The sequence below is a fragment of the Lysinibacillus sp. CTST325 genome, from assembly GCF_054665055.1.
In genome coordinates this window covers 230685-346027 of the sequence record NZ_BAAFHO010000003.1, presented here as the reverse complement: position 1 = coordinate 346027, position 115343 = coordinate 230685, and the positions used below count along the sequence as shown (strand labels likewise).

The following is a 115343-nucleotide window of genomic DNA, read 5'->3' as shown; positions in this document are numbered from 1 at the left end:
ATTATAATTATACATTTTCAAAAGAATTGTACGAGGAGTGGGATTGGACATCTAGATTCCCGGAGCAAGAGGAAATATTAAGCTATTTAAACTATGTAGCAGATCGTTTTGATTTGAGAAAGGATATTCAATTTAATAGACGAGTAAATGCTGCACATTTTGATGAAGAGCGCAGTAAATGGCTTATTCATTTAAATGATGGTACTCAAGTTTTCGCAAAGTATTTCATTACAGGAATAGGCTGCTTATCTGCTGCAAATATGCCAAACATAAAAGGATTAAATCAATTTAAAGGTAAGTGGTATCATACTGGGCATTGGCCACATGAAAAGATTGATTTTACTGGGAAACGAGTAGGGATTATTGGGACAGGTTCAAGTGGAATTCAAGCAATTCCAGTAATAGCAAAAGAGGCAAAGCATTTAACAGTATTTCAGCGTACACCACAATATACAGTTCCTGCACGAAACCATACTTATGACAAGGAATTTATTCGAAGTACTAAGGAAAACTTTGAAACATTAAAGCATGCAATGAGGAATTCTATATCGGGTACACCTCACCTACAAAATAATCGATCTGCTTTGGAGGATAGTGAAAGCAAACGGCAGCAGGTGTTTGAGGATGCTTGGGCAGAAGGCGGATTTGCTTTTGCGATGTCTTATAATGATTTTTTAACAAATGAACAATCGAATGAAAAGGCTGCAGAGTTTATCCGTTCGAAAATCCGTGAAGTTGTCAAAGATCCCAAAGTAGCGGAGAAGCTAAGTCCAAAGTATATGTATGGCACGAAAAGACAAATACTAGATACCGATTATTTTGAAACGTACAACAGAGAGAATGTTTTATTAGTTGATGTAAAGGAATCACCAATAGAGGAGATAACAGAAGTGGGCATTAAAACAGCGAAAGATCAATATGATTTAGATATTATTATTTTTGCTACTGGTTATGACGGTATGACAGGTCCTTTATTTAAAATAGATATTCAAGGAAAAGGCGGCGTTGTATTAAAGGATAAATGGGAGAACGGGGCGTCGGTTAGAACGTATTTAGGCCTAACGACAGCAGGGTTTCCTAACTTATTTATGATTACAGGTCCCGAAAGTCCGTCTGTGCTTGTCAATATGCCAACTGCTATCGAACAGCACGTAGAATGGGTTGCAAATTGTATTGAATATATGCGAGAGCATGACATTGATGTAATAGAGACCAATATACAAGCGGAGGAAGAATGGAGTAAGCATAATCGAGAAATTGCAAATGGAACGTTATATGTAAAGGGCGATTCTTGGTACACTGGCGCCAATATAGCAGGGAAGCCTCGAAGCTTTTTAATATATCTTGGCGGATTTGATTATTACACAAAACGCTGTAACGAGATTGCCCAAAATAATTATGAAGGTTATACGATGTTGAAATTAAAAACTATATCGTAACGGATGGTACGGGGAAGGGGGAAGTACGATGGAACAACAGGTAGTAATTATTACGGGGGCAGGTAGTGGTATTGGAAGAGAGACTGCTAAACTTTTAGCAAAAAAGAATACGGCGATTGTTTTGGTAGATTTTGATGAAATAAATGGACAGGAGACCCTAGAAGCGGTAAAAGAACATAATCAACATGTTATTTTTGTACATGCGGATGTATCCAAAAGTCAGGACGTTAAGAAATATATTAAAGTGACCAAGGAAAATTTCGGGAAAATTGATGCTTTCATTAATAATGCAGGTGTATTAAGCCCACCGTCTTTATTAGGAGATTTAGAGGAAGAAAGTTTTGATAGGATTATAGCCGTTAACCTTAAAGGTGCTTTTTTAGGTCTAAAATACGTATTAAAAGAAATGGAGCAGCAAAAATCAGGAGTTATTGTGAATACGGCTTCTTCAGCAGGCATTCAAGGGCAGCCATATTTAGGAGGTTATGCTGCGAGCAAACATGGTGTCATTGGACTAACAAAAACAGCAGCCATCGAATATGGATCTAGTGGAATAAGAGTAAATGCTATATGTCCTGGTGGTGTAATAACGAATATGACGAAGGGAATTGAGACGAATCCTGAGGGAAATGGACCGATGCGAAGACTTGCAACACCAGATGAGATTGCAAATGTGATAGGTTTCTTAATTTCAACGGATGCATCTTATGTAAATGGTGCAGTTGTGACGATTGATGGTGGATTAACTTCTTAAAAATCATAATTTCATGATGAAAGGATGAAATGAATGGAAAACCGTATTGATCCAGAACTAAGAGAGACGTTATCACTAATGCCACCTTTAGATTTAGACAATTTGGAGGCTACTAGAGAAGGATTAGCTGCAACTGCTCAACCTGCTCCGATAGCAGACAATATTTCTGTTGAAAACAAAATGATTCAAGGACCGAATGATAATGATTCACTACGTATTAGAATTTATATGCCAAAGGAAAAGGCGGGGGATTTACCAGTGCTTTTATGGATTCATGGAGGAGGATATGTACTAGGTGCTCCAGAGGGTGATGATTTACTATGCCAACGTTTTGTGGATGAAGCAAATTGTATTGTAGTATCGGTGGACTATCGACTTGCACCGGAATATCCTTATCCTACGCCACTTGAAGATTGTTACGCTGCATTAAAATGGGTAGCTGACAATGCGAAAGATTTAGGGATTGATAGTACTCGAATTGGTGTAGCAGGGGCAAGTGCGGGAGGTGGGTTAACAGCAGCATTAGCACTACTGGCTCGTGATAGAGACTATCCTAACCTTAGTTTTCAAATGCCACTCTATCCGATGATTGATGATCGTAATAATACGCCTTCTGCATTGGAGATTACAGGACATATGGTTTGGAATCATAATTTAAATCAAAAGGGCTGGGCAATGTATTTAAATGGGGATAATGGCGGTGATGATGTATCACAATATGCTGCAGCTGCAAGAGCAGAAGACTTATCAGGTTTACCATTTACTTATACTTGTGTCGGTCAATTGGATCCATTCCGTGATGAGACATTACAATATGTAACGAGGCTATGTCAGGCTGGTGTTGATGTTGAATTCCATTTGTATCCTGGCTGTTATCATGCCTTTGAAAGCTTTGTTCCAACAGCGGCAATTAGTCAAAGAGCAGCAACGGAATATGTTGAAGCTGCTAAATATGTTTTAAATCGTAATGTTTCTGTTCATTTATAGTTTTCTTGCGAATATTTTCGATATATCTTCAAGTAAAATCCTAGGGTAATAGTCGATTTCATTGAAGTGATACTTAAAGTAAAAGGAATCTGCGTACATTAAAGTATGCAGATTCCTTTTTATATTGATTATTGTGCAATAGATTGTGCTTTATCGATAATTTCTTGTGGGATGTCGATTGTTTTTAGGTGATTGAAATCAGTGTACGTTACAGCTGATTTAGTTTTCATTGATAGTTCTTGATCTTCAACTTTCATTTTCAAATCGAAATCCATATCCATTTTAGTTGTATCGAAAGTCTTTTTATCGACTTCTAGAACATAGTGTATTTTATCGATTGTTAAGTTATCAAGTGGGTTTTCTTCAAGACCCATATCTTTCATTGATTTGCTAATTTCAGAATCGATAAGTTCTTTAAATTTATCGCCTTTAGCGTCTAAAGTTAAGACATATGCATCATCTGTTTGTTCGAATTTGAAATCTTTGATAAAGTTTTTAAGCTGTTCTAATTGTGCCTTAGCGTCTGCAGATGATGCAGTTTGTTCCATCATTGCATCAAATTGTTCGCTTGGTAATTTATACCAACTTTTAGTTGTTTCATCCTTCATAAAAAAGCCTTGATCTTTCTTCATGTACATATCAATCGGCATTTCCGTGCTTTTTTGATCTGCACTAGTCATATCTGGCATTGTCATTGAACCTGATAAGTGCATAGCAATTGGATCGGTAACTACATCCATATCCATTTTCGATTCGATGGTAAACTCCATAGATTCTTCGCCTGATCCAGCTTTAGTTTCTTGAGTCATCTCCATTTTTGCACTCGAGCTTTTAATGTTTGCTTGGCGCTCTACCGCTTTTTCATATACTTGCTCTAAAGTGAGTTCGCTTTTATTAGTTGTGTCTTTCTTAGGGGTAGCGCTACTGTTACAGGCTGCTAGCGTCAGTGCTAATGCTCCAACACTTAAAACTTTTAAAAATTTGTTCATTACTTTCATCTCCTATTCGTTGGTAAAAACATCAACTATTAGTATACATTACTGCAATAGTAAAAGTTTCGTTATTTAAAAAACAGTACCAATTTGATAAAAAAATAATAGTAAATACCTAATAGTTATATTTGTTTGCAAGCCTTCTTACTCATGACATGTCGAAAGAAAACTAATTCATAAATATTAATTAATGCTCAAAAAATCTGTTGTTAGTTATTGTAAAATATTGAATGGTATAGCTTATCACCACAACGTGTGGTTGATTTCTGTTCTGACTGGGCGTTTTGTTGCGGTCGCTACGCTTTCGCACAGATAAAACATTTGCCGCTGACGCTTCGCTTTCGCGCAGATAAAACATTTGTTGTTGCGGTCGCTACGCTTTCGCACAGGGCAAAGCTTCCTGGGGGCGTCCGATGAGCTGCTTCGCTGCAAGGTCCCAGACCAACACAATGTTGGTCACGAAGGAGTGTGTTGTAGCTGACGCTTCGTTTCCGCTACAGATAAATTGCCATAGGACGTGGCGTTCTTAGACTGAGTCCCTCTATTTCAGTAGGTGTTTGGACGCCCACTGAAAAGGAACCACATTTTCATCCATTTCACCACCTTTAAAGGAAGGAGTCTTCTACTGAATAAAGCTAAATGGCATACATTTTAACAAATGTCATCTACAAGTTTTGGTGATGAGCCAACGTTGGTAAGACAAGAAACTATCATTACTAGATTATTTTTTGGTAGAGGATTCTAATGATTTTACGGTGTACTGTGGGAGTATGACAGTTAGTAGCTTTTTATAGACGGACATTGCTGCCTGAAAAGCATGTTGTTTTGCCTATACAAACTTTAAAAACATCAGTTATTACTATGTACATAAGAGGAGTAGGGGGAGTGTTGTACGATTTCGAGTTGAGTCTACTTTCGATATTGAAATAAATATATTTACAAAAAGAAAAAGCCGAGAAAATGATATCATTTTCTCGGCTTTGTTTATCAATTATAGCCCCAGATCATTGCGAATAATGTACCAATGATTGTGACAACACCTACGAATACTGAATATAAAATCGTTGTATATAACGTTTTCTTATCTTCAGATTCACCGATGTGCATGAATAATACTAATTGTACAGTTGCTTGTGCAAGAGCAGTTACTAGTAAAATACCAAATGCCATGTTAAGTGACATATCAAATTTAACAACAGCTAAAGCTACAACTGTTAGTAATAGTGAGAAGGCGAAGCCCATCACATGTTGTTTTGGGAATAATTCCTTCATCAGCTAATCAGTCCTTTCAAGTAGACGAAGCTGAAGATGAAAATCCAAACAACGTCTAGGAAGTGCCAGTACAGTGAGAAGATGAACGCTTTATTAGCCGTTTGTGGGTTTAAGCCACGGCTAGCTACTTGGATTAAAATTGCAACGCCCCAGAAGAAACCGAATGTTACGTGGGCACCGTGCGTACCAAGTAAAGTCATTAATGCAGATAAGAATGCACTTGTTTGAATTGTAGCACCTTCATCTACATATGTGATAAATTCATCGATCTCAATGCCTAAGAAGCCAAGACCAAATAGAAGTGTGATGATGAAAAATGCCATCATCGCTTTTTTATTGCCAATGCGCATTGCATGAACACCAAGACCAATTGTGAAACTACTTGCTAATAATAAGAATGTTTCCCATAATACTGGTGTTAATTCAAAAATTTCAGCGCCACTTGGGCCACTACCTGTACGTGTATGAAGTGTGAAATACACTGTAAATAATGTGGCGAATAATACGATTTCGGCGCCAAGGAAAATCCAGAAGCCGAAAATTTTCAGACGATTTTCCTCTGTACTATATTCTAATGGAAGTGAAGAATCGATTTTCATATTATTTATCACCTCTCAAACTTTTCTCAGTTGCCATAACTTCTTCAACTGAAATATATCGACCATGATCTTTTTCAAACGAACGCTGAATCATAAAGCCGAATACACCAATCATACTAACGATGGCAGGAATCCATAGATTAAATACAGCGAAGAATGCTGCAAGGAAGAAGAATCCACTCATCCAGAATGGTGCGCCAGTGTTGTTAGGCATGTGAATTTTTTCAATTTTACCTGCTGTTATATCGCGACCTTCTTTTTTCGCGAACCAGAATTCATCTAAACGTGTAACAGTTGGAACTACTGCAAAGTTATATTCCGGTACTGGAGAATGAGTAGCCCATTCTAGTGAACGACCATCCCAAACATCTGCTTTTTCATTACGAGGCATATGTTTCCAGCTGTAGTAAATGTTGTATACGATTAACGCAAAGCCGACAGCAAGACCAATTGCACCGATGAACGATAACATGCTCAATGGACCGTAGCCAGTTGACTCAGAGTAAGTGTACATACGACGAGCGTAACCATCTAAACCTAAAATAAATAGAGGGAAGAAAGCTACGTTGAAGCTAATTGCGATAAACCAGAAAGCAGTTTTCCCTAGTTTTTCATTTAAACGGAAACCGAACATTTTTGGCCACCAGTAGTGGTAACCTGCAAGTACACCGAATACTGTACCTGGAATTAATACATAGTGGAAGTGGGCAACTAAGAACATCGTATTATGATATTGATAGTCAGCACTTGCCATTGCAAGCATTACCCCTGTAACCCCACCAATTGTGAAGATAGGAATAAAGCCAAGAGCATAAAGCATAGGAGTTGTAAATTGAATTTTACCGTGTCTCATTGTGAGCAACCAGTTAAATATTTTAACCCCTGTCGGAACAGCGATTGCCATTGTTGTAATAGAGAATACGCTGTTTACCATTACACCGTGACCCATTGTATAGAAGTGGTGGGCCCATACTACGAATGATAGTAATGAAATAACGACCATACTCATAACCATTGATTTATAGCCGTATAAGTTTTTACGTGCAAATGTCGCAATGATTTCAGAGAAAATACCGAAAGCAGGTAGGATAACGATATAAACCTCAGGATGTCCCCAAACCCAGAATAGGTTGGCCCAAAGCATATCCATACCACCATTTTGCATTGCAAAGAATTGTGTACCAAATTGACGGTCTAACATCATTAATGCAAGTGCTACAGTTAACACTGGGAATGCAAATACGATAATAATGTTTGTAATTAAAATTGACCAAGTGAACATTGGCATTTTCATTAATGTCATACCAGGTGCACGCATTTTAATGATTGTTGCGATAAAGTTAACACCAGTCATTAACGTACCAATCCCTGATAATTGTAAAGCTAAAGAATAGTAGTTGTTCCCAACAGATGGACTAAATTCTGTCCCAGATAGTGGGAAGTAAGCTGTCCAACCAGCATCAGGTGAACCACCAATGATAAATGATAGGTTTAGTAAACCACAACCAGCTGCAAATAACCAGAAGCTGACTGCATTTAGACGTGGGAACGCAACGTCACGTGCACCAATTTGCAGTGGGATAACAACGTTCATTAAACCAATTACGAATGGCATGGCCATGAATAAAATCATGATTAAACCATGTGTTGTGAAAATTTCATTATAGTGTTGTGCATCAAGAAGTCCGTTATCAGGAACTGCCGTTTGTGCACGCATTAATAGTGCATCGATACCACCGCGGAATAACATTAAAAGCGCTACAGCGATATACATAATACCGATTTTTTTATGGTCAACAGTTGATAGCCAGTTTTTATAGAAATAGCCCCACTTTTTGAAATACGTAAGGCCAGCAAAGATAACCACTGCTCCAACTACGATACTAATAGCTGCCGCTAAAATCATCGGTTCTTTCATTGGATGGAAAACTTCTTCCATACTCATTAGACGCGCTCCTTTCAGGTTTAAAAATTAATGTGAATGTGTTGCTTCAGAATTTTTTTGTGAATCAGAATGATCCCCATGGTTCATATCACTATGATCCATGTCTCCCATTTTCATGTGTTCACTGTGTTCCATTGGAGCTGGACTAAATTCTAAGTGTGTAGATGAATAGCTTGAACGACCAACGTGTTCTGCTTTTAATAGTTCATCAAATTTTTCTTCTGTTAATGGTTTTTCTTTTGTTTTCACATCATTAGCCCATTTGTCGAAGTCTTTTTGTGTCATAGTTTGCGCTTCAAATTCCATTTCAGCAAATCCGCGACCGCTAAAGTTAGAGTTACGACCCATGAATGAACCAACCTCATCTGCGGCAAGGTGAATAGTTGTTAACATGTCACTCATCGCATATTTTTGACCAGCTAATTGAGGAATCCAGAAACTTGTGATTGGTCCGAATGAGTAAAGTTTGAACTCAATTGGACGGTCAGTTGGAATATTTACATAGTTTACAGTTTCAATACCTTGCTCTGGATAACTAAAATGCCATTTCCAGTTAGATGATGAAGCATAAATAACAAGTGGCTCTTTATTGTCATAACCTTCTGGTTGAGACTCTACAGTACTTGTTGTTCTTACAGTAACAATTGCTAAGAATGCCACTATGATAATAGGGATAACTGTCCATGTAATTTCAAGTAGATGACTACCCTCTTCGTGAGGAGGCTCATAATCGGCAGATGCTTTTGAAGCACGGTATTTTGTTAACATAAATGCTAAAAGCACATACACGACTAGTAATATAAAGGCCATTGTAATAATGGATAAAATAATTGTGTCTGATAATGTTTTGGCATTTGGCCCTTTTGGATCAAAGATTGTTAGTGGTTCACAACCAGAAAGAACTGCAAGCGCACCAAATGCAATAAACATTAAGCTTAACTTTTTCTTCATGTTTGACTCCTTTCTATAAAACGGCTATTCATAAATTTCATGTGTTTGTGTATAAATTCGAATTTATAAATAGTGGGTAATAAGGTCACCTCTTTTAGTTGTTGTACCAATCAAATAATAAGAAATACTTACAATGGCATGGTTCATTATGAAACATTGAATCTAGTATTTGATTGGTCTAGTGCAAGCGTTCGCAAAATCATTAATTTGTGTAATCGATTTTTTAGACAATGTGTCATAATCAATCGACACAAAAAGTCATTGTTTGCACATTGGATTATACGCCCGTTTCAAATGAAAAAAAATTATTTTTTTATATTTTTAATAGTAAACCGGGGGTGAATATGAACATTTTTTGAACAAAAATCGTTATTTCAATATTAGTATTTTTGCGTTTAATTAAATAAACACTGTTGAAACGTTGAAAACACTGAGTTTATCGTGTTGAACTATGTAAATAGTTTTTTTTGTGAAAATATCATTTCACATTTTAGACTTCATTTTGTAATAAAATCGCCGTTATGTTAAGGTTTTGAATGCTTTTTTGTTGCGTTTTTTAGAAAGGTGAGGCCAAAAAAAGTAGAATTATGGATATATCAGGATGAACTATCAATGTAAGGGATGATTGGAAGAGGATATTTCGGAAACTACTATTAATTATGTTAATATAGTTATGAACTTCCGTATATTGTATTTTTGATATTTTATTCAAAAAGTAAAAATAGCAAACTAAGGATATCCTTGGTTTGCTATTTTTGGTTACAAAGACGAAAATAAATGTTCTAAGCAGAAAGAAAGTGATTTATCTTTATTCGGCACAATTACGCCGAGGTAATGAAGATGAATTTTAAGCTCCTAGCTTTAGCCATTTTGCTACTTGTCCATAGATAGTATTTTGAAGTTTTGGAGCTAGATTATTCATCTTTAAGGCGAAGTACAATGTTTTCATTAAATTTAATGTGCATGTACGTCCACTGAAAAAGGCTTCGCTATAGCCCTGAGTCACTAATTGCATTTCAAATTTATCAAATACCTGTTCGACAAATTCTATCAATGCTTCTTCGGAGTAGTTACGAGCTAGTAACGCTTCAATTATATTAATTAAGCGTTCCTCCTCATCGTCGACAAAGACAGTATCTTTCCATGTAACAAGTTTCAATGCATGCAAGATGGAAGGTGCATGCTGTAAATCAAATTTAGGGTGTTTAATCGTCATTGCCGCTAAATCTGCACCATGTGCAATGCTATGTGCCCAGCCCTTATCATGAACATGACCACGTGTATCTTTTTCCAATAATAAATAGCGGCCAATCTTTTGAAAGAAAACTTGTAGACGATCATCATTTAAAACCAGTAGTTCAGCATCTTTTGCAAGAATACCTGCTGCAAGTAAAGCAGAAAACGAACGTGTAAAGACACTATCTGTCAATTCTTCACCTAGCTTTAAATATAAAAAATCGTCACCTATAACAGTATCAAATAAATATTGTAACTGTTCGGTGCTTAGTAAATTGTCGCTAAGTATTTCAATAAAAGTACGATAAATTAATTTGTCTCGTAATTCGGCATCTGGTGAACCAATGTGCGCTAACATTTCTTGTAACAACCAATCCCCCTTGTGCAACATAAATTCTTGTCGTGCTGAATGTGTCATAGTGGAAAATGATTGTAATGTATTTTTGATATCCATAGGTAATTCCCCCGAAGTTAATTAATTCTCTATAAGAGCATTTTTTTTAATGTATTCCTTGATAATCACTAGTCTTTGTAATTACTTTTATAACAATGCGCAAACATAGTAAAAATGCTTTTAGAGCTATGCATTTTTATTATAGCGTTTCAACGATAAATTTGTGAGTTGTGAAGCTCTCTAGTGATATAGGAGTATATTCACAATGGGAATTCCAGAATCAAGAGAAAGTTGATATGATAGACAAGCGACAAAAAGGGAAAGATTTATTAAAGGAGCGTTTTTCGCCTTGGCGTAATTGTTGCTGTCGCTTCGCTTTCGCACAGAAAACATTTGTTGCTGTCGCTTCGCAAATCACTCTTGTTTAAATTTCGTTTTTTTACTATTAATTAGAGTGGAGACTAAGCGACTCCTTGGAGATCAGCAATAGAGGAACGAACGTCCTGTGATAACGCCTTCGTGACCAACATCGTGTTGGGCCGAGTCTATGGAGCGAGCGTATCGAGTGAAGCGGCTCAACGGACGCTCCACAGGAAGTTTTGCTCTGTGCGAAAGCGTAGCAGCAGCAACAACAAAGCGCTCAGTCGGAACGGAAATCACCCCCTTGTTTTGCCGAAGAATCATATTTTTAAGGACATCTGACGCGATAGTTTCCAATAAAAAAAGACATACCTATTAAAGTATGTCTCATCCTAGTTATGATATAACGGCTGACTTTATACCGAGCGGCCATTCCGTAAAGGTATTTTGATTAGTTTTTAATTCTACGAGAATATTTGCATTTTTAATGGCATCGATTAGCCATTCACTATAATGAAGATTCGGTTGTGAGTGCTGTAAGATTCGTTGCATATCTTTTTTGTCGATACTTAGAAGTTTATAGTTGCATTCAATGTGTACATTTTGGGGAATAATAAAAAGTGACTCATGTTGGTGTCCCAGTGAAATGGAGCCAGGAATGTGACCTTGAATACTTATAATATGTGTAATCGCTTCTTGTGTGTATACATCAATCTTAGTTCTTGTGAGTATTTCAAATTCAATCGGATAATCCTTCAAATCGGGACCGTCCGCTGTAGATAACGAAACAACTTTAATTGATAGTGCCTCATACATAGGAGAGATGCTACTACCAAATTCACTAACTGTATCTATTAATTGCATGTATTCCACTCCTTGGAAGAACTTTAAATTACAGATAAAGCTGGGTGCCTGTAAATATAATAAATATAATAAATAAAAGATATTATTAATTATAATACAATTTATTACAAAATATGAAATGCCAAAGTGAAGATTTTTGTTAAAAATGAACGGTAGATAGATTTATTGGTATATATGTATTGTCATTTACCTAAAGAGTTGAAAGTGATATATATTACAACGTATAGCAACTAATGAGATTGATTAGAGTGAAGGTGGGGAGCGTCCCAAATGTGTGATAACCTTCGTGACCCAATAAGGGTAGCTTACTGATAATGCGTTCAGCGAATACGGAAATAAACCCCATGTTATGATGATCATTCAATAAGAACTAAACTTAAAATAGAAGTAAAGAGGTGAGAAAAATGACAAAGCGAAAACGGCATGTTATCAAACATGACAATATTGTTGTTTTTCCTGGTGCTGTTCAGACATTAATACGTGAAGGACATATGTATGCGGAAAATTATCAATATGAAGAGGCTGTGGCAAGCTTTGAAAAAGCATTTTTATATGAAGCTGGAGACGAAATTACATTAAGTACCTACGCGTATGCTTTATATGAATTGAAAGAATACGATAAAGTTAAAAATGTATGTGAGCAATTGTTTGCTATGGGGACGACATTGTATGTAGAAGTAATGGAACTGTATGTTACAGTATGTATGCAGTTAAAGGAATACCATCAAGTGGAATCGTTAATTACGACATTAATTGAAGAAAACGTACTTCCAGATGATCAGCTTGAGAAATTTGAACGCTTAAGAAGCTTGAATCAAGAAGTTGCTAGGAATCTCCAAAAAAAAGAGGATGCTAAACGATTGTTAGAAGAGCAAGAATATGAACTTTCGAAATTTAGTGCATTAACGCCAAACGAACAATCTATTCGACTGCATCGCTTAATGGATACGAATGTACGACAATTAAAAACAGCATTGAAAGCTATTATTGAATGTCCAACAATCCATCCATTTGTTCAGAGCTTAGCATTAATTCTATTAGTGGAACAAGAAGTGTCGATTGACATTACTGTCTCAAAATTTGATGAAACAATAACTGTTAATCCTAATAATTTAGTCCTGCCAAACCAGTTGCCTCAGTATAGGGAAATAAAAAAAATAATTGAAAATAAATTAGAGCAAGACCCATCGACGTTGGAAATGGTACAATATTTAATGGCGAAGCATGCCATTGTAACGTATCCGTTTGAATGGCAACCATTCGAAGCCGATGATATCGCCTATAGTTATATTGACTTTGTACAATCTATGCTCGGGAAAGTACAGGAAATGGATTATGAAATCATTGACTTTTTACAAATGTTAGAAAAACTAACAGAACTACATGAGGTATGAAATAAGTTGAAACTATACGCATCTATGTTATACTAAAATGGTTGTCAAAATCGTAGTTACGAATGAATTGTCTAACATTTAAACTTGATTATTTATTTGGAGGTATTTATACATGTCAGCAAAATGGGAAAAACAAGAAGGTAATATCGGTACTTTAACAATCGAAGTACCAGCTGCAGAAGTAGACGCAGCAATGGACCAAGCGTTCAAAAAAGTTGTAAAACAAATTAACGTACCAGGTTTCCGTAAAGGGAAAATGCCTCGTAAAATGTTTGAACAACGTTTTGGTATCGAGTCTTTATACCAAGATGCATTAGAAATCATCGTTCCAGAATCTTATTCAAAAGCGATTGATGAAGCTGGAATTATGCCAGTTGATTACCCAGAAATTTCTGGTACAGAAAACTTCGTACACGGTAAAGATTTCGCATTTACTGCTCAAGTAACTGTGAAACCAGAGCCAAAACTTGGTGAGTACAAAGGTTTAGAAGTTGCTAAACTTCCAGTAGAAGTTACTGACGAAGAAGTAGAAACACAAATTCAAGACCAATTAGCTCGTAAAGCAGAGCTTGAAATTAAAGAAGACGAAGCGATCGTAGAAGGCGATACAGCTACTATCGACTTTGAAGGTTTCGTAGGTGAAGAAGCATTTGAAGGTGGTAAAGGTGAAGACTACCCACTAGAAATCGGTTCAGGTTCATTCATCCCAGGCTTTGAAGAGCAACTTGTAGGTGTAAAAACTGGTGAATCTAAAGACGTAGTTGTTACTTTCCCAGAAGAATACCATGCAGCTGAATTAGCTGGTAAAGAAGCTACTTTCAAAGTAACTGTAAAAGAAGTTAAAACGAAAGTTCTTCCAGAATTAAACGACGAATTCGCTAAAGAATTAGACCCAGAAGTTGAAGGTGTCGAAGCTTTACGCGCTAAAATCAAAGAGCAAACTGCTGAACAAAAACAAGCTGAATCTGATGCAACACTTCGTGATCAATTAGTTGAAAAAGCTGCTGAAAATGCAGAATTTGAAGTACCAGCTGGTATGATTAACTCTGAAACTGATCGTATGTTACAAGAATTTGGTCAACGTTTACAAATGCAAGGCATGAACTTAGACCTTTACTACCAATTCTCAGGTCAATCAGAAGAAGATTTACGCGGACAAATGAAAGAAGAAGCACAAAGCCGTGTACGTGTATCTTTAACACTTGAAGCAATTGCTGAAGCTGAAAAAATTGAAGCAACTGAAGCTGATATCGAAGCCGAATTAGAAAAAATGGCTGCTCAATTTAACATGACTAAAGAACAAATTACTGGAGCTTTAGGCGGCACAGCAGTTCTTGAAAACGACATTAAAATTCAAAAAACAGTTGAATTTTTAGTAGAAAACGCTAAAATTACTGAATAGGATTTTTTTGTAACTGGATAGAAAAATGAAAACAAGGTACGGCATTAAACCGTGCCTTGTTTTATCACATATTTTTTATTTAGGCTAAGCTAGATTCCCCTTTAGAATTAGTTCAGTTAATTTTATTATTAATATTACGACTACTTTCATCGCAAAAAGCATCCTCCAAAAGGAAATACTTTTTTGAAAAGGGGATAGGCAAAGGCCATTACACTTCTCTAATACATAGTATTGTTTGACTTTTCACACGATGCTAAAATTTGACTTTATTCAGCAGAGATCATATGATGTCTCAATTCTTTCAAATGAGGAACAACGAAATACATCCTCTTCTGAATGAAGTTAAGCCTCTGGCGAATGTAATAGATTTTAACTTCTTTCAGCCATTATTTTCTTTAGCGAAAGCGGCAATTGTCGAGTGTCAGAGATCTTGACGAAAAGAAAGGTCTTTCGTCGCTAGAGGTTTCTGAAGAATCAGTCAGTTACACAAATACGTGGAAATATGATTCAGTGGCGGAGTGACTCATTGTAAGCCCTCGGTAAAGCGCTTAGCCGGAACGAAAATCAACCACACGCTATGGTGATGAGCTGGAATTCATCAAGTTAAAGAATGGGCATTATTTGCGATAAATGTTAATGTTTTTCGTACAATGAATGTCGAAACCTTTTTAAAATCTTGAAACATAAACGCCGTGGTGTAAATAGATGCAGACAATTTATTTGATTAAGATTCAATAATCTTGTAAGATTGTTGCTTGAATAGGGGTGAAACATATTGTTCAAATTTAATGATGAAAAAGGCAATTTAAAATGCTCATTCTGTGGAAAACCACAAGAACAGGTACGTAAACTAGTTGCAGGTCCTGGTGTTTATATTTGTGATGAATGTATCGAACTTTGTTCAGAAATCGTTGTAGAGGAACTTGGCGTTGAAGAAGAAATTGAGTTCCAAGATATTCCAAAACCAAAAGAGATCTTAACGATTTTAGATGAGTATGTAATAGGACAAGAACGTGCTAAAAAAGCTTTAGCAGTTGCGGTTTACAATCACTACAAACGCATTAATACAAATAGTAAAATTGATGATGTAGAATTAGCAAAATCGAACATTGTGTTAATCGGCCCAACTGGTAGCGGTAAAACTTTATTGGCCCAAACATTGGCACGTATATTAAACGTTCCTTTTGCGATTGCAGATGCTACTTCTCTAACAGAAGCTGGTTATGTTGGTGAGGACGTTGAAAATATTTTATTAAAATTAATTCAATCCGCAGATTACGATATCGAGCGTGCTGAAAAAGGAATCATCTATATTGATGAAATCGATAAAGTTGCACGTAAATCCGAAAATCCATCCATTACACGTGATGTTTCTGGTGAAGGTGTACAACAAGCTCTTCTAAAAATTTTAGAAGGTACAGTTGCAAGTGTCCCACCACAAGGTGGTCGTAAGCATCCACACCAAGAGTTTTTACAAATCGATACTACAAACATCTTATTTATTGTAGGTGGAGCATTTGATGGAATAGAATCCATTATTAAACGTCGTCAAGGTGAAAAAGTAATTGGCTTCGGTTCAGATCCAAACAAAATTGATATGGATGAAGGCTCAATTATGGCAAAGCTGATTCCGGAGGATTTATTAAAATTTGGTCTAATTCCAGAATTTATCGGTCGATTACCAGTACTTGCAAGTCTAGAACAATTAAACGAGGCTGCGCTTGTACAAATTTTAACGGAGCCTAAAAATGCACTAGCTAAGCAATATCAAAAAATGCTTGAACTAGATGGTGTTGAGCTTGAGTTTGATGAAGGTGCTCTTTCTGAAATTGCAAAAGAAGCAATTGAACGGAAGACGGGTGCACGTGGTCTTCGTTCAATTATTGAGTCAACAATGCTTGAAGTAATGTACGAACTACCTTCACGTGAAGATGTGAAAAAATGTATCATTACGGCAAAAACAATTACGGATAAAGAAAAACCGAAATTGCTTCTTGAAGATGGCACTGAACTCGATGAAGGTAGCGACACAAAAACTTCAGCATAACGAACAGACATAAATGTCTATTGTTATGAGATAAAGAGTAATTTAGCTGACTTCGATTGTGCAATATTCGCACATATCGACAGTCAGCTTTTTATTCATTCATACATAAAGCCAACTGTAATTAGATGAAATTTTTGGCTCAATTGATTAACTAGTGTGAATCAGCTTTTTAGACACATACTAGTAGCGTGGGAGTGAATAAGAAAATTTTGACGGAGGTGAATACCCGCATGGTGACAATACAAAAAACAACAAGTGTACCATTATTGCCTTTACGTGGACTTTTAGTATACCCGTCGATGGTGTTACATATTGATGTGGGTAGAAATCGTTCTGTAGCGGCGCTAGAACAAGCGATGCTGGAGGACCAATTGATATTATTGGTAACACAAAAAGAAGTGCATGATGAACAGCCTGATGAGCAAGATTTATATACAGTTGGTACGATGGCATATGTCAAACAGATGCTGAAATTACCAAATGGTACACTGCGTATTTTAGTGGAAGGTGTGGCACGTGCTACATGGTCTAATTATCGAGCGCTAGATAAATATACGATTGTTGACATCGATGTTAAGGAGGAAACAATCGGTAAGGATGTTGAAACACAAGCTTTAATGCGTACGTTGTTAACGTATTTCGAAAGATACGCGAAAGGCTCCAATAAAATTACATCTGAAACCATTAGTACTGTGGCAGACATTGAAGAGCCAGGTCGTTTGGCAGACATCATTGCATCGCATTTACCCTTTAAGATTGCAGATAAACAAGAAGTATTAGAGATGCTCAATGTAAAGAAGCGTTTAGATCATTTAATTATTCGTTTACATGACGAGCAAGAAGTACTTGATCTTGAAAAGAAAATTAATACAAAAGTTAAGCAATCCATGGAGCGTACGCAAAAGGAGTATTATTTACGTGAACAAATGAAAGCTATTCAAACTGAGCTAGGAGATCGTGAAGGAAAAACTGGCGAAGTAGCTGAATTACGTAAACTTATTGATGAAACAGGAATGCCTGAATCAACGAAAGAAGTAGTGCTCAAAGAGTTGGATCGCTATGAGAAGCTACCAGCAGCTAGTGCAGAGAGTGGCGTCATCCGAAACTATATTGATTGGATTGTTTCATTACCATGGACAAATGCGACTGAAGATCGCATGAATATCGAACATGCAGAGAACATTTTAAATCGTGATCATGACGGATTAGAAAAAGTAAAAGAACGTATATTAGAATATTTAGCTGTACGTCAGTTGAAAAAATCGTTACGTGGACCAATATTATGTTTGGCTGGCCCTCCAGGTGTAGGTAAAACATCATTAGCTCGATCTATTGCAGAAAGCTTGGATCGCAAATTTATCCGTATTTCATTAGGTGGGGTACGAGACGAATCGGAAATTCGGGGTCATCGTCGTACGTATGTTGGGGCAATGCCTGGTCGTATTATCCAAGGGATGAAAAAGGCAGGAACAATTAATCCTGTGTTCCTTCTAGATGAAATTGATAAAATGTCTAATGACTTCAGGGGAGATCCCGCAGCGGCGATGCTTGAAGTTTTAGATCCGGCTCAAAATAATACATTTAGTGATCATTACATTGAAGAACCTTATGATTTATCAAATGTATTATTTATAGCAACTGCGAATGATTTGAGTACAATTCCTGGGCCGTTACTAGATCGTATGGAAGTAATCTCAATTGCTGGTTATACAGAAATTGAAAAAGAGCAAATTACGAAAAATCACTTAATACCGAAACAGTTAAAAGAGCATGGCTTGAAAAAAACACAAGTTATTATTAAAGACGAAGCAGTAGTGGATATTATCCGTTATTATACTCGTGAAGCAGGTGTTCGCGGACTAGAGCGTCAAATCGCAACCCTCTGTCGTAAAATCGCTAAGATCATTGTTTCTGGTGAGAAAAAACGAGTAACAGTGAGCTCGAAAACGTTAGAGGAATTACTCGGTAAACATCGTTTCCGATATGGACAAGCAGAAGAGGAAAATCAAATCGGTGTAGCTACTGGGCTTGCTTATACAACTGTAGGTGGTGATACATTACAAATTGAGGTATCATTAACACCTGGTAAAGGGAAATTGCAGTTAACTGGGAAGCTAGGCGATGTCATGAAGGAATCTGCTCAAACAGCTTTATCGTATGTCCGTACAAAAATGGAAGATCTAAAAGTGGATGCAGAATATTTTGAAACACATGATATTCATATTCATGTTCCTGAAGGAGCTGTTCCAAAAGATGGACCTTCCGCAGGTATTACTATGGCAACCGCAATTGTTTCCGCAATTTTACACCGTCCAATACGCCGTGAAGTCGGCATGACAGGTGAAATTACATTACGTGGACGTGTACTGCCAATTGGTGGCTTAAAGGAAAAAACACTCAGTGCGCATCGAGCGGGCTTAACGACAATTATTTGTCCGAAAGATAATGAGCGAGATATTGAGGATATTCCTGAAAGTGTACGCGAACAACTAACATTTAAACTAGTGTCATCGGCTGATGAAGTATTAGCCTATGCACTGGACGGAGGTTTTTAAGAAAATGAAAGTCCATAACGTAGAAATGGTCATAAGTGCTGTAAGACCAGACCAATATCCAGAAGATGGACTGCCAGAATTTGCACTAGCCGGTCGTTCAAATGTGGGAAAATCCTCATTTATTAACCGAATGATCGGTCGTAAGGCTTTAGCACGTATTTCTTCTAAGCCCGGAAAAACACAAACGCTTAATTTTTACAAAATTGAAGAACAATTATTTTTTGTAGATGTTCCGGGCTATGGTTATGCAAAGGTTTCAAAAACTGAGCGTGAAGCATGGGGAAAAATGATTGAGCGTTACATCACAGGGCGCAATGAATTAAAGGCAGTCGTACAAATTGTGGATTTACGTCATCCCCCTACAGCTGATGATCGCATGATGTATGATTTTTTAAAGCATTACAATATTCCTTGTATTGTTATCGCAACAAAAGCAGATAAAATCCCAAAAGGTAAATGGGATAAGCATAAAAAAATCGTGAAAGAAACGCTAGACATGGAAAAAAATGATCCTCTTATTGTCTTTTCTTCAGAAAAAGGAATTGGCTTTGAAGAAGCTTGGCGTACGATTGAAAATAAAATGTAATAAAAAAACATCTATTGAGTCTATTATTTAGGACAGTAGATGTTTTTTTATTAATAATTTGGGGAATCGCTTGATGAATGGAACAACTGACCGATAAATTAGATAGGAGGTGGACTAAATGGATATCGCAGCTTTATCAATGGCAATGAATCAAGCAACTTTAATGCAAAATGTATCTCTAGCTGTAACGAAACAGGCAATGGAGATGCAACAGCAAAATACAGAACAATTAGTTGAAATGTTAGATGCTCCACATCCGACAGCCGGACATACAATTGACGTTCAAGTATGATGAAGCAAAGGTAGCTTGAAATTGGAAGCTACCTCTATCTTTGTGTCTAATGGTAGATTTAAAAAGTAAGTAAAAGCACTAAAATGTAACTTTTTGAATAGGAAAAACTACCAATAGTACGATATACTATTTATTATAACAATTTTTTAGGAGGCGGGATTTGTTGAAGAAGATTTCATACATACTAATGATTATGTTACTAACGGTTCTCGGATTTTCATCGAATAAAACAGCCCATGCTGCACAAATGGTGACTGGAACCTTTGTTGATGTAACATTTTCAGAATATGCAAATTCTAACGGAGTAATAGAAAAAAAGCTTAGTAAAATTACTTTGCAAAATGAAAGCGGTCGTCAAGTTACATACAATATAAATGATAGTGCCCGCCTGTATATTAATAATACAGTGACAACAATCGAAGGCTTTAAGATGGGAATGAAAGTAGAAGCAGAAATTTCCCTTCGCAGTGTTGTTGAGCTTCGAGGTACTTCTAATTCTTCAAATGAAATAGAATCTCCACCAGTTGCACAAAATACGAAAACACTTGCTGGAGTAGTGACAAGTATTGATCCAAATGGACTATTCATTATGCTGAAGCCAGATATTGGGGAGGAAACAACTTACTATATAAATAAAGATACAGAATATCAAAAAAACTCCTCAGCTGTCGATATTAGCGCTTTATATGTGGGGGATCGTGTGAAACTTAGCCTTAAAAATCTAAGCACATCCATTGTCACAAAAATAGACATTAGTGAGACGGGCACATTAGTTGAAAACCTGTATAAAGGTGAGATACAGACAGTTAATGCCAATACAAATAAATTAACTGTCAAAAACCAACATGCTTTTATAAATTGGCAATTTGGCTCTGACACAACAACGGCTTTATCAACGATGAATTTTTCATCGAAGGTTCCGATATATGTTGGAAATACAAAAGTTGATAAAGGTCAATTAAAAAATTACATTGGCAGTCAAGCATATTATGCAACAGTTAAACAATTTGGCAAAGAAGTGATTGAAAAGATTGTTGTATTGAAAAACAATGAGCGAACTTACTATGAGCCTATGCTTTCTGTAGATACTAAATATCAAGTATTAAAACTTAAATCTGCCGGTACATTATACTTCCATGATGGATCGATTTTAATTAGAAATGGTCGTTTAATTGAACCAACTGGCTTATTAGCTTATGGTACAGCCTTTGTTATTTCGGACGGTGCTGCACGTGATCATTATGCCCAAGTTGTGCAAGTAACAAGTGATAGCTTTATGTCACCAAACTTATCAGGTCATGAGTTATATTATGGACGTTTATCACAAGCAGATGGCTATTTAGTCGAAATTGATGATGCGATGAAGATCGAGTCAAATGTCTTCAAGAAAACAGAGCGTACTGTACTATCTGTTAGTAATTCGACAAAGGCAATAGTTGATGATGGTAAAAAAATATATAGTGTCATTCCTGATATTGAGCTTCATTTATTTGAAGGAGAATATGGATACTTCTATGTGAAGGATGGTCATGTGCAGGCCCTTCATATTCTTAATAAAGCGAAGCCGGTTGCACCATTAATGTTAACTGGTAAACTACAGTCAGTTAAATCGAAATATCCAGCTGTAATTAATGTGAAGAGCGTTAGTCAATGGCAAAACGGTCGCTGGTATGAAGCTGGTGAAATGGTTGATATGAACATTGACCAAGCTACAATTATTAAAGCTGGTAAAGTTATTCAAGCATCTGATTTAAAACCTTCTGATCGTTTAGTAGTATTATCAGATCGGTTTGTCAAAGCGCATTTAATATTAGTTGATTAATCAGTTTAGAAGTCTGTGAGTCTTCTGCGAGTGTATTTACGATGAAGGTATTCGCTTGTGGTGGGAAACTTTGTCGCCCTACGTAGAAGGAGAGCAGAGGTTAACCTTTTTCAGGTGTGTTGATAAAAGCAGATAATAATGGTTAATCAACACACCTGATTATTTTGTAAAGGGGAAAAATTATTGACAGCTCCAGATGCGGATATGTATAGAAAGAAAGTGAGGGACAAAAAAGAATGCGAAAACATTTATCTAAAATAATGTTAGTGGTTCTTGCTGTATTTGTTATTGGAGTTACTATCCCAGAAAATGCATCAGCTGTTTCATTAGAAACAACAGGTGCCGTAAAAAATGAATATACATATGAGGAAGCTGTTTTCATTACAGGAACACCCATTATATTTAAAGGTACTAGTAAAGACATTAAAATTACACAAAAAGAATCTAAAGGAAAGTTAACCGAAACACATAGTCTAAAGCTAACAGCAAGTAATGGTGCTACATTGACACGAAGTATGACCTATGAATCTGATGTTGTAGATTATGCTACGATTGGTCAAAAAACATCGAATGGTGTAGTAAAAAAGTATACTGAGAAAATTGTTGTTGGGAAAATAACATATACATTGGTAGATTACCAATTTTCACAAGGGACTGTAGCGGACAATCGTGCAGCCTCTGATTATTACTCAGGAAATGTGATTTCAAGAAAAACATATGCCTATCAAACTGGAACTGGAAAAAATGCAGTTCAAAATACAGTAACAATTGATACTGATAGTCGTCATGCTGGCTATGAAAACTTCTGGGGAGCAACAGAAACACAAATTACAGAAGCTGTTTATAAATATAGCGACGGTAAGACTAGCCATGTGAAAAATCGCTTATCGACAAGCAAATCACGTGTATTAAACTATGAAGAAAACCTAGGAAGTTTAGGGAGCTTTGATGGTGGATATGCGGTAGTAAGTGAAAAAGATGTTATTTCTGAATATACGTATGATTTATCCTCTGGGCAAAAAGGTTCTCTTAATTTAGATAAAGAATATATGCCGACAATTGAACGTTTAATCATTCCTAAGTTCCGTGATTTATCAAATCATTATGCAAAAGGAGCTATTGAAAAATTATACTCTTTAGGTATTTACTCTGATGCAAGTAACTTTTTCTCACCAAATACCCCTATGAAGCGTATTGACTTTACAACGGCGATTGGTAAGGCAGTTGACTTACGTGTTATGGAAGAACCGAAAACGAAAAAATCGACATCAGCTACTAGTATTTTTAAAGATGTTAAACGTACTGTGAAAGATTATGCCTATATTGAGTCTGCGTATAAAAAAGGAATTATAAAAGGTGTAACGCCAGAGTACTTTAAACCTGATAATCAAATTACTCGAGCTCAAGCCGCTACGATTTTTGTACGTGCATTAGGGCTAGAAAATAAAGCGCCAGATCCAGGCTATATGACGAAATTTAAGGATGATGCGCTAATTCCAAACTATTCAAAAGACGGTATATACGTTGCGAATGAGTTAGGCTTAATGACTGGTGACCCTATAACAGGTCGATTTAATCCAGATCAACCATTAACGCGAGCACAAGCATCCGTAGTGTTAGAACGTTTCTTGAATTATTTGGAAAGTGATTTAAAACAAAACTATCGAGATGACATATTGTTCTTTAATTAACGAAAGGGCTGAAAAATAAATGACATATGCTAAAAAAGCATTTCTATCTCTGCTTTGTTTCGTACTAATTTTGATGACAGCAACTCCAGCTGTGACTCAAGCCGCTACGACAATTAATGATGTCCCAACAAATAATGGTAAATACAAAGCTATTTCGTGGGCGGTCGATAATGATCTACTCTCATTGAATAGCGCTAATAACTTTTTACCAAATGAGCAAATAACTGATCGAGAGCTTGTTGTAATGTTTGCGAAGCTCGATAAGAACTATGCACTAACATATAACGACAGTGTCGCATATAACTTCTATAGTGATTTTTATTTACCGTTTAATGGTACTTACACAACAGCCAATCGTTCGAAAGCTGTTACACGTGGACAATTTGCGCGTATATATGCTGCCTTTAAAGGTTTAGATTTAGATGAACCTCAGGCGGTTCAATATTTATACACAAATGATATTTCAACAGGAAGCTCTGGTAAAAAGACATTTGCCGATTTCAATCCTTCTACAAAGCTAACTCGTGGAGATATTGCTGAATTTTTATATCGCAGTGTACAAAACGGCAACTTTGCTGTACTAGGATTAAAACGTGCAGCAGCAGGTCGTGATAACGATAAAATCACATTACCACCAGGCTTCATGGGCTCAAACAACACAGAATTTGAAGAGCCAAAGGATAACTCTAATGATTTTACTGGACCAGAGTATGTGAATAATGCTCTTCAAAGTATTGATGTTGAAAAACCAGATTTAATTGCAAATGATCAAGATTCAACGCTAATTACTGTATCTTTAAAAGCTTGTAATGGTGATCCAATACCTGATGATAAATCTTATACATTCCGTGTAACTTCGTCTTATGGTGCAAAAATCGTTGATACATCTGGTGAAGCTGTTCGAAATGTACAATCAGATGGCTCTACTGTTTCTGCGATTGTTATAGCACCAAAATTAACAAAATCTGTACGTGATACAATTACATTTGAGCTGATTAACAACACAGATCCTGGTATGAAATGTCTTGTAGGTGAGAAATTGAATGCACATGTACGTTACTCACCACAGCCAGAAATGCGCATTGACTATCAAGTGTATGATCCAACAAACACGGATGATGAAAATGGAAATGTTACACCTCCATATGTACCGTATGAAAAATTACCAACGTTCTTTACTGAAAACATTATTAACGTTCATTGGATTAAACCAGAAGAAAAGCTATTTAGTATTGGACAGCAAACGAATGTAACGAATAGTTTAGGAAATGTTGAAAATAAATATTTACAATATGGTGGTAGTGATAAAAATTACCCTGCATTAGGCTATGAAAATGCCATTTTACAGTTTGAGAATTATAATATTTCAGTTTGGCTATTCGAAACAATTATTCAAAAACGCTTAAAGGATTCTATTAGTGATAAGATTGAAATTATGTATATGATTTCAGATGATGGGCGTCCTATTTATCGTATTCAAGGAATTGATGATGCGATTGCCTCACAGGTTGAGAACATTAATCCCGTCGGTTCTATTATTCAACTTATGGGCTATATGCCAGACGAAAAACATCTGACGCTCGAGCATTATGATAGTGTCATGAAAATTAATGCAATTCTAACAAGCTTGAGTAACTATGATCGAACAGTATTATTAAAATACCAAGGTGGTAAATTACTCGGTCAAGTAGAAGCCTATAAAAAACGAGTGGAAGCATTAAAGGAAAGTGCGGATGCGGCATCAAGACCATCGGGTAAAGATCGTTATACTAAGGTAATGGTTACATTAGTAAGACCTGGCGGAGAAATTATTACTGACTACCAAGGAACAGTAAAAATTAAATTTGATGGTGTTGAGAAAACAGCTTCATTTGTGACAAATACTTCGGATTATTTAAATCACACAGGAAGCCCAGGGACAGCTGTAGCATACTTTGATTCGGTTATTTATGGAAAATCAAAAGCTGAAGCAACATTAGTGAATAAAATAGATCCTCGTTATGCAACAATATTGAAGGATTTAAAAGATAAAACATTTACAAAGGAAATTTTCACAAATCCTTACTTTAGTAAAAATTCTTGTTCTTTAGCAACAGAAGTCGCTTACGTAGTTGATTACTCTGCTTCCATGAAAGCTTCTGACCAAACAAATTACCGTGGTAAGAAAATGATGGAAGTAATCAATCAAATTAAGGCAAAAAATAATATTGTTATTGAAACAAATACAAAAGCTACTGTTCTTGCAGAGGGCAGTACAGACAATGTCTTGAAAAAAGATCTATATAAAGCATCGAAAGAGAAAGGTGCCACAGATATTTTTGCAGGTATAGATCTCGCTCTGTCTAAATTCTCAAATGACTCGAAAACCTCTAAATCTATAATTGTTGTATCAGACGGTAAAACTAGTAAATCGAAAATGACAAAAGTGCTAAACGATGCGAAAAATAAAGGGGTTAAGGTTTACACTGTAAGTATGGGTAAAAAATCACAAGTCAATGATGCAATTTTAATGCAACTGGCTAGTGAAACTGGTGGTACTTATTACCACGCAAATGATAACTTACAATTACATCAAGTTTTCCAAAAAATGATTGATTCAATTTTATGTAAAACTTCGGCGTCAAGTTGCGTGACTCCTGAAAATCTATTTGAAGAAGCGACAGTCACTCTACGCAAAGGCAATATTACAATGAATGCAAGAATTGATGGTAATTGTTCAAATGTTGCAAAGGTTAATGTACGATTCCCTTCTTTAAGTGGAGATGTGCAATTTGAATTGAATAAGCGTAGTGATAGTGTTTACATGCTAACAAAAACAGTTCAAACAATGCAGGACTTCAAAGTTAATGATGAGATTGAATTTGTAGCATATGATAAAGACGGTAAAATTATTGCTATAAAAACTGTAACAATCACAAGTTAATAAACTAATACTCAAATTTACGCTGAACTAATAGAAACAATTAGTTCAGCTCTTTTTTGATTTTAGATGCTAATTTTTATAGCATTCAATAAAACGTGTGGTTGATTTCCGTTCCGCCAAGGCGCTTTCCTGGGGGCGTCCGATGAGCCGCTTCACTCGCGTTCCTCTATCGCTGATCCCCGAGGAGTCGCCCAGCCACCACTCTAATCAACTTATCCCCAACATACGTTTAAAAAATTTTTTATCCTAAAATTCAGTAATGAACCTTTCAATTTATAAATTTATTAAATTTGGCCATATTACATCTAAAGATAATTTGAGGTGTAGACAAATGAACAGAACTTTCATTTTGTACATTTTTTTTAATAAGATTACATGCATCTGCAAAAGATAAACCAAAAACTAAAACTACCGCTTAGAGTCCCCCAATAAATTTTACACACCAATTTGGACGATTTACCGATTCAAAAATGGAGTCAATGACGTATTTGAAGTGATATTTATAAATGATCAATCATCTGAAAATTACTATAAAATTGACATTCGTCCACTAAAGTATAAATTGCCTTTAAGAGAGAAACATGTATTAAATACTTTTGAATTAATAAATGAGACTGTAGCCACATATATGAAAATTTCAGGTTTTCATGTACTTGTTTTCTATAGAGACAATTTGCAGTATATGCTAAGTAGATAAACGAGTTGTAAATAAAGTGACAGCTGAAACTTTAGTAGACATAGCCAATTCTATTGATTATTAAATGGAACAGAAAAATTTTTTCATGTTGACTTAAGGTAAAATTAGCCTGTTAAAGATAATTCAACATTTCTATTTTTATACCTCAATAATAAGTTTCCTTAAACTGTTTAAATAAATAATAGAGATGTTCAAATTTGGTTCAACTCTATTATTTATTTTGAAAGCATAATGGCCCTCAGAAAACTAATAATGGATATTCTCATTCTAAAAGTGTTCCGATAAAACTCAAAAGTTGGATGACATTTTATTAAAACGGAAATCAACCACATGTTATGTCAGATTTTAAATTTGAAACCTTACGTATAATTTGTTACACTTAGTTTATAATAATTCTAATGTAGATGGCGGATTTCGGTTCTTCATGACATGTTCACAAATTATTGATGAACTCTTGTCGAACTGTGCTATAATGAGATTTGTTAATTAGAACGTGAGAGGTGTTATTCATGCATACCATCGTAGTAGGCTTGAATTATAAATCGGCGCCAGTTGAGATTCGTGAAAAGTTATCATTCATAGAGAGTGAACTACCACAGGCAATGGAAGCGCTGCAAAAGCAAAAAAGTATATTAGAAAACGTTATTGTTTCGACATGTAACCGCACAGAAATATATGCAGTAGTTGATCAATTGCATACTGGACGTCATTTTGTAAAACAATTTTTAGCAAATTGGTTCGACCTACCTGTGGAGACTTTTTCTTCGTATTTAACAATTCGTGAAGAAGATGAGGCAATCGAGCATTTATTTAAAGTGACGGCTGGAATTGATTCGATGGTACTTGGTGAAACTCAAATTTTAGGACAAGTACGAAAAAGCTTCTTAAATGGACAAGAGATTGGTACAACAGGTACGGTATACAATCAGCTATTTAAACAAGCGGTGACATTTGCGAAGCGTGCACATAGTGAAACGGCTATCGGTGAAAACGCGGTATCTGTGTCTTATGCAGCAGTTGAATTAGCGAAGAAAATATTCGGATCTTTACAACGTAAACATGTAGCAATTTTAGGTGCAGGAAAAATGGGGGAACTTGCTATTGAGAACCTTTACGGTAGCGGTGTAGGAAAAGTAACCGTAATTAACCGAACGTTCGAAAAAGCAGAAAGTCTGGCAGCTAAATTTGACGGTGAAGCAAAATCTATGAAGGAATTACAATGTTCGTTATTAGAAGCGGATATTTTAATTACGTCTACAGGTGCAACAGATTATGTTATTGACTATGAATTGATGCAATTTGTAGAACGTTTGCGTAAAGGTAAACCATTATTTATGGTAGATATTGCAGTTCCACGTGATATTGATCCACGTGTTGGAGATTTACCAAATGTATTCTTATATGATATAGATGATTTACAAGGCATTGTAGAAGCAAACTTAGTAGAACGTGAACGTGCTGCGGCTGATATTTCTGTAATGATTGGTAAAGAGGTTGTGCAATTTAAAGATTGGGTTGCGACTCTAGGCGTTGTCCCTGTCATTTCTGCTTTACGTAAAAAAGCGAAACATATTCAAGAAGAGACAATGATTAGTATCGAAAATAAAATGCCGGATTTAACGGAGCGAGAACGTAAAATTTTAAGTAAGCATACAAAGTCTATTATTAATCAATTGTTAAAAGAACCAATTTTACAAGCTAAGGAAATGGCAAATTCACCAAAAGCAAATGAACAGTTACGTTTATTCCAACAAATTTTCGGTATTGAGGATGCTGTGGAAGCTGAAGTTACTGCGATGACAGAACAAGAGCTTGAACGCAAAGAGCGCTTACAGTCGTCACAATCTTCCACTGAACCAAAGTATTCTTTCTAACTTCTTTCAGCAAATCTCTTTTGTAGATAAAGCAAAGCGTGGGCTACAGAAGTCTCCCACCTCTATAGGTTGTGAGATGAATGCAGGTTAAAGTTACTTTTCAGCAGGTGTCCAAAACCAAACATCCGCTGAAAGAAGTTAAAGCCTCCGGCGGATGTCACAGAATCGGAAAGGACTTCTTAGGGGATGTTAGCCTAAAATCATCGCATCCATGCGATAACGGCTAACTGACCTGCTTCGTGCAGGCCTAAGCACAAAGCCGATTCCGGACGCAATTATGCCAAGGCATAATTGATAGATGTCTATGTGTTCGCGGTGCAACTTTAGAAAAGTTGTCCTTCGAGCTTTTCCCGCGAACGAGATTTTCTACTGATTTTTAAATGAGGCGTTTTCGTATCTGTATGGTAAACTAAGGATACGAAAACGTTTTTTTTTCTAGGCTAAAGTACACTACTTTAGCACTTTCAAAATAAAGAAGGGATGTCTATTGGCTGATTTGACAATGACAAGGCTCTATGAAGTAATGATCGTCTTGTATGGGATCAGTCTAGTATTTTACTTTACTGATTACTTTTATAAGCAAATACGAGCAAGGCGAATTGCTTTTTGGCTTGTTTCATTCGTATGGGTAATTCAAAGTGCCATTATACTATTAACTTTTGTGGAAACGAAGCGGTTTCCGATTTTATCCTTGTCAGAAGGGATTCTCTTTTATTCCTGGTTGCTCGTGACATTATCAATTATTTTGCATTGTATTGCACGGGTTGATCTTCCGGTGTTTATTATTAATATACTAGGATTTTTATTCGCTAGTATCTTTACTTTTATGCCGAAACGGTCAACAGGAGTAGTTAGCGATACTTTAATTTCGGAATTGCTGTTTATTCATATATCATTTGCAATTTTATCGTACGCAATGTTTTCGTTAACATTTGTTTTTGCGATATTGTATGTAGTATTATATCGTTTGCTTAAAAAGAAAAAATGGTCACATTTATGGACAAGGTTGCCATCACTACAGCAGACGAGTAACTGGATGAATGTTTCATTTTTCATTGCTATTCCAGTGCTATTTGTAAGTTTAGTTTTAGGGTTTGAATGGGCACTACTAACGCTAGAGAGTTTTTCAATTTTTGATGCGAAGATTATTGGGTCCTTTATTATTTTAATTTTGTATTGCTCTATATTGTATGTGAATCGTAAAGGTAAACTGACAGGGACAACTTATGCGTGGGTACATATATACGCTTATCTATTAGTTGTTGTTAACTTCTTTTTAGGAAGTAGTTTATCACGATTCCATTTATGGTATTAGAAGAGAGGTTGGAGACTGTTGAGAAAAATTATTGTAGGTTCTAGAAGAAGTAAGCTAGCTTTAACACAAACAAATTGGTTTATCAATGAGTTAAAAGCAGCTGGTGTACCATTTGAATTTGAAGTAAAAGAAATTGTCACGAAAGGTGATCAAATTTTAGATGTGCAGCTATCTAAGGTAGGTGGTAAAGGGCTTTTCGTAAAAGAAATTGAACAAGCACTTTACGACAAAGAAATTGACTTTGCTGTTCATTCTATGAAGGATATGCCTGCAGTACTGCCTGAAGGATTAGTAATTGGCTGTATTCCACCACGTGAAGATGCGCGTGATGCATTTATTTCAAAAGGACATGTGAAATTTGCCGATCTTCCAGCAGGAGCTGTTGTGGGGACAAGTTCTCTTCGTCGCAGTGCTCAACTTTTAACCGTCCGTCCAGATATAGAAATTAAATGGATTCGAGGAAATGTAGATACACGCTTAGCTAAACTTGAAACTGATGAATACGATGCTATTATTTTAGCGGCAGCTGGACTTAAACGCCTTGGCTGGAGCGATGATGTGGTGACTGAGTTTTTATCTGTAGAAGAGTGTCTACCAGCAGTAGCTCAGGGTTCTCTAGGTATTGAATGCCGTGGAGACGATATGGAGCTATTAACGGAATTAGGCAAGTTAACAGATAGCCTAACATGGAAAGAAGCACATGCAGAACGTGCTTTCCTAGCGGCTATGGATGGTGGCTGTCAAGTACCTATCGCAGGATACGCAAAGTCTAATGGGGAAGAAATTACATTAACTGGACTTGTTGCTGCACCAGACGCTTCAGTTGTTTATAAGGAAACGGTTGTGGGCACTGATGCAGAAGCAGTTGGAAAAGAGCTTGCTGAAATATTAACGAAGCAAGGTGCTTTTGAATTAATTCAACGAGTAAAGGCAGAGCAAGATGCAAAATAATTTACCTTTAGAAGGTAAAATAATTATTTTGACAGGGACATCTAAGACGACAACAATAATAGATGATATTACAGCTTTAGGTGGCCAAGCAGTAATTGCCCCATTGATAGAAACTGGTGAGCTGATCGATAAAAACGATGCTGTGCAATTAGAGTTTGCGCGTCAATTTGAATGGCTCATTTTTACGAGTCAAAATGCTGTAGAAGCTTTTGCTAGTAAGATGCGCCGATTTAATGTAAATGCAGCACATTTTCCAGGGAAAATTGCTTCTATTGGTACAAAAACTACTACAGCCTTAGAACAGCTAGGATTCCATGTGAGCTTTATGCCTTCTATATTTAGTGCAGATGTATTTGTTCAAGAATTTCCTAGTGTAGCAGGTAGCAATCCTACATGTTTATTTATTCGTGGAGAAAAAGCGAAAAACACATTAAAGGAAGGGCTACCCTTTAAATTGAAGGAATGGACCGTTTATGAAACGATTGAGCGACACGACCAAAAACAACTAATGATTGAATGTATCCGTGCGAATAGCGACGTCACAGTGATTTTTGCTAGCCCTTCCGCTGTTGATGTCTACGCTAAGGATGTAGCTTCGGTAATTGGTTGGGAGGCAGTACGTGTAGCCGTAATCGGTCATATTACAGAAGCAGCTATTTTGAATCACGGTGCTATTGTGGATGTTATGCCGAGCGTATATACAATGCAAGCAGTCATCGAGGAAATAACGAGAGTAGGAGAAAGAAAATGACAAAATTACAATTTCAAAGACATCGTCGTTTGCGTGCAAATGCTGCAATACGATCAATGGTAAAAGAAACATACTTACACAAAGAAGACTTAATTTATCCAATCTTCGTTATGGAAGGCGAAAACATTAAAAATGAAGTATCTTCTATGCCGGGAGTTTTTCAATTTTCATTAGATAAACTTGAAGCTGAGATTGATGAAGTTGTTGCTTTAGGTATTCCTGCGGTTATTTTATTTGGCTTACCTGCAGAAAAAGATGCAGTTGGGACTGGTGCATTCCATGATCATGGTATTGTGCAAGAAGCAACACGACTTATTAAAGCTCGCTACCCAGAGCTTTTAGTTATTGCAGATACATGCTTATGTGAATTTACAGACCATGGTCATTGTGGCTTAATTGAAGGCGATCAAATTTTAAATGATTCTTCATTAGATGTTTTAGCACGTACAGCAGTATCACAAGCCAAAGCCGGTGCGGATATCATCGCCCCTTCCAATATGATGGATGGTTTTGTGGCTGCCATTCGTGCAGGTCTAGATGAAGCAGGCTTTGAAAATGTTCCGATTATGTCATATGCCGTAAAATATGCATCTAGCTACTATGGTCCATTCCGAGAAGCAGCTGATGGTGCGCCTCAATTTGGTGATCGTAAATCATACCAAATGGATCCATCGAATCGTATGGAGGCATTCCGTGAAGCAGAGTCGGATATTGCTGAAGGTGCGGATTTCTTAATCGTAAAGCCAGCTCTAAGTTATTTAGATATTATTCGTGATGTGAAAAATAACTATACATTACCGATTGTTGCATACAACGTTTCTGGTGAATATGCAATGATTAAAGCAGCGGCTATTAATGGCTGGATTGAAGAGAAAAAAGTAGTGCTTGAAACGTTACTTAGCATGAAACGTGCAGGCTCAGATTTAATCATTACGTATCATGCTAAAGATGTTGTACGTTGGTTGGAGGAGAAATAAATGACGCGTTCTTACGAAAAATCAAAACAAGCTTATGCTGAAGCAATTAACTTAATGCCAGGTGGTGTTAGTAGCCCAGTGCGTGCATTCAAATCCGTAAATATGGATCCAATCTTCATGGAATCTGGTCACGGTGCTATTATTAAAGACATTGATGGCAATGAATATATTGATTATGTATTATCATGGGGACCTCTAATTTTAGGTCATTCACATCCAGAAGTTGTACAAGCAATTGCAGAAACAGCAGCGAAAGGCTCTTCGTTTGGAGCACCTAGCTATACAGAAAATCGATTAGCCAAATTAGTGTTAGATCGACTTCCTGGTATGGAAATGATTCGCTTCGTGTCTTCTGGTACAGAGGCTACGATGTCTGCTTTACGTGTGGCTCGTGGTGTTACAGGGCGCGATAAAATTTTAAAATTTGAGGGTTCTTATCATGGTCACGGAGATTCCTTGCTTATTAAAGCAGGCTCAGGGGTAGCTACATTAGGCTTACCTGATAGCCCAGGTGTCCCAGCGGATATTGCACGTAATACGTTAACAGTAGCGTACAATGATTTAGAAGGGGCAAAACTAGTTTTCGAAAAGTTTGGTTCAGAGCTTGCGGCAGTAATTGTTGAGCCAGTCGCAGGAAATATGGGCGTTGTCCCTCCACAACCGGGCTTCTTACAAGGTTTACGTGAATTAACAAAGGAACATGGAACATTGTTAATTTTTGATGAAGTTATGACTGGCTTCCGTGTTGACTATGGCTGTGCACAAGGTTATTTTGATGTAACACCAGATATGACAACATTAGGAAAAGTAATTGGCGGCGGACTTCCTGTCGGTGCATTTGCAGGGAAAAAGGAAATTATGGAGCAAGTGGCACCAGCGGGTCCAATCTATCAAGCTGGGACTTTGTCAGGGAATCCGTTAGCAATGACAGCTGGCTATGAAACATTAACTCGCCTTGATCATAATTCTTATGAATACTTCAAAAAGCTAGGAGATCAATTAGAGGCTGGTTTCCGTGAAGCCGCAACGAAATACAATATTCCACATACTGTAAATCGCGCTGGTTCAATGATCGGTTTCTTCTTTACGAATGAAGATGTTATTGATTTTGCTACAGCAAAAACGTCTGATTTACAATTATTTGCTGAATACTTCCGTCTAATGGCAGAGGAAGGTATTTTCTTACCGCCATCTCAATTTGAAGGTTTATTTATTTCTACTGCACATACGGAGGAGCATATCGCAAGAACAGTTGATGCCTTCCATAAAGTATTTGCACAATTAGCAAGATAACAGGTTGTTACAAAATAGCATGCTAGAAGTATTTTCTGGCATGCTATTTTTTTGTCGATAAAGTTATGCAATATGCTAGGAGTGTTGATTGGGGAAATATAAGTGTATTATTGGCTAATAAAAGGATTTTTTTGATGATATTTTGCTAATGTATGTCCATTTTTACTGATTGTAGCGTAGGGCTACTCGACTCCCGCGGGAAAGCGAGTAGCCCGTAACGGAAATCAGAGCCTTCTATATAATTATAGTGGATAAAAATGGTTAATCAACACACCCGTTAAATTACATTGAGTGTATGATCGTTACCGCTGAAAAAATTTTTATTAAAATTATAACTTTCAGCATAGCCAAATTGAGGGCGAAATCGTATATAATAGAGCTATTCGTAAAAGAAAGTAGTGAATTGATATGGCAACTGGCACACATATGGTCGAAGTACCCGTAGGAATTGAAAATGTATGGGATTTCGTCAGTGATATGGAAAAATGGGCAAAGCTTGTCCCAGGTTATAATGCACATGAAATGATTGATGAAAAACATTCAAATTGGACGTTTAAAGGCAATGTTGGTGTTCTGAAAAAAACAGTACAAGTAGAGATTACTATTTTAGAATGGGCAGCGCCTACAAAAGTAACATTCGAATTAAAAGGACTTTCTGATAACTTTTCAGGAAACGGTTATTTCCTAGCAGAAAGTATTGATGCAGAAAATACAAAGATGACAGGCTTCTTAGAAGTAACAGCAGGAGGATTAGCTGGTCCTGTTTTAAATCCTATCTTTAAGCCAATCGTACCGAAAGCAACACAAATGTTAACAGACCGTGTAGCAAATAGAATTAAATTGGTGAATGTATAATTACTTTGTTGAACCAACAGTAAAGAGGCATGCTAGAAGTTTTCTAGTGTGCCTTTTTTAGGCTCATTATTGGGGTTGATTACCGTTATGGCCGGGGCACTTCCCTTGGGAACAATACAAAATCCGAACGCATTGTTTATCTCCGCGAAAGCAAAGTGACAGCTACATTATTACGACAAGACGAAATTGATTAATCATCTTATAGCATACTATCCTTCGGAGCTTCATATGATGCAAGGGGAGGGATTATTATCGAACAGAAAACTTGGAATATGAGTGAAACTTTTTGCTTTCCTGGTTATGGCAGTCCAACAGAAATAGCAGACGTACAAATTAAGCCACGGTGGCAGACGATGCAGTTAGAAGATTCTCTACGATTAATGGGTATTTATCATATCACAGCACATGTTCGTTTTGATTTTCAAGACATGCAAGCTTTCCTAGGTGATGAAGAATTAGTACAAATTGATGCTCTCGATATTCAAGGGGATACTGGTTATTTTGAGTATGCAGTTCCTTTAAATGTGGATTTACCAAAGGAAGCAGCTATTGAAGATTTAATGGTAAAGGATGTCCGACCTAAATTGACTAATCAGATGTGTCAGCTCGAATGGACGGTTACAAGTATTTTTAATGAGCCTGAGCCAGCATTCGAAAAAGCGCATGCTTTAGAAAAACAGCCTGTCACTGTCAATGCCTCAGCTCATATAGAGAATGGATCTCTTATAAAAGAAACAGCAGCAGTAGCTTCAATTCAAGAAGAAAAACCTGCGGCTGTAGTGGCTTCGGCACAAGAAGAAAAAACCATAGCTGTAATGGGTTCGGCACAAGAAGAAAACTCTACAGTTGTAACAACATCAGAACAAGAGGAAAAATCAAAGTTTGTAACATTTGCAGTAAGTAAGGAAAAGTCTGAAGCAATAGTAGCTTCAGACAAAAAAGAAAAGCCTGCACCAGCTGAGCAAAAAACAATGTTGAGGGAATCCTCAAGTCAAATTGTAGTCCGTGAATCCAGCTCCTGGCATGAAGTTCCATCAATGATTTGGGATTTAACGGAAGATTATACACCGCTAAAGGTTCGTGTTTCAAATGACTTCATTCAAAAGTAAATAGCATAGAAGTAGTAGGAGCAATAAGATGATAAAATCTCCAGATGTTGGAATGATGATGACACGTATAAACTGAAAAACACAAATTGGTACAATTATCGTTTTACAATAAAAACGGAATTGTCGTAACCAAGGTGGTAAATGCCAAGGGTTATACTTACGTCGTCGCATTTGAATTTTCACTTCCTTTTCTAGTAGTGCTTCCTAAAAAATGACTAAATCACTTGAAAAAATGAACGATTTTGCGGTACAATGTGAAAAAGTCGAATATAGATGCTATGACAGGGAAGAGTAAATTATTAGTACATTTTAAGAGAGGAAACGGTAGCTGAAAAGTTTCTATTTGTACCTAATTGAATGTAGCCCTCGAGCAGCTTTAGTGAACTAACAGTAGTTAAAGCCGGTTAAACACCGTTACCGAATTGAGAGCCAGTAGTAAAAGGTTTAAGCAAGTAGTACATTTTTTTTCTAATGAAATGTGTGACAGCTTAACTCGCCTCTGCTGGAATTAAAGGTGGTACCGCGAACTTAAACTCCTTCGTCCTTTTTGACGTTAGGAGTTTTTTTTATTTTCATTAATCTTCTGTTAAATGTGCCTCTACCTAGACATAAAAACAGAACGATTGGTACTATCTCACACCGGTAAAATTATTGAGTCAACAGGAGGAGTCAAAATGACAGAAAACATTTCAATGCCTACAAAATATGATCCGCAGTCCATTGAAGCAGGTCGTTATGAATGGTGGTTACAAGGGAAATTTTTTGAGGCACAGCCTACAAGTGAAAAAGAGCCTTATTCTATCGTTATTCCACCACCGAATGTAACAGGTAAATTACATCTTGGTCATGCTTGGGATACAACATTACAAGATATTTTAATTCGTATGAAGCGCATGCAAGGTTACGATGCACTTTGGTTACCAGGAATGGACCATGCAGGTATTGCAACACAGGCAAAAGTAGAGGCCAAACTACGAGAAGATAATATTACACGTTATGATTTAGGACGTGAAAAATTCCTAGAAAAAACATGGGAATGGAAAGAAGAGTATGCTGGACATATTCGCGATCAATGGGCGAAGCTTGGTCTTGCATTAGATTATTCTCGTGAACGTTTCACACTTGACCAAGGTCTTTCTGATGCCGTTAAAACTGTTTTCGTTCAATTATATGAAAAAGGCTTAATCTATCGTGGCGAACGCATTATTAACTGGGACCCTGCTGCAAAAACAGCATTATCAGATATCGAAGTTATTTATCAAGATGTTCAAGGTGCATTCTATCATATGAAATACCCATTAGCTGATGGCTCAGGATATGTGGAAGTTGCGACTACACGTCCTGAAACAATGCTAGGTGACTCTGGGGTAGCCGTTCACCCGAAAGATGAGCGCTATCAACACTTAATCGGTAAAACAGTTATTTTACCAATCGTAGGTCGTGAAATTCCTATCGTAGCAGATGACTACGTAGATATGGAATTTGGTACTGGGGTTGTAAAAATGACACCAGCACATGATCCTAATGACTTTGAGGTTGGTAACCGCCACAACCTAGAACGCATTCTTGTTATGAATGAAGATGGTACAATGAACGAGCTTGCTGGCAAGTATAACGGTATGGATCGCTTTGAATGCCGTAAGCAAATCGTAGCTGATTTACAAGAATCGGGTGTGCTTATCCGTATTGAAGAGCATACACATTCAGTAGGTCACTCTGAACGTTCTGGTGCTGTTGTAGAGCCATATCTTTCAGCACAATGGTTCGTAAAAATGCAACCACTCGCTGATGCTTCACTAGCTCTTCAAAAAGATGAAGAAGGAAAAGTGAACTTCGTACCATCTCGTTTCGAAAACACATATTCTCGTTGGATGGAAAACATTCGTGACTGGTGTATCTCTCGTCAGTTATGGTGGGGTCACCAAATCCCAGCTTGGTATCACAATGAAACAGGTGAAATTTACGTAGGAAAAGAAGCACCAGCAGATGCAGAAAATTGGACACAAGATGAAGACGTATTAGATACATGGTTCTCGTCAGCACTATGGCCATTTTCTACAATGGGTTGGCCAGATGAGACAAATGAAGAATATAAACGTTACTATCCAACAAGCACACTTGTAACTGGTTATGATATTATTTTCTTCTGGGTTTCTCGAATGATTTTCCAAGGTCTTGAATTTACAGGTCAACGTCCATTCAAAGATGTATTAATTCACGGTTTAGTACGTGATGGTGAAGGACGTAAGATGAGTAAATCACTTGGCAATGGTGTAGACCCTATGGATGTTATTGATCAATACGGTGCCGATTCATTACGTTACTTCTTAGCTACTGGATCTTCACCTGGTCAGGATTTACGTTATACAACTGAAAAAGTAGAAGCAATTTGGAACTTCTCTAACAAAATTTGGAATGCCTCTCGTTTTGCTTTAATGAACATGGAAGGTATGACATTTGATGAAATCGACCTAACTGGTGAAAAATCAGTTGCTGATAAATGGATTCTAACTCGCTTAAATGAAACAATTGAACGTATAACATCTCTTGCAGAACGTTACGAATTTGGCGAAGTTGGCCGCGAGCTTTATAACTTTATTTGGGATGATTTCTGTTCTTGGTACATTGAAATGGCGAAATTACCGTTATACGGTGATGACGAAGCAGCTAAGAAAACAACTCGTTCAATTTTAGCTTATGTTTTAGATCAAACTATGCGTCTATTACATCCATTCATGCCATTCATTACAGAAGAAATCTGGCAGCACTTACCTCATGAAGGTGAATCAATCACAGTGGCAGCATGGCCAACTGTACGTACGGATCTTCATTTTGCAGAGGAAGCGGACAATATGAAGCTCCTAATGGATATTATACGTTCAGTACGTAATATTCGTGCGGAAGTAAATACACCTATGAGCAAAAAAGTGCCGCTATATATTTCAGCGAAGGATGCTGCAACGGCTACAGTACTTGAAGCCAATAAAGCATATTTAGAAAAATTCTGTAATCCAGAAACGCTAACAATTGGAGAAAGTTTAGAAGCTCCTGGTCAGTCAATGACAGCAGTAGTTACTGGAGCTGAGCTATTCCTACCGCTTGTTGGACTCATTAATCTAGAAGAAGAAATTGCTCGTCTTGAAAAAGAATTAGAGAAATGGGCAAAAGAAGTCAAACTTGTAACTGGTAAGTTATCGAATGAGAAATTCGTGTCCAAAGCGCCAGAAGCATTAGTTAATGCAGAACGTGAAAAATTAGCCGATTACGAAAGTAAACATGCGGTTGTATTAAAACGTTTAGAAGAACTGAAAAATATGTAAGATTGAGACAGCGGATGGCGAAAGTCATCCGCTGTTTTTTTATATAGATTTTATATGCAACAAAAGATATGTGTTGTTTTAGGTGAAAATGTATAGTAATTAGATGGGGCACGTATGAAATTAATATAAAACACAAGGATTCGCACTTTTTAAAGTGTTTTTCTGTGTGTTTTTTTAGCTTTCATTCAAAGTACAACAGTTTTTTTCGAAATGTATGTGTATTGGGCGCTACTTATACTAAAATAGAGATATTGCAGTAAGAGGGAGTGTTTCTTTTGTTTAAAACGATGAAAGAATGTACAGATTTTATTTTTACATTAAAGGCAGTTGATCATAAACGTGCACCTCTCGTATTAATGCGAGAGGTATTAGCACTTCTTAATAAGCCACAGGATAGACTACGAGCTATCCATTTAGCAGGCTCAAATGGAAAGGGATCAACAGTGAATGCGCTGAGAGAAATGTTACAACATGCTGGCTATAAAGTTGGCGCCTTTACTTCACCCCATTTAGAGCGTGTTAATGAACGTATGACTATTAATGGAATTCAAATTTCTGATGCACAATTTTTACACTATATGAATAAAGTTGCCAAGATTATTGAGACACATTATGAAGGTGACTTTCCGAGCTTTTTTGAAGTCGTAACACTCATTATGTATCAACATTTTGCGGATGAAGAAGTGGATATTGCGCTGATTGAAACAGGACTTGGTGGACGATTAGACGCTACGAATGTCATTACGCCCCTAATTTCAATTATTACAACGATTTCACTAGAACATACTGCGTTTTTAGGAAATACATTAGCAAAGGTAGCGTTTGAGAAGGCGGGCATTATTAAAGAAAATATACCTGTTGTAGTAGGTGTTAAAAGTGAGGAGGCACTTACTGTTATCGAAGAGGTAGCAAATGAGCGTCATGCCTCATGTCTTGCTTTAGGGAAGGACTTTACGGTTGAAAACATTAAACAAGGTACTAATATACAGCACTTTAATTACCGAAGAGGAAATGAGGAGATGGTAGCTGTCCCATTAAAAATGGCTGGGCCGCATCAAATAAATAATGCAAGCCTTGCGATTACAGCAATCCTGACGTTAAGAGAGAATGGAGCCATTGACATTTCGGATGAATCAATTCGTCAAGCTTTGACAAAAGCGCAGTGGGCAGGCCGATTTGAGCAATTACCTGACAAAATTATATTAGACGGAGCACATAATTCAGAAGGAACTGCCGCACTCATTCAAACATTAAAAACGGTCTACCCACACCAAAACTATCGATTTATATATGCGGCATTATCGGATAAAGATCATGCGAAAAGTATTGCTTTAATGGATAGTATTGCTACATCAATTGCATTTACACAAATTGAGCTACCGAATGCTATGCCTGCTGATCAATTAGCTGCATTATCTACAAATACGAACAAAATGTATAATGCGAATTGGCGTGAAATGGTTCAAACGATGCTGCATCGAAGAAATGATGAAGATGTTATCGTCATTACAGGCTCGTTGTATTTTATAGCTGAAATACGACAATGGCTTCAGGGGGAACAACGATGATCCCCAAATTGAATAGCTACAAGGAAAAGTGGAACGTTCAGAGTGATGATGTTATTAAACCTGGTCTAACAGCGATTGAAGAGGCATTGGCACGAGTAGGTAATCCGGAAAACAAATTGCAAGTCGTGCATTTAGCAGGGACTAACGGTAAGGGTTCTACACTTACATTTCTAGAATCTATCGCCAAAGAACATGGCTTACGTGTTGGTAAATTTATGTCTCCTTGTATTGTGGACGTGCATGACCAAATTCAAGTAGCGGGTCAAGCTATTACAGAAGCGGAAATGAATGATGTATTTCAACAAATGCAGACAGCCGGACTGAGTGGGAAACTAACAGATTTTGAACTTTTAACGGTTGCAACATTTTTACATTTTGTAGCTAGTAATGTAGATATTGCCCTTATTGAAGCAGGTATGGGAGGCTTACTTGATAGTACGAATGTGGTTACACCAATTGTCTCAATCATACCAAGTATCGCATTAGAGCATACGAATTTTTTAGGAAATACGATTGAAAGTATTGCCCATCATAAAGCAGGAATTATTAAGCCATACCGTCCAGTTATTATCGGTGATCTACCGTTAGAAGCGAAGAATATAGTCTATCAGGAAACTCAAAAAAAGCATTCATCCGTTCTTGAACTAAATCATCAGTTTTATATGGAACAAGAGAATGATGGAGAGAGCTATATGTATAACGACAACGGCTTCCATGTAACAAAGCTTACACGCACAATGAAGGGAGCACATCAGGCAAATAATATGGCACTAGCGATTACAGCCTTTTTTGAAGTGGCAACCGCATTACAGTTACAAGTTAGTAAAGAGGCTGTTCAAAAAGCTGTGAAAAACGCAACCGTGTTAGGACGTTTTGAGGAAATTATGCCTTATATTTTTTTAGACGGTGCGCATAATCCAGCGAGTGCTGAGAAATTAATAGAAACGATTAAGCAAGAGTTCCCAGGTGAGCAGATTACTTTTGTAATTGGTATTCTTGCTGATAAGGCTGTAAAAGAGATTTTGCAGCAATTCGAGCAGGTGAGTGATTATTTTTACTTTGTTGATTTCAATAATCCGCGTGCGATGGCTGCTCACAACATGCTTGTGCTGTCGAACGCCTCTCATAAAGCAGTTTTAGAAGATTATGTGCAATTTTTAAAACTACAGTCAGAAAGCGAATCGAGAACGATTGTAACGGGTTCGTTGTATTTATTAACGGAAGTACGTAGTAGATTAAAAAATAATTAACATCTAGTTGAGCGAACAATATATTTACAGTAAAGAATCAGGTACTCATTAAAAAATGAGTCCTGATTTTTTAATTTAGTGTGAAAAATAATTAATACTATGGATTTTTTCAAAATAATTAATTTTGGGGGTATTCTCTCTTTGATGTCCTTAAACACTTTTTCCAAATATATTTGCATTTCTTCTCTTACATACTGATCGAAAAGTTTTGCTTGATGAAAACTAAGAAAAGCGCCTAGTCCGAACGGAAATCAACCATACGTTATGGTGATGCTCTATTTACTTTCTATTAACTCCTTTTTCATTCAGCAAAATTATTCTTTGATAGAGGTACAAAAGAGTAAAGAAAAGAATTCACCTCTTTTTTGTTTATAGTAAAAATTTCGTTGTAAAAATATTTAATTTTGAAGTGAAACATCGAAAATAACTAGTACATCAAAATGTAGTAAATTCGCATTTACACATTCTTTTATACATATACTTATATATCAAAATGTAATAATCTCGTCTTGTCTAAATTTACTTTGATATGTTAACGAAAGAGGTGATGGTCGAATGAAAATTGTCAGTCATGTGATGAAAAAACAAGTATTTCGAGCAATGATTATTGGAGGAATAGTTGGACTTTTTGGTGTAGCCCTTTTTTTAGGTATTCTTCAAGCAAGTACTAAATTTTCTTTAAAAAATGATAGCAGTGAGGTAGCCACTAAAGGTAATAATGGTAATTCATCCGGAGAAACAATTCCGACAGCTGGAGGAGCAACGAACGGACCCATGTTTTTTGCAAGTCAAGCAGGGGTTTATTCAAATTATGAAAGTGCAAGCTCGTTTGTATCTGAACATCCTTCATTAAAAGAAAGTGCCATTGTCGAGGTTGATGGAAAATTTTATGTTTGGACAAGTATCGTTACAGATGAAAGTCAGCTTGTCTTTTTAAAAGATCCTGCAACATTTAAAAAAGCATTTACTGTGAGTGGTGGCAGTTGTAAGGAGCCAACGATTGCAGAGCTTCCATCTGTACTAGCTGACAAAAATGCAACAAAATTAAATTTTAAGGATAAATCGAAGGATTCTACGTTGCCTGCTGATTGGCAATCTATTGGAGCGGCAGCCTCGTCGATTTCAAGCGATATTAGCATCGTCCGCTTACAAGTTTTTGCCCATTACAAATCGAAAAATGCTTGTCTTCAAGTGAAATTTTAAGCACAAAAGATAGTGAATTAAGCATTATCTTGATTTTTAGAAAATTTTCAAATTCCTATTTCTCCGTTATGATAACTAATAAGGAGGGATGGTCAGATAATGTTTAAAACAAATCACAAGCTAGTGCTTGCTTCAGCTTCACCACGACGAAAGGAATTGCTTGCTATGCTATCACTTCCATTCGACATAATAACTAGTGAAGTAGAAGAGACAAGCGTCCAGGCAACTACAATGCAAGATTATGTAAAAGGTGTAGCTCTATTAAAAACACGTGATGTGGCGAAAAAAGCTCCAAAGGCCACGATTATTGGAGCAGATACTATTGTTGTTTATGATGATGAGCTACTCCATAAACCTAAAAATCGTGAGGAGGCAATTTCTCACTTATTGCGCTTATCAGGTAAGCGTCATGCGGTCATGACAGCTGTTGCCATTATTGAGCCTATCGGTAATGAAACAACATTTGTCGAAGAGACCAATGTTGTTTTTCAGCATTTATCACAGGAGCTCATCGAAGTATATGTAGATTCGGGAGATCCGTTTGATAAAGCGGGAGGTTATGGCATTCAAACTGCTGGAACTCTTCTAGTGAAACGAATTGAAGGGGATTATAACAATGTTGTCGGCTTACCACTTGCAGCGTTGTTTACGCAATTGGTAGCACTCAATATTATCCAATTTGCGAAGGAGTGAGCTTTTTTGACAAATGATGTTTTACCAAGGACGATGATACGAGACGTTAATATAGAGGACCGACCTCGTGAAAGACTACGGAGACAAGGAGCTATGAGTTTATCGAATCAGGAGCTGCTGGCTATTTTACTAAGGACAGGCACTAAAGAAGAGTCTGTTCTAGTACTTGCAAATCGCGTACTAAGCGTTTTTGAACGTTTACATCATTTGAAACATGCAACAATAGAAGAAATGGTTGCTATTAGAGGGATTGGTGAAGTCAAAGCCATTCAATTATTAGCAGCAATTGAACTCGGTAGACGTCTTGCACAGAAATATAACGAGGAAAAATATACGGTTCGTTCACCGGAAGATGCAGCTGCTTATTTAATGCCTGATATGACCTCCCTGAGTCAAGAGCATTTCGTAGTTCTTTTTTTAAATGTAAAAAATCAAATTATTCATAGACAGACGATTTTTATAGGCAGTCTAAATGCTTCAATCGTCCATCCAAGGGAGGTTTATCGTGAGGCTGTAAAAAGATCTGCTGCTTCTATTATTTGTGCACATAATCATCGTGCGACACGTTCGTAACTGAAAAGGTTGCGCATGCTGTCCGAACGTCCAGTTGACAAGTAAGAGAGTCGTGAACTCTTCACTCGATAGGTGGAATGATAGGGTAACGCCTTGAAACGCCTACTCTAATACTCCGACATGCGTTATTCGAATGTGTATAAGAATAAGGTGTGAAGCTCGGTGAAGTCGGCTGAATGTTACCGTAGTGCCAATCTAATTGGTAACCGAAAGCTAACTAGAGGTAGTTGGTGTAACGGATAGGTCGGGAGTCGTTAAAACTTAATATGGTGAGAATGTGGTAAAACACTGACGAACTAGCGAACGAAATGTCTGTAAGTGTGACTATTTAGAAATGAGTAGACTTGATGAAAATTCAAGTGCGTTTCCGTGGGCGAGTAAGTATGGTGGTTTCGAAAGCTCCATGCATCGTTACAGGCGATGGAGGGGACGCCAGGCAAGAGCTAGCACCTAAGTTAAGTATTGATAGGGTTAAGGGAACGTGGAAAGCTATCAACATGAAGAGTACACACTCGATGAAGTGTTAGGAAGGAAAGGAATGTATCTATAACTTCCTTTTATGATAGTGAGAGTAGAGGTAGGAGTAATGAAGTTTCTGTAATGGAAATGGAACAATAGCCTCAAGTCGTTTCGTCTAAACTATTTCAACTCAATTATTTCAAGGATTCCCGTATGACTAAAAAGGTCACGAGCCATAATTGGAGCGTGATAGAGCTTGAGCGAATCCAAACATATCTTGAATTTCTCAAATTAAATAAGGAACAAATTGAGAAAGTAAACAAACTAAGGTTGTTAATTGGGAATGAAGCAATAAAATAGGGATGCAAATTAGATTTAATAGATTGAGGTAAATGAAATAGTAGGCAAACGATGGAATGCCGTGTGCGATGAAAGTTGCATGCACGGTGTGGAGCAGGGGAAAAGGTAGAGATTACTTCAAAGCCTTACCTATTGCTATCTAGTGGCGTTCCAACACCTAGTGAAGAGGATATTGAAGTGACGAGAAGAATTTTAGAGGCCGGTTATATTATAGGCATAGATTTAATCGATCATATTATCATCGGTGATCATCAGTTCATTAGCTTGAAAGAAAAAGGATACTTTTAACTCTGCAATAAATTTGCAGAGTTTTTTTATGGAAAATTTCAAGGATTTATGCGAGATTTACACGAGTTAGAATTGTAAAGCAGTTGCCGCATCATTTCGGGAAGCTTCACAGTATTCCTGGTTTCTGGGAATTGGTGTGAAGTCTGCATCACTTATTATTTTAAAAATAAATATTTTTGTATTTTTTTGCGAGAAGCTTAAAAATAAAAGTGAACCTTTTTTGATAGAAAACGTTATTGTATTCGTAGAAATGTCTATAATATTCACAAAAATTGGTAGCCTATTACACGTTGTCTTACAAGAATAAAAATTATATGCTAATCTATACATACTATTTTTATTTGGGTGGGAATTAAAATAGTATCTTTTCCGCGAGAAGAGGTATGTGGCACTACAAATTCTTGCGTTTTTCCGTTATAATGAACGGTATGATTTTATTTTTATTCAGAAAAAGACTCTCACTCCAACAGGTGTGAGACAAATGAGTGTGTAGTTTTTTTTCAGTAGGTGTCTAACACTGAGTGAATGAAGATAGAGACTCGGGGTGTAAATACGCCTGGGTGTAGTTGATGTCAACGAAAGTATGGCTTAAATAGAAAGGGAGTACACAAATTGTTTGGATTAGGAAGTAAGGATGTCGGGATTGACCTTGGCACAGCGAATACATTAGTGTTTATTAAAGGGAAGGGAATCGTTTTACGCGAACCTTCAGTTGTAGCGAAAAATACAAAAACGGGGGATATTGTTGCAGTTGGTAATGATGCGAAAAATATGATTGGTCGTACACCTGGATCAATCGTAGCAATCCGTCCTATGAAAGATGGCGTTATTGCTGATTTTGATATTACTACAGCAATGATAGAATACTATTTAAAAGAAGCTTGTAAAAATTCTGGTGGTAATTGGAAAAAACCGAATGTTATGATTTGTGTGCCTTACGGTATTACATCGGTTGAACAACGTGCGGTTATTGATGCTGCTCGTCAAGCAGGTGCTAAAGAAGCATTTACAATTGAAGAGCCATTTGCAGCAGCAATCGGTTCGAACTTACCAGTATGGGATCCAACAGGGTCAATGGTCGTTGATATCGGTGGTGGTACAACAGAGGTAGCGGTTATTTCATTAGGTGGTATTGTAACAAGTGAATCCGTACGTGTCGGCGGGGATGCAATGGACCAATCCATCATTTCGTATATTCGTAAATCATATAACTTAACAATTGGTGAACGTACTGCGGAAGCAGTAAAAATGGAAATTGGTACAGCGTTGGCTGAGGGCCCAGAAGAAAGAATGGAAATTAGAGGACGTGACCTTTTAACAGGTTTACCAAAAACGATCGAAATTTCTTCACAAGAGATTTCTGAATCTTTACGTGAAGCGGTAGCATCTATTATTGATGGTGTTCGAAAAACGCTTGAACAAACACCTCCCGAATTATCTGCAGACGTAATGGAACGCGGAATTGTACTAACAGGTGGTGGTGCGCTATTAACGAATTTAGACAAAGTTATTAGCCAAGAAACTAATATGCCAGTATTTATCGCAGAAGATCCATTGGACTGTGTTGCTATTGGTACAGGTAAGGCTCTAGAACATATTGATTTAATTCGTGCACAACAAGTTAAAGGGTAAGGAGGTTTAGGCAATGCCACATTTTTTTTTCAATAAGAAATTAATTTTGCTGCTCGTGGGCATGGTTTTTCTTGTGGCATTGATTAGCTTCTCATTACGTGAACGGACGAATGCAACTTTACCAGAGCAAATTATTAAAGACACTGTCGGCGTCGCACAATCTATTGTTGCGAAGCCGGCGAATTATATTACTGGTGTTTTTAATAGTATTGACTCCCTCTTAAACACGTACGAAGAAAATAAACGTTTAAAAGCACGCTTAGATGAATTTGCAGCTGTACAAGCTGAGGCATCGGACTTGAAATCTGATATTAAAAAGTTTCAAGAGCTCATGGACAAATCGGAAAGCTTAAAAGCTTATGATCCGATTCATGCCACAGTTATCGCTAGAAATCCTGACCAGTGGGAAGAAAAGATTATTTTAGATAAAGGGTCTTCACACGGTGTAGAAAAAAATATGGCAGTTATGACAGCAAAAGGGTTAGTCGGTAAAGTTACTTTAGTGACACCTTTCACATCTGAGGTAGAGCTTTTAAATACAAATAATCCAAACTATCGTGTTTCTGCGATGGTTCAAGGAGATAAACAAGCATACGGTTTAATCGAGGGCTATGATAAAGAGCGTAATGAACTCATCATGAAGCGAATCGATTCAAGTTTAACAGTTAAAAAGGGTCAGCAAGTCGTTTCATCAGGACTTGGCGGTATTTTCCCTAAAAATGTGCCAATCGGAGAAATAACTGAAGTAAGTACAGATGATTTTGGCTTAACAAAAATGGCCTATGTAAAACCATCTGCTGATTTTTCAATTTTAGACTATGTTGTTATTGCTAAACGTTCCGCTACTGTGATAGATGGTTCTGATGGTAATACATCGAACAAGGATTTAACACATCCACAAAAGGGTAAAGAGGAGGCGGAATAATGGTTCGGTTTCTCATCCCCTCTGTGGCAGTTTTACTATTTTTGGTAGAACCAGAGTTTGCTATGCTTTCACCGATTGAAGTGAAAGGGCAAATCTTTTATTTAGTTCCGAGATTTTTAATCTTATATTTAATATTTATATCCATCTATTACAGCCGTCAACGAGCGGTAATGTATGGACTTTTTTTTGGTGTCTTGTATGATGTGTTTTACATTGATATTATTGGATTATATTCAGTACTGTTTCCGCTTATTTGTTTTTTAGCAGGGTCTATTGTGAAAGTTATTCATCAGCACTTAGTTGTGACAACGACGATTTCAGTTGTTTTAGTAGCAATTTTAGAATTTATACTCTATCAATTCTTCTATCTTATCGACTTTACAACGATTCCATTATCGGATTTCTTACGTTCACGACTGCTACCAACGATCATTGCTAATGCACTATTTTTAATGATTCTTGGTTGGGCCTTCAAGTATCTAATTAATGCGCGTGTCTTACAGAGAGCACGTGAAGTTTCTTAATAAAGAGCAACGTGGGGTGAGGCATTCATGAAAAAACAGTTAGTTAATATGAAGGGGACAAAGGATGGATTTGTTCTTCGTTTAGATGATCAATGTGCGTATGTCGATTTAGTAGAAGAGCTTAAAAAGAAAGTGTCAGAAAGCGGTATCGATAGTAAAGTAGATGTACAATTATATTTGGGCTATCGATACTGTTCTGCTGAACAAATCAAAGAGCTTATTAAAATTGTGCAGGAAACAGATCAACTAATTGTTTCAAAGGTGCAAAGTGAAGTACTGACTGTCCATGAGAGCAACCAGAAAAGGATTGAAAGTCAACAAGATACATATATTGGTGTGGTCAGATCGGGTCAAGTTCTGCGTTCGTCAGGAGATATTATTATCGTAGGGAATGTCAATCCGAACGGACGTGTAGAAGCGGGTGGCAATGTATATGTCCTAGGTAAACTCAAGGGAATTGCGCATGCCGGTGTTCATGGTAATAAGGAGGCAATCATTGCAGCTTCTCTTTTTGAAGCCACACATATTATGATTGCTGATCAGGTTCAGGCAATGTCGGATGAACATGTAAAAGCAATTAAACATGAAGAGATGACTTGTGCATTTATTGGCTATGATGGGCGCATTACGTACGATCAAATTCATGCGTTAAAAAATATTCGACCATTATTAAATGTGTCTAAGGGAGGTAGCTAGTGTGGGAGAAGCGATCGTCATAACTTCAGGTAAAGGCGGTGTCGGAAAAACAACGACAACGGCTAACCTGGGGACTGCATTGGCTCTACAAGGTAAGAAAGTATGTTTAGTAGATACTGATATTGGGCTTCGTAATTTGGACGTAATTTTAGGTCTTGAGAATCGGATTATTTATGATTTAGTAGACGTTGTTGAAGGGCGCTGTAAGATTCATCAAGCGTTAATAAAAGATAAACGTGTAGATGAGAAACTATTTTTATTACCTGCTGCTCAAACGACAGATAAAAATGCTGTTAAACCTGAGCAGATGAAGAGCTTAGTAGAAGAATTAAAAAGAGACTACGACTATGTTTTAATAGACTGTCCAGCGGGCATTGAACAAGGCTATCGCAATGCTGTTGCTGGTGCAGACCATGCAATTGTTGTAACAACACCAGAAATCTCTGCTGTACGTGATGCAGATCGAATTATTGGCTTGCTCGAGCAGGAAGAAATTACTGCACCTAAACTAATAATTAACCGCATTCGCCAGCATATGATGAAAAGCGGTGATACGTTGGATGTTAATGAAATTACAACACATTTGTCTATCGATTTATTAGGGATCATCGTAGATAATGAAGGGGTTATTTCATCATCCAATAAAGGTGAACCAGTAGTAATGGATCCTACTAATAAAGCATCTCTAGGCTATCGTAATATTGCCCGCCGAATACTTGGCGAGTCTGTGCCACTTATGGCAATTGAAGATGAACATAGAGGTGTATTTTCAAAATTAAAAGCGTTATTTTCTAGATAATTATCAGCCTTTTCGTGCATTTGTACGAGAAGGTTTTTTCTTGTGCATGAATGGACATGCAATCTCATATAGTGTGAAAAAAGGATGAGGGCTTGTTTAAAAAATGGAAATGGTTGGTCACAATACTGCTTGTGGCCGCAATTATGCTTGTAATACGTTTAGAGGATCAAGGTGTATTGGAAACACCTGTGAGAAAACTTGTTACAACATCAGCAGATTTAACCTACTTAAGTGAGCTCGGACAAAGCTGGCTAAATAAAGAGGATACAACAATTTTAGTTTCGAGTGATGTCGGGCAAACTGAACTATTATCATTTGCCAATGCGCAAGTTTTTAAGGAAGGTTTTTTATTGCAATATGACATGGGCCTACCAGTTTATGCTGGAAAGAATGGTCTTGTCGTTTTTACCGGTCATACAAAATATACCGGTAAAACAATGACAATAAGCTATGATGACGGTACAACAGTATCCTATGGTATGCTGGATAGTTTAGCACAACTTCCATATACAACGGTGCAGGCAAACGATTTAATCGGCATGAAAGAGGCGGGACAACTCTATATTTCGATTGAAAAAGATAAGACACAATATAGCTTAGAGCAGATTGTACAGTGGCTTGAAACAGCGGCGTCCAATGAAAATTAAACTGCATCTTCTATGTATCCCTCTCGTATTTTTAATGATTTTTACTGGCCAAATTGCTTATTACGCCATTATTTTAACTTCGTTATTATGGCATGAAGTTGGTCATTTGTTAATGGCAATGCTTTGTGGTGTTAAGGTAAAATCATGCGTTATTACACCTTACGGAGGGGAAATAGAATTTGAAAATCCAGCGGTTGTGCCTGCAACGTCACTCCTTTGGATTGCTTTAGGGGGACCAATCGCTACAATATTAGGGATTGGCCTCGCTTTTTTTATGCCAGAACTGCTTGCTATTAAACTTATTAATGTGCAACTTGTGCTATTAGCAATCAATGTATTACCGATTATTCCGTTGGATGGTGGTAGAATATGTTTAGCATGCTTATTTTTATTCAATCCAAGTGTTCGTGCGTTTGAATATTACTACTGGTTTTCTCTTATAATTGCCTCTATACTATTTATGATAACTGTATGTTACCTCCCACAATCAATTTTTTTAGCAATTTTATGTTTATTTATATGGCTTCAAGTGTTAAAGGAATGGAATTATCGAAAATATCGTTTAGCATTTGAGAAATATGTAATGAATAGATTGACTTAAAATAAATCGTGTGGTAATATTTTAATGTTATTGTTTGTAGCACCTGTGCTACTACAACCGCACTGGAAAGGTTTAAGTATCCTAGGATCACCTTTATAAACAGGCGAGTCTGAGTCTATGAGGAGGTGCAGTAAAATGTACGCAATTATTGAAACTGGTGGTAAACAAATCAAAGTAGAAGCTGGTCAAGAAATCTATATTGAAAAATTAGGTGTAGAAGCTGACGAGGTTGTAACTTTCGATAAAGTTTTATTCGTGGGTGGCGAAAACGTTAAAGTTGGAGCTCCATTCGTAGAAGGCGCTACTGTAACAGCTAAAGTTGTTAAAGAAGGCCGTGCGAAAAAAATCGTTGTTTTCAAATTGAAAGCTAAAAAGAACTACCGTCGTAAACAAGGTCACCGTCAACCTTACACAAAATTAGTTGTTGAAGCTATCAACGCTTAATTGTGAGGTGTAGCGAATGATACAAGTTACGATTCATCACGATGAAAATAGACATGTGTCAGCATTTGAATTTTCAGGACATGCAGAATACGATGAATCTGGTAAGGATTTAGTATGTGCTGGAGCATCTACAGTTGCCATAGGTACAGTAAATGCTATTTATGCACTATTACAATTACAGCCAGAAATCGAACAAGCTGCTGAAGGTGGAGGCTATCTTAAGGTAAACTTACCGTCAGAATTAGAGCCTGAGATTGATGCAAAACTACAGTTAATTGTCCAAGTAATGACTGCCCAAGTGTATTCGATGGTGCAAAATTACGGACAATACATCCAAATCAACTACAACCAAGTAGGAGGTGGAACGGAATGAAATTATTATTAACTTTAGACTTACAATTTTTCGCATCGAAAAAAGGTGTAGGTTCTACTAAAAACGGACGTGACTCTGAGTCAAAACGCCTTGGTGCTAAACGTGCTGATGGCCAATTCGTAACTGGTGGTTCAATTCTTTACCGTCAACGCGGTACAAAAATTTACCCAGGTACAAACGTAGGTCGTGGTGGTGACGATACACTATTTGCTAAAGTTGACGGCGTTGTTAAATTCGAACGCTTAGGTCGCGATCGCAAACAAGTATCTGTATACCCAGCATCACAAGAAGCTTAATCTTTTAAAAAGATAACATAAAGCGGAGGACTGCATTTATTGCAGTCCTTTTTTTGGCTAAAATACAACTTCTTTCAGCAATTATTTTCTGTAGCGAAAGCGAAGCGTCAGCTACAAATGTTTTATGTAACGTAAGTGAAACGGCAGTTACAAATGTCTTTTGTACCGAAAGCATAGAGACAGGTAAAGAAGTCTCCCACTTCTATAGTTGATGAGATGAATGCGGTTTTAAGTCACTTTTATTTTTCAGCGCGTGTCCGAACATCCGCTGAAATAGAGGAACTCAGTCTAAGAATGCCACGTCCTGTGGCGATTTATCTGTGCGAAAGCGAAGCGACAGCAACAACACACGACTGAGTGACCAACATCGTGCTGCTGACGTTACGCTTTCGCGCAAAAAACGTCGTACTGCTGACACTACGTTTTCGCACAAAAAAACATTTGTTGGCCGAAAGCCTCCGGACGCAATTATGCTGAGGCATAATAGATTGAAGAATTAAGGGAAAAATACAGCAAAACTTGTTATACTAGTAAAGATAACTTTATTGGAGTGAATGGGATGAACAATCAATCACTAACCATTAGTGAAGTATTACGTTTTGCAAATCATGATTATGTGAATCAGCTTCAGCTTATTCGCATGAATTTAGATTTAGGTAGAATTGATGAATCAAAAAAACTTATTCAAGAGTATTCAGAGCAATTACAAGTGCTTTCTATCCTTAATCGTCTACAATTACCACGAACAATAGAATGGCTGCAAACAGGAGGCTGGCGCTATCCTTCATTACCAATGAAGGATAGCGGTGAGATAATAAAGCCTGTTACAAATACTATTGATTCGGATGTTGTAGACTACTTAAACAAAACAGTTATGCATGTTTATGATACATTAGATCCATTTACAGAGCAGAGCTTAGCGCTCGATGTGCGCGTTGATGAACATACATTTGCCGTGACATTCACGCTAAATGGTCTATGGAGTGCTGATGCATTCACCGAAAAAGGTTTGAAACAATTAGACATTCAAACAGTGGAAGAGACAAATACGTCTTGGAAATATGTATTGAGTGCAAGCAGGGAGTGAATTAAATGTTTGTCGATCACGTCAAGATTTATGTAAAAGGTGGCGACGGTGGGGATGGAATGGTAGCCTTCCGTCGTGAAAAATTTGTACCGAATGGTGGCCCAGCTGGTGGTGACGGCGGACATGGTGGTAACGTAGTATTTGAAGTTGAAGAGGGCTTACGAACTTTGATGGATTTCCGCTATAAACGCCATTTTAAGGCTGACCGTGGTGAGCATGGTATGAGTAAAGGAATGCATGGTAGACGTGCAGATGATTTAATCGTTAAAGTACCACCGGGTACGGTTGTAATGAACGAAGAAACAGGCGTTGTTATTGCGGATTTAGTCGAGCATGGTCAACAAGCGATTATCGCAAAAGCTGGTCGTGGTGGCCGCGGGAATTCTCGCTTTGCAACACCAGCCAATCCTGCTCCAGAACTTTCTGAAAAAGGTGAGCCAGGACAAGAATTAAATGTTATATTAGAGTTGAAAGTACTAGCAGATGTAGGATTAGTTGGCTTCCCAAGTGTAGGTAAATCAACATTATTATCTGTTGTTTCTGCGGCAAAGCCAAAAATAGGTGCTTATCATTTCACTACAATCGTACCGAACTTAGGAATGGTTGAAACGGATGATCATCGTAGCTTTGCAATGGCCGATTTACCAGGTTTAATCGAAGGTGCGCACGAAGGTGTTGGTCTAGGTCACCAATTCCTCCGTCATATTGAACGTACACGTGTTATCGTACATGTAATTGATATGTCGGGTATGGAAGGGCGCGATCCTTATGAAGATTACTTAACAATCAATGATGAGCTAAAACAATATAATCTTCGTTTAACAGAACGTCCTCAAATTATTGTGGCAAATAAAATGGACATGCCAGATGCAGAGGAAAACTTAGAAATTTTCCGTGAAAAAGTGGGCGAAGATGCGAAAATCTTCCCAGTATCAGCGGTTTCTCGCCAAGGTCTAAAGCCGGTATTATTTGAAATTGCCGACTTACTGGAAGTGACTCCTGAATTCCCATTATTCGATGATCTAGATGAAGAATCAGATGCAACGGTACTTTACAAACACCAATCTGAAGCAGATTCAATCGAAATCTCTCGTGATCCTGATGGTACATTCATTCTTGGTGGATATGCGATTGAGCGTATCTTCAAAATGACAGACTTCAGCCGCGAGGACGGTGTACGTCGTTTTGCACGTCAATTACGTGGTATGGGCGTCGATGAAGCATTACGTGAACGTGGTGCACAAAATGGAGATATTGTACGCTTATTGGAATTCGAATTTGAATTTGTCGACTAAGAATAGGTTTTAGGGGGAAGCGTATGAAGAATGTTGCGAATCAGCGATATTATTTAGTTCGTGAAGATGTTTTAACGGATGCTATGCAAAAAACTTTGGAGGCGAAACACTTACTTTCAAGTGGTTCGGTATCTTCCATTTGGGATGCGGTAAAGCAGGTGGATTTATCGCGTAGTGCGTTTTACAAATATCGTGATGCTGTATTTCCTTTTCATTCAATTGTGCAGGAACGCATTTTAACAGTCTTTTTACAGCTTCAGGACCGTAAAGGAACACTTGCAAAGCTTTTAGAAACAGTGACAATTACGCATTGTAATGTACTGACTATCCATCAAACTATACCGATTCAAGGACGTGCTAATGTTACATTGTCATTAGATGTAACTAGTATGACATGTGAACTTGATGATTTAATACAGCAACTCAAACGTTTAGATTTTGTAGAGTCAGCGGAAGTAATTAGTTCTGGTGCATTGTAATGACTGAAAGCAAGCTTGAATTTTTGACAGAATGTAAATAAGCTCAAAAGGAGCAGTCCCACGTGGTGTAATGATATCGCTTCATGGGACAGCTCCTTATTCAATAACAAAAGAGAAAATTAATAGAAGAAAAGTAATGGATAGCGCGTCATTAAGAGCGGTTCCGTAACGCTTTGGAAGCTTCATATTATGCCTTATTCGAACATTTGATAAAATAATAGACGTTTTCAGAGACTAAAAATTCTAAATTTTTACATTAGTGAAATTCAAACGGCTCAACGGACGCCCCCAAGAAAGTGCCCGTTCGGAACGGAAATCAACCCCACGTTATGGTGATGGGCCAATAAAATCAAAGCTTAAACAGGAGGTAAATATAATGACTGAGCAACAATGGGAAAAACGAATTGGATATTTAGGACCGGAGGCATCTTTTACATACTTAGCAACAAAGGCAACTTTTCCGAATGAGTGGCTTGTCCCTTGTTCTACAATTCCAGAATGTATTGAGGCAGTAGCTGAGGGAAAGGTAGATTTAGCAGTTGTACCTCTAGAAAATGCTTTAGAAGGATCTGTATCGCTAACGCTCGATTATTTATTCCATGAGGCGACCTTATATGTTACAGGTGAGCTTCTATTAAAAATACAGCAGCATTTAATGGTCAATAAAGCGCAAAAGGACAATTGGGAATCAATTACCGGTGTTTATTCACATCCACATGCTCTAGCCCAATGTCATAAATACTTATTTTATCGTTTCAGCCATGTTCCGTTACAACAAACGACATCTACAGCAGCAGCTGCAAAATTTGTATCCGAAAATCCAAACGAGTGCATTGCGGCAGTTGGAAATGCAGCGGCAGCAGTTAAATATGACTTAGAAATCGTTCAACCTGATATTCATGATTTCCATTTTAACCATACACGCTTCTTCGTACTATCAAAGCAAAATAGACGATTGCCGCAAGAATTATCTGATGGACAGGCGAAGACAACTTTCATGATTATATTGCCAACGGACCGTTCAGGGGCATTACATCAAGTATTATCAGTATTTGCATGGCGACAATTAAATTTAAGTAAAATCGAATCACGACCTTTAAAAACAGGCTTAGGTGATTATTTCTTTATGATTGATGTATTAGCAGATGAAAAGGAGCCTATGATGCGTGGAGCTATGGAAGAACTAGCTGCACTTGGTTGCAAGGTGAAGTCACTTGGTACATACTTTACTTATTTAACATCGGACGAGTAATTAAAAGTGGCTAGGAGGAATCATTGTGGGTGACATTATTTTGTTTGACGGAGTGTGCAATTTTTGTGATAGTAGTGTGCAATTTATTATCAAATATGATCAGGCAGCGTATTTTCAATTTGCGTCCATTCAAAGTGAAGCTGGGCAGGCATTACTTGCACAATACGGAGTACCAGAAAATATTGATAGTGTCATATTAATTGAACATGGAAAGGTATATTTTGAATCCACAGCAGCACTTAAAATCTGTAGGAGATTAGATAGTTTTTGGCCTGTCTGCTATGTTTTTATTCTTATTCCTCCATCTATACGAAATATAATGTACCGACTATTTGCTAAAAATAGATATCGCCTTTTTGGACGTAAAGAAAGCTGTTTATTGCCTACACCTTCACAGCGCAAAAGATTTCTCTAACTTTGAAGCTATCCAATTAAAGTGGATGAAATTAGATATTAAATAAAGTAGGGCTCTTCTGCAAAACGAGGGGTTGCTTACCGTTCCGACTGAGCGCTTTGTAGCTGCCGCTTTGCTTTCGCTACAGAAAACATTTGTTGTTGCTGTCGCTACGCTTTCGCACAGAGCAAAGCTTCCTGGGGGCGTCCGATGAGCCGCTTCGCTGGTGACGCTAATCCCCGAGGAGTCGCTCAGTCTCCACTCCGATCAACCACTTCATATAACATGTATATTCTAGCATGTCACTTAAAGCATAAAACAACTTCCGCAATGTTTTTTGTACGAAAGCGTAGCGACAGCAAATGTTTTTATATACGAAACTGCAGTAACAACAGTTTTACAGTTGCGTCACTGTTAGAAGTCTATTCCGTTTGATTATAGTAAGTACCATAGCATTCATTTTTGAAATGCATGGACATATAGTTTTCAACAACAAGAGCTATCCAATTAAAGTGGATAGCTCTTTTAAAAAAATTGTAATAGTATGCTTCACATGAATATGGAACAAATGAAATAAGCTTCAAAAAAATCAAATGCTACTATCACCAGGTTGTTGATTAGGAAAAAATGGGGTTATTATTGAGCGATATATAAGGATTTTTTTGTTGCTATTTTGCTAATATAATCCCATTTTAACTGATTGTAGCGTAGGGCTACTCGACTCCCGCGGGAAAACGAGTAGCCCGCAGCGGAAATCAGGCTCTTCGAATTAATTAAAATATATAAAAATGGTTAATCAATACACCTGATAGTAAATCATTTAAATTCATGTAAATAGAAAGCTGCAAGTCTCCGTAAGACTTGCAGCTGTTTATCAATTATTTGATTTTCTACGTTATTGAAGCAAAGTTTGTTCAATTATTGATCAACAACTAAATAGTTCTTTTTTTGTAAAGTACGTTCAATTAAATCTAAAATTTCAACAGATGGAGCAGAAATAACATGAAGATGTGTACCACCTGTTAGTTCGGATAAATAACTTGCCTGTGTTTCATTGACGCGCTGAATAAATTGTTTTACCTCATGACGGTTAGAAACCATAATGGATGCGGTAATTTCTCCGTAAATTGGGTGTTCAACAATAACATTTTTTACTGTACCACCGCAATCAACTATTGTTATAAGTTCATCTTCTGCATCCTCAGCAGTGTGGAAGCAAGGAATTGTACGTTCAACAGTTTGCTGTAATTGTTCCTGATGCATATAAAGATATCCTTGGCTAGTTGCAATAATAGGTTCGTTTCTAGCCTTTAATAATGTCATATCATTGACAATGACTTGTCTAGAAACATTAGCGAATTTAGCTAGGTCCGTCCCTGTTATAGGTGCTGCGCTTTTTTTTAGTTGTGCTAGGAGTTGCAGTCGGCGTTCTTCGCCTAACATTTTTTTCATAAGAGATCACCTCTGCTTGTAATAAAGGAAGCACTTTTCCTTAAAACTAGTGTACCATGAAGCATTTCCAACATGCTGAAATTTTTGTATCCAAATGAAACATTGAACATATGATACGAAGAGAGGAAGGGAGGAAAAAATTGCGTATTCATATTGTCCAAAAGGGAGACACGTTGTGGAAGATTGCGAAAGAGTACGGAGTTTCGTTTGAAGATTTAAAGCGGCTTAATGCCCATCTTGCTAACCCAGATTATATTGTACCGGGCATGGAAATTATCCTACCTGAAAAAATACACAAAGAACCACATAGAGAACATCATCGAGAAACAGATTGGGGAATGCATAGAGAAGGACATAGAGAGGGGGGACATAGAGAAGGCCCTAAAGAGGGGCATAAGGAGCACATGCACAAAGAGCATATGCACAAGGAGTCACCTACAAGGCATGTTAAAGAAAAAGAGGTTCAAAGACCAATGCCACCACCAATTATTGTACCACCACCACCAATGCCAGAACCACAGATGATTCCAATTCCTTATCCAATGCCAATGCCGATGCCTCAGCCAGCGCCTGTTGAGCTTAGCTGGAATCAAAACGTTGTCATGCCAAGTGTAGAGCAAACTGTATCTCCAATTCAAATCCAACCACAACCACAGCCCGTAGCCCAACCGGAGGCACCACCACCAGCACCAATGCCGCAACCGATTTTTATCATGCCACAAATGCCGGCAGTACCACATTGTGCAAGCTGCCATCAGCCCGTGCATCATCATATGTATTGGCCGATGCCAATGCCAATGCCAATGCCTATGGAACCGCAAGTCGAGGCGTATACAATGCCAGAGCAACCATCATGTGAAATGGGATGCGAAAAAGTTGCTGGGGTGGGAGATTTCTTAGAATCTAGTACATCTCCATTCTTCCCTATGAGCCCTGAATATCAGCAAATGCCTGAAATGGAACAGCCATGTGGTTGTCATGCACAACCAGTCATGATGCCGACTTGGCAAATGGATCCGTGTTACTGTCCACCACCATGTCCGCCACCATGCCCAATGCCATGTCCATCACATTGCCATATGCCCCACTCTTCGGTAGGACCATGGATGTCACCGCACTATTTCCCAGGCGGGATGACGCCTTATCGATGGTGAAAAAGCGTATATCATTGAAGAAGTGAAGCCTAATATTTGGAAGTATAAATATCAATCCAAAAATTATTTTGTGAAACGAGCAAAGCAGATAGAAATAGCAGAAAAGGTAAGGGTTATTCATCGACGACTTGGACATCTGGAGCCCTCGCTGATCTTACCTTTAATGAAAAGTGAAGATGAGTATTTAATCGTGCAAGATTGGCAAGAAGGAAGTCATAGTGCTAATTTTGCACATAAAAAGGATCGGAAAGAATCACTAAAGCTATTAAATACATTACATGATACACATAAAAAAATTGCTTGGCAGCGGGTGCCTGGTTTGCACTCTTATTCACAGCTTTTAAAATGGCAAATGCGTCATATGCGTTTTAAAAGCAGACGGAATGAATTTCGTGCATTTTTAACAAAAGACGAAATCAATCAAATTTTACATTATAGTGAGAAATCGTTACAGCTGATTGCTCAGGAAGATGTACCTGAAAAAGAAATAACGCTTTTACATGGAGATGTCGTCCATCATAATTTTTTATGGTGCTCAGATGGTGAGTTACGTTTAATAGATTTTGATTTGGCTCACCTTGGGGAAGCAGATGATGAATACATTTTATGGTTACATCGTGTATTGCCTGCCGTAGATTATGACCTTGGTAAAATATTTGCTGAGCTACCAGAGTTGAAACGATTAGATAAAAGAAAGCTACATCGTTTAAAATATCCAAATGAGCTATTACGTGAATGGCTTTTTGCAGTAGATTTACCATTAAATCAACAGCTGGTATTTTTAGATTATTTAGTGCCATTTACAAAACGGGCTCTCACATATTGGCCAAAACTGTGGTACGATATTGATAAAATGATAAAGAAATGACCGTCTTTTGGCGGTCATTTTTGTATGTGAACGACTACTTGTGTTATTTCTAAATGTTAAGGAAATTATAGGTTTTAATAGTGGATAACATAGAGCATAGTTTCCGTCTAGGCTAAAGCGCTACATCCTCGAGGTCGCTTCGATCCCTCGGGCAAAAGTGGTGGATCGCTTCCTTTTACTTCGGGCTCTCCAGCGCTTTTCGGATGTAAACAAGCGCTTTAGCACATTTGTTATAGTCGAGCATTCGTTCGTAATATGCTATAATCGAAGACGATGATTGTGAGGGATTATAGAATGTATGATTATTTAAAAGGACAAGTAAAGCGTATAACTCCTGAGTATATCGTCCTTGAACAGCAAGGGATTGGCTGGCAGTTAAATACACCAAATCCATTTGCGTTCCGGACATCGGCCCTTGAGCAACAAATTTTTGTTCACTTGCATGTACGTGAGGATGCACAAGTGTTATATGGCTTTCCAAATTTAGACCAACGAGAGCTGTTTCGAAAACTTATTTTAGTATCAGGAATTGGACCGAAGGGTGCACTTGCTATTTTAGCTACTGGGAATCCGCAACAGGTTATCAGTGCCATTGAACGAGAAGATGAATCGTTTTTAGTAAAGTTTCCTGGTGTGGGTAAGAAAACGGCACGTCAAATGATTCTAGATTTAAAAGGTAAACTTGGCGGATTATTGGAGACTATTGAGCTACCAAGTACAGAAGATGAGTTACCGTTATTTGGTGTGAATCCATATAAACATGAGCTTGAAGAAGCTATTCTTGCCTTAATGGCACTTGGTTATTCTGAAAAAGAGTTAGAAAAAATACGTCCACAGCTCGAAGAAAACGACAAGCTTGAAACAACAGAGGCATTTATGAAACAAGCTTTACAATTGCTATTAAAGTTAAAATAGTGAAAGGGGGGGGAAGTACATGTCTGAACGTATGATTGCTAGTGAGGCAGGTAGCTATGATGAACAGTTTGAATTATCTTTACGGCCACAAAGATTAGCACAATACATTGGTCAACATAAGGTGAAGGAGAATTTACAAATTTTCATTGAAGCGGCAAAGCTTCGTCAGGAAAGTTTAGATCATGTGCTGTTATATGGACCGCCTGGACTTGGTAAAACTACATTAGCAGCTGTTATTGCTAATGAAATGAATGTCAATGTGCGCATGACTAGCGGCCCTGCAATCGAACGTCCTGGAGATTTAGCAGCTATTTTAAGCTCACTGGAACCAGGGGATGTGCTATTTATCGATGAAATACATCGGCTGCCTCGTGCAATAGAAGAAGTGCTTTATCCTGCGATGGAGGATTTTTGTTTAGATATTGTCGTTGGTAAAGGCCCTGAAGCGCGTTCTGTACGACTTGATTTACCGCCATTTACACTCGTTGGTGCAACAACAAGAGCTGGCGCATTATCAGCACCTTTAAGGGACCGCTTTGGCGTGTTATTGAGGTTGGAGTATTATGATAATACGTCACTTGCAGAAATTGTTGTACGTAGTGCGCATTTATTTGATGTTGAGATTGAGCAAGTAGCTGCACTTGAAATGGCGACACGCTCGCGTGGTACACCCCGTATTGCTAACCGTTTGTTAAAACGAGTGCGAGATTATGCACAGGTGCTCGGAGATGGTATGATAACGGAGGGACTTGCTAAGCAAGCGCTTGAGCTATTACAAGTCGATCCTAGGGGGCTAGACCATATTGATCATAAACTTGTGACCAATATGATTGAGCGCTTCCGTGGTGGCCCTGTAGGCTTAGATACGTTGGCAGCATCTATTGGCGAGGAACGTGTAACGATTGAAGATGTGTACGAGCCATATTTGATGCAAATTGGCTTTATACAGCGTACGCCACGTGGACGCGTGGCAACACATTCAGCCTACGAACATTTTGGATATGAATATCCCCAACAAACCTAGAAGAAGGAAGTATTTTCATGCGTGTAGAAGATTTTGATTTTGAATTGCCAGAAGAGCTTATTGCACAAACACCACTTTTGGACCGAACAGCTAGTCGTTTAATGGTAGTGACGCCGGGCTCAAAAAATGTAGAGCATCATCATTTTGCTCATATTTTAGATGAGCTACAAGCGGGAGACTGCCTTGTGTTAAATGATACAAGAGTCTTACCAGCGCGTTTAATGGGCGTTAAAGAGGAAACGGGTGCTCATATAGAAGTACTGCTATTAAAGCAAATGGCAGGTACGGATGAATGGGAAACACTTGTTAAACCAGCTAAACGTGTAAAAGTCGGCACAGTTGTAACATTTGGAGATGGCTTACTGACAGCTACTTGTACAGGAGAGCTTGATCATGGTGGGCGTACATTTGAGTTTAAATATAATGGGATTTTTTATGAAATTTTAGAGCAACTTGGTGAGATGCCACTACCTCCATATATTCGTGAAAAATTAGAAGACAAGGATCGTTACCAAACTGTTTATGCAAAAGAGCGCGGCTCAGCTGCAGCACCTACTGCCGGCCTGCATTTTACAGAAGAATTACTTGAGCAAGTAAAAGCAAAAGGGATTGAAGTTGTCTTTATCACTTTACATGTGGGACTTGGAACTTTCCGTCCTGTAAGTGTAGATTCAATTGAAAATCACGAAATGCATGCTGAATTTTATAGTGTAACGGAAGAAACCGCATCTATCATAAATCGAGTAAAGAGTAATGGGGGAAAAGTGATTGCAGTTGGTACAACCTCTACACGTACATTAGAAACTATCGGCTCTAAATATGGAGGCGAAGTACGAGCAGAACAAGGTTGGACGTCTATTTTCATTTATCCGGGATATGAATTTACTATTGTAGATGGTTTAATCACAAACTTCCATTTACCAAAGTCTACTCTTGTAATGCTTGTTAGTACGCTTGCAACAAGAGAAACAATTTTAAGTGCATATCATCAAGCTGTAGAAGAAAAATATCGTTTCTTTAGCTTTGGTGATGCTATGTTTATTCGTCCAAAAGGAGAATAAAGAAAAAATCGGAGTACTGTTTTTACTTTAGATAAGAGAGGAATTTTTATAATATGACACAACCAGCAATTCGTTATGAGCTACTTCATACTTGTAAGCAAACAGGAGCACGCCTTGGCATCGTGCATACACCGCATGGCTCTTTTGAAACGCCAGCTTTTATGCCTGTTGGTACACAAGCAACTGTTAAAACAATGTCACCTGAGGAATTAAAGGACATGAATGCAGGTATTATTCTGTCAAATACGTATCATTTATGGCTACGACCAGGTAATGATATTGTTAAGGAAGCGGGTGGCTTGCATAAATTTATGAACTGGGATCGCCCGATTTTAACAGATTCAGGTGGTTTCCAAGTGTTCTCACTTAGTCAATTCCGTAAAATCGAAGAAGAAGGGGTTCATTTCCGCAATCATCTGAATGGGGACAAATTGTTTTTAAGTCCAGAAAAGGCGATGGAAATCCAAAATGATTTAGGCTCGGATATTATGATGGCTTTTGATGAATGTCCACCTTATCCTGCGACATATGACTATATGCTGCAATCAGTAGACCGTACGACTCGTTGGGCTAAACGTTGTAAAGAGGCACATAAACGTCCAGAAGACCAAGGTCTTTTCGGTATCATTCAAGGGGGAGAGTTCGAAGATTTACGCCGTCGTTCTGCAGAAGCGTTAGTAGAGCTAGATTTCCCAGGTTATGCAATTGGTGGGCTATCTGTTGGTGAGCCTAAGGATATTATGAACCGAGTGTTAGAGTTTACAACACCATTAATGCCAACTAATAAACCACGTTATTTAATGGGTGTAGGGTCACCTGACTCATTAATCGATGGTGCTATTCGAGGCATTGATATGTTTGACTGTGTATTACCGACACGTATTGCTCGTAATGGCACACTAATGACATCTGAAGGCCGTTTAGTTGTTAAAAATGCAAAATATGCACGTGATTTCGGCCCAATTGATCCGAACTGTGATTGCTATACTTGTAAAAACTATTCACGCGCCTATATTCGTCATCTTATCCGTACAGAAGAAACGTTTGGTATCCGTTTAACGACTTACCATAACTTACACTTCTTATTGAAGCTAATGGAACAAGTACGTGAGGCAATACGCGAAGACCGACTTGGCGATTTCCGAGAAGAATTTTTCGAGAAATACGGCTTTAATGGACCAAATGCAAAGAACTTCTAAAATTTAGTAAAAAAATCATGTAAATTCGTGTGATTTATGAATATTTCTAGCAAATAATTGTCTATCTTAGAAAAAATATTAGTAATATAGAAAAATTTTGGGCTTGTCCGTCGCTTTTTTATGGTGGAATAGTCTATACTAAATAAGAATTGGAAAGGGGGCAAATAATGATGGAACAATATTCTGGCTTAATCATGATTTTAATCATGTTCGTTGCAATGTGGTTTATTTTAATCCGCCCTGCTAAAAAGAGACAGCAGGAAACACAAAATATGCAGAGTAATTTGCAACGTGGAGATAAAGTTATTACAATCGGTGGCTTACATGGTGAGATTGACTCAATTGAGGACACAACTATAACATTAAAAATCGCGGACAATGTGCGCGTAAAATTTGATCGTCAGGCAATCGGACGTATTGTTAATAACTAAAATTGATTTTAAAGGCGTTGTCCAACATTAGTGGACAACGCCTTACACCATATAAATAGCTTTGTCAAAATGCCAGAATCCATTTTTGACAAGGCTTTTTTTTGTATAAAAAGTAACGTACACGGTCACCTTATTGTATGGGGGTGACTGTATGGAAGAATATTTAACGATTATTTTTAGAACATGCTTTTTATATGTGTTTATCCTAATAATTTTTCGTTTAATGGGTAAACGTGAGGTTGGCGAATTATCTGTAATAGATTTAGTCGTATCCATTTTAATGGCTGAGGTTGCAGCATTTGCACTTGATGATTTCGAAAGTCCTTTATTTAATGTGATTTTACCAATCATCATATTGTTTTTCATTCAAATAATAACTGCATATATTTCACTCAAAAATAAAAAATTCCGAGACCTAGTTGATGGTGATCCAGTATTGCTTATAAGAGATGGTGTCATTTTAGAAAGTGAAATGCGCAAGCAACGCTATAATTTAGATGATTTATGTCAACAATTACGCGAAAACGGAAATGCTTCCGTTACAGATATTGCTTATGCCTATCTTGAGCCCTCTGGCAATCTGTCCGTATACCAAAAAGATGAAAAGGCATTTGTTTACCCACTGATTATCGACGGTGATATTCAGGATAGGCATTTAAAGGTCTTGCATAAAGATACTGATTGGTTAATGGCAGAGCTTGCTAAAAATAATATTACGGATAGTAACACTGTATTTTTTTGTGTTTGGGAAGAAGATCGGCTTCATATCCAGCTGAAAGAATCTTAAACTTTCTTGGCCAGCTTACGAAGGTAGCGCAAATCAGTTATGCGCAACTGATTGGTAAATAGTAAGAAAGTAAATAGTAAAAACAAGGTTACACAGCTATTTAAAATAAAAGGCAGTGGCATTATTTGCATCAAGAAATACTGAGTAACACAAACAGCAATAAAGCAGCTATATGGAACTACAAACATTCTAAATCCAGCACGCAAATTTTTGCGCTGTCTTACTGTTGCGATATGCAAGAATGAAGTTAATAAAACGCCAAAGCCAATTGCTACAACAGCACCTTTTTCCTGTATCCCAGGCTGAGAAGCAAGTATGAACATGACAAAGAGCTTACCAAGACCACCATAAATGGAGTTCATCATTGCTGCACGAGCCTCGCCGATTGCTTGTAATATAGAATGCAATGGACTTTGTATATAATAAAAATAAAAAATAGGGGCCAATATTTTCACATACCCACGATTTTCTTCTAAGTGAAAGAGCTTCATAGCTAAGTCGTCTCCATGAACGAAAAAGTACGTAGCAGCAACACAGCCCACCAAGGAAGATAGTCGCAATGAGACAGAAATACGTTCCTGTAGGAGTGGTATATGCTGACGTGCAACAGCATCACTTACGGCCGGTATAAGAACGATGGAAAGTGCTGCAGACACAAATGCCGGGAATAATAATAGAGGGACTAATACACCCGAAATAACCCCATATAAAATCGTTGCTGCGGAGGCTGTCAGTCCAGCCATTGTTAAAGCCTTTAAAAAAATGATCGGCTCTAAAAACCAAGTAAAAGATCCAAACAGCTTGCTTCCTGCAGAAGGAAGGGCAATCCGTAACATCGGAGAGGCAGGATAAGCCTCGATTTTGTTTTTTCGTGTCAATAATTTTTTCTTTGAGACAATATAATGCATCCACAAATACAAGAAAGCAACGACTTCAGCTAGAAGCGTAATACCCATAGCAGAGGCTGCTGTAACGGCAGCATTATCATAGGCAGCCACTAAAGGTAGTGTAAATGTGATGAAGCCAATGCGGATAATTTGTTCAATCATTTGAGCCCAAGCTGTTGGAGTGATTTTCGCAATACCCTGTAAATAAGCGCGCAATAAGCCAGACCCAACTGACACTGGTACAGCAAAGAGTGCAATCCAAAGCGTGAATGTTGTTTGTTCATTATGTAAAAGAGTAGTCGATATATATGGTATTGTAAGTGCAACAATCGGCATGAAGATGATCATTCCAATAAATGACCAAAGTATAGCCGTACGCATAACACCATAGATGCCTTCGCGTTTGTTTTTTGCTAGTAACTCTGCTACAATTTTTGCCACAGCTATAGGTAGTCCAAGTTGAATGAGTGAGATGAAGAAAATGAATGCCGGATAGACGGTCATATAAATGCCGACTGCCTCTTCACCAGCAATACGCATAAATTGCATTCTATAAAAGAAGCCAAAGAGTTTAGATAAAAAAATCACGAACATTAAAAATAGTGTACCCCTTACAAAAGAACTCATGCCATCCGTCCCTTCTCAAGCCACAAAAATTCATTTACACTATTTGTATGCAGACATGTCTTACGATACAACTTTGATTGGAGATGATTCAAAATGAGTATGCAGTATGAGCAACTATTTGAAAAAATTCGTCCTGCAATTGATAGTAAGATGGAAGAGTTTAAACATTATCAATACGATGCGATTACAGCAGAAGAACTATGGCGCTTTTGTATAGAAAAAAAATGGCGCAAAAAAAATATTGAACAATTACGTTTACATGAAATTATCTCCACTATTTTTTCAGTATCACCATCCGATATCGTATCATTTAATCAAGTGGAATTTTTACAAAGTAATGATTGGTTTACAGAATTGAATACGGAAGAGTTAAAAATGCTACTTGGTCCGGTAAAAACTTAAGAAGAATGTGTGAAATTTGTCAAATAATAAAAGAATACTAAAAGTGTTGAATTGACACCAAGCGCAACGTGTTTCATAATGAGTGTGTTGCGCTTTTTTTTATTTGTATAAGTATATTTATTCAAAAACCTCCTTATAATTCTTTTCTAAATTTGGAGGAATACACCTATTTCAAATACAGGGATAAATTTGCGCGTTATGAACGATTGAAATAAGTAGAGCAACCTTTTGAAGCACAGGCAACATTATTCTAAAGGAAAAGGAGGAATAAGCGTTTCAAAAGGACTTGCTATTATACTTGTTTGTAGTGTAAGGAATTGCCTTACACCAATTCGAGGAGGATTTATAAATGAAACTAAAAAGTCGTATAGTTGCATTCGTACTACTAATGGTTATTTTTACAGCAACCATCGGTACGACTGTAGGCGGCGTCTTAAAGGACATTAAGCTAGGTCTTGACTTACAGGGCGGGTTTGAGGTTCTTTATGAGGTGACAGAATTAAAAGAAGGACAGAAAATTACACCGGAAGTTGTTTCTGCAACTGCAAAGGCACTCGATAAACGTATTAATGAAATTGGTGTAAGTGAGCCAAGCATTGAAATTGAAGGTGAAAATCGTATTCGTGTGCAATTAGCAGGTGTTGAAGATCAAGAATCAGCACGTAAATTATTGTCTACGTCTGCGAATTTAACATTCCGTGATGTTGATGACAATTTACTATTAGATGGTGACGACTTAAAGCCAGGTGGAGCTAAAGATTCCTTTGACCAACAAAATCGTCCAATTGTTTCACTAACACTAAAGGATGCGAAAAAATTTGCTGATATAACAAGTAAAATTGCCGCTAAACCAGCAGGTCAAAACTTACTCGTTGTATGGTTAGACTTTGAAGAAGGTGTTGATTCATATAAAGCTGAATCTCAAAAAGCGAAGCCTCGCTATGCATCTGCAGCAACAGTTAACCAAAAATTAGATACAACGGATGTAATGATTAGTGGTAATTTCTCAGTTGAAGAAACGAAAAATTTATCAGGTATTTTAAATGCTGGGGCACTTCCTGTAAAGCTTAATGAAACTTATTCTACTTCAGTAGGTGCGCAGTTCGGTGAGGATGCATTGAACAGTACGGTTTTCGCAGGCGTTGTGGGTGTAGTAATAATTTTCTTATTTATGCTATTCTACTACCGTTTGCCTGGCTTTATTTCCATCATTACACTTGCTATTTTCACTTTCCTAGTACTCGTTGTATTCGATTGGATTAATGCGGTGTTAACACTTCCAGGGATCGCAGCTATCGTGCTTGGTATAGGGATGGCCGTTGATGCGAATATTTTAGCAGCAGAGCGTATTCGAGAAGAGCTACGAGTAGGTTATTCGGTTAAACAAGCATTCCAAATTGGCTCGAAGGAGTCTTTATCAGCAATTGTCGATGCACAGCTAACTACATTATTAGCAGCTGCTGTATTATTCCAATGGGGTACAAGCTCTGTTAAAGGGTTTGCCACAACATTAATTATAAGTATTTTACTAAGCTTCCTAACAGCTGTTTGGGGATCTCGTGTACTACAAGGATTACTTGTAAATAGTGGCTATTTCAACAATCCAGCGTGGTTTGGTATTGCAAAATCTAAACAGCATAGCTTAGATGAAAATATCGGAACATTAGATTTATCAACGAAATTCGATCGTTTTGACTTTGTACACAATCGTAAGAAATTCTATACATTCTCATTAGCTATTTTAGTAGCTGGTTTAGTGGTTCTTGGTATATTCCGACTAAACCTTGGTGTTGATTTCTCAAGTGGTACCCGTGTTCAAATTGAAGCAGATCAAACGTTGAATAAAGAAGAAGTATCCAAATATTTAGATAGTATCGACCTCTCATCGGAAGACATCGTTCTTTCTGGGGAGAAAAGTAACAATGCTGTAATTCGCTATAAACAGGATCTATCTCAAGCGGATATTTTAAAAATACAAAAAGATGCTACTGAAAAGTATGGGCATAAGCCAACAGTAAGTACAGTATCTGACACTGTTGGTAAAGAGCTTGTGAAAAACGCAATCAAAGCTCTATCTTTTGCGGCTATCGGTATCATTATCTATGTTGCGGTTCGTTTCGAATGGCGCATGGGTGTTGGAGCAATTGTCTCGTTAATACATGATGTATTCTTAATTGTTGCTGTATTTAGTTTTATGCGCTTAGAAGTTGATATTACGTTTATTGCAGCTGTACTGACAATTGTCGGTTATTCTATTAACGATACGATCGTGACGTTTGACCGTATGCGTGAAAACTTAGATCGATATGATACGATTAAAGACCGTGAAGTGTTAGCGGATATCGTTAACAAATCACTACGTCAAACAATGGGTCGATCTGTTAACACAGTGTTAACGGTTATTATCGTGACAGTGGCACTTCTTATTTTAGGTGCTCCATCGATTCAAAACTTCTCAATCGCGTTATTAGTTGGTTTAATCACAGGTATGTATTCTTCAATTTGTATTGCTGCACAAATCTGGTATTCACTTAAAGTTCGTGAAATGAAAAAATCAGATGGTCAAATACACAAAAAAGAGAAAAAACAATGGGGAACTGATGAGCCTACTGTTTAACATCAAATAAAGCAGGGAAGGAAACATTTCTTTCCCTGTTTTTTTTTCAACAAAAAGAATCTGCTTGCTTTCTTTTGAAAGCAGCAGATTCTTTTTATTTAATCAATTATGCCTCGGCATTCATCTCACCACCTATAGAGGTGGGAGACTTCTGTAGCTGACGCTTTGCTTTCGCTACAGAAAATAATTGCTGAAAGAAGTTAAAGTTTAAATTGCAGTAGTAATGCTTGGAGTTGCTGAGCGTTATTGCTTAATTCCTCAGCTACCTCATTCACCTGCTGCATTGTTGCAGCTTGCTCTTCTACTGCTTCAGCAATGATTTGTGAATTGCTCGCTGAAATACTCGCAGCATTTGCAATTTCTGTTACAGAGGCAGCTACTTCTTCAGCACTCGCTGAGATTTGTTCCGAAGTGGCTGAAATATCTTCAATTTGGTCAGTAAATGTTAGCACAGACTCTGTAATAGAATCAAATGCATCACCGGCCTCATGAATTTTTGCTACACCATCCTGGACAGATGCTAATCCTTCATGCACAGCAGCGGCAACATTTCTTGTATCCGTTTGAATTTCATTTGTAAGGGCAACAATTTGGCCAGCAGATTGCTTGGATTTTTCAGCGAGCTTTCGTACTTCATCTGCTACAACTGCGAAGCCTTTGCCGTGCTCACCAGCTCGTGCTGCTTCGATGGCAGCATTGAGCGCCAGTAAATTTGTCTGTTCAGTAATAGCCGTAATTACTTTTGTAATTTGACCGATTTCTTCAGATTGCTTACTTAGCTTTTGCGTTAAATCGGCAATTCGTGTAGTTGACTCAGAAATTGTATCCATCTGCTCCTTGGCAGTCGTAATAGTTTTCCCCCCGGTATTAGCAAGCTGTGTCATATTTATAGCATTGTGATGCAAATTTTGAGTAGCCTCAGCAATTCGTTGTACACCAGCAGCTGTTTCATCCATAGCTAGAGCACTTTGTTGAGAGGCACTAGCAGATAAAGTTAGATGGTTTGACGTGTCTTGTACTCGATGTGAGATGTCGCTTGAAGTTGTTGTCACTTCCACAGTGCTAGCGGAAAGCTCTTCAGAAGCGGCAGATAATTGTGTAGCATTGTCCTGAACATTTTTAAGTAGTACAGATAAATTCTGTTTTAAGGCATTCACTGCTCTGGCAAGTGTACCAATCTCATCTTTTGAGTTATGTTCAAGCTGAGCAATCGTTAAGTCACCGTGTGCTAACGTATCTGCTGCATTAATCACTTTAAGAAGCGGTTGAATGATGGAGCGTTTTACAAAATACATAAAATATAAACCAACAATTGCACTTAAAACAAGTAAGGCAATGGAAATAATAATAGCTTGTGCAACTGTTTGGACAACACTGCTTTTTACCTTTCCAAGCTGTTCATCATGATAATTTAATAAATCATTTGTCAGTGTGTAAATTTCTTTGTTGCTTTTTGTAACTTCTCCATTTATGTACGATAAAGCTAAATCTGTATTTCCACTATTAAATGCTTGCACTGCTTTGTCAGAACTTGTTAGTAAATCATGCTGTAATTCGGTTACTTGCTTCATAATATTTTTTGTGTAATCGGAACGAACAATGCCTGAAAGCTCTTGAATCGTTTCTGGTAATAGTTTTTCATAACGTTCTAAATTTGATTTTGTCGTCTCATCTTTACTATTTAGAATATAGGAACGTAAAAAAAGCCCCTGTGAGGCAAGCTGCTGCTGTATTTCCTCTGTTAATTGAATTTGCACGATTCTGTGATCAAGTACCTCTACTATGTCTCCCTCAACCGACTTAAATTGAAAAAATGCAATAATACTTGATATTAAAAGTAAACAAGTGAGTGAAATAAAGCCTATATTTAGTTTTTTTCGAACGGACATATTCGTTCCTACTTTCTTTAATGTATTAGAGAATAAATGATCTGAATTTACTATAACTTGAGATTTTTACAAGGTCAATACTTGATAAATTCTCAAAAGCAGGTAGTTTAATTCCCTTTTATTGGTGCGTATAGAAGGTGATTTTTCCTATTATATAATTTCAAAAGTCCTTTCAACATTTTCCTTTTTCTCTGAATTGATTGACAATTTTCAAAGTTTGGCATAAAATAAGGCTAACTTTTTTGTTCGGTACAAGGTAGTTGGTTTCGGGAGCGAGATCAGCCTTAGAACAGATGAGCTGAGTTTAGATGAGAATAGCTGAGAAATTGTTGAATAAGAGTAGTAGCATAAGTATGCAATTTAGAGAGTCAGTGGATGGTGTGAACTGATTTGTAGCTTATGTGAATGGACTTATGAGAGTCGCTAATTATCTTCATTACGCCAAGGCGAAATGGATAATAGAGAACGGATTCCCCACGTTATAGGGGGTGCTTTGACTTAGTCATATTTTACTGACGAGGGCACATAAGGGAGAGCAAATATGCTCTAATATGAGGTGGCAACGCGGTCATGATCGTCCTCTGCAATTAGGAAAAATCCTTTTTGCAGAGGGCTTTTTTTGTTGTTTTTAATTTGCAAGGGGATGAATGCTTCGCTTATGCATAGAAAGCAATTGCCACTGACGCTTCGCTTTCGTGCAAATAACATCTGCCGCTACGTCCCAGGAAAGCACCTAGTCGGAACAGAAATCAACACCATGCTTTGGTAATATTCCATACAAATGATTTCTAATAAATTTTTGTCCATCATTGCAAATTAGGGGTGACATTTTGTTAAAACCTACGCCATGCATAGAAGTTGATTGGAGTTGAAGCTGGGCGACTCCTTGGGGATTAGCAATAGAGGAACGGAGGCTAAAACCATCACGTCCTGTGATAACGCCTTCGTGACCAATATCGTGCTGCTGACGCTGCGTTAGCACTACGCTTTCGCGCAAAAAACATCTGTTGGCCCAAGCGGCTCATCGGACGCCCCCAGGAAGCTTTGCTCTGTGCGAAAGCGTAGCGACAGCAACAACAAATGTTTTCTGTAGCGAAAGCAAAGCGGCAGCTACAAAGCGCCCAGCTGGAACGGAAATCAACCCTACGCTTTGATGATTCGCAACTAAACCTTTATAAGAGTCTTACTGGAGAAATTTAAAAAAGGAGCTTGGTCATTATGCTATCAACGAGTTCAAGAACAAAAATGAAAACTATAAATGCTGATTCTTTAACACCGATTTTAATTTTTAGACGCCTACAAGGAAATCATAAATTTTTACTTGAGAGTTCAGCACAGCATGAGGGAGCAGGACGTTTTTCTTTTATCGGCGCTAATCCAAGAAAAACGTATAAAGGCTTTGGAGGTGAGATTCAGGAATATTCATATAGAACCGGAAACACATATACACATAAGGGCGACATGTTTGTTTTATTGAAAAGATTAATGCCACGTATATCCAATACGACACAATTCCCGTTTTCAGGTGGAGCTGTTGGTTATGTTGGTCAAGACGCTACAACGATATTATTATCTGCTCAGGATAAAGTGCAGCTACCAGATGTACATTTCCATGTGTATGAGACGGTCATTGTGTTTGATCATGTAACAGATGAGGTTACTTTGATTCATACGAATATTGATGCAGAAAAAAAAGAACCAAATTTAGAAGAGTTGGCGGAGCAGCTTTTAAACGGTAGGGAGGATGAGGATACAACTTGTAGCTATGAACCTTTTGAATCGTCTACGAATGAACAATTTGCAGATTCTCTTACATCTATCAAAGCTACTTTAGATGAAGATATTACAAAAGTCGTTTTATCAAAGTGCTTTTTAGCAAATTTACAAGGGGATGCTTTCGCTTTATATCGTCAATTGCGTAAAAAACATCCTGCTCCGTATATGTATTATGTAGAGTTTGAGGATCATGTTGTTTTAGGAACATCTCCTGAAAGCCTAGTTCGTGTAAAAGGTGAGCGTGTGATTGCGACACCAACAGAGGGGACATATCCTAGAGGTTCCACAAAAGGTCAAGATTTAGAACATGAACGGGAGCTCTATGAAAACACAAATATTAGGAAGTCACATGCCGTACTTGTTTCTGCCGTGCGACAAGAGTTACAGTCTGTGTGCTTCCGTGATTCCATTCAAATCATTGAGGCAATGAGAATTGAGCGTTCAAAGCATGCATTACACATGACATCGAGAGTCGAGGGGCAAATATTACCGATGCTTCATGCACTTGATGTATTAGCTGCAACATTACCACCTTTTGCATCAACAAATATTCCAAAGGATCAGGCAAAGGACTATTTAGAAAAATCTAATCAAACGGCTGGGATATTTGGAGGAGCTCTTGGATTTATTGGTTTTAACGGTCATCTTGATTTTGCTTTAACAGGGAAATCCATTGTCATAGAAAATGAAACGATGCATATGCAAACGACTGTAACGGTGACCAAATACACAAATGTCGATAAAAGTTTAAAACAAATAGAAGAGGACGAACAGGAATTTTTACAGCTACTTGAAAAAGAAGGAGGTTCACATTAATGGAAGGTATTCGTCAAAAAGTACAACAACGAGATCATTTAATGTATGAAGAGATGCTACAGGTAGCAACATGGATGTTCCAAGATGACACACCGAAGGAAGAAATCGCAAGCTTTTTAACGGCATTATCTGTCAAAGGTGAAACAGCACATGAAGTAGCGGCACTAGCTACCATTATGCGTTCGTTTGCACTAGACGTACCAGCAAAAGCAGGGATCTATATGGATAATTGCGGTACCGGTGGTGATGGTCTTAATACATTTAATATAAGTACAGCTTGTGCCTTTGTATTAGCAGGGGCAGGTGTCAAAATGGCGAAGCACGGCAATCGCAAAATTTCTTCGGCATCAGGAAGCTCTGATGTTTTGGAAGCACTCGGTATTCATACGAATATTTCCATTGAGCAAACTGTTGAGCTGTTAGAGAAAGAAGGAATAGCCTTTCTATATGCCCCAAATGTACATCCAAAATTAAAGCGAATCGGCGAGATACGTCGGGCACTAGGCAAGCCAACTATATTTAATCTTGTCGGTCCACTTACGAATCCAGTTCTTTTATCGACGCAATTTACTGGCATTAACCGTCCGAATTTTGTCATGGAGTATGCTTCCGTATTGCAAATGCTCGGGCGCGAACGTGCAATGGTCGTTTCTGGGCCATTAGGTTTAGACGAGGCGTCATTAGCTGGTCAAAATACTTTTGTCTTAATAGATAAAGGAGACTTGATTCCTTTTTCTTTAACGCCAGAGGATGCGGGTCTTAGCTATGCACCAATAGAGGCTATTCGTGGAGGCAATGCAGATGAAAATGCCGCTATTATGCGTAAATTATTAGCTGGTGAACAAAGTGCTTACTTTGACACAGTTTTATTGAATGCTGGTATTGGGTTGTTCAGTTATGGAATTGCTGAAACTGTTAAAGAAGGTGTAGAAATGGCGAAGGATAGTATTTTTAGTGGGCGTGCCCTTCAAAAATTAGAGGCAGTCGTTGCTTATAGTGAGCATATTAAAAGAGTGGAGGTCCAACAATGAGTATCTTAAATAAAATTCTCGAACAAAAAAAGCTAGAAGTTGTTGCTTTACTTGAACAGCCTGATCCGTTAGCTAATTTTACTGAAAAGCTGCGACCGTCATTATTTGAACGATTGAGAAAAGCTGAAACATTACAGGTTATTTCTGAAATGAAGCGTGCTTCCCCTTCAAAGGGGCTAATCGCAAAAGGGGCAGATCCAGTGGCGCAAGCAAAAAGTTACGCAGATGCAGGTGCAGCAGCTATCTCTGTTTTAACAGATAAAAAGTTTTTTAAAGGCTCCTTTGATGATTTAGTCGCAGTTGCAAATGCTGTACAAACGCCACTTCTTTGTAAGGACTTTATGATCGATCGTGTGCAAATTCGATTTGCAAAGGCATCAGGTGCATCTATTATTTTGCTAATAGTAGCCGCGTTAACAGATGAGGCATTACGTGATCTATATAGCTATGCAACAGGCTTAAATCTAGAGGTGTTAGTAGAGGTACATGATTTAGAGGAACTTGAACGTGCTATTGCAGTGGGTGCCAAATTGATTGGCGTCAATAACCGCGACTTACGTACCTTTGAGGTGAGCTTAGACCGTACACGTGAAGTTGCAAAAGTTTTTCCGTTCGAAGAAGAGAAAGTATTAATAAGTGAAAGTGGGATTTGGACGCAAGAAGACGCTAAAGTAGTGGCAGCCATGGGAGCTAGTGGCGTTCTTGTAGGTGAGTCATTAATGCGCTGTGGTGATACAGGTACTGCGCTAAAAAGTTTACAGGTAAATAAGATGGAGGCATCTGTATGACGAAGGTAAAAATTTGTGGACTGAAGGAACAACAGCATGTGCAGGCAGCGGTAGAGGCAGGAGCGGATGCAATTGGTTTTGTCTTTGCGCCAAGTAAACGACGGGTGACGGTTGAACAGGCACAGCAATTAGCCAAGCATGTGCCAAAGAGCGTTTTGAAAATTGGTGTTTTTGTTAATCCAAGCGCAGCGGAATTACGCACAGCGGTAGAAAACGTGCCATTAGATTATGTGCAATACCACGGGGAAGAATCTCCGGAGTTTATTCGTCAGCAAGGCTATCCAGCCATTAAAGCTTTGTCCGTAAAAGGTGTTGAAGATGTTCAAGTTGCTGCCAAATATGATACAGACTATTACTTATTTGATGCACCAGGGACAGATTTTAAAGGAGGCAGTGGTCACACGTTTGATTGGACCCTCCTAGAGATGGTAGGGATTCCACGAGAAAAGTTAATTTTAGCAGGTGGATTGCAAGCTGAAAATATTGAAGAAGCAGTTTCACTTGTGTCGCCATTTATGGTAGATGTATCGAGTGGTGTAGAGACAGACGGTGTAAAAGACTTAGCCAAAATAAACGCATTTATACAGGCAGTACAGAAGGAGAGAGTATAATGGCAAATTCAATTGCAAACAGTGTACCGACAAAGGAAGGGCGTTACGGAAAATTTGGTGGTCAATTTGTTCCGGAAACATTAATGACAGCCTTGTTGGAATTAGAAATGGCCTATGATGAGGCAATGAATGATCAAACATTTACTGAGGAACAGACCTATTATTTACAACACTATGTTGGTCGTGAGACGCCGTTGTATTACGCAGAAAATTTAACAAAAGAGCTAGGAGGCGCGAAGGTTTATTTAAAGCGTGAAGATTTAAATCATACTGGAGCCCATAAGATTAATAATGCGATTGGTCAAGCACTTCTTGCAAAACGAATGGGCAAAAAGAAAATTGTGGCTGAAACAGGTGCAGGACAGCATGGAGTGGCAACGGCAACTGCATGCGCATTATTGAATCTTGAATGTGTTGTATTTATGGGTGCTGAAGACATAAAACGCCAACAGTTGAATGTCTTTCGCATGGAGTTACTTGGTACCAAAGTAGAGTCAGTAGAAACCGGTTCAAAAACATTAAAGGATGCTGTCAATGCAGCACTGCGCTACTGGGTGACAAATGTTGAGGATACTCATTACATTTTAGGCTCAGCTTTAGGACCACATCCATTCCCGAAAATCGTAAGGGATTTCCAACGTGTAATTGGTGTTGAAACTAGAGAGCAGATTTTAGCTAAGGAAGGACGTTTACCAGATGCAGTCGTTGCTTGTATAGGTGGAGGTAGTAATGCAATCGGTATGTTCCATCCTTTTGTCGACGATGAAACTGTAGCGCTTTACGGAGTAGAGGCTGCAGGCAGTGGCATTGAGACAGGAAAGCATGCAGCAGCAATTGCTGGTGGACAGCTAGGCGTTTTACACGGTGCCTACATGTATTTATTACAAGATGAAAATGGCTTCGTGCAAGAAGCACATTCTATTTCAGCTGGTCTAGATTATCCAGGGAAAGGCCCAGAGCATTGTTATTTACATGATATTGGGCGAGTTAAATTTGATTCGATTACAGATAGTGAAGCACTTGAGGGCTTGCAGTTACTGTGTAGAACAGAAGGTATACTACCTGCACTAGAAAGCTCTCATGCCATTGCCTATACAGCAAAACTTGCGAAGACAATGTCTACAGATGACATCATTGTTGTGTGCTTATCCGGCCGAGGAGATAAAGATGTTCATACTGTTCGTAAAGCATTAGGAGGGGATATGTAATGACAACACTACAGCAGGCAATTGAAGAAACGAAAATCGCTGGGAATAAAGCATTTATACCATATATTATGGCTGGCGATGGAGGTCTGAAAACTTTGAAGCCAACGATCCTAAAGCTACAGCAAAAGGGTGTAACGGCCATTGAAGTTGGTATACCATTCACGGATCCTGTAGCAGATGGGCCGACGATAGAACAAGCAGGTGAACGGGCTTTAGCAGAAGGTGTGACATTACGTAAAGTGCTAGAAGCATTAGCTTCATTTAAAGAAGAAATTCAAGTTCCGTTAGTTGTTATGACTTATTTTAATCCGGTGTTAGCTTTTGGGTTAGAGGCTTTTGCAAAGGCTTGTGTGGCGGGGGGCGTTAAAGGATTAATCGTTCCTGATGTACCACTTGAAGAAAGTGCCGTCTTACGTGACACATTAAATCCTCATGGTGTCGACATCGTTCAGCTTGTATCGTTAACAAGTCCGCCCGAGCGAATTGCACGTATCGCGGCTGCTAGTCAAGGCTTCGTTTATGCTGTGACAGTCAATGGAATCACAGGGGCCCGCACAAGCTTTGCTAATGATTTAAATGATCATTTTGCTAGCTTACGTGAAGCAAGCCAAATACCGGTACTAGCTGGCTTTGGAATTTCAACGCCCGAGCAAGTGGTAAGTATGGGAGCACTTAGTGATGGTGTAATCGTTGGCAGTGCGATCGTAACAGCATTGCATGAAGGTGATTTAGAGAAGGTTGAGGCATTAGTGTCTGCTTCAAAAGATGTGTTTCAGAAGTCTACTCTTTAATGGAGTAGGCTTTTTTCTTTTGAGACTGGTATCCAAGGATTTGCCGGTTCTATCCATGACTTTACCGGTTCTATCCACGACTTTGGGTTCTATCCACGACTTCGGCTCTTCTATCCATGATTTTGCCGGTCTATCCACGACTTTGACTCTTCTATCCGTCACTCTGATCTCTTTCCATCACTTGGCTGGTTCTATCCATCGCTCTGACTTCTATTCCTCGGGTAGTTTAGTAAAACTGACGGATTGAAATGACGATTTAATGGATAAAACTATCATTCTGACAAATAGTGCGGATAGGCTAGATTTTCTGTATAATAGCCTACGTAAGGAAGTGAAAAAATGATTCTATCGAAAAAGAGATGGCAGGTAGAGCGCCCAGACGCTAAGCTTGTCCAAACATTACAAAATGACCTACAACTTTCTGCGATTGCAGCGAAAATTTTAGCAGCACGAGGTTGCGAAACAACTGCTGACGCAGAGAGTTTATTAAATATGACAGAAGCAAGTATTCATGACCCGTTTTTAATGCATGGTATGGCAGAAGCTGTAGCACGTATTGAGCAAGCGCTTGAAAACGGAGAGAAAATCCTAGTATATGGCGATTACGACGCCGATGGAGTCACTAGTACGACAGTAATGCTTAATGTGTTGCTTGATATCGGTGCCGGTGTATCGTTTAAAATACCGAATCGTTTTATTCATGGCTATGGACCGAATGAGGCGCTATTTCGTGAAGCACATGACGAGGGTGTTCAGCTAATTATAACAGTTGATAATGGTATTTCAGGCATGGAACCGATTCGTATCGCGAAGGAACTAGGTATGGATGTTATCGTTACAGATCACCATGAACCAGGCGATGAATTACCACCAGCAGATATTATATTACATCCTCGTATACCAGAAGGACATTATCCATTTGGTGAGCTTGCAGGTGTGGGGGTAGCTTTTAAGTTAGCACATGCTCTATATGGAGAACTGCCAACGCATTTAATTGAATATGTAGCTGTTGGAACGGTAGCGGATTTAGTACCACTAGTTGATGAAAACCGCTACTTAGTAAAACGAGGAATAGAAGAAATGCGCCGCTCACTCAGCCCTTGGGTACAAGCAATGTGTGAAGTAGCCAGTGCAGAACAAGCAAAAATTAGCGAGGAAACAATCGGTTTTTATTTTGGACCGCGCTTAAATGCAGTTGGTCGTCTGGGGGAAGCCGCACCAGGTGTAGAGTTATTAATGGCTGAAGATAATGCTAAAGCAATAGCATTAGCGAAACAACTTAATGCGTGTAATAGTGAACGCAAAGATATTGTAAAGAGTATTACAGATGAGGCCGTTGCTCTCATTGAATCAGATAAAAAAATCGGGGATTCACTCGTTTTAGTTATTGCTGGAGAAGGCTGGAATGCTGGAGTAGTAGGGATTGTCGCGTCCCGTCTTGTAGAGCTCTATTATCGTCCTACAATTGTACTGTCACTTGACTATGAAAAAGGGACAGCTAAAGGTTCAGCTCGTAGTATTGAAGGCTTCCATTTATTTAATGAACTAGCGAAAAATCGAGATATATTACCTCATTTTGGTGGGCATCCTATGGCGGCGGGGATGACATTATCTATTGAGCATGTAGATGAATTAAGATCACGCTTAGATGCTCAAGCAAGGGAATGTTTATCAGAAGAACAATTGACACCTGTACTCAATATTGATATACCACTAAAAATGGATGAAATTTCAGCAGATGCTATTGAAGAGATTTCAACGCTTGGTCCATATGGTACGGATTTTCCGAAGCCTGTTTATGTGCTCGAAGATGTGGAAATATCCTCCATGCGGAAAATTGGAGCAGCAGAAAATCATATAAAAATGGAATTGACGGATGGCTATGAAAAATTGGATAGTGTCGGATTCAATAAAGGACATTTACACGACGAGTTAACATATGGAATAAAAGTATCATTTACTGGGGATTTACAAATTAACGAATGGCAAGGGCGTAAAAAAGCTCAATTTATGATAGAGGATGTCCAAACGACAGAATGGCAATTATTTGATATTCGTGGTATTCGCCAAACATCACGTTGGTTAAATACGGTCCCAAAAGAGGAGGCAACATTTATCGCCTTCCGTCCAGAGACGATTACCTATTACGAGTCGCTAATTGGTGTACCAATCCTAGCAGTGGACCCTACGCTTTCGAATGTAGAACAAAGCAATTATATCGTGCTATTGGATTTGCCACAAAATGTTCAAATGTTAGAAAATGTCTTACGAAAAACAGCGCCTTCTCGTATATATGCACACTTTTACATGCCTGATTCTCAGTATTTCAATGGATTGCCTACACGTGAGCAATTCTCCTGGTATTATAAGTTTTTGAAAAATCGTCCTGCTTTCCCATTAAATATGCATTTAGCTGAATTAGCTAAGCATACAGGTTGGCCGTTAGATGCATTAAAATTTATGACACAGGTGTTTTTTGAGCTTGATTTTGTTAAAATGGAGAGTGGACTGACGACTGTCAACGTGAATGCACCAAAACAGGCACTTACAGAGGCACCGTCTTACAAACAGCGTTCAGAACAGATTGAAATGGAGCAGAAGCTAGTATATGCCCCTTATATAGAATTAAAACAATGGTTTGATGAACGATTACATTAATATACGAATAAGTTTCGTAGGAGGAACAATAACATGGATTTAAAGCAATACGTAACAACGGTTGAAAACTGGCCGAAAGAGGGCATTAGCTTCAAAGATATTACAACAATTATGGATAACGGTGCTGCATACAAGTATGCAACAGACCAAATCGTAAGTTACGCAAAAGAATTAGGTGCTGAAATTGTGGTAGGTCCTGAGGCTCGTGGCTTCATAATCGGATGTCCAGTTGCTTATGCACTTGAAATTGGTTTTGCGCCTGTTCGTAAACCAGGAAAATTACCACGTGAAGTCATTAGTGCTGACTACGGTCTTGAGTACGGTAAAGATACGCTAACAATGCACAAAGATGCGATTAAACCAGGTCAAAAAGTATTAATCTGTGATGATTTACTTGCGACTGGTGGTACAGTTGAAGCGACAGTGCGTTTAGTTGAACAATTAGGTGGTCAAGTTGTTGGCTGTGCATTCCTAATCGAGTTAAAAGAGCTGAATGGTCGTGCAAAACTTGGCGACTTAAACATAAAAACACTTATTGAATATTAATTAATGATTTGGTTGACTGGAGTGAAGACTAGACTCCTTCTCCGGGAAAGCGCCCAGCCGGAACGGAAATCAGCCTCTCGTTTTGCAGAAGAGTCATACAATAATATGAAAAGCGTCACATTTTTGTGGCGTTTTTTATTTATAAAGAGATTAATCGATATAGTAAGTATTAAAAACATTTTAAATTCAAGAGTAAGGGGGAGTTGGCTTTGTCATATTATGTAATTGATGCTTTTACTGAAACAAAATTTGGTGGTAATCCAGCAGGTGTAGTAATTTATGAAAATTTAGATGAAGAGTTTATGCAGAAATTTGCTGCAGAAGTTCATTTTTCAGAAACAGCATTTATTAAAAAAATAGACAATAAAAATTTTGACATAAAGTTTTTTACACCGACTACACAGGTTGAACTTTGTGGACATGCTACTATTGCATCCTTTAAGGCATTATTAGACAGTTGTGCTATTGAAGATAATAATACATATTTTATGAACACACTCGCAGGCACACTTGCTGTTGAAGTGAATCAATCATTTATAATGATGGAGCAAGCTGAACCTCAGTTAGGAAAAATATTCGATGATTATGATCGGTTGTCTAGCCTTTTCAAAATTGATAAAAGCCAAATAGGAGATATAAATTTCAATCTAGTACCTCAAGCAGCGAGCACTGGTCTTTGGGATATAATGCTTCCAATAAAAACAAAGAATGATTTGTATGCTTTAAATCCTGATTTTAAAGCACTTGCTGAATTTTCAAAGATCAATAAAGTGGGGGGCGTTCATGCATTTACGCTCGATACAGAAGAAGGGATAGCAGAGAGTAGAAACTTTTGCCCACTCTATGGCATTGATGAGGAAGCTGCAACAGGTACTTCAAATGGGGCATTAACTTATTATCTTTTTCATAACCACATACTAAATGAATTTGATCAAGAGTACTCGTTCCTCCAAGGGCATAGTATGGGCAGACCTTCTAATATCTTTACAAAATTAATAAATAAAAATAATCCAAGAGTTATGGTAGGTGGGCAAGCAATTATCTTGTCAAAAGGGGAACTATGCTAGGGTGACTTCTTTACTTCGGCAAAACAACGGTTTCACTTAGTGTGCATCTTCTGGCATATCACTCTAATTTATAATAAAAATATGTATAAATAAACGTAGCGGCAGCAACAAGTGATTTTTGTGCGAAATCAGAGCCATATTTTATTTAATATGACACCTTAATTTCATCGGCATAATAGCTCTAGAACAACTTTAAGAATCCATTTTGATCAATCATGTTCAAAATGGATTTTTTTGTTTAGGTCCGTTTATTTATTCTTCATTATAAGATTGAATTATTTTTTGCATAGTTTTCAATGTTTCATAAAAATCATTGTATTTTTCTAAGCCGATATCATTGATAATTCTTTCTTGGATATCTTGCCAAATTGGAGCAGCCTCGTTTAATTTTTCAAGCCCTTTATCAGTTAATGTAATGATTTTTGTTCGAGCATCTTGTGAATCTCTTGTTAAATCCACATAGCCATTTTGCTTTAACAAGTTAATATTGCGCGTAATGGTTGTTTGATCGAGCAACAAAATTTCACCTAGTCGACTTATGGAAACTGATTGTTGATGATCGATATTTGCTAGCATTGAGTATTGTGTAACTTTTAAACCAGTGGGCTGTAGTAATTTATCATACAATTGTGTCACGACTCGTGTTTTTTTTCGAAGGTTTGCACATACACATATTTGTGTGTAATCTATATTCTTCATTGCTCCGCACTCCTTTTCGAGTTGGTTCAATATTATAGTATCCCTATTGATTTATTTTGTTAAGTTGGAAAATGTTTCTTGACAGTAATAAAACCGATTACTAAGATTATATATGTATATACATGTTTTTGAAAGACATTTACCCCGATAATATATGCATATACATATATCGAGTTGTAATCTTTTTTATTAAAGAGTATTTAAAAAATCTTTCAAGAAATGAAGGTGTCAAGATGAAGCGTATTCATTATAGCTGGTTTATTTTAGTCGTAACCTTTTTCTCAATTATTGTTGCAGGGATTACAATGTCATCATCAGGGGTATTTATAGACTCCTTTGAAAAAGAATTTAATTGGGATCGATCTTTAATTGCCTTAGCTTTTGCGGTGAGTCTATTTTTATATGGTTTTTCGGGTCCGTTTATGGCAGCATTACTAGAAATAGTAGGTTTAAAGAAAATGATGCTAGGTGCGATGGCTACATTATTCATGGGCATGATGCTTACGCTTTTCATGACTCAATCATGGCAGTTAATCGTTATATGGGGCGGTATTATTGGTTTAGGAGCAAGTCTTTTTTTAACGGTGTTAAGTCCGTATGTAGCCAATCATTGGTTTGTGAAAAGTAGAGGATTGGCAGTAGGGATATTAACGGCTAGTACTGCAACAGGGCAGCTAATTCTCCTCCCTATATTGGCGATTATTATTGAACATTATTCTTGGCGATGGGCGATTGGATTAATTCTCTTTCTAAGTATTGTTATGTTCATCACTATTTCAATATTTATTAAAAATAAACCACAGGATATTGGGATTCTTCCTTATGGAATGGAAGAAGATTTAGAAATGCAACAAGAGAATCATAAGAAAAATCCGATTAGTATTGCTTTTGATGGTTTATTTGAGGCAATAAAGAAGAAAGAATTTTGGTTATTAGCGGGAAGTTTTTTTATTTGTGGACTTTCAACTAGTGGGCTAGTTGGTACTCATTTTGTTTCATACTGTATTAGCTTTGGTGTCCCTTTAGTAACCGCTGCATCCTTTCTTTCTTTTATGGGAGTGTTTAATCTTGTAGGTACTACTTTATCCGGGTGGCTGTCTGATCGTTTTGATAATCGATGGTTATTGTTTTGGTATTACCTTTTAAGAGGAACGTCTCTGCTTTTACTTCCGTATGCATTAATGCAAGGGTCGCTCACTTTACTGACAATCTTTACAATATTTTATGGATTAGATTGGATTGCTACAGTACCCCCAACGATTAGTATTTCTAGACAAATTTTTGGTGCAAATAAAAGTGGCGTTATTTATGGGTGGATTTTCGCATCACATCAAGCAGGAGCAGCAGTTGCTGCCTATGGTGGAGGCCTCATCTATAAGTTTTTCAATTCATATACTTGGGCCTTTTTCCTTGCTGGGATGTTCTGTGCATTGGCAAGTTTATTTGTCATCATCGTGAAAAAACAAACACCTCATCATGCTAATACTTGATAACTAGGTTAATTCCTTTCCTGTTGGTGCGATTCTTGATGCTATCGTCGGTTCTCGAAATTTTATCAGCGATTTCACAATTGCTTCGCTTTCGCACAGAAAAAATTTGCCTAGCTTATATTGGAATTCGCCGCTAACCAAAAGGGAGAACGCTGCTAAAAGAGAGAGTTGCGCCGCTAAAAGAGAGAGTTGCGCCGCTAAGTAAAGGGAGAACGCCGCTAAAAGAGAGAATTGCGCCGCTAACCAAAGGAGAACGCCGCTAAAAGAGAGAGTTGCGCCGCTAACCAAAGGGAGAACGCCGCTAAAACATAAAATTGCGCCGCCAACCAAGCAAGGAACGCCGCAAAAACCCGATTTCCGCCGCTATCGCTTTCACGCAAAAAAACATTGGTTGCTGTCGCTACGTTACACTGCGCTATCGCACCCCTCTTTATACCGAAAAGCTATACTGATTTAACACGACACCTTAATTTCATTGAAGCAATAGTTATCACAAAAAAAGTTGAAGCCAGTATCATATGGGCTTCAACTTTTTTTATTAAAAATTTTTTTGACATCAATCAAACAAAAGTTTATAATGTAAACAAATATAATAAAAGGTGATGCTATGAATGAAAGAGAACAGGCGGTCCTTGCATTAATTCGCCAGAATCCGTTTATGTCTCAACAAGAGATGGCCGATAAGATGAATCTATCACGACCAGTCCTTGCTAATTTAGTGTCGAGCTTAACGAAGCAGGGGAAAATTGTAGGCCGTGCGTATATTTTGCCTGAGGAAAATGAAATCATTTGTATCGGCGGAGCCAATCTTGACCGAAAATTTCATGTGAAGGGGAATGTCCAGTTCGGTACATCCAATCCTGCAAGCTCTTCATTTAGTGTAGGTGGTGTTGGACGAAACATTGCTGAAAACTTAGGCAGATTAAATCATCAAGTAACATTGCTAACTACCGCCGGCAAAGATGCTGATTGGCAAGTGATCCAAGAAGCTTCAGAGCCATTTATGAATTTACGTTATGTAGAGCAGTTACCAGACGCTGCGACTGGTTCCTATACTGCGGTTATGGATGAGCGGGGCGAGCTAGCACTAGCAGTAGCAAATATGGAAGTATATGATCTTTTATTGCCAAGTTTGCTAAAAAAACATGAGGCAATGCTCATGAATGCGGGCTGCTTTATTATGGACTTAAACTGTCCAAAGGAAACAGTGGCTTACATACAGCAGGTTGCAATTGCCCGTGACATTCCGTTTGTCATCGTACCGGTATCTTCACCAAAAATGAATCGATTACCCGATACGTTGCAAGGTGTAACATGGTTTATTTGTAACACAGATGAAGCAGAGACGATTGTTGGTCATAAAATCGAAAACTCTGTGCATTATGAAAAGGCTTTACAGCAACTTCTTACATTAGGTGCTGACCAGGTAATTATTACTGCGGGTAGCAAGGGTGTGTATGCAGCTTCCACTACAACGAAGCCAAGTCATTACGCGGCTAAAGCTATTGAAAAAATTGAAGATGTAACAGGTGCAGGAGACGCCTTTGTCAGTGCTGTAATCCATAGCTGGCTTACGGGGCAATCCTTTGCAACATGTATTGATGCAGGTTTAACGAATGCCAAAAATACGCTTGCATCCCCATATACAGTAAGACCTGAGCTATCAGTTGATTTGTTAAACAGTGAAATGGAGGAATAACACATGAAAGAATTTATCGTATTATCAGAAGAAGTAAAAGCAGGACAAGCAAAAGGCTTACCAATCGTAGCATTAGAATCAACAATTATTTCTCACGGAATGCCATATCCACAAAATGTACAAACAGCACGTGAAGTGGAACAAATTGTTCGTGATAATGGTGGAGTACCAGCAACAATTGCATTAATCGACGGTAAAATTAAAATTGGTTTATCTGATGAAGAACTTGAAATGTTCGGCAATGCACAAGGTGTCGCAAAAGCATCTCGTCGCGACTTAGGCTATCTTTTAGCATCAAAAAAATTAGGAGCTACAACTGTAGCTGCAACAATGATTTGTGCGGAGCTAGCTGGTATTGAAATTTTTGTAACTGGCGGTATTGGCGGCGTACACCGTGGTGCTGAAACAACAATGGATATTTCAGCAGATTTAGAAGAATTAGCACAAACAAATGTTGCTGTAATTTGTGCGGGTGCTAAGTCTATTTTAGATATTGGCTTAACTTTAGAATATCTTGAAACAAAAGGTGTACCAGTTGTTGGATATGGTACAGATGAGCTACCAGCATTCTATACACGTCAAAGTGGTTTTGATGTAAACTTCCAGATTGATACACCAGAGGAAGTGGCAGAAATGCTACGTGCAAAATGGCAATTAGGCTTAAAAGGCGGAGCTGTCATTGCTAACCCAATTCCAGAGTCTGAAGCGCTTGAGCATTCATTCATTACTGAAATCATTGAAAAAGCTTTAGTAGAAGCAGAAGAAAACGGTATTCAAGGTAAAAACGTGACACCATTCTTACTTGGAAAAGTTAAAGAATTAACAGAAGGTAAAAGCCTTGTTGCCAATATTGCATTAGTAAAAAATAATGCAGTAGTTGGTACAAAAATTGCGGTAGCGTATAATAAATAAGCTAACAACTATGATACAAGAAGAGAGACTCTATGCGAATATTGCATTCGCAAAGGGTCTTTTTATTCATTTCCGAGAATATTTTTTCTATTTCTCACATTGTTCACGAGAATAACTAAACAAAATGACACAGTTACTTTACAATAGCCCATAAAATTTTATACAATTAAGTTTATATCTAATCTGAAAAATTTGACGAGCAAGGTGGACATGTTATGGCGAAAGAGCAAATTTTGACTCCCGAGGACGTTTTTGAGTTAGTCAAATCCTACATGAATGCGGAAAATGTCGCATTCGTGAAAAAAGCATATGAATTAGCAAGGGATGCCCATATCGAGCAATTCCGAAGCTCGGGTGAACCGTATATTATTCATCCTGTGCAAGTAGCTGGTATTTTAGCTGAATTGCAAATGGATCCTGAAACAGTTGCGGCTGGTTTTTTACATGATGTTGTAGAGGATACGGATTTTACGCGTGACGATTTGGTTCGTGAATTCGGCGAAGAGGTTGCGATGCTTGTTGACGGTGTAACAAAGCTAGGGAAAATTAAATATTTATCTAAAGAGGCGCAACAAGCAGAAAATCATCGAAAAATGTTTGTAGCTATGGCGCAGGATATTCGTGTCATTTTAATTAAACTGGCAGACCGCCTCCATAATATGCGCACGTTAAAGCATTTACCAGCCGAAAAACAACGCCGTATTTCTAAAGAAACGCTTGAAATTTTTGCACCACTTGCGCATCGTCTTGGGATTTCGACTGTTAAATGGGAGCTTGAGGATACGGCTCTTCGTTATTTAAATCCACAGCAATATTATCGCATTGTCAGTCTTATGAAGAAAAAACGTGATGAGCGTGAGGCATATTTAGACAATGTAATGGCTGAGATGAAGTCACAGCTTACAGATGTTGAAATTGACGCGGATGTTTATGGTCGCCCAAAACATATTTACAGTATTTATCGTAAGATGGTGTTACAAAAGAAACAATTCAACGAGATTTATGATTTATTAGCCATTCGTGTACTTGTCGATAGTATTAAAGATTGCTATGCCGTACTTGGGATTGTGCATACATTATGGAAGCCAATGCCTGGACGTTTTAAAGATTATATTGCGATGCCAAAACAAAACCTATATCAATCCCTGCATACGACAGTAATTGGTCCTTATGGTGACCCATTAGAAGTTCAAATTCGTACGAAGGAAATGCATAAAATTGCCGAGTACGGGATTGCAGCGCATTGGGCGTATAAAGAAGGTAAAAAAGTTGATCATGTAAAACAAAATGTCGACCAAAAATTAACATGGTTCCGAGAAATTTTGGAATTCCAAAATGAATCTTCTAATGCTGAAGAATTTATGGAATCTTTAAAATTTGATTTATTCTCTGATATGGTCTATGTATTCACACCTGAAGGAGATGTCATTGAATTACCAGCAGGCTCTGTACCTATCGACTTCGCATACCGTGTGCATTCAGAAGTTGGGAATCGTACAATTGGCGCAAAAATCAATGGTAAAATGGTGCCACTTGATACACCGTTAAAAACGGGAGATATTATTGAAATTTTAACGTCTAAGCAATCATTTGGTCCGAGTCGCGATTGGCTAAAAATAGCCCAATCCTCACAGGCGAAAAATAAAATAAAGCAGTTTTTCAAACGTCATCTTCGTGAGGAAAATATCATCAAAGGTAAAGAGATGATAGAAAAGGAAATCCGTGCACAAGGTTTTGATGTGAAAGAAACAATGTCAGCGGACAACTTGAAGCGAGTATGTGAAAAATTCAACTATACAAATGAAGAAGATTTGTATGCAGCTGTTGGCATGAATGGAATTACAGCTCAGCAAGTTGTTAATCGTCTAGCGGAAAAACGTCGCAAAGAGCGTGAACAGGAAGAAGCGCTAGAGAAAATTGAACAAAAAATGAAAAACCCTATTCCACAAAAACGTACGGAATCGGGTGTTATCGTAAAAGATATCGACAATATGCTTATTCGACTTTCACGTTGTTGTACGCCAGTTCCAGGAGATGAAATTGTAGGTTTCATTACAAAAGGTAGAGGTGTTTCAGTGCACCGTGCGGACTGTCCAAATATTCAAGTTGATGATGAGCAGGAGCGCTTAATAGAGGTTGAATGGGAACATGGACTTACTCCTGAGAAAAAAGAATATCCTGTCGATATTGAAGTTTCAGCCTTCGATAGACCAGGGATTTTAAATGAAATCATGCAAATTGTTAGCGAAACGAAAACGAATATTTTAGCAGTGAGTGGTCGTGCAGACCGTGATAAAATGGCAACGATTCATTTAACGATTTCGATTTCAAATATTTCGCATTTGCATAAAGTAGTGGAACGTATTAAGCAAACACCTGATATATATTCCGTACAACGTGTTATTAACTAATTGGAATGGTTGGGCAGTAGCAACTTTGTTATGTACCGAAAATGGAGATTCTGGTGCATACAATAGGAGAATTGAGGTTTTAAAAAATGAAAGTAGTTTTACAACGTAGTAAAGCAGCCTCTGTTACGGTAGACGGAAAAGTAACGGGAGCTATTGATAGCGGTTATGTTCTTCTGGTCGGCATTACACACGGGGACTCGCAAGAGGATGTTGAATATTTAGCGAAAAAAGTAGCAAATCTCCGCCTTTGGGAAGATGCTGATGGAAAAATGAATCATTCCATTTTAGAGCATGGAGGGGCTATTTTATCCGTCTCGCAATTTACATTGTATGGGGATGCAAAAAAAGGGAATCGTCCAAGTTTTACAAGTGCAGCAAAACCAGAAGTTGCGGAACCGTTATGGGAGGCTTTTAATAATGCCTTACGTGAACACGGTTTACATGTGGAAACAGGAATATTCGGTGCAATGATGGATGTTGCACTGACAAATGATGGCCCTATCACAATACTTCTTGAGTCTAAATAAATGGTACATTTCCTATGATTCCTTCATACATTAAAAAGTATGGTTAGTTTTGTAGGAAGGAAGTGTATTAAAGATGACGCAGGTAGGAAGCATATCAAATCCATATTTATACGAAACTCTTAACATGATGATTGGTCAGGCAATTGTAGTGCAAACTAAGAAAAATATTCAGCAAGGAAAATTAATCTCTGTATTACCTGACGATATTGTTTTAGAGGTTAGCCGTACGCCATTTTTCATTAGTATGAAAGAAATTGTATGGGTGACGCTAGCAACAATGAAAAAATAAGCGCATAAAGGACCCCTATATCCATGTAATGTAAGTTGGAGACCTTTTGCGTTTAAGCGTGTGTTAGACAGTGAGTACTGAAACCTAAGACCTGTTTGTATGAACATCTATCGTTTGCAATACATTCGGCAAACATCATAACTTTCTATCAACTTATGACTACTATAACGAAAGAGTCATTTAAAACAGTCTCATAATTAATTGATCATAATAAAAAAGCTGCAAGGGAAGTATAATGCTTATTTCCTTTGCAGCTTATTTATTTATCCCACATTAATGCTCGATTGGTGAAGACTATGAATAAGTGGAGATGAGAAAGTCCCCACCTATTCAAGTTTCACTCCTTTCCGAACGCAATTATGCTGAGGTATAATTGATTTTTATTGATCTTCGTTAAAGTAATTTAAAATACCTTGGTAGATGCCGAGAGTAGCTTGTTCACGGAATTTAGCGTTTGTAATAGCACGTTCCTCACTACCATTACTTAAGTATCCTAGCTCAATGAGGGCAGCTTGTTGACGATTTTCTCGTAGAACTAAATAATTTCCTTGTTGGGTACCACGATTCTTTAAATCGATTTTATTGGAAAGTCCATTATTTATTGCCTCTGCAAGACCTTGTTGATTACTGTTCATATAATATGAGGTGAAGCCATTAATGGAGCTATCGTCTGTTGCATCATAGTGAATACTGATAAAAGCATCTGCCTCATACTGGTGTGCAATTGATACGCGTTTACGGAGTGCAACATATTCATCTGATTCTCTAGTCATGACAACATTTGCTCCAGCAGCACTCAACTTTGAAGCTAGAAGCGAAGCTGTTTTCAATGTAATTTCCTTCTCATTTGTGCCACGTTGTCCGGTAGTGCCGTGATCATTTCCCCCATGTCCAGCATCTACGACGATAGTTAGCCCATTTAAAGTGCCTTTCTTGCGTGGTGTAGATTTATCTTTTTTTATAGCAGTAGCGGGTTTGCCCGACGAAGTAGTAGTAACGACCCAGTTCGCCACAAATGCAGTTTTGTCATCTACTTGTATTTCATAAAAATCATTTTTTGCGCCTACAATAGGGTAGGTTTTACCAGCATCTACACGTTCAACAACATCAGCAGTTGTTGTTGCATCTGTCCGTAGGTTTGTCCCATTATAAAGGATTGTGACAGATTCAAGCTCTGAGGAAGAAGAAGCAGATTTTGATGTCGTTTTATCATTATTTGAAAAAGTACCATAAAAGCTATAAACCCAACCTGCTTTATTTTCGTTATATTGAATTTGTACCCAATTATGCTCTTGAGCCAGCACTTTAAAGGCTTGTCCATTTGAAGCTGTTCCTATTTTTTTAGCATTTAAGTCGGGATTTTGGCGCACATTAAGTGCATCTACTAAAACTGTAAATGTTGTATCTTTGTTGATTTTTTTTGTAGAAACTTCAACTTTAGGTTCATCAGTCTTAGCCTCAGCTTTAGCTTTTTTTTCAGGTAGGTCATTGATTGTAACATAGTCAGTAGATACCCAACCTACTAGTCCGTTCCAATCTATTTTTGCCCATTCGCCATTTTTTTCAATAAGTTTAGCTTGGCTGCCTATTGATAATTGTCCAAGAACTGCTGAAGATATGTCAGGCTCAGTACGAATATTTAGACGATCAACTTGTGAAATCAACGTTTGATCAACCGTTTGTTTATCGTTTATTGAAGCTGTTAGCCAAGATGCTACCCAACCTTCGTAATCGCCTGCTTTTACTTGAATCCAGTCACCCTCACGACTAATAGAAGTTAGCGAATCACCCTCATCTAATGTCGTAATGATTGGATAAGACAGTCCAGGTCCCTCACGTAAATGAAGAATCGTTCCAGTTACTTTTAAATCACTGGTGTCTGCTAGTGCTCTTTGAATATTGTTCATACTTGGAATTGCAATCATTAGCACTAACACGAAGATGATACTAATATTTAAAAGTTTTGTCCTCATCAGATTCCTCCTATCTTGTGCTATTTTACCATGCTTTAGTAATAGAATTCGTGGGAAAAAGGTAATGGAATTTGTTATTTTATCGAATGTATTGTAAAAAAAATAAAAACAGTTGACATTGCCTTTTGTTGTGACTAACATAAAGGGTAATCAAAAAATGATTAACCGCTTATGACCAAGCAAGTAGCAAATACCTCTATTGGAGAAGAGAGGGAAAGACCTAGGCTGAAATCTTTCCTACAAAAATGTATATTGTGAATAACACTTGAGAGGCTTTTTTCTGAAAAGTATTGCTTAGTAGGAAAAAACGGAATCGGCCGTTATCCGATTAGGAGGAGGACGCATGTATTTGATGCGTCAACTAGGGTGGAACCGCGGAAGCTTGTACAGCTCTCGTCCCTTGCATAACGCAAGGAGGCGAGGGCTTTTTTAGTGGACAAAAAATAACAGAAGTCCAGAAGACAGCTTGCTCATAAGCAATTAATAAAGGAGGTTTTTCTATGAGTTTTAAAGTGCCACGAGGGACACAAGATATTTTGCCTGGTCAATCAGAAAAATGGCAAAAGATAGAAGCGGTTATCCGTGATATCTGTCGTGTCTATCGCTACAATGAAATTCGCACACCAATTTTTGAGCAAACAGATTTATTTGCACGTGGTGTCGGTGAAACAACAGATGTTGTTCAAAAAGAAATGTACACATTTGAAGATCGCGGTGGCCGTTCGTTAACATTACGTCCGGAGAATACAGCTGGTGTAGTTCGTGCTTATGTTGAGCATAAAATGTTTGGTGCACCGGATCAACCAGTAAAGCTTTCATATATAGGACCAATGTTCCGTTATGAACGTCAACAAGCAGGGCGCTACCGTCAATTTGTTCAATTTGGGGTAGAAGCAATTGGTTCAGCTGACCCAGCGATTGATGCAGAAGTTATTGCACTAGCAATGGATGTCTATGAATCAGCAGGTTTAAAGGATTTAAAATTAGTCATTAATTCACTAGGCGACAAAGAAACACGTGATACACACCGTACAGCACTGCTACAACACTTCGAACCACATATTCATGAGTTTTGTTCAGACTGCCAAAATCGTTTGCAAAAAAACCCACTACGTATTTTAGACTGTAAGGTAGACCGCGAGAACCCATTAATGCAATCTGCACCTGCATTAACTGATTTCCTAACTGAGGAGTCAGCAGCATATTTCGCTCAAGTTAAAACGTACTTAGATACTCTGGGAATTTCGTATGAGGTCGATCCAAATCTTGTAAGAGGTCTTGATTATTACAATCATACGACTTTTGAAATTATGTCAACGGCTTCTGGCTTTGGAGCCATTACTACACTTTGTGGTGGGGGTCGCTATAATGGCCTTGTACAAGAAATTGGTGGACCAGAAGTACCAGGTATCGGTTTCGCATTAAGTATTGAGCGTTTGTTGCTTGCGCTTGAAGCTGAAGGTGTTGAATTAGACACAGCATCAGGACTCGATGTCTATATGATTGCTATGGGCGAAGAAGCGAAGCTAAAAACGGTAGAATTAATAAGTACCTTCCGTGCTAAGGGCATTTCTACAGAGATGGATTATTTAGATCGCAAAATGAAAGCTCAAATGAAATCAGCAGACCGTTTAGGTGCGAAATATACGATTGTTTTAGGCGAAACAGAGCTTGAAGAGCAGGTAGCTACTGTTAAACATATGGAAACAGGTGAACAACAAAAAGTAGCGTTCTCAGAGTTAGTGAACTACCTATTAAAACAATAAGCGAAACTGTTAAAACATAAATCGTTTATAAATCAATACAGGATTATCTGTCCAAATGAATCATATCTACGTCATTTGGACAGATAATTCATCTAATGAACTGCTAATTTTCCTTGGCATCAATTCTCTATTTAGTAGGAACTGTATGCTACATAAGTAAAATAAACGCGTTCATCACCGAAGTTGGGATGACATTTTGTGAAAACATATGTCATGTGGATAAATCAACCCTGAGTTATGGTGATGAGCCAAATAAATTTTGGAGGAATTAAATAATGGCAACAAGAACACATGCTAGTAATGAACTTTCAGAAGCATTAAAAGGCGAAAAAGTCGTATTAAAAGGGTGGGTACAACGTCGCCGCGACCTAGGTGGTTTAATTTTCATTGATTTACGTGACCGTACTGGAATCACACAAGTTGTGTTTAGCCCGGATGTAGCAGAAGCACATGCTTTAGCCGATAAAGTGCGTAGTGAGTACGTAATCGAAGTGGAAGGGACAGTTATCCTTCGTGCAGAAGATCAAATCAACCCAAATGTACCAAACGGCAAAATTGAAGTAGAAGCAACAAAATTAGTCGTTATTAATACGGCAAAAACAACACCATTCCAAATCGAAGATCGCACTGACGTATCTGAAGATTTACGTTTAAAATATCGTTATCTTGACCTTCGTCGTCCTGTGATGTTTGATACTTTCAAAATGCGTTCAGACGTTACTCGTACAATTCGTAACTTCTTACAAAACGAAGGCTTCTTAGAAGTAGAAACGCCAATTTTAACAAAATCATCTCCAGAAGGTGCTCGTGACTATTTAGTGCCATCACGTGTTCATGAAGGTGAATTTTATGCATTACCACAATCACCACAGCTATTTAAGCAATTATTAATGGTGTCTGGTTTCGAAAAATACTTCCAAATCGCACGTTGCTTCCGTGATGAGGACTTACGTGCTGACCGTCAGCCAGAGTTTACACAAGTTGATATTGAAACAAGCTTTTTAACGCAAGAAGAAATTATTGAAACGAACGAACGCTTAATCCAAGCAGTTATGAAAGAAGTAAAAGGCATTGATATCCCTGCTCCATTCCAACGTATGAAATATCAAGAAGCAATGGATCGTTACGGCTCAGATAAACCTGACGTACGTTTCGGCTTAGAGCTAGTTGCTTTAAATGATATTTTTGATGGCTGTGATTTCAAAGTGTTTGCTGATACAGTAGCACAAGGTAAGCAAGTAAAGAGTATCAATATTAAAGGTGCAGCAGATAAATACTCTCGTAAAGACATGGACGAGCTAACAAAATTCGTTGGTATTTATGGAGCAAAAGGTCTTGCTTGGTTAAAAGTAACGGAAGAAGGTTTAAACGGCCCGATTGCAAAATTCTTTGACGATGCTTTAGCAGCTGCGTTAATCGAGCGTATGAAAGCTGAAGTGGGCGATATTTTAGTATTCGTTGCTGATAAGGCGCCTGTTGTAGCAGCATCTTTAGGAGCACTTCGTACGAAATTAGGCCAAGAATTAGGCTTAATCGATGAATCAGAATTTGCATTCCTATGGATCACAGATTGGCCATTATTAGAGTACTCTGAGGAAGACGGTCGCTATTATGCAGCGCACCATCCATTCACACGTCCATTTGACGAAGATATTCCATTAATGGAAACTGATCCTGCAGCTGTCCGTGCGCAAGCATACGATATCGTATTAAATGGTTATGAGCTTGGTGGAGGTTCATTACGTATTTATGAACGTGAATTACAAGAAAAAATGTTTAATTTACTTGGTTTCACAGAAGAAGAAGCAAGAGCTCAATTTGGCTACTTATTAGAAGCATTTGAATACGGTGTACCACCACATGGAGGTCTTGCATTTGGTCTTGACCGCTTCGTAATGCTACTTGCTGGCCGCACTAACTTACGTGATACAATTGCATTCCCGAAAACTGCAAGTGCAAGCTGCTTATTAACGAATGCACCAAGTGAGGTTTCTTTAGAGCAATTGAATGAGTTAAATTTAGCGATTAAAACATTTAAAAGATAATTAATACTACGAAATACCTGGATTCTCTAGCGAAATTTGTTGAGAATCTAGGTATTTTTTGCGTTTTCGCAAGAATGTAGATTTTTTTAAAGAAAATAGTTTGAATTATCAGACAAAGAATGCTATTATAACAGTAATACGAATCCTGAAGTGTTTGTTTAATTGCTAGCTCTACTTAACAGTTTTGACCGAACATTTTAGAATCGGGAGCCTTCATTTTGTAGTCGCAAACAAGCCCCACGCGGAGCGGGACGTTTAAAGCTGCAAAGCAGGCACCCCCCTGCGAATTGCGGGTTCAAAACGAATGTTTCTTGGCATAACGGCACAATCGGGATTCGTCATACATAGTAAATAACCACAAAAAGGAGCGTAAAATTAGCTCCTTTTTTAGTGCGATTAAAGGGTTATTCAAAAAGACAACCGCACAAGCAAGACTTATAATAGAACAAATTTGTTATTTGTAGAGGGGAAATGACAATGATTCTTGGCTTAAAAAAGAATGAAGTAAAAATTGTGCCATATGATAATGAATGGAAAAATGAATTTAAACGAGTTCGTTCCGAGATTATAGAACATACAAATATCCAATTTGATCGTATTCAACATATTGGTAGTACATCGATTGATGGGATTAAGGCAAAGCCGATCATTGATATTTTAATGGGCGTCGATGATATTGATAATATTTCAGAGTCATTTTTAAAAGAAATGAGAAAAGCTGGTTTTTATAGATTGCGTGTAGAAAGACCAGCAGAAATTGTATTTGCAAAGTTTACAGATGACACATTTGAAGTCAAAACACATTTTGTTCATTTGGTGAATTATCAAGAAAAAAAGTGGTGTGATTTATTGTTTTTTAGAGATTATTTAAATACAAACGAAGAGATCAAAAGACAGTATGAAAAGTTAAAATTAAACTTCCTTAACAGCAATTTAAAGGGGATTGATGAATATACAACATATAAAGAGCAATTTGTACAATCGATTTTTAATAAAAGAATTGCTTTAGCAGGTGATAAATAAGGCGTGGATATAAATTACTGAGATAGAACAAAGAAATTGAATGATAATTAACGCATTCTCGTCAATTGGAATTACATTTGTAAAAACTATACTTTGTGTATAAGTTGATTGGAGTGGAGACTGGGCGACTCCTTGGGGATTAGCGATAGAGGAACGAAGGCTAAAATCATCACATCCTGTGATAACGCCTTCGTGACCAACATCCTATTGCCCCAAGCGGCTCATCGGACACCCCAGGAAGCTTTGCTCTTTGGCGTCAGCAACAAATGTTTTATCTGCGCGAAAGCGAAGCGGCAGCGACAAATGTTTTATCTGTGCGAAAGCGAAGTGTCAGCAACAAAGCGCCCAGCCGGAACGGAAATCAACTTCACGTTATGGTGAAAAATCTAAAAAATTTAGAAAATATAAAAAATACTTTTTATTTTTGTGAAAGTGTCATATAATTGGTATAGACAACTATACCAAATTAAATGATAGCTTGTTAACTTCAGCAAAGCTCCTCAAAAAATGACTAGGGGGTGATCTATTGAAGAATACACTTTTAATTTCCGATGTTACGATAGTCAATCATGATGAAGAACCGTTTCAGGGCGACGTATTCATTGATAATGGTAGGATTATTAAAATAAGCGATACCTTATCTCATCAGGCTGAGCATATTATTGATGGCAAAGATAAAAAATGGTTACTGCTACCTGGCTATATTGATATGCACATACATGGCTCTGCTGGGCATGATGTGATGGATGCTACACAATTAGCATTACATCAAATGGCACGTTCTTTAGTACAAGAAGGTGTTACGGGCTTCCTTGCTACAACAATGACACAATCTATAGAAGTAATTGAAAGCGCTTTATCCAACGTTGCTCAATTTGAAAACAATGATGATGAGGCAAGCTTATTAGGTATACATGTAGAGGGGCCATATGTATCGAAAAAACGGGCAGGAGCTCAGCCAATAGAATACATTATTTTACCGTCTACTGAGCAATTTACATCCTGGCAGAACATAAGTAAGCAACGCATTAAACAAGTCACAATTGCACCTGAGGTAGAGGGAGGCTTTACGTTTATTGAATCGTTAAAAGAGTTAAATGTTATTGCTTCCATTGGCCATTCTGACGCATCAATTGAGGAGGTGGAAAAGGCAGTAGCATTGGGCGTAAGGCAGGCTACACATTTATATAACCAAATGCGCCCTTTCCATCATCGCCAACCAGGTGTCGTTGGTGCAGTGCTTTTAGAAGATCAGGTAAAGACTGAAATTATAGCTGATTTCGTGCATAGCCATCCTCAAGCTGTAAAGCTAGCGTATCGTATTAAAGGAGCGAATGGTATTATCTTAATTACAGATGCGATGCGGGCAAAAGGCTTACATTATGGTGATTATGATTTAGGTGGTCAAACCGTTCATGTTTCTAAGGATGGGGCTCATTTATCTAATGGGGCTTTAGCGGGCAGTGTGCTAACGATGGAGCAGGCAGTAAAAAATATGAAAGCAGTTACCGATTGCTCATTGCAGGAAATTGTCGCAATGTCCTCTACGAATGCTGCTAAGCAATTACAGCTTGCAACTAAAGGTCGTATTGCAGAAGGCTATGATGCAGATTTTGTATTACTAGATGAACATTTAAATGTACAAAAAACTATTTGTCGGGGTAAAGTTGTATTTGAGAAGTGAAAGTAAAGAGGCGATAAGGATGGTGCAACACTTGTTAGATAAAAATTCTCATATACCTATTTATATACAAATAGAAGAAATCATTAAACAACGTATTTATTTAGAAGAATACAAAATCGGTGAAAATATACCTTCTGAGCGAGAGCTTTCTATGCAGTTTGATGTTAGTAGAATGACTGTTCGTCAATCAATCACTAATTTAGTGAATAGCGGATTGCTGTATCGTGAAAAAGGGAGAGGTACATATGTCGCTAATCCAAAATTAGAACAACCGCTAAAAGGATTAACAAGTTTCACAGAGGATATGCGAGCAAGAGGGATGGAACCAAGTAGTAAAGTTTTACGCTTTGAAAAAATCGTACCACCAGTTGATATTGCTGGAGATTTAATGTTAGAACCGGGCGAAGAGGTATTCTTCGTTGTACGAATTCGTAGTGCAGATTCTAAGCCAATGGCAATCGAAAGAACGTATATTCCTGTGAAAGTATATCCAGAACTAGATGAAAAGAAAATAATGGGGTCATTGTATGCGTTAATTGAAGCAAAATTCCATCAAAAAATTGGAAATGCTATTCAGCAAATGGAAGCAGCTATTGTTCCAAAAGAAGATAGTAAATTTTTGCAAATTAATCATACTGCACCTGTGTTAATTATTAAACGTACAAGTTATTTATCTGATGGAGTTCCGTTCGAGCTTGTACGAAGTACTTATAGAGCTGATCGATACAAATTTATTAGTGAAATAAAAAGGTGATCCTATGGATGCATATTTTCTAGAAATACAAAAGTTAATGCAAGTCGTGAAGGAGCAAGAATATGCCCAAATAAAAGAAACTGCACAATTAATTGTTCAAAGGCTTCAACGCGGAGGAATTGTCCAATTATTTGGTTGTGGCCATTCTCATCTTTTAGCACAGGACGCATTTTATCGTGCGGGAGGGCTTGTACCTGTACGTCCTATCATTATTGAACCTTTAACTTTACATGCAGGAGCAATGACATCATCTAAAAACGAGAAGGACCCGACTATCATTGAACGGTATAAAGATCATTTTGATTTTCATGAAAATGATGTTTGCATTGTTATTTCTACATCCGGAAGAAATCAAGTACCGTTAGATGTGGCTTTTTTAGCGAAAGAAACAGGCGTGCTGGTCATGTCTCTGCAATCTCTTGCTTATTGCGAACAACCGGCCCGCCATCAAAGTGGACAGCGCTTAGAGGATGTAGTAGATATAGTTATCGATACGCATATACCAATAGGAGATGGTTTGCTGCATCACAATGAAATACAATATGCACCATCCTCTACAGTGATCGGTTCATTTATTTTAAATGCATTATTTAGTGAAATCATTGAGAACATGGCTTTATCTGACGAAATATTACCAGTTTTTAAAAGTAATAATGTTGACTCTGATTTGTCTCATAATGAGGCTATGATTACCAATTATCAACATCGTATTAACTTTAAATGACAAGCGGAGGGATATCGATGAAGAAAATGTTTAAAATAACAGCGCCAGAGGGACTACATGCTAGACCAGCAGCATTACTCGTAACGGCTGTAACACCGTTTGAGTGCGACGTTCAGTTAACGTATAAAGAGAAATCGGTCAATTTAAAATCAATTATGGGCGTTATGTCACAAGGGGTGGCACCTGGAAGCATTGTAGAAATTTCAGCAGAGGGATCTGATGCCGAGAAGCTTTTTCAAACAATAACAGAAGTAATGGTTTCTAAAGGAATTGGTGAGGAATGTTAGAAATACAAGGAATTGCTGTTTCTCGAGGCATTGCCTTTGCAAATGCGTATTGTTTAAACGAACCAGATCTAACTTTTGAAGAAATTAAGATTACGGATGTACATGCTGAACTAGAAAGATTCAAGGCAGCTATTGTAAAAACGAAAATGGAGCTACAAGAAATCCATGAAATAGCTCAGGAGAAATTCGGTGCTGAAAAGGCGGCTATTTTTGCGGCACATCTATTAGTGCTAGAGGATCCTGAAATGCTTTCATCTATTGAAGCGAAAATTCAATCTGGGGTGAATGCTGAATTTGCATTAGATGAAGTATCGAATATGTTCATTGCAATGTTTGAAGGGCTAGATAATGTCTATATGCAGGAGCGAGTCGCAGATATTCGAGATGTGTCTAAACGGGTATTAGCCCATTTGTTAGGGGTTGAAATGGTGGATATGAATCGTTTAACCTCGGATGTTATTATCGTTGCTAAAGACTTAACACCGTCCATGACTGCGATGTTAGATACAACGTATGTGAAAGGGTTTATAACGGATATTGGTGGCAAAACATCTCATTCTGCTATTCTCGCACGAACGTTAGAGATTCCAGCAGTAGTTGGGACGAAAAATGCCACGGAAGGTATTCAACATGGAGCACCAATTATTTTAGATGGGACAAATGGCAAGATTTTTGTTAACGCTTCATCGGAAGTATCTAGCTTTTATAGGCAGCAACAACATTTACACAATGAAGAGAATGAAGAATTTCTTCGATATCGTACATTACCAAGTTTGAGTGCGGATGGATTTTCAGTAGAAATTGCAGGGAATATAGGGAATCCTGAAGATGCGGATATGGTCATTAACGCTGGTGGAGATGGTATCGGCCTATTTCGTACAGAGTTTTTATATATGGAACGACAGGAGCTACCTACTGAGGAGGAGCAGTTTCAAGCATATAAAAGTGTACTTGAGAAAATGCAAGGCAAGCCAACGATTGTTCGGACATTAGATATTGGCGGCGATAAAAATCTACCGTATTTAAAGCTTGCTGATGAGATGAACCCTTTTCTTGGCTATCGAGCAATTCGAATTAGTTTAACCCAACAAGAAATGTTTCGTGTACAGATTCGCGCATTACTAAAAGCAAGCGCTTACGGCAATTTAAAAATAATGTTTCCGATGATTGCTACATTGGACGAATTTAAATTGGCGAAGGCAATATTGCTTGAAGAAAAACAAAGTTTGAAGAGTGATGGATATCTTATATCTGAAACGCTAGAAGTAGGGATGATGATTGAAATTCCTTCGGCAGCTATCATTGCAGATGTATTTGCAAAGGAAGTAGATTTTTTCTCAATTGGTACAAATGATTTAATCCAATACACGTTAGCAGCGGATCGCATGAACGAAAATGTTTCTTATTTATATCAACCGTATCATCCTGCTGTTTTAAGACTGATAAAAAATGTCATTGATGCAGCACAGCATCATGGAAAATGGGTAGGTATGTGTGGTGAAATGGCTGCAGATGAAATAGCATTACCGATTTTACTAGGATTTGGATTAAATGAGTTTTCCATGAGTGCTTCCTCTATTTTAAAGACTCGTGCACATCTCGCTAAGCTTTCTAAACAGCAGCTAACACCACATAATGAACGCATTTTACTACTATCCACGGCCACAGAGGTCGAGGAATATGTCAAAAATAATCTATTAAGTTTATCTTGAATTGCACGAATATTCAGTACTGAAAAGGGGTGATCTAGCTTATGGAAATAAAAATAATCCCTCCAAAAGATTATTTACAAGTACATCAATTAAGAGATTATTGTTTTCCTAATAAGTATACGGGTGCGAGGCGCGATGATTTTCACTATTGGATTGAGCACAGCACAACATTAGGTGCTTACGATGAACGTAAAGTAGTTGGACAGTTATTAATATTGCCACTAAATATGACAATCCATGGTGAAAATTATAAGATGGGCGGAATTGGTTTTGTTGCAACGTATCCTGAATATCGGCAACAAGGTATTATCAAAAAGCTTATGACAGAGGCCCTGAAGGAAATGCGAGAGAATGGGCAGAGCATTTCTGTGTTAGCGCCATTTTCGGTATCCTTTTATCGTTACTTTGGCTGGGAAATATTTTTTGAAAAGCTATGTTACAGCATTCCGCAATTGCTCTTTCCTTCTTTCGGAAAGCAGCTAGATGTAGTAAAACGTATGAGCTTTGAATGGCTAGATCGTGATCTTTTTCAGGCGATTAAGGATTTTCATAATGCGCAGGCGATTTTTAATAATGGAAGTATGCTGCGAGATGATACTTGGTGGAAAAGGATAGAGAGAAGGGTGCCTGATAGTCATTTTGCGGCATATTTTAAGGACGATAAAATTGCAGGTTATATTCGCTATATCATTCAGGATGGAACATTTGAGATTCATGATTTTATAGCTGAAGATTTACTAGCAGAACAAGCGATTTGGCGTTTTATAACGTCTCATGCGGCGAGTGTAAGTAACATTAAAGGAGTTACTTCTAACGATCATCAATTTGGCTTTTATTTTAAAGAACCACAATTTAAAAAGGAAGTCGTCCAGGATGTGATGGTAAGAATAGTAGATACTTTGAGGTTCATGCAACATTATCCATGGGGCGATATTAAAGAGCCGTTATATATTCAAATTGAAGATGCATTTTGTAGTTGGAATGAGCACGCATATAAAATAAATAAAAGTGGAGATGTCTCGATAATTGAGACAAATTCTATCTCAAAAGTGCATATGTTAACATTACCAATTAATCTTTTTTCAGCGATGATGGTGGGCTATCTTTCTGTAAAGGATGCAGTCTTGTATGCAAATGAAGAATTGGCTGAAGACATTATAGATCGCTGGCAGCAAGCGTTACCCTCTAATAAACCAGCATTCTATGAATACTTTTAAGTCGTGTCATGTGTTGAAAAGTGGATATGAATGTAGTTTGTTCTGAAAAATTAAATTTTTTTGAACTTTTTTCTGGACTATACCAGTTAGGTGAATCCATTTTGTAGTCTGTAACGGAGTTATAGTCCAATTTTTAAAGTCTCTCTAAAAGGGAGTAAATGGTGTAAAAAGTATATTGTGGTATATACCAATTGATGCTATTCTCATCATAAGAAAGCGATTTCATAGTTAAAAAATCATAAAAATAAAGTTAGTTAAAAAGTCGAACTTAATCATGAAAAGGAGTGTTTTTATGAAAAACATTATGCTAGTGTGCGTGGCGGGAATGAGTACTAGTTTATTAGTGTCAAAGATGCAAAAAGCTGCACAAGAACAAAATATTGAGGCAGATATTTATGCGATTGCTGAAGGTGAGGTTGACAAAGTATTAGCTACTAAAACAGCGGATGTGCTGCTACTAGGTCCACAAGTCCGTTACTTAAAAGGGACATTTGAAAAAAAATACAAGGCAATGAATTTTCCGATTGATGTCATTAATATGGCGGATTACGGCATGATGAATGGTGAAAATGTTTTAAAGCAAGCGCTACAGTTGATTGGTTAAGGGGGCAGCGACAATGGAAGAAACAGTTTTGATGGAATCCATTATGGGACTGATTGTGCATAGTGGTAATACGAGAAGTGAATGTATGGAGGCTATCCAGCTAGCAAAAAAAGGACAGATTCAAGAAGCAAAGGAAAAAATACAGTTAGCTAACGATGCATTGATTGAAGCGCATCATTCTCAGACGGCTCTACTGTCACAAGAAGCGAGGGGAGAAAAAGTAGAAGTGTCAATGCTGTTAATTCACGCGCAGGATCATTTAATGAATGCCATTACATTTCGTGATTTAGCAACTGAAATGATTGAGTTGTACGAACGAATCAAAGGGGAATAGGGGAATAGCATCAAGCCTTGATGTCACAATAAAAAGTAAAGGGAGTGTGTGAAATGTTCCGTTTTTTAGAAGAAAAATTTGTGCCGGTTGCAGCTAGAGTAGGGAATCAGCGTCATTTAGTTGCCATTCGAGATGGATTTATTACAATCATGCCATTGACAATTGTTGGGTCACTTGCGGTTCTTGTTAATAATTTGCCTATCAAATTCTATCAAAATGCGCTCGATGCCATCTGGAAGCATGAAACTTGGACACAGTTTGGCGGCAATGTTTGGGGAGCAACGTTTGGAATCATTTCTCTGTTATTAGCCTTTTCCGTTGCCTATCATTTGACAAAAAGCTATGACAAGGATGCGTTATCTGGTGGTGTAATAGGTCTTGCGAGTTATATGACATTTGGCACGTTTGGAGAAGGTGGTTTAACAGGGTTAACAACGGGTACTGGAGGAATATTTGTTGCGCTCCTTGCAGCTTTGATTTCTGCAGAAATATTCTCACGTTTATCTGGGAATCCTAAGCTGTTAATTAAAATGCCAGCTGGTGTGCCGTCTGCTGTTTCAAAGTCATTTGCTGCATTACTACCAGCTATTATTACGATTGGCTTACTAGCATTAGTACGTACCATTATTTCTGCCGGGTTTAATATTCCAGATATTATTGGAACGTTTTATTCATCGATTCAAGAGCCGTTTATGGGATTAGCAAATACATGGGTAGCAGGTCTTATTTTAGCGTTTATTCCTACATTCTTATGGTCTTTCGGTATTCATGGGGCAAATATTATTGAGCCATTTATGCAATCTATTAACTTACAAGCAATAGATGCTAACGTTGCAGCGATTTCGGCTGGAAAAACTGCGCCTTATATCATTAATAAACCATTCTTTGATGCTTTTATCAATATGGGTGGTTCAGGGACAACAATTGCCTTAATTATCGCTATATTCATCATTGCACGAAAGAATAAACAGTATAACACGGTCGGTAAACTATCAGCAGCGCCAGGATTGTTTAATATTAATGAACCATTGCTATTCGGTTTACCAATTGTGCTTAATCCGATTTTATTTATGCCATTTATCTTAACGCCAATGATCAATGTCACAATCGCCTTTTTTGCAACAAAATGGGGATTAGTACCTGCAGCAACAATAGCAGTGCCATGGACTACGCCTCCCATTATTAATGGTTTCTTAGTAACACAATCATGGCGTGGTGCTGTGCTCAGTATCGTCTTAATTGTAGTTGCGATATGTATTTACCTACCATTTATAGCAATGGCAAACCGTATGGCCAAGCAGAATGAAAAGCGAGCTGCTGAATCAGAGACGCAAAACGAACAGCATGTTACAGAATTAGACAATCAAAAAGTAGAAGTATGATTGTGAACTAACGGAGGTATTTGAATTGAGAAGATTAGGGATTTCACTATATCCTCAGCATAGTACACTGGAAGATATGAAGCGGTATGTTCAACTTGCTCACGACAATGGTTTTGATCGCATATTTACATGTCTAATGTCGTTAAATAACGATCAGGAACGACAAAAATTACAGCAAATCAATAAATTTGCGCAGCAGCTTGGTTTTGACATTTCGGCTGATATTGCACCAAATGTTTTTGAAGATTTAGGCTTAACGTATAAAGATATTGGGTACTTTAAGGAGCATTATCATTTAGCGGCATTGCGCTTAGATATGGGGTTCTCAGGTCAGGAAGAAGCGTTTATGTCGCTCGATGCAAGTAATTTAAAAATAGAATTAAATATTAGTAACGGTACGAAATATGTAGAAAATATATTATCCTATCAACCGAATAAAGATAATATTATTGGCTGTCATAATTTTTATCCGAGACGTTTCACAGGTCTATCACGTCTACATTTTTTACAAACATCTAGGCAATTTAAAGCAAATCATATTCGAACAGCAGCCATGATTTCATCGCAGCATGCCAAGTTTGGACCTTGGGAAGAAACCGAGCATGGCTTGCCTACATTAGAAGAGCATCGTCATCTGCCAATTACTGTGCAAGCAAAGGATTTATGGCACACTAGTTTAATAGATGATTGTATTATCGGCAATATGTATGCTTCTGAGGAAGAAATACGGGCATTAGGCCAATTAAATCGCCATAAGCTAGAGCTGAAGGTTGAGCAGTCTATTGAAACGTCTATTTTAGAAGAAGCCATCCTTTTTAAGGAGCCACATTTTAATCGTGGCGATGTTTCGGATTATGTGATCCGTAGTACGCAATCTCGTGTTAAATATAAAAATGGTGACTTCCCTGTACATGATAGCCACTCATTAAAATTGGGCGATGTGACAATCGATAATAATTTAGATGTACGTTATAAGGGTGAGCTCCAAATTGTTTTAAAGGAAATACCGAATGCCGGATCAACAAATGTTGTGGCAAGAGTTGTAGAAGAAGAGCAATTTTTATTAGCACATATTCAGCCTTGGGCATCATTTGGCTTTACGAAATGATTACAGAAGAAGGGATTAAGCCATTAGTAGATAGTGCTTAATCCCTTTTTATCTTTAGTAAGAAGTGTTGTCTGTAGCGACAGCTACGCTAAGGTGGAATTGACTTAGAAGAAAGGAGTAAAGATATGTATGTATTAGCGATTGACGGTGGTGGAACGAAAACGTCAGCAGTGATTTGTGATGAACTAGGCAATGTTTATGCTAAAGTAGTAACGACTCGCAGTAACCCAACAGCTATGGGTATTCAATTTTTTAAGTCAACGATTCATGGTATACTACAAAATTTGCAACAACAAAATCCGCAAGTGTTTGCAGCTATAGATAGTTGTTTTGCTGGTATGGCTGGAGTTAAGGAGCTACAGATAGAAGAAGTTGTAGAATCGATAGTACGTCAATACGTTCCTAAAACAGCACATGTAATTGTTGATAATGATGCTCTAATTGCACTTTATGCAGGCACACTTGGGCAGGCAGGTATTGTGCAAATTGCAGGGACAGGCGCTATTACAATGGGCTACGATCGTGAGCACCATTTTCATAGAGTTGGCGGTTGGGGTTATCTTTTTGATGATGAGGGTAGTGGCTATGATTTAGGTGTTCAAGTGCTGAAGGCTATTTTTCAAAGCTATGATGGGCGAGAAGACCCAACAGCATTGACAGATGAAGTATTGCGTTATTTTTCTGTAGAAAATGTACCACAATTAATAGAGTGTATATACGGAGAAGAGCATCCTCGGACAGTGATTGCACCGTTAAGTAAATATGTTTTTGACATGGCGGAAAAAGGAGATCGGATTGCTATCCAGATCATTGAAGATGCCTGTAAGAAATATTATGTGGCGATTAAAGCATGTTACGCTCATATGACTTGGGAGAAAGGGGACGTATCTGTCGTATTAGTGGGTGGCGTTTTTAATAATGAAGCATATTTTTTACCGAAATTACAGCAATTCGCACAGGTTGACGAGATACCATTGCAATTTATGACACCAGTCTTACAACCAATCGGCGGCGCTGTAATTGCAGCTTTCAAGCAAATAAACGTTCAGCTCGACTCAAATTTTGCGGAATGTTTCTCCGAAAAGTATGAACAGGAATTATAGTGATGAGACTAAAGGCAATTGGATGACGTTTTATTCAATTGCCTAAATTTTCTACTTCAAGCTGTAAACTATAGATTTTTATGGGCTCAATTCAAACTTTACACTATACATAATTAAAAAGTATTTTAACTTCTTTCAGCCGATTCCGGACGCAATTATGCCAAGGCATAATTGATTTAGTAGGAATACTTAATTTTTTTAGTTATAATTTTTACTTGATGAATATCGTGATAAAATGTAAGATAGGTTTGATTTTATCTTAGTATTTAACTAGGTTTACTAATAAAGTGATTAGTTGGGTGCTTTATCCAACGCTGATCACCAATCGAGCTTTAACGGGCAATGTATATTACTATTCGTTAAAGCGTGCTAAAAATTCAATAGACGGAGAGTGTAAGGATGTTACATCAATTTTCTCGTAATGAGCTCGCAATCGGAACAGAGGGACTCGAAAAATTAAAAAATACAACGGTAGCCATTCTTGGTGTAGGCGGTGTAGGTTCATTTGCTGCTGAGGCATGTGCACGAAGTGGTATTGGCCGCATTATTTTGGTGGATAAGGATAATGTAGATATTACGAATGTTAATCGTCAATTAGTTGCCTATCTTTCAACTGTCGGAAAATCTAAGTCAGGTGTCATGAAAGAGCGTATTGCTGATATTAATCCACAATGTGAAGTCATTGATATGCACATGTTTTACACGGAGGAAACATATGAGGAATTTTTCGCACAAGGCATAGATTATGTTATTGATGCGAGTGACACAGTGATGTATAAAATTCATCTTATGAAGGAATGTTTAAAACGTAATATACCGATTATTTCTAGTATGGGTGCAGCCAATAAAATGGATCCAACCCGTTTCAAAATTGCAGATATTTCTAAAACGCACACAGACCCATTGGCTAAAGTAATCCGTACAAAATTACGTAAAGATGGTATTCATAAAGGAGTAACGGTTGTGTTCTCAGATGAGAGTCCTATTGTTGTTCGTCCAGATGTCGTAGAGCATGTCGGAAAACCGGATGCAGCTATCCGTAAAGCAAAAATGCCTCCATCTTCCAATGCCTTTGTTCCTTCAGTAGCAGGCTTAATTGCTGCCAGCTGGGTTGTGAATACAATCTTAAAAGATGTAAAAATTACACGTGTACAAGGCTAATACAACTTTGAAAAATCTGTTATGTCGATAAAAGTTAGGCGATAAATTCAAACTTTTTATCGATAAATTAACAATATTTATCGAAAAGCTCCAATCATTTCTCGATAAAATAAATGCGGAACGAAATTACCCTCAGTAATGGATGGGCCATTTTATGGAAGTAGCTGTCTAGATTTAAGACGGCTACTTTTTCTATGTTACAATAGGAACGTTGTAAAAAAGGGGTCTACGATATTTATATAAGATATCTATACAATTTATGATGAAGAGACATATTACGACTCCGTCAACATTTGCTGTAGAACCTATAAAAGGAGGCGTTTTATTATGGAGCAAATCTATCAAATGGAATATAGGGGCTTAAATCTATTCGATGAAATTAGTACAGTAGAATTAGCTATTGATGAAGAGGGGCAAACAATTCACATTTTTGATGTTGGACAAGTTGTGAGCCCTATTTTTAATTTTGATGTCTCCGCCTACGAGCTATCAGATGGTTTTTATAAAATGGCGGATATACTTCGACATAAACGTATATTGACAAATCAACAGCCAGGTAATGAACAAACGCTTAGCGAGTGGTTAATTACAAATACTGCCTATTTTTATATGCCACAAAAAAGAATAAAAAAATATGCGCAAGGAAGTATTATAGAAATTATTGATCGAACGAAAGAGCAGTCTTTATTTGATGATTATGTACAAAAAATATAATTCTACCAAAATTGTTCGCATTAGGTGCTCAAAATGCTATTAATTCACTAAATTGTCTTATTTTTTTCATGTGCCCACTTCTTTATTTGGTTTATTGCTATAATTTTAATAATTCCAATAGATAATAAAAAAGTTTGTTTGGATGTGCAGGACTGCCTAGGGGAGTAGGAATGACGTTTAGAAAACAAATGACAACATGGGAGAGTGGGAAAATGGAAATTCAAGTAATTCGTGATCATTTAGACATTGTAAAACTTCAAGAGAAAATGAATGATATTGTATTTGACTATTTGGATACATCTAATAATTATCCAAAGGCTATGAGAGAACTAAATCCTTTATTTACACAAGCTACAACATTTTATAAAGAGTATTTAGACAATAGAGCGGGTGAATTACCAAGTGCCAATACATATTGGCATTTGTTTATAGATTGCTGTGCAAAGCTGTGCTACTTTTTAGCGGCATCAACGTATTATTCATCCAATGAGTTACAAAAAACACCTGAAAAAGTTGAGCAATTATTAACGATTGCTGCCTATTCTTTACCTAGCATTGACCAGGAAGAGAATGAACAATTATTAGCAGCAATTTTTGCGCTTTATCGTGAAGTAGTAGGGGATGAAGAGAAAACAACATCATTACGAAATGCTGTGCTTGAACAAAAAGGTGCAGTCAAACAATGCTTACAACAATTAAAAGTATTTGTTGATAATGAAATGACGAAATAATGTAAGAGTGATTGAATCATTTTTTTAAAATAATATAGCGATCTAGAATCTGCTTACTTTTTGTGATTGATCCACCAATCCTTACAGTACTCTTCTTTGTGAGAGTGATTGGGTTTCAAGTTCTTAAAGTATTGCAGATTTTTTTGTGAATGTTAATAGATTATTGTGAGAAGACCGTGAAGTCTGTAGTTGTAGTGTTAAAATTTTGTTGTGCGAAAATAAAAAAAGGACTTTTTTCTTAAAAGGTATTTATAAATTTTTGTCGAAATATAGTTAAAAATTGCAAATCTATTTGCAATAATAGCAATGGAAATTAACCATACGTTATGGTGATGATGAAGGTTTATTCCATGCTGTATGAATTTATAGGAAAGGGGCCGTTCAATGTTAATAAACGGTATCGAAATCGATTTGGCGAAATTAGAAAAACCGCTCTTATTAGTAAGTGAGGATGAGGAACTTCTATTTCGACAGCTTATACAAGAAACACTTGAACATGAGCTTACCCAATGTCAATTAGCCCTCTCAACAAGAAAATCTATCTCATTAGTAAGGGATTTTTGGTTCGCTATGTATAAAGATCGAGAAAAATTATATATCAACAGTGGACATGCGCTCCTGTATCCAATTCGTTTAATCATATTCGAACTTGTGACACAAGACGATTCCTTTAAACGTTTGTCGAAAAAATCTTTTGGAGATGAGTGCCTGTCACTTATTTATGCCATTGTCCTATTACAATTTGTCTTACGGTGGATAAAGGAACGCTTTAGTGATAACAAGGAAGTTTATGAGTCATTAAAATTATTATATAGAACAGCTGATGATAATATAGATGATCAATCTTCTCCATCAAGAGAGCAGTCAATTGGCCAAGCAATTGCTGTAAAAGCAATACGTTCTGAAGTACGGGAGAACCCCCAGGAATTTGCTAGTCTACTCTATCAAACTTACAATTTTCTTCATTATTTACATGATATCGAAAAGGACAAAGAGGAGAAAGAAACGACGAGACAGCCATCGATGAAAAATGTAGAAGATACATTGAACCGATTTTACAAAACACGCTATACAACAAATAAGGCAACCTTCACAGGATGATTGTTTAGCAGTCTGTCCTGTTTTTTTAGAGAAAGTAATAACATAAAAAATAGGGCGCTTCTTGTTAAAATTGAAGTGCCCTATTTTCATGAAATAAACTTTATTAAATGTTTTTCAGTAACCTTATTGCTTTTTATCCTTATGAAAAGATTTAAGTTTTTCATAGATTCCTGCCATTCGTTTTTCTTCACCCGCAATAACAGGTTTATAAAATTCTGTGCCTACAAGCTCATCCGGTAAATATTGCTGGTCTACCCATCCACCAAATGTTCCGATAGGGCTGTTGTGGGGATATTGATAGCCTACATGACCTAAATCTTTTGCTCCTTCATAGTGAGCATCGCGTAGATGATGTGGAATATCGCCTGTTTTTCCTGCATGAATGCTGGCAATAGCGGCATCAATCGCAACAATGGCAGAATTGGATTTAGAAGCAAGGCACATTTCAATAACAGCACTTGCAAGCGGAATACGCGCCTCTGGTAGCCCTAAACGCTCTGCCGCTTGTACAGCCGCAAGCATATGCGGTCCTACTTCAGGATTGGCAAGGCCTATATCTTCATAAGCCATGACAAGTAAGCGTCGACTAACAGCTACTAAATCACCTGTTTCCAATAAATGAGCTAAATAATACATTGCAGCATTCGTATCACTTCCACGAACTGATTTTTGTAATGCAGATAGCAAATTATAAAAATGGGATCCTTTTTTATCACCATAAACGCCAATTCTGCCTACAAGATGCTCAATGATATGATCAGCAGCGATTGTTTGACCGTCTACTTCATCACTTGCATAATAAATTGATTCAAGCAAAGTTAATGCCTTCCTTGCGTCACCATTTGCTGCTTCAGCAATTTGATTAATTTGATGATCTGTTAATACAAAGTGATATTTACCTAGCCCGCGCCTTTCATCAGAAAGTGCTTTTTTTATAAGCTCGATTATATTTTCTGTCGTTAAACGTTTTAGTTGATATATTTCTCCGCAACGTGAGCGGATAGCGGGATTGACATCATGGTACGGATTTTCCGTCGTAGCTCCAATTAACACGATTGAGCCGTTTTCAACATGTGGCAACAAAGCATCCTGCTGTAATTTATTAAAACGATGAATTTCATCCAAAAAAAGAAGGACTTTTCCTGAGATTCTAGCTTCCTGTACAATATCCTCGACATCCTTTTTACCAGCACGAGTAGCATTAAGTGCGAAAAAGGGGAGCCTGGAGCTTCCTGATATGGCATTCGCTATTGATGTTTTGCCGATACCTGGCTCACCGTATAGCAGCATGGAAGGAACATGCTCATTTTGAATCATTTTATAAAGAGCGGTGTTAGGACCGATAAAATCTTGGTGTCCTACAATTTCATCAAGGGTTAAAGGACGCATACGATAAGCGAGTGGTTCATTATGCATTAAAATTTCCCCCTTTCAACTGTTTTCAATATTTTTTGGTTGCTTAATGTTCTTTGTGCTTATATTGTAGCGTTACATAGTATTTGCCTAACTATACTAAAGCGTAATTAATAGTATATCATAACCTCCCGAGAGTATTTCCGAGTTCTTCGAGAGGAGATTATGATATACTGTTGGTAGTATTTTTGACTAGACTATTTGAGGGTGATAAAATGAAAATTTCTACAAAGGGCCGTTATGGTCTAACGATTATGATTGAACTAGCAAAGCATTATGGAGAAGGACCTATTCCACTACGCAAAATTGCTGCTGAAAAGGATCTTTCTGAGGCATACTTAGAGCAGTTAGTTTCACCATTACGTAATTCAGGCTTAGTGAAAAGTGTTC

General features: G+C 37.7%; 104 protein-coding genes, 1 other RNA gene, 2 pseudogenes and 4 other annotated features (2 of these 111 cut by a window edge). Of the genes and pseudogenes, 91 read left to right on the top strand and 16 right to left on the bottom strand.

Annotated elements, in window-relative coordinates:
• The 3 genes in view from ACYQ73_RS11420 to ACYQ73_RS11410 are tightly spaced (at most 33 nt apart) and all read left to right on the top strand, a layout consistent with a single transcriptional unit that may run on beyond the window.
• Window positions 1–1439 carry the 3' portion of a flavin-containing monooxygenase gene (locus ACYQ73_RS11420; RefSeq protein WP_460012604.1) on the top strand. 187 nt of this gene lie to the left of the window's left edge, so 1439 of the gene's 1626 nt are visible here — the last part of the coding sequence; its start codon lies beyond the left edge, outside the window; it ends in the stop codon at window positions 1437–1439.
• A 28-nt stretch (window positions 1440–1467) separates the two neighbouring features.
• The gene (locus ACYQ73_RS11415) at window positions 1468–2193 is read left to right on the top strand and encodes an SDR family NAD(P)-dependent oxidoreductase (protein WP_460012603.1); all 726 of its coding nucleotides are present in this window, start codon (window positions 1468–1470) and stop codon (window positions 2191–2193) included.
• A gap of 33 nt (window positions 2194–2226) precedes the next feature.
• Window positions 2227–3180, top strand: coding sequence for an alpha/beta hydrolase (locus ACYQ73_RS11410; protein WP_460012602.1), 954 nt, complete (start codon window positions 2227–2229; stop codon window positions 3178–3180).
• Window positions 3181–3308: 128 nt separating this feature from the next.
• Here ACYQ73_RS11410 and ACYQ73_RS11405 read toward each other — a convergent pair whose 3' ends face one another.
• From ACYQ73_RS11405 to ACYQ73_RS11380, 6 genes are all read right to left on the bottom strand, one after another.
• Window positions 3309–4169: a DUF6612 family protein gene (locus ACYQ73_RS11405; RefSeq protein WP_460012601.1), complete on the bottom strand. Its 861-nt coding sequence runs from the start codon at window positions 4167–4169 to the stop codon at window positions 3309–3311.
• A gap of 990 nt (window positions 4170–5159) precedes the next feature.
• Window positions 5160–5444 carry a cytochrome aa3 quinol oxidase subunit IV gene (qoxD, locus tag ACYQ73_RS11400; RefSeq protein ID WP_460012600.1) on the bottom strand — a complete coding sequence of 95 codons (285 nt, stop codon included), beginning with the start codon at window positions 5442–5444 and terminating at the stop codon, window positions 5160–5162.
• Complete coding sequence (qoxC, locus tag ACYQ73_RS11395) at window positions 5444–6043, bottom strand: cytochrome aa3 quinol oxidase subunit III (protein WP_460012599.1); 600 nt, start codon at window positions 6041–6043, stop codon at window positions 5444–5446. Before qoxC ends, qoxD begins: the two co-directional genes overlap by 1 nt.
• 1 nt (window position 6044) lies before the next feature.
• Entirely contained in the window at window positions 6045–7988 is a 1944-nt protein-coding gene (gene qoxB / locus ACYQ73_RS11390) for a cytochrome aa3 quinol oxidase subunit I (RefSeq protein ID WP_460012598.1), read from the bottom strand.
• 27 nt (window positions 7989–8015) lie between these two features.
• Window positions 8016–8939 (bottom strand): cytochrome aa3 quinol oxidase subunit II, encoded by a 924-nt coding sequence (gene qoxA / locus ACYQ73_RS11385; RefSeq protein ID WP_460012597.1) that lies wholly within the window; start codon window positions 8937–8939, stop codon window positions 8016–8018.
• A gap of 847 nt (window positions 8940–9786) precedes the next feature.
• Window positions 9787–10629, bottom strand: coding sequence for a DUF2785 domain-containing protein (locus tag ACYQ73_RS11380; RefSeq protein ID WP_460012596.1), 843 nt, complete (start codon window positions 10627–10629; stop codon window positions 9787–9789).
• A 236-nt stretch (window positions 10630–10865) separates the two neighbouring features.
• Here ACYQ73_RS11380 and ACYQ73_RS11375 point away from each other — a divergent pair, with 236 nt between their 5' ends.
• Window positions 10866–10997: a hypothetical protein gene (locus tag ACYQ73_RS11375; protein ID WP_460012595.1), complete on the top strand. Its 132-nt coding sequence runs from the start codon at window positions 10866–10868 to the stop codon at window positions 10995–10997.
• A 328-nt stretch (window positions 10998–11325) separates the two neighbouring features.
• On the opposite strand, the gene ACYQ73_RS11370 is transcribed toward ACYQ73_RS11375, so the two are convergent.
• The gene (locus tag ACYQ73_RS11370; RefSeq protein WP_460012594.1) at window positions 11326–11793 is read right to left on the bottom strand and encodes a hypothetical protein; all 468 of its coding nucleotides are present in this window, start codon (window positions 11791–11793) and stop codon (window positions 11326–11328) included.
• A gap of 404 nt (window positions 11794–12197) precedes the next feature.
• On the opposite strand from ACYQ73_RS11370, the gene ACYQ73_RS11365 reads away from it, so the two are divergent.
• From ACYQ73_RS11365 to ACYQ73_RS11285, 17 genes are all read left to right on the top strand, one after another.
• Window positions 12198–13187 carry a hypothetical protein gene (locus ACYQ73_RS11365; protein WP_460012593.1) on the top strand — a complete coding sequence of 330 codons (990 nt, stop codon included), beginning with the start codon at window positions 12198–12200 and terminating at the stop codon, window positions 13185–13187.
• A 112-nt stretch (window positions 13188–13299) separates the two neighbouring features.
• Window positions 13300–14589, top strand: a complete 1290-nt coding sequence (gene tig, locus ACYQ73_RS11360) for a trigger factor (protein ID WP_460012592.1) — start codon at window positions 13300–13302, stop codon at window positions 14587–14589.
• A 775-nt stretch (window positions 14590–15364) separates the two neighbouring features.
• Window positions 15365–16636: an ATP-dependent protease ATP-binding subunit ClpX gene (gene clpX, locus ACYQ73_RS11355; RefSeq protein ID WP_460012591.1), complete on the top strand. Its 1272-nt coding sequence runs from the start codon at window positions 15365–15367 to the stop codon at window positions 16634–16636.
• A 230-nt stretch (window positions 16637–16866) separates the two neighbouring features.
• Complete coding sequence (gene lon / locus ACYQ73_RS11350) at window positions 16867–19191, top strand: endopeptidase La (RefSeq protein ID WP_460012657.1); 2325 nt, start codon at window positions 16867–16869, stop codon at window positions 19189–19191.
• A gap of 4 nt (window positions 19192–19195) precedes the next feature.
• Entirely contained in the window at window positions 19196–19777 is a 582-nt protein-coding gene (yihA, locus tag ACYQ73_RS11345; RefSeq protein WP_132357011.1) for a ribosome biogenesis GTP-binding protein YihA/YsxC, read from the top strand.
• A gap of 118 nt (window positions 19778–19895) precedes the next feature.
• Complete coding sequence (locus tag ACYQ73_RS11340) at window positions 19896–20069, top strand: YjfB family protein (RefSeq protein ID WP_012295488.1); 174 nt, start codon at window positions 19896–19898, stop codon at window positions 20067–20069.
• 163 nt (window positions 20070–20232) lie between these two features.
• Window positions 20233–21891: a hypothetical protein gene (locus tag ACYQ73_RS11335; protein ID WP_460012590.1), complete on the top strand. Its 1659-nt coding sequence runs from the start codon at window positions 20233–20235 to the stop codon at window positions 21889–21891.
• Window positions 21892–22127: 236 nt separating this feature from the next.
• Window positions 22128–23582, top strand: a complete 1455-nt coding sequence (locus ACYQ73_RS11330; RefSeq protein WP_460012589.1) for an S-layer homology domain-containing protein — start codon at window positions 22128–22130, stop codon at window positions 23580–23582.
• 73 nt (window positions 23583–23655) lie between these two features.
• Entirely contained in the window at window positions 23656–26505 is a 2850-nt protein-coding gene (locus tag ACYQ73_RS11325) for a vWA domain-containing protein (protein WP_460012656.1), read from the top strand.
• A gap of 1206 nt (window positions 26506–27711) precedes the next feature.
• Entirely contained in the window at window positions 27712–29076 is a 1365-nt protein-coding gene (gene hemA, locus ACYQ73_RS11320) for a glutamyl-tRNA reductase (protein ID WP_460012588.1), read from the top strand.
• Between the two features lie 487 nt (window positions 29077–29563).
• Complete coding sequence (ccsA, locus tag ACYQ73_RS11315; RefSeq protein WP_460012587.1) at window positions 29564–30391, top strand: cytochrome c biogenesis protein CcsA; 828 nt, start codon at window positions 29564–29566, stop codon at window positions 30389–30391.
• 18 nt (window positions 30392–30409) lie between these two features.
• The gene (gene hemC, locus ACYQ73_RS11310) at window positions 30410–31342 is read left to right on the top strand and encodes a hydroxymethylbilane synthase (protein WP_460012586.1); all 933 of its coding nucleotides are present in this window, start codon (window positions 30410–30412) and stop codon (window positions 31340–31342) included.
• Window positions 31332–32093, top strand: coding sequence for a uroporphyrinogen-III synthase (locus ACYQ73_RS11305; RefSeq protein WP_460012585.1), 762 nt, complete (start codon window positions 31332–31334; stop codon window positions 32091–32093). Before hemC ends, ACYQ73_RS11305 begins: the two co-directional genes overlap by 11 nt.
• Window positions 32090–33070 carry a porphobilinogen synthase gene (gene hemB / locus ACYQ73_RS11300; RefSeq protein ID WP_460012584.1) on the top strand — a complete coding sequence of 327 codons (981 nt, stop codon included), beginning with the start codon at window positions 32090–32092 and terminating at the stop codon, window positions 33068–33070. Before ACYQ73_RS11305 ends, hemB begins: the two co-directional genes overlap by 4 nt.
• Window positions 33071–34363: a glutamate-1-semialdehyde 2,1-aminomutase gene (hemL, locus tag ACYQ73_RS11295; protein WP_460012583.1), complete on the top strand. Its 1293-nt coding sequence runs from the start codon at window positions 33071–33073 to the stop codon at window positions 34361–34363.
• A 408-nt stretch (window positions 34364–34771) separates the two neighbouring features.
• Window positions 34772–35218: a CoxG family protein gene (locus tag ACYQ73_RS11290; RefSeq protein ID WP_460012582.1), complete on the top strand. Its 447-nt coding sequence runs from the start codon at window positions 34772–34774 to the stop codon at window positions 35216–35218.
• A gap of 272 nt (window positions 35219–35490) precedes the next feature.
• A complete protein-coding gene (locus ACYQ73_RS11285) occupies window positions 35491–36327 on the top strand; it encodes a valyl-tRNA synthetase (RefSeq protein ID WP_460012581.1) in 837 nt (278 codons plus the stop codon).
• Here ACYQ73_RS11285 and ACYQ73_RS11280 read toward each other — a convergent pair.
• Complete coding sequence (locus tag ACYQ73_RS11280) at window positions 36304–36510, bottom strand: hypothetical protein (protein WP_460012580.1); 207 nt, start codon at window positions 36508–36510, stop codon at window positions 36304–36306. The two genes, ACYQ73_RS11285 and ACYQ73_RS11280, sit on opposite strands and share 24 nt — an antisense overlap.
• An 86-nt stretch (window positions 36511–36596) precedes the next feature.
• Window positions 36597–36876: a binding site (T-box leader), on the top strand.
• A 125-nt stretch (window positions 36877–37001) separates the two neighbouring features.
• On the opposite strand from ACYQ73_RS11280, the gene ACYQ73_RS11275 reads away from it, so the two are divergent.
• The 23 genes and pseudogenes from ACYQ73_RS11275 (at window position 37002) to ACYQ73_RS11165 (ending at window position 57920) form a co-directional block, all read left to right on the top strand.
• Entirely contained in the window at window positions 37002–39647 is a 2646-nt protein-coding gene (locus ACYQ73_RS11275; protein ID WP_460012579.1) for a valine--tRNA ligase, read from the top strand.
• Window positions 39648–39934: 287 nt separating this feature from the next.
• Window positions 39935–41215 (top strand): bifunctional folylpolyglutamate synthase/dihydrofolate synthase, encoded by a 1281-nt coding sequence (locus ACYQ73_RS11270; RefSeq protein ID WP_460012578.1) that lies wholly within the window; start codon window positions 39935–39937, stop codon window positions 41213–41215.
• Window positions 41212–42465, top strand: coding sequence for a bifunctional folylpolyglutamate synthase/dihydrofolate synthase (locus ACYQ73_RS11265; RefSeq protein WP_460012577.1), 1254 nt, complete (start codon window positions 41212–41214; stop codon window positions 42463–42465). Before ACYQ73_RS11270 ends, ACYQ73_RS11265 begins: the two co-directional genes overlap by 4 nt.
• A 555-nt stretch (window positions 42466–43020) precedes the next feature.
• Window positions 43021–43668 (top strand): hypothetical protein, encoded by a 648-nt coding sequence (locus tag ACYQ73_RS11260; RefSeq protein WP_460012576.1) that lies wholly within the window; start codon window positions 43021–43023, stop codon window positions 43666–43668.
• A gap of 99 nt (window positions 43669–43767) precedes the next feature.
• Entirely contained in the window at window positions 43768–44361 is a 594-nt protein-coding gene (locus tag ACYQ73_RS11255) for a Maf family protein (RefSeq protein WP_460012575.1), read from the top strand.
• Window positions 44362–44394: 33 nt separating this feature from the next.
• A pseudogene (radC, locus tag ACYQ73_RS11250) lies at window positions 44395–44916 on the top strand (RadC family protein); the annotation flags it as partial.
• 978 nt (window positions 44917–45894) lie between these two features.
• A pseudogene (locus ACYQ73_RS11245) lies at window positions 45895–46041 on the top strand (JAB domain-containing protein); the annotation flags it as partial.
• 612 nt (window positions 46042–46653) lie between these two features.
• A complete protein-coding gene (locus ACYQ73_RS11240; RefSeq protein ID WP_427423371.1) occupies window positions 46654–47673 on the top strand; it encodes a rod shape-determining protein in 1020 nt (339 codons plus the stop codon).
• 13 nt (window positions 47674–47686) lie between these two features.
• Window positions 47687–48598 (top strand): rod shape-determining protein MreC, encoded by a 912-nt coding sequence (gene mreC / locus ACYQ73_RS11235; protein WP_460012574.1) that lies wholly within the window; start codon window positions 47687–47689, stop codon window positions 48596–48598.
• Complete coding sequence (gene mreD / locus ACYQ73_RS11230) at window positions 48598–49122, top strand: rod shape-determining protein MreD (RefSeq protein WP_460012573.1); 525 nt, start codon at window positions 48598–48600, stop codon at window positions 49120–49122. The genes mreC and mreD overlap by 1 nt, the downstream gene beginning before the upstream one ends.
• Window positions 49123–49149: 27 nt before the next feature.
• Window positions 49150–49818 (top strand): septum site-determining protein MinC, encoded by a 669-nt coding sequence (gene minC, locus ACYQ73_RS11225; protein WP_460012572.1) that lies wholly within the window; start codon window positions 49150–49152, stop codon window positions 49816–49818.
• 1 nt (window position 49819) lies between these two features.
• On the top strand, window positions 49820–50617 hold the full coding sequence (minD, locus tag ACYQ73_RS11220; protein ID WP_460012571.1) for a septum site-determining protein MinD: 798 nt from the start codon (window positions 49820–49822) through the stop codon (window positions 50615–50617).
• Between the two features lie 92 nt (window positions 50618–50709).
• Entirely contained in the window at window positions 50710–51264 is a 555-nt protein-coding gene (locus tag ACYQ73_RS11215; protein ID WP_132356989.1) for a peptidoglycan DD-metalloendopeptidase family protein, read from the top strand.
• Window positions 51254–51865, top strand: coding sequence for a site-2 protease family protein (locus ACYQ73_RS11210; RefSeq protein ID WP_460012570.1), 612 nt, complete (start codon window positions 51254–51256; stop codon window positions 51863–51865). The genes ACYQ73_RS11215 and ACYQ73_RS11210 overlap by 11 nt, the downstream gene beginning before the upstream one ends.
• A 45-nt stretch (window positions 51866–51910) precedes the next feature.
• Window positions 51911–51986, top strand: a sequence feature (ribosomal protein L21 leader region).
• Between the two features lie 14 nt (window positions 51987–52000).
• The gene (gene rplU / locus ACYQ73_RS11205; protein ID WP_323647589.1) at window positions 52001–52309 is read left to right on the top strand and encodes a 50S ribosomal protein L21; all 309 of its coding nucleotides are present in this window, start codon (window positions 52001–52003) and stop codon (window positions 52307–52309) included.
• 16 nt (window positions 52310–52325) lie between these two features.
• Window positions 52326–52682, top strand: coding sequence for a ribosomal-processing cysteine protease Prp (locus ACYQ73_RS11200; RefSeq protein WP_460012569.1), 357 nt, complete (start codon window positions 52326–52328; stop codon window positions 52680–52682).
• The gene (gene rpmA / locus ACYQ73_RS11195) at window positions 52679–52978 is read left to right on the top strand and encodes a 50S ribosomal protein L27 (protein ID WP_132356986.1); all 300 of its coding nucleotides are present in this window, start codon (window positions 52679–52681) and stop codon (window positions 52976–52978) included. Before ACYQ73_RS11200 ends, rpmA begins: the two co-directional genes overlap by 4 nt.
• Before the next feature lie 559 nt (window positions 52979–53537).
• Window positions 53538–54065 (top strand): Spo0B domain-containing protein, encoded by a 528-nt coding sequence (locus tag ACYQ73_RS11190; RefSeq protein WP_460012568.1) that lies wholly within the window; start codon window positions 53538–53540, stop codon window positions 54063–54065.
• A 5-nt stretch (window positions 54066–54070) separates the two neighbouring features.
• A complete protein-coding gene (gene obgE / locus ACYQ73_RS11185; protein ID WP_460012567.1) occupies window positions 54071–55360 on the top strand; it encodes a GTPase ObgE in 1290 nt (429 codons plus the stop codon).
• A gap of 23 nt (window positions 55361–55383) precedes the next feature.
• Window positions 55384–55839, top strand: a complete 456-nt coding sequence (locus ACYQ73_RS11180; protein WP_053484814.1) for an ACT domain-containing protein — start codon at window positions 55384–55386, stop codon at window positions 55837–55839.
• A gap of 376 nt (window positions 55840–56215) precedes the next feature.
• Window positions 56216–57091, top strand: coding sequence for a prephenate dehydratase (pheA, locus tag ACYQ73_RS11175; RefSeq protein WP_460012566.1), 876 nt, complete (start codon window positions 56216–56218; stop codon window positions 57089–57091).
• Window positions 57092–57116: 25 nt separating this feature from the next.
• Entirely contained in the window at window positions 57117–57506 is a 390-nt protein-coding gene (locus ACYQ73_RS11170) for a thiol-disulfide oxidoreductase DCC family protein (RefSeq protein WP_460012565.1), read from the top strand.
• A gap of 189 nt (window positions 57507–57695) precedes the next feature.
• Window positions 57696–57920 (top strand): hypothetical protein, encoded by a 225-nt coding sequence (locus ACYQ73_RS11165; protein WP_460012564.1) that lies wholly within the window; start codon window positions 57696–57698, stop codon window positions 57918–57920.
• Between the two features lie 483 nt (window positions 57921–58403).
• On the opposite strand, the gene ACYQ73_RS11160 is transcribed toward ACYQ73_RS11165, so the two are convergent.
• On the bottom strand, window positions 58404–58937 hold the full coding sequence (locus ACYQ73_RS11160; RefSeq protein ID WP_460012563.1) for a 3H domain-containing protein: 534 nt from the start codon (window positions 58935–58937) through the stop codon (window positions 58404–58406).
• A 140-nt stretch (window positions 58938–59077) separates the two neighbouring features.
• On the opposite strand from ACYQ73_RS11160, the gene ACYQ73_RS11155 reads away from it, so the two are divergent.
• From ACYQ73_RS11155 to ACYQ73_RS11120, 8 genes are all read left to right on the top strand, one after another.
• Window positions 59078–60091, top strand: a complete 1014-nt coding sequence (locus ACYQ73_RS11155) for a LysM peptidoglycan-binding domain-containing protein (protein ID WP_460012562.1) — start codon at window positions 59078–59080, stop codon at window positions 60089–60091.
• Window positions 60092–60113: 22 nt separating this feature from the next.
• Window positions 60114–60959: a phosphotransferase gene (locus ACYQ73_RS11150; RefSeq protein WP_460012561.1), complete on the top strand. Its 846-nt coding sequence runs from the start codon at window positions 60114–60116 to the stop codon at window positions 60957–60959.
• Window positions 60960–61253: 294 nt separating this feature from the next.
• The gene (gene ruvA / locus ACYQ73_RS11145) at window positions 61254–61874 is read left to right on the top strand and encodes a Holliday junction branch migration protein RuvA (protein WP_460012560.1); all 621 of its coding nucleotides are present in this window, start codon (window positions 61254–61256) and stop codon (window positions 61872–61874) included.
• A 19-nt stretch (window positions 61875–61893) separates the two neighbouring features.
• The gene (gene ruvB / locus ACYQ73_RS11140; protein WP_323653310.1) at window positions 61894–62898 is read left to right on the top strand and encodes a Holliday junction branch migration DNA helicase RuvB; all 1005 of its coding nucleotides are present in this window, start codon (window positions 61894–61896) and stop codon (window positions 62896–62898) included.
• A gap of 17 nt (window positions 62899–62915) precedes the next feature.
• Entirely contained in the window at window positions 62916–63959 is a 1044-nt protein-coding gene (queA, locus tag ACYQ73_RS11135; RefSeq protein ID WP_460012559.1) for a tRNA preQ1(34) S-adenosylmethionine ribosyltransferase-isomerase QueA, read from the top strand.
• A 53-nt stretch (window positions 63960–64012) separates the two neighbouring features.
• Window positions 64013–65158, top strand: coding sequence for a tRNA guanosine(34) transglycosylase Tgt (gene tgt, locus ACYQ73_RS11130; protein WP_460012558.1), 1146 nt, complete (start codon window positions 64013–64015; stop codon window positions 65156–65158).
• 170 nt (window positions 65159–65328) lie between these two features.
• Window positions 65329–65589, top strand: a complete 261-nt coding sequence (gene yajC, locus ACYQ73_RS11125; RefSeq protein ID WP_248716676.1) for a preprotein translocase subunit YajC — start codon at window positions 65329–65331, stop codon at window positions 65587–65589.
• Between the two features lie 151 nt (window positions 65590–65740).
• A complete protein-coding gene (locus tag ACYQ73_RS11120) occupies window positions 65741–66376 on the top strand; it encodes a DUF421 domain-containing protein (RefSeq protein ID WP_460012557.1) in 636 nt (211 codons plus the stop codon).
• Here the strand turns inward: ACYQ73_RS11120 and ACYQ73_RS11115 are convergent.
• Window positions 66373–67890 carry a putative polysaccharide biosynthesis protein gene (locus tag ACYQ73_RS11115; RefSeq protein WP_460012556.1) on the bottom strand — a complete coding sequence of 506 codons (1518 nt, stop codon included), beginning with the start codon at window positions 67888–67890 and terminating at the stop codon, window positions 66373–66375. The two genes, ACYQ73_RS11120 and ACYQ73_RS11115, sit on opposite strands and share 4 nt — an antisense overlap.
• Window positions 67891–67983: 93 nt before the next feature.
• Here ACYQ73_RS11115 and ACYQ73_RS11110 point away from each other — a divergent pair, with 93 nt between their 5' ends.
• Window positions 67984–68292, top strand: coding sequence for a post-transcriptional regulator (locus ACYQ73_RS11110; RefSeq protein ID WP_142509004.1), 309 nt, complete (start codon window positions 67984–67986; stop codon window positions 68290–68292).
• Window positions 68293–68641: 349 nt separating this feature from the next.
• Window positions 68642–70909, top strand: a complete 2268-nt coding sequence (secDF, locus tag ACYQ73_RS11105) for a protein translocase subunit SecDF (protein WP_460012555.1) — start codon at window positions 68642–68644, stop codon at window positions 70907–70909.
• Window positions 70910–71109: 200 nt separating this feature from the next.
• Here secDF and ACYQ73_RS11100 read toward each other — a convergent pair whose 3' ends face one another.
• Window positions 71110–72798, bottom strand: a complete 1689-nt coding sequence (locus ACYQ73_RS11100; protein ID WP_460012554.1) for a methyl-accepting chemotaxis protein — start codon at window positions 72796–72798, stop codon at window positions 71110–71112.
• Window positions 72799–73118: 320 nt separating this feature from the next.
• Window positions 73119–73383 (top strand) — a binding site (T-box leader).
• A 148-nt stretch (window positions 73384–73531) separates the two neighbouring features.
• The gene (locus tag ACYQ73_RS11095) at window positions 73532–73795 is read right to left on the bottom strand and encodes a hypothetical protein (RefSeq protein ID WP_460012553.1); all 264 of its coding nucleotides are present in this window, start codon (window positions 73793–73795) and stop codon (window positions 73532–73534) included.
• Between the two features lie 248 nt (window positions 73796–74043).
• On the opposite strand from ACYQ73_RS11095, the gene ACYQ73_RS11090 reads away from it, so the two are divergent.
• The 10 genes from ACYQ73_RS11090 (at window position 74044) to ACYQ73_RS11045 (ending at window position 84090) form a co-directional block, all read left to right on the top strand.
• Entirely contained in the window at window positions 74044–75390 is a 1347-nt protein-coding gene (locus ACYQ73_RS11090; RefSeq protein ID WP_460012552.1) for a chorismate-binding protein, read from the top strand.
• A complete protein-coding gene (gene trpD / locus ACYQ73_RS11085) occupies window positions 75390–76421 on the top strand; it encodes an anthranilate phosphoribosyltransferase (RefSeq protein ID WP_460012551.1) in 1032 nt (343 codons plus the stop codon). The genes ACYQ73_RS11090 and trpD overlap by 1 nt, the downstream gene beginning before the upstream one ends.
• Window positions 76418–77209: an indole-3-glycerol phosphate synthase TrpC gene (gene trpC / locus ACYQ73_RS11080; RefSeq protein ID WP_460012550.1), complete on the top strand. Its 792-nt coding sequence runs from the start codon at window positions 76418–76420 to the stop codon at window positions 77207–77209. Before trpD ends, trpC begins: the two co-directional genes overlap by 4 nt.
• Window positions 77206–77820 carry a phosphoribosylanthranilate isomerase gene (locus ACYQ73_RS11075; protein WP_460012549.1) on the top strand — a complete coding sequence of 205 codons (615 nt, stop codon included), beginning with the start codon at window positions 77206–77208 and terminating at the stop codon, window positions 77818–77820. The genes trpC and ACYQ73_RS11075 overlap by 4 nt, the downstream gene beginning before the upstream one ends.
• Window positions 77820–79028, top strand: a complete 1209-nt coding sequence (gene trpB, locus ACYQ73_RS11070; protein WP_460012548.1) for a tryptophan synthase subunit beta — start codon at window positions 77820–77822, stop codon at window positions 79026–79028. The genes ACYQ73_RS11075 and trpB overlap by 1 nt, the downstream gene beginning before the upstream one ends.
• Complete coding sequence (trpA, locus tag ACYQ73_RS11065; RefSeq protein WP_460012547.1) at window positions 79028–79819, top strand: tryptophan synthase subunit alpha; 792 nt, start codon at window positions 79028–79030, stop codon at window positions 79817–79819. The genes trpB and trpA overlap by 1 nt, the downstream gene beginning before the upstream one ends.
• A gap of 19 nt (window positions 79820–79838) precedes the next feature.
• Window positions 79839–80066 carry a hypothetical protein gene (locus tag ACYQ73_RS11060; protein WP_460012546.1) on the top strand — a complete coding sequence of 76 codons (228 nt, stop codon included), beginning with the start codon at window positions 79839–79841 and terminating at the stop codon, window positions 80064–80066.
• 92 nt (window positions 80067–80158) lie between these two features.
• Window positions 80159–82477 (top strand): single-stranded-DNA-specific exonuclease RecJ, encoded by a 2319-nt coding sequence (gene recJ, locus ACYQ73_RS11055; RefSeq protein WP_460012545.1) that lies wholly within the window; start codon window positions 80159–80161, stop codon window positions 82475–82477.
• Window positions 82478–82510: 33 nt separating this feature from the next.
• Window positions 82511–83023, top strand: coding sequence for an adenine phosphoribosyltransferase (locus tag ACYQ73_RS11050; protein ID WP_132356963.1), 513 nt, complete (start codon window positions 82511–82513; stop codon window positions 83021–83023).
• A 209-nt stretch (window positions 83024–83232) separates the two neighbouring features.
• Window positions 83233–84090 (top strand): PhzF family phenazine biosynthesis protein, encoded by an 858-nt coding sequence (locus ACYQ73_RS11045; RefSeq protein WP_460012544.1) that lies wholly within the window; start codon window positions 83233–83235, stop codon window positions 84088–84090.
• Window positions 84091–84342: 252 nt separating this feature from the next.
• Here the strand turns inward: ACYQ73_RS11045 and ACYQ73_RS11040 are convergent, their stop codons facing one another.
• Window positions 84343–84789: a MarR family winged helix-turn-helix transcriptional regulator gene (locus ACYQ73_RS11040; protein WP_460012543.1), complete on the bottom strand. Its 447-nt coding sequence runs from the start codon at window positions 84787–84789 to the stop codon at window positions 84343–84345.
• Between the two features lie 233 nt (window positions 84790–85022).
• Here ACYQ73_RS11040 and ACYQ73_RS11035 point away from each other — a divergent pair, with 233 nt between their 5' ends.
• Window positions 85023–86279, top strand: coding sequence for an MFS transporter (locus ACYQ73_RS11035; protein WP_460012542.1), 1257 nt, complete (start codon window positions 85023–85025; stop codon window positions 86277–86279).
• 3 nt (window positions 86280–86282) lie between these two features.
• On the opposite strand, the gene ACYQ73_RS11030 is transcribed toward ACYQ73_RS11035, so the two are convergent.
• Entirely contained in the window at window positions 86283–86609 is a 327-nt protein-coding gene (locus tag ACYQ73_RS11030) for a hypothetical protein (protein ID WP_460012541.1), read from the bottom strand.
• Between the two features lie 277 nt (window positions 86610–86886).
• Here ACYQ73_RS11030 and ACYQ73_RS11025 point away from each other — a divergent pair, with 277 nt between their 5' ends.
• The 5 genes from ACYQ73_RS11025 (at window position 86887) to ACYQ73_RS11005 (ending at window position 92117) form a co-directional block, all read left to right on the top strand.
• Window positions 86887–87978, top strand: coding sequence for a carbohydrate kinase (locus ACYQ73_RS11025; protein WP_460012540.1), 1092 nt, complete (start codon window positions 86887–86889; stop codon window positions 87976–87978).
• A gap of 3 nt (window positions 87979–87981) precedes the next feature.
• Window positions 87982–88890, top strand: coding sequence for a pseudouridine-5'-phosphate glycosidase (locus tag ACYQ73_RS11020; RefSeq protein WP_460012539.1), 909 nt, complete (start codon window positions 87982–87984; stop codon window positions 88888–88890).
• 215 nt (window positions 88891–89105) lie between these two features.
• On the top strand, window positions 89106–91301 hold the full coding sequence (locus ACYQ73_RS11015) for a RelA/SpoT family protein (protein ID WP_460012538.1): 2196 nt from the start codon (window positions 89106–89108) through the stop codon (window positions 91299–91301).
• 86 nt (window positions 91302–91387) lie between these two features.
• Complete coding sequence (gene dtd / locus ACYQ73_RS11010; RefSeq protein WP_460012537.1) at window positions 91388–91828, top strand: D-aminoacyl-tRNA deacylase; 441 nt, start codon at window positions 91388–91390, stop codon at window positions 91826–91828.
• 73 nt (window positions 91829–91901) lie between these two features.
• On the top strand, window positions 91902–92117 hold the full coding sequence (locus tag ACYQ73_RS11005) for a DUF2642 domain-containing protein (RefSeq protein WP_337989256.1): 216 nt from the start codon (window positions 91902–91904) through the stop codon (window positions 92115–92117).
• A 380-nt stretch (window positions 92118–92497) separates the two neighbouring features.
• On the opposite strand, the gene ACYQ73_RS11000 is transcribed toward ACYQ73_RS11005, so the two are convergent.
• Complete coding sequence (locus ACYQ73_RS11000; protein ID WP_460012536.1) at window positions 92498–94090, bottom strand: N-acetylmuramoyl-L-alanine amidase; 1593 nt, start codon at window positions 94088–94090, stop codon at window positions 92498–92500.
• 162 nt (window positions 94091–94252) lie between these two features.
• Window positions 94253–94494: a binding site (T-box leader), on the top strand.
• 96 nt (window positions 94495–94590) lie between these two features.
• Between ACYQ73_RS11000 and hisS the strand changes: the two genes are divergently transcribed.
• The 20 genes from hisS (at window position 94591) to ACYQ73_RS10900 (ending at window position 113540) form a co-directional block, all read left to right on the top strand.
• Window positions 94591–95856, top strand: a complete 1266-nt coding sequence (gene hisS, locus ACYQ73_RS10995) for a histidine--tRNA ligase (RefSeq protein WP_460012535.1) — start codon at window positions 94591–94593, stop codon at window positions 95854–95856.
• Window positions 95857–96131: 275 nt separating this feature from the next.
• A complete protein-coding gene (aspS, locus tag ACYQ73_RS10990; protein ID WP_460012534.1) occupies window positions 96132–97901 on the top strand; it encodes an aspartate--tRNA ligase in 1770 nt (589 codons plus the stop codon).
• Between the two features lie 139 nt (window positions 97902–98040).
• Window positions 98041–98240, top strand: a non-coding RNA gene (ssrS, locus tag ACYQ73_RS10985) — 6S RNA.
• Between the two features lie 138 nt (window positions 98241–98378).
• Window positions 98379–98924, top strand: a complete 546-nt coding sequence (locus ACYQ73_RS10980) for a GrpB family protein (RefSeq protein ID WP_460012533.1) — start codon at window positions 98379–98381, stop codon at window positions 98922–98924.
• 250 nt (window positions 98925–99174) lie between these two features.
• Window positions 99175–99354, top strand: coding sequence for a hypothetical protein (locus ACYQ73_RS10975; protein WP_460012532.1), 180 nt, complete (start codon window positions 99175–99177; stop codon window positions 99352–99354).
• A 96-nt stretch (window positions 99355–99450) separates the two neighbouring features.
• Window positions 99451–100608 carry an N-acetylglucosamine-6-phosphate deacetylase gene (gene nagA, locus ACYQ73_RS10970; RefSeq protein ID WP_460012531.1) on the top strand — a complete coding sequence of 386 codons (1158 nt, stop codon included), beginning with the start codon at window positions 99451–99453 and terminating at the stop codon, window positions 100606–100608.
• A gap of 31 nt (window positions 100609–100639) precedes the next feature.
• Window positions 100640–101362: a GntR family transcriptional regulator gene (locus ACYQ73_RS10965; protein WP_460012655.1), complete on the top strand. Its 723-nt coding sequence runs from the start codon at window positions 100640–100642 to the stop codon at window positions 101360–101362.
• A gap of 4 nt (window positions 101363–101366) precedes the next feature.
• A complete protein-coding gene (locus tag ACYQ73_RS10960) occupies window positions 101367–102086 on the top strand; it encodes a sugar isomerase domain-containing protein (RefSeq protein WP_460012530.1) in 720 nt (239 codons plus the stop codon).
• A 17-nt stretch (window positions 102087–102103) separates the two neighbouring features.
• Complete coding sequence (locus ACYQ73_RS10955) at window positions 102104–102373, top strand: HPr family phosphocarrier protein (RefSeq protein WP_460012529.1); 270 nt, start codon at window positions 102104–102106, stop codon at window positions 102371–102373.
• Entirely contained in the window at window positions 102367–104085 is a 1719-nt protein-coding gene (gene ptsP, locus ACYQ73_RS10950) for a phosphoenolpyruvate--protein phosphotransferase (protein ID WP_460012528.1), read from the top strand. The genes ACYQ73_RS10955 and ptsP overlap by 7 nt, the downstream gene beginning before the upstream one ends.
• A 41-nt stretch (window positions 104086–104126) precedes the next feature.
• Window positions 104127–105302 carry a GNAT family N-acetyltransferase gene (locus ACYQ73_RS10945; protein ID WP_460012527.1) on the top strand — a complete coding sequence of 392 codons (1176 nt, stop codon included), beginning with the start codon at window positions 104127–104129 and terminating at the stop codon, window positions 105300–105302.
• A gap of 292 nt (window positions 105303–105594) precedes the next feature.
• On the top strand, window positions 105595–105906 hold the full coding sequence (locus tag ACYQ73_RS10940; protein ID WP_427499926.1) for a PTS sugar transporter subunit IIB: 312 nt from the start codon (window positions 105595–105597) through the stop codon (window positions 105904–105906).
• Between the two features lie 13 nt (window positions 105907–105919).
• Complete coding sequence (locus tag ACYQ73_RS10935; protein WP_460012526.1) at window positions 105920–106240, top strand: PTS lactose/cellobiose transporter subunit IIA; 321 nt, start codon at window positions 105920–105922, stop codon at window positions 106238–106240.
• 53 nt (window positions 106241–106293) lie between these two features.
• Window positions 106294–107622 (top strand): PTS sugar transporter subunit IIC, encoded by a 1329-nt coding sequence (locus tag ACYQ73_RS10930; protein ID WP_460012525.1) that lies wholly within the window; start codon window positions 106294–106296, stop codon window positions 107620–107622.
• Window positions 107623–107647: 25 nt separating this feature from the next.
• Window positions 107648–108730, top strand: a complete 1083-nt coding sequence (locus tag ACYQ73_RS10925) for a DUF871 domain-containing protein (protein ID WP_460012524.1) — start codon at window positions 107648–107650, stop codon at window positions 108728–108730.
• 125 nt (window positions 108731–108855) lie between these two features.
• Complete coding sequence (locus ACYQ73_RS10920; protein ID WP_460012523.1) at window positions 108856–109833, top strand: N-acetylglucosamine kinase; 978 nt, start codon at window positions 108856–108858, stop codon at window positions 109831–109833.
• Window positions 109834–110232: 399 nt separating this feature from the next.
• Window positions 110233–110994: a tRNA threonylcarbamoyladenosine dehydratase gene (locus ACYQ73_RS10915; RefSeq protein WP_460012522.1), complete on the top strand. Its 762-nt coding sequence runs from the start codon at window positions 110233–110235 to the stop codon at window positions 110992–110994.
• A 327-nt stretch (window positions 110995–111321) separates the two neighbouring features.
• Complete coding sequence (locus ACYQ73_RS10910) at window positions 111322–111708, top strand: hypothetical protein (protein WP_460012521.1); 387 nt, start codon at window positions 111322–111324, stop codon at window positions 111706–111708.
• A 170-nt stretch (window positions 111709–111878) separates the two neighbouring features.
• Window positions 111879–112439 (top strand): hypothetical protein, encoded by a 561-nt coding sequence (locus tag ACYQ73_RS10905; protein ID WP_460012520.1) that lies wholly within the window; start codon window positions 111879–111881, stop codon window positions 112437–112439.
• Between the two features lie 384 nt (window positions 112440–112823).
• Window positions 112824–113540, top strand: a complete 717-nt coding sequence (locus tag ACYQ73_RS10900) for a hypothetical protein (RefSeq protein WP_460012519.1) — start codon at window positions 112824–112826, stop codon at window positions 113538–113540.
• 123 nt (window positions 113541–113663) lie between these two features.
• Here ACYQ73_RS10900 and ACYQ73_RS10895 read toward each other — a convergent pair whose 3' ends face one another.
• Window positions 113664–114956, bottom strand: a complete 1293-nt coding sequence (locus tag ACYQ73_RS10895) for a replication-associated recombination protein A (protein WP_460012518.1) — start codon at window positions 114954–114956, stop codon at window positions 113664–113666.
• Window positions 114957–115168: 212 nt separating this feature from the next.
• On the opposite strand from ACYQ73_RS10895, the gene cymR reads away from it, so the two are divergent.
• Window positions 115169–115343 carry the 5' portion of a cysteine metabolism transcriptional regulator CymR gene (cymR, locus tag ACYQ73_RS10890; protein WP_132356936.1) on the top strand. The gene runs 245 nt beyond the window's last position, so only the first 175 of its 420 coding nucleotides appear in the window; its start codon is at window positions 115169–115171; its stop codon lies off the right edge, out of view.

Bases quoted from the DNA above. Each gene is read 5' to 3' on its own strand.
- ACYQ73_RS11200 (WP_460012569.1), top strand. From the start codon at position 52,326: ATGATACAAGTTACGATTCATCACGATGAAAATAGACATGTGTCAGCA.
- ACYQ73_RS10955 (WP_460012529.1), top strand. From the start codon at position 102,104: ATGAAGAAAATGTTTAAAATAACAGCGCCAGAGGGACTACATGCTAGA.
- queA (WP_460012559.1), top strand. From the start codon at position 62,916: ATGCGTGTAGAAGATTTTGATTTTGAATTGCCAGAAGAGCTTATTGCA.
- trpD (WP_460012551.1), top strand. From the start codon at position 75,390: ATGGAAGGTATTCGTCAAAAAGTACAACAACGAGATCATTTAATGTAT.
- ACYQ73_RS11090 (WP_460012552.1), top strand. From the start codon at position 74,044: ATGAAAACTATAAATGCTGATTCTTTAACACCGATTTTAATTTTTAGA.
- ACYQ73_RS11210 (WP_460012570.1), top strand. From the start codon at position 51,254: ATGAAAATTAAACTGCATCTTCTATGTATCCCTCTCGTATTTTTAATG.
- ruvA (WP_460012560.1), top strand. From the start codon at position 61,254: ATGTATGATTATTTAAAAGGACAAGTAAAGCGTATAACTCCTGAGTAT.
- hemL (WP_460012583.1), top strand. From the start codon at position 33,071: ATGACGCGTTCTTACGAAAAATCAAAACAAGCTTATGCTGAAGCAATT.
- ACYQ73_RS11165 (WP_460012564.1), top strand. From the start codon at position 57,696: ATGAGCCGCTTCGCTGGTGACGCTAATCCCCGAGGAGTCGCTCAGTCT.
- ACYQ73_RS11005 (WP_337989256.1), top strand. From the start codon at position 91,902: ATGACGCAGGTAGGAAGCATATCAAATCCATATTTATACGAAACTCTT.
- ptsP (WP_460012528.1), top strand. From the start codon at position 102,367: ATGTTAGAAATACAAGGAATTGCTGTTTCTCGAGGCATTGCCTTTGCA.
- yihA (WP_132357011.1), top strand. From the start codon at position 19,196: ATGAAAGTCCATAACGTAGAAATGGTCATAAGTGCTGTAAGACCAGAC.
- qoxA (WP_460012597.1), bottom strand. From the start codon at position 8,939: ATGAAGAAAAAGTTAAGCTTAATGTTTATTGCATTTGGTGCGCTTGCA.
- ACYQ73_RS11410 (WP_460012602.1), top strand. From the start codon at position 2,227: ATGGAAAACCGTATTGATCCAGAACTAAGAGAGACGTTATCACTAATG.
- ACYQ73_RS11340 (WP_012295488.1), top strand. From the start codon at position 19,896: ATGGATATCGCAGCTTTATCAATGGCAATGAATCAAGCAACTTTAATG.
- trpA (WP_460012547.1), top strand. From the start codon at position 79,028: ATGACAACACTACAGCAGGCAATTGAAGAAACGAAAATCGCTGGGAAT.
- minC (WP_460012572.1), top strand. From the start codon at position 49,150: ATGAAAAAACAGTTAGTTAATATGAAGGGGACAAAGGATGGATTTGTT.
- ACYQ73_RS11075 (WP_460012549.1), top strand. From the start codon at position 77,206: ATGACGAAGGTAAAAATTTGTGGACTGAAGGAACAACAGCATGTGCAG.
- ACYQ73_RS10960 (WP_460012530.1), top strand. From the start codon at position 101,367: ATGGATGCATATTTTCTAGAAATACAAAAGTTAATGCAAGTCGTGAAG.
- ACYQ73_RS11035 (WP_460012542.1), top strand. From the start codon at position 85,023: ATGAAGCGTATTCATTATAGCTGGTTTATTTTAGTCGTAACCTTTTTC.
- ACYQ73_RS11375 (WP_460012595.1), top strand. From the start codon at position 10,866: ATGATAGACAAGCGACAAAAAGGGAAAGATTTATTAAAGGAGCGTTTT.
- ACYQ73_RS11285 (WP_460012581.1), top strand. From the start codon at position 35,491: ATGAGTGAAACTTTTTGCTTTCCTGGTTATGGCAGTCCAACAGAAATA.
- hemB (WP_460012584.1), top strand. From the start codon at position 32,090: ATGACAAAATTACAATTTCAAAGACATCGTCGTTTGCGTGCAAATGCT.
- ACYQ73_RS11260 (WP_460012576.1), top strand. From the start codon at position 43,021: ATGAAAATTGTCAGTCATGTGATGAAAAAACAAGTATTTCGAGCAATG.
- ACYQ73_RS10945 (WP_460012527.1), top strand. From the start codon at position 104,127: ATGGAAATAAAAATAATCCCTCCAAAAGATTATTTACAAGTACATCAA.
- qoxD (WP_460012600.1), bottom strand. From the start codon at position 5,444: ATGAAGGAATTATTCCCAAAACAACATGTGATGGGCTTCGCCTTCTCA.
- qoxB (WP_460012598.1), bottom strand. From the start codon at position 7,988: ATGAGTATGGAAGAAGTTTTCCATCCAATGAAAGAACCGATGATTTTA.
- ACYQ73_RS11325 (WP_460012656.1), top strand. From the start codon at position 23,656: ATGACAGCAACTCCAGCTGTGACTCAAGCCGCTACGACAATTAATGAT.
- ACYQ73_RS10915 (WP_460012522.1), top strand. From the start codon at position 110,233: ATGTTACATCAATTTTCTCGTAATGAGCTCGCAATCGGAACAGAGGGA.
- ACYQ73_RS11305 (WP_460012585.1), top strand. From the start codon at position 31,332: ATGCAAAATAATTTACCTTTAGAAGGTAAAATAATTATTTTGACAGGG.
- ACYQ73_RS11180 (WP_053484814.1), top strand. From the start codon at position 55,384: ATGAAGAATGTTGCGAATCAGCGATATTATTTAGTTCGTGAAGATGTT.
- ACYQ73_RS11020 (WP_460012539.1), top strand. From the start codon at position 87,982: ATGAAAGAATTTATCGTATTATCAGAAGAAGTAAAAGCAGGACAAGCA.
- ACYQ73_RS11160 (WP_460012563.1), bottom strand. From the start codon at position 58,937: ATGAAAAAAATGTTAGGCGAAGAACGCCGACTGCAACTCCTAGCACAA.
- hemA (WP_460012588.1), top strand. From the start codon at position 27,712: ATGCATACCATCGTAGTAGGCTTGAATTATAAATCGGCGCCAGTTGAG.
- rplU (WP_323647589.1), top strand. From the start codon at position 52,001: ATGTACGCAATTATTGAAACTGGTGGTAAACAAATCAAAGTAGAAGCT.
- ACYQ73_RS11290 (WP_460012582.1), top strand. From the start codon at position 34,772: ATGGCAACTGGCACACATATGGTCGAAGTACCCGTAGGAATTGAAAAT.
- ACYQ73_RS10900 (WP_460012519.1), top strand. From the start codon at position 112,824: ATGTTAATAAACGGTATCGAAATCGATTTGGCGAAATTAGAAAAACCG.
- ACYQ73_RS10980 (WP_460012533.1), top strand. From the start codon at position 98,379: ATGATTCTTGGCTTAAAAAAGAATGAAGTAAAAATTGTGCCATATGAT.
- ACYQ73_RS11015 (WP_460012538.1), top strand. From the start codon at position 89,106: ATGGCGAAAGAGCAAATTTTGACTCCCGAGGACGTTTTTGAGTTAGTC.
- obgE (WP_460012567.1), top strand. From the start codon at position 54,071: ATGTTTGTCGATCACGTCAAGATTTATGTAAAAGGTGGCGACGGTGGG.
- ACYQ73_RS11270 (WP_460012578.1), top strand. From the start codon at position 39,935: ATGAAAGAATGTACAGATTTTATTTTTACATTAAAGGCAGTTGATCAT.
- ACYQ73_RS11190 (WP_460012568.1), top strand. From the start codon at position 53,538: ATGAACAATCAATCACTAACCATTAGTGAAGTATTACGTTTTGCAAAT.
- ACYQ73_RS10895 (WP_460012518.1), bottom strand. From the start codon at position 114,956: ATGCATAATGAACCACTCGCTTATCGTATGCGTCCTTTAACCCTTGAT.
- dtd (WP_460012537.1), top strand. From the start codon at position 91,388: ATGAAAGTAGTTTTACAACGTAGTAAAGCAGCCTCTGTTACGGTAGAC.
- ACYQ73_RS10920 (WP_460012523.1), top strand. From the start codon at position 108,856: ATGTATGTATTAGCGATTGACGGTGGTGGAACGAAAACGTCAGCAGTG.
- yajC (WP_248716676.1), top strand. From the start codon at position 65,329: ATGGAACAATATTCTGGCTTAATCATGATTTTAATCATGTTCGTTGCA.
- ACYQ73_RS11415 (WP_460012603.1), top strand. From the start codon at position 1,468: ATGGAACAACAGGTAGTAATTATTACGGGGGCAGGTAGTGGTATTGGA.
- ACYQ73_RS11405 (WP_460012601.1), bottom strand. From the start codon at position 4,169: ATGAACAAATTTTTAAAAGTTTTAAGTGTTGGAGCATTAGCACTGACG.
- ACYQ73_RS11365 (WP_460012593.1), top strand. From the start codon at position 12,198: ATGACAAAGCGAAAACGGCATGTTATCAAACATGACAATATTGTTGTT.
- ACYQ73_RS10930 (WP_460012525.1), top strand. From the start codon at position 106,294: ATGTTCCGTTTTTTAGAAGAAAAATTTGTGCCGGTTGCAGCTAGAGTA.
- ACYQ73_RS11025 (WP_460012540.1), top strand. From the start codon at position 86,887: ATGAATGAAAGAGAACAGGCGGTCCTTGCATTAATTCGCCAGAATCCG.
- ACYQ73_RS11265 (WP_460012577.1), top strand. From the start codon at position 41,212: ATGATCCCCAAATTGAATAGCTACAAGGAAAAGTGGAACGTTCAGAGT.
- qoxC (WP_460012599.1), bottom strand. From the start codon at position 6,043: ATGAAAATCGATTCTTCACTTCCATTAGAATATAGTACAGAGGAAAAT.
- tgt (WP_460012558.1), top strand. From the start codon at position 64,013: ATGACACAACCAGCAATTCGTTATGAGCTACTTCATACTTGTAAGCAA.
- ACYQ73_RS11120 (WP_460012557.1), top strand. From the start codon at position 65,741: ATGGAAGAATATTTAACGATTATTTTTAGAACATGCTTTTTATATGTG.
- ACYQ73_RS11255 (WP_460012575.1), top strand. From the start codon at position 43,768: ATGTTTAAAACAAATCACAAGCTAGTGCTTGCTTCAGCTTCACCACGA.
- ACYQ73_RS11370 (WP_460012594.1), bottom strand. From the start codon at position 11,793: ATGCAATTAATAGATACAGTTAGTGAATTTGGTAGTAGCATCTCTCCT.
- hisS (WP_460012535.1), top strand. From the start codon at position 94,591: ATGAGTTTTAAAGTGCCACGAGGGACACAAGATATTTTGCCTGGTCAA.
- ACYQ73_RS11115 (WP_460012556.1), bottom strand. From the start codon at position 67,890: ATGAGTTCTTTTGTAAGGGGTACACTATTTTTAATGTTCGTGATTTTT.
- ACYQ73_RS11275 (WP_460012579.1), top strand. From the start codon at position 37,002: ATGACAGAAAACATTTCAATGCCTACAAAATATGATCCGCAGTCCATT.
- ACYQ73_RS11000 (WP_460012536.1), bottom strand. From the start codon at position 94,090: ATGAGGACAAAACTTTTAAATATTAGTATCATCTTCGTGTTAGTGCTA.
- ACYQ73_RS10905 (WP_460012520.1), top strand. From the start codon at position 111,879: ATGACGTTTAGAAAACAAATGACAACATGGGAGAGTGGGAAAATGGAA.
- mreC (WP_460012574.1), top strand. From the start codon at position 47,687: ATGCCACATTTTTTTTTCAATAAGAAATTAATTTTGCTGCTCGTGGGC.
- ruvB (WP_323653310.1), top strand. From the start codon at position 61,894: ATGTCTGAACGTATGATTGCTAGTGAGGCAGGTAGCTATGATGAACAG.
- lon (WP_460012657.1), top strand. From the start codon at position 16,867: ATGGTGACAATACAAAAAACAACAAGTGTACCATTATTGCCTTTACGT.
- pheA (WP_460012566.1), top strand. From the start codon at position 56,216: ATGACTGAGCAACAATGGGAAAAACGAATTGGATATTTAGGACCGGAG.
- trpC (WP_460012550.1), top strand. From the start codon at position 76,418: ATGAGTATCTTAAATAAAATTCTCGAACAAAAAAAGCTAGAAGTTGTT.
- ACYQ73_RS11380 (WP_460012596.1), bottom strand. From the start codon at position 10,629: ATGGATATCAAAAATACATTACAATCATTTTCCACTATGACACATTCA.
- ACYQ73_RS11110 (WP_142509004.1), top strand. From the start codon at position 67,984: ATGAGTATGCAGTATGAGCAACTATTTGAAAAAATTCGTCCTGCAATT.
- rpmA (WP_132356986.1), top strand. From the start codon at position 52,679: ATGAAATTATTATTAACTTTAGACTTACAATTTTTCGCATCGAAAAAA.
- ACYQ73_RS11330 (WP_460012589.1), top strand. From the start codon at position 22,128: ATGCGAAAACATTTATCTAAAATAATGTTAGTGGTTCTTGCTGTATTT.
- ACYQ73_RS11050 (WP_132356963.1), top strand. From the start codon at position 82,511: ATGGATTTAAAGCAATACGTAACAACGGTTGAAAACTGGCCGAAAGAG.
- tig (WP_460012592.1), top strand. From the start codon at position 13,300: ATGTCAGCAAAATGGGAAAAACAAGAAGGTAATATCGGTACTTTAACA.
- aspS (WP_460012534.1), top strand. From the start codon at position 96,132: ATGGCAACAAGAACACATGCTAGTAATGAACTTTCAGAAGCATTAAAA.
- ACYQ73_RS11040 (WP_460012543.1), bottom strand. From the start codon at position 84,789: ATGAAGAATATAGATTACACACAAATATGTGTATGTGCAAACCTTCGA.
- ACYQ73_RS10940 (WP_427499926.1), top strand. From the start codon at position 105,595: ATGAAAAACATTATGCTAGTGTGCGTGGCGGGAATGAGTACTAGTTTA.
- ACYQ73_RS10910 (WP_460012521.1), top strand. From the start codon at position 111,322: ATGGAGCAAATCTATCAAATGGAATATAGGGGCTTAAATCTATTCGAT.
- ACYQ73_RS11100 (WP_460012554.1), bottom strand. From the start codon at position 72,798: ATGTCCGTTCGAAAAAAACTAAATATAGGCTTTATTTCACTCACTTGT.
- secDF (WP_460012555.1), top strand. From the start codon at position 68,642: ATGAAACTAAAAAGTCGTATAGTTGCATTCGTACTACTAATGGTTATT.
- recJ (WP_460012545.1), top strand. From the start codon at position 80,159: ATGATTCTATCGAAAAAGAGATGGCAGGTAGAGCGCCCAGACGCTAAG.
- trpB (WP_460012548.1), top strand. From the start codon at position 77,820: ATGGCAAATTCAATTGCAAACAGTGTACCGACAAAGGAAGGGCGTTAC.
- mreD (WP_460012573.1), top strand. From the start codon at position 48,598: ATGGTTCGGTTTCTCATCCCCTCTGTGGCAGTTTTACTATTTTTGGTA.
- ACYQ73_RS10935 (WP_460012526.1), top strand. From the start codon at position 105,920: ATGGAAGAAACAGTTTTGATGGAATCCATTATGGGACTGATTGTGCAT.